101 protein-coding genes, 1 tRNA gene and 4 pseudogenes (1 of these 106 running past the window's edge) are annotated in these 115343 nt (G+C 55.2%); 54 read left to right on the top strand and 52 right to left on the bottom strand.

The features are described from left to right. Positions 1-194, bottom strand: partial view of a MurR/RpiR family transcriptional regulator HpxU gene (hpxU, locus tag CMQ96_RS10370; protein ID WP_004849708.1) — the 5' portion only. The gene continues 646 nt to the left of window position 1, outside the view; the window shows 194 of its 840 coding nt (coding positions 1-194); the start codon lies at positions 192-194; the stop codon falls past the left edge of the window. A gap of 168 nt (positions 195-362) precedes the next feature. Here hpxU and hpxW point away from each other — a divergent pair, with 168 nt between their 5' ends. The 4 genes from hpxW to hpxZ are packed head-to-tail and all read left to right on the top strand — an operon-like array spanning position 363 to position 3921. Further along, positions 363-1946, top strand: a complete 1584-nt coding sequence (gene hpxW / locus CMQ96_RS10365) for an oxamate amidohydrolase (protein ID WP_098066780.1) — start codon at positions 363-365, stop codon at positions 1944-1946. Between the two features lie 9 nt (positions 1947-1955). Further along, entirely contained in the window at positions 1956-2144 is a 189-nt protein-coding gene (hpxX, locus tag CMQ96_RS10360; protein ID WP_004871419.1) for an oxalurate catabolism protein HpxX, read from the top strand. Next, positions 2141-3538: an AtzE family amidohydrolase gene (locus tag CMQ96_RS10355; RefSeq protein WP_098066778.1), complete on the top strand. Its 1398-nt coding sequence runs from the start codon at positions 2141-2143 to the stop codon at positions 3536-3538. Before hpxX ends, CMQ96_RS10355 begins: the two co-directional genes overlap by 4 nt. Further along, on the top strand, positions 3535-3921 hold the full coding sequence (gene hpxZ / locus CMQ96_RS10350) for an oxalurate catabolism protein HpxZ (protein WP_098066776.1): 387 nt from the start codon (positions 3535-3537) through the stop codon (positions 3919-3921). The genes CMQ96_RS10355 and hpxZ overlap by 4 nt, the downstream gene beginning before the upstream one ends. A gap of 227 nt (positions 3922-4148) precedes the next feature. On the opposite strand, the gene puuE is transcribed toward hpxZ, so the two are convergent. From puuE to CMQ96_RS10335, 3 genes and pseudogenes are all read right to left on the bottom strand, one after another. Continuing rightward, positions 4149-5081, bottom strand: a complete 933-nt coding sequence (gene puuE / locus CMQ96_RS10345; protein ID WP_082237335.1) for an allantoinase PuuE — start codon at positions 5079-5081, stop codon at positions 4149-4151. Positions 5082-5115: 34 nt separating this feature from the next. Continuing rightward, positions 5116-5840 (bottom strand): annotated as a pseudogene (gene hpxA, locus CMQ96_RS10340) (allantoin racemase); the annotation flags it as partial. Continuing rightward, on the bottom strand, positions 5840-6556 hold the full coding sequence (locus CMQ96_RS10335) for a GntR family transcriptional regulator (protein ID WP_004871433.1): 717 nt from the start codon (positions 6554-6556) through the stop codon (positions 5840-5842). The gene CMQ96_RS10335 and the pseudogene hpxA, both read right to left, overlap by 1 nt. 143 nt (positions 6557-6699) lie before the next feature. Here CMQ96_RS10335 and CMQ96_RS10330 point away from each other — a divergent pair, with 143 nt between their 5' ends. Both CMQ96_RS10330 and guaD read left to right on the top strand, forming a co-directional pair. Next, positions 6700-8187 carry an NCS1 family nucleobase:cation symporter-1 gene (locus tag CMQ96_RS10330; RefSeq protein WP_004871435.1) on the top strand — a complete coding sequence of 496 codons (1488 nt, stop codon included), beginning with the start codon at positions 6700-6702 and terminating at the stop codon, positions 8185-8187. 109 nt (positions 8188-8296) lie between these two features. Next, positions 8297-9616, top strand: a complete 1320-nt coding sequence (gene guaD, locus CMQ96_RS10325) for a guanine deaminase (RefSeq protein ID WP_064342440.1) — start codon at positions 8297-8299, stop codon at positions 9614-9616. Positions 9617-9657: 41 nt separating this feature from the next. Here guaD and uraH read toward each other — a convergent pair whose 3' ends face one another. Genes uraH through CMQ96_RS10310 form a run of 3 tightly spaced genes read right to left on the bottom strand, consistent with a single transcriptional unit; the run spans position 9658 to position 11841 of the window. Next, a complete protein-coding gene (gene uraH / locus CMQ96_RS10320; RefSeq protein ID WP_004871437.1) occupies positions 9658-9984 on the bottom strand; it encodes a hydroxyisourate hydrolase in 327 nt (108 codons plus the stop codon). Then, a complete protein-coding gene (gene uraD, locus CMQ96_RS10315) occupies positions 9981-10481 on the bottom strand; it encodes a 2-oxo-4-hydroxy-4-carboxy-5-ureidoimidazoline decarboxylase (RefSeq protein ID WP_024359601.1) in 501 nt (166 codons plus the stop codon). Before uraD ends, uraH begins: the two co-directional genes overlap by 4 nt. Then, positions 10459-11841 carry a nucleobase:cation symporter-2 family protein gene (locus tag CMQ96_RS10310; RefSeq protein ID WP_098066772.1) on the bottom strand — a complete coding sequence of 461 codons (1383 nt, stop codon included), beginning with the start codon at positions 11839-11841 and terminating at the stop codon, positions 10459-10461. Before CMQ96_RS10310 ends, uraD begins: the two co-directional genes overlap by 23 nt. A gap of 346 nt (positions 11842-12187) precedes the next feature. Between CMQ96_RS10310 and hpxO the strand changes: the two genes are divergently transcribed. Beyond that, positions 12188-13342 (top strand): FAD-dependent urate hydroxylase HpxO, encoded by a 1155-nt coding sequence (gene hpxO / locus CMQ96_RS10305; protein ID WP_004871444.1) that lies wholly within the window; start codon positions 12188-12190, stop codon positions 13340-13342. A 174-nt stretch (positions 13343-13516) separates the two neighbouring features. On the opposite strand, the gene hpxR is transcribed toward hpxO, so the two are convergent. Continuing rightward, on the bottom strand, positions 13517-14455 hold the full coding sequence (hpxR, locus tag CMQ96_RS10300; RefSeq protein ID WP_024359603.1) for a LysR family hpxDE operon transcriptional regulator HpxR: 939 nt from the start codon (positions 14453-14455) through the stop codon (positions 13517-13519). Positions 14456-14580: 125 nt separating this feature from the next. On the opposite strand from hpxR, the gene hpxD reads away from it, so the two are divergent. After that, positions 14581-15618 (top strand): molybdenum cofactor-independent xanthine hydroxylase subunit HpxD, encoded by a 1038-nt coding sequence (gene hpxD / locus CMQ96_RS10295; RefSeq protein ID WP_024359604.1) that lies wholly within the window; start codon positions 14581-14583, stop codon positions 15616-15618. Positions 15619-15631: 13 nt separating this feature from the next. Then, the gene (locus CMQ96_RS10290; protein ID WP_064342437.1) at positions 15632-16600 is read left to right on the top strand and encodes a PDR/VanB family oxidoreductase; all 969 of its coding nucleotides are present in this window, start codon (positions 15632-15634) and stop codon (positions 16598-16600) included. 10 nt (positions 16601-16610) lie between these two features. Here the strand turns inward: CMQ96_RS10290 and CMQ96_RS10285 are convergent, their stop codons facing one another. The 5 genes from CMQ96_RS10285 to leuO all read right to left on the bottom strand — a co-directional run bounded on the left by CMQ96_RS10285 (position 16611) and on the right by leuO (position 22259). Then, positions 16611-17639: an ABC transporter ATP-binding protein gene (locus CMQ96_RS10285; protein WP_064411176.1), complete on the bottom strand. Its 1029-nt coding sequence runs from the start codon at positions 17637-17639 to the stop codon at positions 16611-16613. Further along, complete coding sequence (locus CMQ96_RS10280; RefSeq protein WP_064411177.1) at positions 17640-19214, bottom strand: iron ABC transporter permease; 1575 nt, start codon at positions 19212-19214, stop codon at positions 17640-17642. Positions 19215-19237: 23 nt separating this feature from the next. Continuing rightward, a complete protein-coding gene (locus CMQ96_RS10275; RefSeq protein ID WP_098066768.1) occupies positions 19238-20254 on the bottom strand; it encodes an iron ABC transporter substrate-binding protein in 1017 nt (338 codons plus the stop codon). Positions 20255-20515: 261 nt separating this feature from the next. Continuing rightward, positions 20516-20992: a hypothetical protein gene (locus CMQ96_RS10270; RefSeq protein ID WP_162685315.1), complete on the bottom strand. Its 477-nt coding sequence runs from the start codon at positions 20990-20992 to the stop codon at positions 20516-20518. Between the two features lie 319 nt (positions 20993-21311). Then, positions 21312-22259, bottom strand: coding sequence for a transcriptional regulator LeuO (gene leuO, locus CMQ96_RS10265; protein ID WP_024359609.1), 948 nt, complete (start codon positions 22257-22259; stop codon positions 21312-21314). A gap of 888 nt (positions 22260-23147) precedes the next feature. Here leuO and CMQ96_RS10250 point away from each other — a divergent pair. The 5 genes from CMQ96_RS10250 (at position 23148) to CMQ96_RS10230 (ending at position 27575) form a co-directional block, all read left to right on the top strand. Further along, positions 23148-23528, top strand: a complete 381-nt coding sequence (locus CMQ96_RS10250; RefSeq protein ID WP_004871458.1) for a hypothetical protein — start codon at positions 23148-23150, stop codon at positions 23526-23528. A gap of 46 nt (positions 23529-23574) precedes the next feature. Continuing rightward, on the top strand, positions 23575-25599 hold the full coding sequence (locus tag CMQ96_RS10245) for a protein-disulfide reductase DsbD (RefSeq protein WP_098066766.1): 2025 nt from the start codon (positions 23575-23577) through the stop codon (positions 25597-25599). Between the two features lie 7 nt (positions 25600-25606). After that, on the top strand, positions 25607-26329 hold the full coding sequence (locus CMQ96_RS10240) for a DsbA family protein (protein ID WP_049130234.1): 723 nt from the start codon (positions 25607-25609) through the stop codon (positions 26327-26329). 44 nt (positions 26330-26373) lie between these two features. Then, entirely contained in the window at positions 26374-27132 is a 759-nt protein-coding gene (gene dsbG, locus CMQ96_RS10235; protein ID WP_024359612.1) for a thiol:disulfide interchange protein DsbG, read from the top strand. Positions 27133-27239: 107 nt separating this feature from the next. Further along, entirely contained in the window at positions 27240-27575 is a 336-nt protein-coding gene (locus CMQ96_RS10230; protein WP_004871461.1) for a gamma-glutamylcyclotransferase family protein, read from the top strand. A gap of 43 nt (positions 27576-27618) precedes the next feature. On the opposite strand, the gene CMQ96_RS10225 is transcribed toward CMQ96_RS10230, so the two are convergent. Next, positions 27619-28647: an LLM class flavin-dependent oxidoreductase gene (locus CMQ96_RS10225; RefSeq protein WP_098066764.1), complete on the bottom strand. Its 1029-nt coding sequence runs from the start codon at positions 28645-28647 to the stop codon at positions 27619-27621. A gap of 190 nt (positions 28648-28837) precedes the next feature. Further along, positions 28838-29215: a RidA family protein gene (locus CMQ96_RS10220; protein ID WP_098066762.1), complete on the bottom strand. Its 378-nt coding sequence runs from the start codon at positions 29213-29215 to the stop codon at positions 28838-28840. A gap of 249 nt (positions 29216-29464) precedes the next feature. Here CMQ96_RS10220 and CMQ96_RS10215 point away from each other — a divergent pair, with 249 nt between their 5' ends. Then, positions 29465-30352 (top strand): ATP-grasp fold amidoligase family protein, encoded by an 888-nt coding sequence (locus CMQ96_RS10215; protein WP_098066760.1) that lies wholly within the window; start codon positions 29465-29467, stop codon positions 30350-30352. A gap of 35 nt (positions 30353-30387) precedes the next feature. Here CMQ96_RS10215 and CMQ96_RS10210 read toward each other — a convergent pair whose 3' ends face one another. Next, positions 30388-31458, bottom strand: a complete 1071-nt coding sequence (locus tag CMQ96_RS10210) for an ATP-binding protein (RefSeq protein WP_098066758.1) — start codon at positions 31456-31458, stop codon at positions 30388-30390. Beyond that, the gene (locus CMQ96_RS10205; protein WP_098066756.1) at positions 31455-32159 is read right to left on the bottom strand and encodes a response regulator; all 705 of its coding nucleotides are present in this window, start codon (positions 32157-32159) and stop codon (positions 31455-31457) included. The genes CMQ96_RS10210 and CMQ96_RS10205 overlap by 4 nt, the downstream gene beginning before the upstream one ends. Before the next feature lie 358 nt (positions 32160-32517). On the opposite strand from CMQ96_RS10205, the gene CMQ96_RS10200 reads away from it, so the two are divergent. Both CMQ96_RS10200 and CMQ96_RS10195 read left to right on the top strand, forming a co-directional pair. Further along, a complete protein-coding gene (locus CMQ96_RS10200) occupies positions 32518-32904 on the top strand; it encodes a transporter (protein WP_098066754.1) in 387 nt (128 codons plus the stop codon). A gap of 318 nt (positions 32905-33222) precedes the next feature. Continuing rightward, complete coding sequence (locus CMQ96_RS10195) at positions 33223-36342, top strand: multidrug efflux RND transporter permease subunit (protein WP_098066752.1); 3120 nt, start codon at positions 33223-33225, stop codon at positions 36340-36342. A gap of 636 nt (positions 36343-36978) precedes the next feature. Here CMQ96_RS10195 and CMQ96_RS10185 read toward each other — a convergent pair. Then, positions 36979-37200, bottom strand: a complete 222-nt coding sequence (locus CMQ96_RS10185; RefSeq protein ID WP_098066748.1) for a cold shock domain-containing protein — start codon at positions 37198-37200, stop codon at positions 36979-36981. A gap of 666 nt (positions 37201-37866) precedes the next feature. On the opposite strand from CMQ96_RS10185, the gene cspA reads away from it, so the two are divergent. Then, positions 37867-38079, top strand: coding sequence for an RNA chaperone/antiterminator CspA (cspA, locus tag CMQ96_RS10175; RefSeq protein ID WP_098066746.1), 213 nt, complete (start codon positions 37867-37869; stop codon positions 38077-38079). Between the two features lie 137 nt (positions 38080-38216). Here cspA and CMQ96_RS10170 read toward each other — a convergent pair whose 3' ends face one another. The 12 genes from CMQ96_RS10170 to CMQ96_RS10115 all read right to left on the bottom strand — a co-directional run bounded on the left by CMQ96_RS10170 (position 38217) and on the right by CMQ96_RS10115 (position 51664). Next, positions 38217-39650: an anion permease gene (locus tag CMQ96_RS10170; RefSeq protein ID WP_098066744.1), complete on the bottom strand. Its 1434-nt coding sequence runs from the start codon at positions 39648-39650 to the stop codon at positions 38217-38219. A 108-nt stretch (positions 39651-39758) separates the two neighbouring features. Beyond that, the gene (gene acnB / locus CMQ96_RS10165) at positions 39759-42359 is read right to left on the bottom strand and encodes a bifunctional aconitate hydratase 2/2-methylisocitrate dehydratase (RefSeq protein ID WP_098066742.1); all 2601 of its coding nucleotides are present in this window, start codon (positions 42357-42359) and stop codon (positions 39759-39761) included. A gap of 68 nt (positions 42360-42427) precedes the next feature. After that, positions 42428-42994, bottom strand: a complete 567-nt coding sequence (locus CMQ96_RS10160) for an alpha/beta hydrolase (protein WP_024359619.1) — start codon at positions 42992-42994, stop codon at positions 42428-42430. A gap of 32 nt (positions 42995-43026) precedes the next feature. After that, a complete protein-coding gene (citG, locus tag CMQ96_RS10155; protein ID WP_098066740.1) occupies positions 43027-43899 on the bottom strand; it encodes a triphosphoribosyl-dephospho-CoA synthase CitG in 873 nt (290 codons plus the stop codon). After that, positions 43874-44422, bottom strand: coding sequence for a citrate lyase holo-[acyl-carrier protein] synthase (citX, locus tag CMQ96_RS10150; RefSeq protein WP_098066738.1), 549 nt, complete (start codon positions 44420-44422; stop codon positions 43874-43876). Before citX ends, citG begins: the two co-directional genes overlap by 26 nt. Then, positions 44419-45939, bottom strand: coding sequence for a citrate lyase subunit alpha (gene citF / locus CMQ96_RS10145; protein ID WP_024359622.1), 1521 nt, complete (start codon positions 45937-45939; stop codon positions 44419-44421). The genes citX and citF overlap by 4 nt, the downstream gene beginning before the upstream one ends. A gap of 33 nt (positions 45940-45972) precedes the next feature. Beyond that, positions 45973-46848, bottom strand: a complete 876-nt coding sequence (citE, locus tag CMQ96_RS10140) for a citrate (pro-3S)-lyase subunit beta (protein ID WP_024359623.1) — start codon at positions 46846-46848, stop codon at positions 45973-45975. Then, complete coding sequence (gene citD, locus CMQ96_RS10135) at positions 46848-47138, bottom strand: citrate lyase acyl carrier protein (RefSeq protein WP_098066736.1); 291 nt, start codon at positions 47136-47138, stop codon at positions 46848-46850. Before citD ends, citE begins: the two co-directional genes overlap by 1 nt. A 24-nt stretch (positions 47139-47162) precedes the next feature. Beyond that, on the bottom strand, positions 47163-48236 hold the full coding sequence (gene citC / locus CMQ96_RS10130) for a [citrate (pro-3S)-lyase] ligase (protein ID WP_098066734.1): 1074 nt from the start codon (positions 48234-48236) through the stop codon (positions 47163-47165). 63 nt (positions 48237-48299) lie between these two features. Beyond that, positions 48300-49163, bottom strand: coding sequence for a fumarylacetoacetate hydrolase family protein (locus CMQ96_RS10125; RefSeq protein ID WP_098066732.1), 864 nt, complete (start codon positions 49161-49163; stop codon positions 48300-48302). 79 nt (positions 49164-49242) lie between these two features. Next, on the bottom strand, positions 49243-50481 hold the full coding sequence (locus tag CMQ96_RS10120; protein ID WP_024359626.1) for an MFS transporter: 1239 nt from the start codon (positions 50479-50481) through the stop codon (positions 49243-49245). Positions 50482-50575: 94 nt separating this feature from the next. Continuing rightward, a complete protein-coding gene (locus CMQ96_RS10115) occupies positions 50576-51664 on the bottom strand; it encodes a 4-oxalomesaconate tautomerase (protein WP_098066730.1) in 1089 nt (362 codons plus the stop codon). Between the two features lie 158 nt (positions 51665-51822). On the opposite strand from CMQ96_RS10115, the gene CMQ96_RS10110 reads away from it, so the two are divergent. Together CMQ96_RS10110 and CMQ96_RS10105 are read left to right on the top strand one after the other, a co-directional pair. After that, complete coding sequence (locus CMQ96_RS10110) at positions 51823-52749, top strand: LysR family transcriptional regulator (protein ID WP_004131117.1); 927 nt, start codon at positions 51823-51825, stop codon at positions 52747-52749. A 396-nt stretch (positions 52750-53145) separates the two neighbouring features. Beyond that, complete coding sequence (locus CMQ96_RS10105) at positions 53146-53970, top strand: transporter substrate-binding domain-containing protein (RefSeq protein ID WP_049090215.1); 825 nt, start codon at positions 53146-53148, stop codon at positions 53968-53970. A 4-nt stretch (positions 53971-53974) separates the two neighbouring features. Here the strand turns inward: CMQ96_RS10105 and CMQ96_RS10100 are convergent, their stop codons facing one another. Further along, a complete protein-coding gene (locus CMQ96_RS10100) occupies positions 53975-55384 on the bottom strand; it encodes an MmgE/PrpD family protein (protein WP_024359629.1) in 1410 nt (469 codons plus the stop codon). A gap of 142 nt (positions 55385-55526) precedes the next feature. Here CMQ96_RS10100 and CMQ96_RS10095 point away from each other — a divergent pair, with 142 nt between their 5' ends. The 5 genes from CMQ96_RS10095 (at position 55527) to CMQ96_RS10075 (ending at position 59667) form a co-directional block, all read left to right on the top strand. Next, positions 55527-56198, top strand: a complete 672-nt coding sequence (locus tag CMQ96_RS10095) for an amino acid ABC transporter permease (protein ID WP_004871474.1) — start codon at positions 55527-55529, stop codon at positions 56196-56198. Between the two features lie 13 nt (positions 56199-56211). Then, on the top strand, positions 56212-56877 hold the full coding sequence (locus tag CMQ96_RS10090; RefSeq protein WP_004871476.1) for an amino acid ABC transporter permease: 666 nt from the start codon (positions 56212-56214) through the stop codon (positions 56875-56877). 16 nt (positions 56878-56893) lie between these two features. Beyond that, positions 56894-57673, top strand: a complete 780-nt coding sequence (locus tag CMQ96_RS10085) for an amino acid ABC transporter ATP-binding protein (protein ID WP_098066728.1) — start codon at positions 56894-56896, stop codon at positions 57671-57673. A 15-nt stretch (positions 57674-57688) separates the two neighbouring features. Further along, positions 57689-58654: an aminotransferase class IV gene (locus CMQ96_RS10080; RefSeq protein ID WP_098066726.1), complete on the top strand. Its 966-nt coding sequence runs from the start codon at positions 57689-57691 to the stop codon at positions 58652-58654. Positions 58655-59088: 434 nt separating this feature from the next. Then, positions 59089-59667 carry a TetR/AcrR family transcriptional regulator gene (locus tag CMQ96_RS10075; protein ID WP_004871483.1) on the top strand — a complete coding sequence of 193 codons (579 nt, stop codon included), beginning with the start codon at positions 59089-59091 and terminating at the stop codon, positions 59665-59667. Here the strand turns inward: CMQ96_RS10075 and CMQ96_RS10070 are convergent. Then, positions 59643-60738 (bottom strand): annotated as a pseudogene (locus tag CMQ96_RS10070) (iron-containing redox enzyme family protein). The gene CMQ96_RS10075 and the pseudogene CMQ96_RS10070 overlap by 25 nt on opposite strands. A gap of 213 nt (positions 60739-60951) precedes the next feature. Between CMQ96_RS10070 and CMQ96_RS10065 the strand changes: the two are divergent. The 4 genes and pseudogenes from CMQ96_RS10065 (at position 60952) to CMQ96_RS10050 (ending at position 65495) form a co-directional block, all read left to right on the top strand. After that, a complete protein-coding gene (locus tag CMQ96_RS10065) occupies positions 60952-61875 on the top strand; it encodes a DMT family transporter (RefSeq protein WP_098066724.1) in 924 nt (307 codons plus the stop codon). A 24-nt stretch (positions 61876-61899) separates the two neighbouring features. After that, a complete protein-coding gene (locus CMQ96_RS10060; protein WP_049085432.1) occupies positions 61900-63039 on the top strand; it encodes an MFS transporter in 1140 nt (379 codons plus the stop codon). Further along, positions 63012-64242 (top strand): annotated as a pseudogene (locus CMQ96_RS10055) (aminotransferase class I/II-fold pyridoxal phosphate-dependent enzyme). Before CMQ96_RS10060 ends, CMQ96_RS10055 begins: the two are co-directional and overlap by 28 nt. Before the next feature lie 50 nt (positions 64243-64292). Then, positions 64293-65495 (top strand): aromatic amino acid transport family protein, encoded by a 1203-nt coding sequence (locus CMQ96_RS10050; protein ID WP_074168733.1) that lies wholly within the window; start codon positions 64293-64295, stop codon positions 65493-65495. 148 nt (positions 65496-65643) lie between these two features. Here the strand turns inward: CMQ96_RS10050 and CMQ96_RS10045 are convergent, their stop codons facing one another. Beyond that, on the bottom strand, positions 65644-66258 hold the full coding sequence (locus CMQ96_RS10045; RefSeq protein ID WP_004871494.1) for a TetR/AcrR family transcriptional regulator: 615 nt from the start codon (positions 66256-66258) through the stop codon (positions 65644-65646). Positions 66259-66444: 186 nt separating this feature from the next. Continuing rightward, on the bottom strand, positions 66445-67284 hold the full coding sequence (locus CMQ96_RS10040; RefSeq protein ID WP_049085439.1) for an AraC family transcriptional regulator: 840 nt from the start codon (positions 67282-67284) through the stop codon (positions 66445-66447). Positions 67285-67483: 199 nt separating this feature from the next. On the opposite strand from CMQ96_RS10040, the gene CMQ96_RS10035 reads away from it, so the two are divergent. Next, positions 67484-68791, top strand: coding sequence for an alpha-glucosidase/alpha-galactosidase (locus CMQ96_RS10035; protein ID WP_049085429.1), 1308 nt, complete (start codon positions 67484-67486; stop codon positions 68789-68791). 78 nt (positions 68792-68869) lie between these two features. Beyond that, positions 68870-70162 carry an MFS transporter gene (locus tag CMQ96_RS10030; protein WP_049085428.1) on the top strand — a complete coding sequence of 431 codons (1293 nt, stop codon included), beginning with the start codon at positions 68870-68872 and terminating at the stop codon, positions 70160-70162. 201 nt (positions 70163-70363) lie between these two features. Here the strand turns inward: CMQ96_RS10030 and CMQ96_RS10025 are convergent, their stop codons facing one another. Continuing rightward, a complete protein-coding gene (locus CMQ96_RS10025; RefSeq protein ID WP_049085427.1) occupies positions 70364-70708 on the bottom strand; it encodes a RamA family antibiotic efflux transcriptional regulator in 345 nt (114 codons plus the stop codon). A gap of 100 nt (positions 70709-70808) precedes the next feature. Continuing rightward, positions 70809-71405: a TetR/AcrR family transcriptional regulator C-terminal domain-containing protein gene (locus CMQ96_RS10020; RefSeq protein WP_049085426.1), complete on the bottom strand. Its 597-nt coding sequence runs from the start codon at positions 71403-71405 to the stop codon at positions 70809-70811. Positions 71406-71572: 167 nt separating this feature from the next. Here CMQ96_RS10020 and CMQ96_RS10015 point away from each other — a divergent pair, with 167 nt between their 5' ends. After that, positions 71573-73009, top strand: a complete 1437-nt coding sequence (locus tag CMQ96_RS10015; protein WP_098066852.1) for a DHA2 family efflux MFS transporter permease subunit — start codon at positions 71573-71575, stop codon at positions 73007-73009. Between the two features lie 164 nt (positions 73010-73173). On the opposite strand, the gene CMQ96_RS10010 is transcribed toward CMQ96_RS10015, so the two are convergent. Together CMQ96_RS10010 and CMQ96_RS10005 are read right to left on the bottom strand one after the other, a co-directional pair. Continuing rightward, a complete protein-coding gene (locus CMQ96_RS10010) occupies positions 73174-73959 on the bottom strand; it encodes an SDR family oxidoreductase (protein ID WP_004871510.1) in 786 nt (261 codons plus the stop codon). Between the two features lie 51 nt (positions 73960-74010). After that, on the bottom strand, positions 74011-74907 hold the full coding sequence (locus tag CMQ96_RS10005) for a GntR family transcriptional regulator (protein ID WP_049086026.1): 897 nt from the start codon (positions 74905-74907) through the stop codon (positions 74011-74013). 191 nt (positions 74908-75098) lie between these two features. Between CMQ96_RS10005 and CMQ96_RS10000 the strand changes: the two genes are divergently transcribed. The 7 genes from CMQ96_RS10000 to CMQ96_RS09970 are packed head-to-tail and all read left to right on the top strand — an operon-like array spanning position 75099 to position 81778. Further along, complete coding sequence (locus tag CMQ96_RS10000; protein ID WP_004871515.1) at positions 75099-75911, top strand: ABC transporter substrate-binding protein; 813 nt, start codon at positions 75099-75101, stop codon at positions 75909-75911. A gap of 28 nt (positions 75912-75939) precedes the next feature. Beyond that, entirely contained in the window at positions 75940-76665 is a 726-nt protein-coding gene (locus CMQ96_RS09995; protein WP_098066722.1) for an amino acid ABC transporter permease, read from the top strand. Beyond that, positions 76662-77402 (top strand): amino acid ABC transporter ATP-binding protein, encoded by a 741-nt coding sequence (locus tag CMQ96_RS09990; protein WP_098066720.1) that lies wholly within the window; start codon positions 76662-76664, stop codon positions 77400-77402. Before CMQ96_RS09995 ends, CMQ96_RS09990 begins: the two co-directional genes overlap by 4 nt. Before the next feature lie 13 nt (positions 77403-77415). Further along, the gene (locus CMQ96_RS09985; RefSeq protein WP_098066718.1) at positions 77416-78591 is read left to right on the top strand and encodes a M20 family metallopeptidase; all 1176 of its coding nucleotides are present in this window, start codon (positions 77416-77418) and stop codon (positions 78589-78591) included. Next, positions 78588-79688, top strand: a complete 1101-nt coding sequence (locus tag CMQ96_RS09980; protein ID WP_098066716.1) for a mandelate racemase/muconate lactonizing enzyme family protein — start codon at positions 78588-78590, stop codon at positions 79686-79688. The genes CMQ96_RS09985 and CMQ96_RS09980 overlap by 4 nt, the downstream gene beginning before the upstream one ends. Next, positions 79675-80844 (top strand): Xaa-Pro peptidase family protein, encoded by a 1170-nt coding sequence (locus CMQ96_RS09975; protein ID WP_098066714.1) that lies wholly within the window; start codon positions 79675-79677, stop codon positions 80842-80844. Before CMQ96_RS09980 ends, CMQ96_RS09975 begins: the two co-directional genes overlap by 14 nt. Before the next feature lie 10 nt (positions 80845-80854). Then, a complete protein-coding gene (locus tag CMQ96_RS09970) occupies positions 80855-81778 on the top strand; it encodes a dihydrodipicolinate synthase family protein (RefSeq protein ID WP_098066712.1) in 924 nt (307 codons plus the stop codon). Here the strand turns inward: CMQ96_RS09970 and CMQ96_RS09965 are convergent. Then, the gene (locus CMQ96_RS09965) at positions 81762-82859 is read right to left on the bottom strand and encodes a gamma-glutamyl-gamma-aminobutyrate hydrolase family protein (protein ID WP_049086023.1); all 1098 of its coding nucleotides are present in this window, start codon (positions 82857-82859) and stop codon (positions 81762-81764) included. The genes CMQ96_RS09970 and CMQ96_RS09965 overlap by 17 nt on opposite strands. A gap of 68 nt (positions 82860-82927) precedes the next feature. Between CMQ96_RS09965 and CMQ96_RS09960 the strand changes: the two genes are divergently transcribed. The 11 genes from CMQ96_RS09960 to CMQ96_RS09910 all read left to right on the top strand — a co-directional run bounded on the left by CMQ96_RS09960 (position 82928) and on the right by CMQ96_RS09910 (position 93540). After that, entirely contained in the window at positions 82928-84136 is a 1209-nt protein-coding gene (locus CMQ96_RS09960; protein ID WP_098066710.1) for a pyridoxal phosphate-dependent aminotransferase, read from the top strand. Between the two features lie 324 nt (positions 84137-84460). Next, positions 84461-85192 carry a GntR family transcriptional regulator gene (locus CMQ96_RS09955; RefSeq protein ID WP_024359659.1) on the top strand — a complete coding sequence of 244 codons (732 nt, stop codon included), beginning with the start codon at positions 84461-84463 and terminating at the stop codon, positions 85190-85192. Continuing rightward, on the top strand, positions 85189-85626 hold the full coding sequence (locus CMQ96_RS09950; protein ID WP_098066708.1) for a PTS sugar transporter subunit IIA: 438 nt from the start codon (positions 85189-85191) through the stop codon (positions 85624-85626). Before CMQ96_RS09955 ends, CMQ96_RS09950 begins: the two co-directional genes overlap by 4 nt. A 3-nt stretch (positions 85627-85629) precedes the next feature. Further along, a complete protein-coding gene (locus tag CMQ96_RS09945) occupies positions 85630-86412 on the top strand; it encodes a PTS sugar transporter subunit IIC (protein WP_014228687.1) in 783 nt (260 codons plus the stop codon). Then, positions 86405-87184, top strand: coding sequence for a PTS system mannose/fructose/sorbose family transporter subunit IID (locus CMQ96_RS09940; RefSeq protein WP_024359661.1), 780 nt, complete (start codon positions 86405-86407; stop codon positions 87182-87184). Before CMQ96_RS09945 ends, CMQ96_RS09940 begins: the two co-directional genes overlap by 8 nt. 27 nt (positions 87185-87211) lie before the next feature. Further along, positions 87212-87703: a PTS sugar transporter subunit IIB gene (locus tag CMQ96_RS09935; RefSeq protein ID WP_014837995.1), complete on the top strand. Its 492-nt coding sequence runs from the start codon at positions 87212-87214 to the stop codon at positions 87701-87703. A 3-nt stretch (positions 87704-87706) separates the two neighbouring features. Beyond that, entirely contained in the window at positions 87707-88411 is a 705-nt protein-coding gene (locus tag CMQ96_RS09930) for a sugar isomerase domain-containing protein (RefSeq protein ID WP_024359662.1), read from the top strand. A gap of 9 nt (positions 88412-88420) precedes the next feature. After that, positions 88421-89587, top strand: a complete 1167-nt coding sequence (locus tag CMQ96_RS09925; RefSeq protein ID WP_024359663.1) for a glycoside hydrolase family 88 protein — start codon at positions 88421-88423, stop codon at positions 89585-89587. Further along, positions 89566-90342, top strand: coding sequence for an SIS domain-containing protein (locus tag CMQ96_RS09920; protein ID WP_224233260.1), 777 nt, complete (start codon positions 89566-89568; stop codon positions 90340-90342). The genes CMQ96_RS09925 and CMQ96_RS09920 overlap by 22 nt, the downstream gene beginning before the upstream one ends. A gap of 49 nt (positions 90343-90391) precedes the next feature. After that, positions 90392-91804 (top strand): OprD family outer membrane porin, encoded by a 1413-nt coding sequence (locus CMQ96_RS09915; protein WP_024359665.1) that lies wholly within the window; start codon positions 90392-90394, stop codon positions 91802-91804. Between the two features lie 443 nt (positions 91805-92247). Further along, positions 92248-93540: a haloacid dehalogenase-like hydrolase gene (locus CMQ96_RS09910; RefSeq protein ID WP_098066706.1), complete on the top strand. Its 1293-nt coding sequence runs from the start codon at positions 92248-92250 to the stop codon at positions 93538-93540. Between the two features lie 245 nt (positions 93541-93785). On the opposite strand, the gene CMQ96_RS09905 is transcribed toward CMQ96_RS09910, so the two are convergent. The 4 genes from CMQ96_RS09905 to CMQ96_RS09890 all read right to left on the bottom strand — a co-directional run bounded on the left by CMQ96_RS09905 (position 93786) and on the right by CMQ96_RS09890 (position 97273). Further along, positions 93786-94244, bottom strand: coding sequence for a hypothetical protein (locus CMQ96_RS09905; protein ID WP_049086019.1), 459 nt, complete (start codon positions 94242-94244; stop codon positions 93786-93788). Between the two features lie 53 nt (positions 94245-94297). After that, positions 94298-95089, bottom strand: coding sequence for an ATP-grasp domain-containing protein (locus CMQ96_RS09900; RefSeq protein ID WP_024359668.1), 792 nt, complete (start codon positions 95087-95089; stop codon positions 94298-94300). Positions 95090-95415: 326 nt separating this feature from the next. Next, positions 95416-95503: transfer RNA gene (locus CMQ96_RS09895), tRNA-Ser, on the bottom strand. A gap of 141 nt (positions 95504-95644) precedes the next feature. Next, complete coding sequence (locus CMQ96_RS09890; protein WP_064342420.1) at positions 95645-97273, bottom strand: ABC transporter substrate-binding protein; 1629 nt, start codon at positions 97271-97273, stop codon at positions 95645-95647. 267 nt (positions 97274-97540) lie between these two features. On the opposite strand from CMQ96_RS09890, the gene yccA reads away from it, so the two are divergent. Both yccA and tusE read left to right on the top strand, forming a co-directional pair. Then, the gene (yccA, locus tag CMQ96_RS09885; protein WP_004100829.1) at positions 97541-98200 is read left to right on the top strand and encodes an FtsH protease modulator YccA; all 660 of its coding nucleotides are present in this window, start codon (positions 97541-97543) and stop codon (positions 98198-98200) included. 89 nt (positions 98201-98289) lie between these two features. Next, positions 98290-98619 carry a sulfurtransferase TusE gene (gene tusE / locus CMQ96_RS09880; RefSeq protein ID WP_049131195.1) on the top strand — a complete coding sequence of 110 codons (330 nt, stop codon included), beginning with the start codon at positions 98290-98292 and terminating at the stop codon, positions 98617-98619. Here tusE and yccX read toward each other — a convergent pair. The 3 genes from yccX to CMQ96_RS09865 are packed head-to-tail and all read right to left on the bottom strand — an operon-like array spanning position 98616 to position 100307. Beyond that, positions 98616-98897 (bottom strand): acylphosphatase, encoded by a 282-nt coding sequence (gene yccX / locus CMQ96_RS09875; RefSeq protein ID WP_004131057.1) that lies wholly within the window; start codon positions 98895-98897, stop codon positions 98616-98618. The genes tusE and yccX overlap by 4 nt on opposite strands. Before the next feature lie 51 nt (positions 98898-98948). After that, the gene (locus tag CMQ96_RS09870) at positions 98949-99737 is read right to left on the bottom strand and encodes an AraC family transcriptional regulator (protein ID WP_098066704.1); all 789 of its coding nucleotides are present in this window, start codon (positions 99735-99737) and stop codon (positions 98949-98951) included. 15 nt (positions 99738-99752) lie between these two features. Next, positions 99753-100307 carry a YbhB/YbcL family Raf kinase inhibitor-like protein gene (locus tag CMQ96_RS09865; RefSeq protein ID WP_004871536.1) on the bottom strand — a complete coding sequence of 185 codons (555 nt, stop codon included), beginning with the start codon at positions 100305-100307 and terminating at the stop codon, positions 99753-99755. A gap of 190 nt (positions 100308-100497) precedes the next feature. On the opposite strand from CMQ96_RS09865, the gene rlmI reads away from it, so the two are divergent. Further along, on the top strand, positions 100498-101700 hold the full coding sequence (rlmI, locus tag CMQ96_RS09860) for a 23S rRNA (cytosine(1962)-C(5))-methyltransferase RlmI (protein WP_004871539.1): 1203 nt from the start codon (positions 100498-100500) through the stop codon (positions 101698-101700). Positions 101701-101760: 60 nt separating this feature from the next. Further along, positions 101761-102078: a heat shock protein HspQ gene (hspQ, locus tag CMQ96_RS09855; protein ID WP_004871541.1), complete on the top strand. Its 318-nt coding sequence runs from the start codon at positions 101761-101763 to the stop codon at positions 102076-102078. Between the two features lie 36 nt (positions 102079-102114). Here hspQ and CMQ96_RS09850 read toward each other — a convergent pair whose 3' ends face one another. From CMQ96_RS09850 to CMQ96_RS09825, 6 genes and pseudogenes are all read right to left on the bottom strand, one after another. After that, on the bottom strand, positions 102115-103047 hold the full coding sequence (locus tag CMQ96_RS09850) for a hypothetical protein (RefSeq protein ID WP_064342419.1): 933 nt from the start codon (positions 103045-103047) through the stop codon (positions 102115-102117). A 42-nt stretch (positions 103048-103089) separates the two neighbouring features. Further along, positions 103090-106233: a glycosyltransferase gene (locus tag CMQ96_RS09845; RefSeq protein ID WP_024359671.1), complete on the bottom strand. Its 3144-nt coding sequence runs from the start codon at positions 106231-106233 to the stop codon at positions 103090-103092. A gap of 236 nt (positions 106234-106469) precedes the next feature. Further along, positions 106470-107675 carry an HlyD family efflux transporter periplasmic adaptor subunit gene (locus tag CMQ96_RS09840; RefSeq protein ID WP_004131043.1) on the bottom strand — a complete coding sequence of 402 codons (1206 nt, stop codon included), beginning with the start codon at positions 107673-107675 and terminating at the stop codon, positions 106470-106472. Next, on the bottom strand, positions 107672-109819 hold the full coding sequence (locus CMQ96_RS09835; RefSeq protein ID WP_004871548.1) for a type I secretion system permease/ATPase: 2148 nt from the start codon (positions 109817-109819) through the stop codon (positions 107672-107674). The genes CMQ96_RS09840 and CMQ96_RS09835 overlap by 4 nt, the downstream gene beginning before the upstream one ends. Beyond that, positions 109816-111252, bottom strand: a complete 1437-nt coding sequence (locus tag CMQ96_RS09830; protein ID WP_098066702.1) for a TolC family outer membrane protein — start codon at positions 111250-111252, stop codon at positions 109816-109818. Before CMQ96_RS09830 ends, CMQ96_RS09835 begins: the two co-directional genes overlap by 4 nt. A 170-nt stretch (positions 111253-111422) precedes the next feature. Continuing rightward, positions 111423-115268: pseudogene (locus tag CMQ96_RS09825) on the bottom strand (beta strand repeat-containing protein); the annotation flags it as partial. Between the last annotated feature and the right edge of the window lie 75 nt (positions 115269-115343).

Below are 115343 nucleotides of genomic sequence, written 5' to 3'. Positions count from 1 at the left end.
TTATATTTCTCATAGCCCAGGCGCTTGAACAGACGGCTGACCGTGGCTTTCGATACCCCGCTAAGCTGCGCCAGCTCTGCGCTGTTGTAGCTAATCAGGTCATCAAAATGATCGAAAATAAAATCCGCCACCCGCTGTTCCTGCGGCGATAAAGACGGGTACTGCTCTTTTAGTCGTTCATCAAGCTGTTGCATAAGACCTCTGTAACTTTCGTTTCACCGCACTATACCGCTAACGCCTTTCATAATGCATGCCAGTTCGGCAAAAAACGCCCATCGCCAGCAGCGATTGAAACTTTGCGTTCAGACATGGAACAGCTTTTGCAACCCTCTGGCGACGATTCGGTTAATTGAGGACACCCCATGCAAAGTCATGTTGCCGCCCACGGGATGGCGGTCGCGCCCCATCATCTGGCCAGCCAGAGCGCGCTGGCGGTTCTGCGCGAAGGCGGAAGCGCGATAGAAGCGATGGTCGCCGCCGCCGCCACCATCGCCGTGGTTTACCCGCATATGAACGGCCTCGGCGGCGATGGCTTCTGGCTTATCGTGCCGCCCGAAGGCGACCCCATCGCCATTGACGCCAGCGGCGCGGCGGGCTCGCTGGCGACGCCGCAGGCCTACGCCGGCCTGGCGCAGATCCCCCACCGGGGCCCGCAGGCGGCCCTCACCGTAGCGGGCACCGTCAGCGGCTGGGACGAAGCGCTGAAGGTTTCGCGCGAGTTAAGTGGAAGATCGCTGCCGCTGTCGCGGCTGCTGGAAGATGCCATCGGCTACGCCGCGAGCGGCATCCCGGTTACCGCCTCGCAGGCCAGCGCCACCGCCGGGAAATTCAGCGAACTGCGCGACCAGCCCGGCTTCGCCGAAACCTTTCTGGTGGACGGCCAGCCGCCGAAGGCCGGGAGCCGCTTTTTGCAGCCGGCGCTGGCGAACACTCTGCGCCGGTTAAGCGAGGAAGGATTGGACAGCTTCTATCGCGGGCCGCTGGCGGAGCATCTGGCCCGCGGTATGGGACAGTATGGACTGCCCGTGACCCTCAGCGATCTGCAGCAGCATCGCGCCCGCCGCCCGCTGCCGCTCAGGCTTGAGCATCAGCACGGGGAACTGTGGAACCTCGCGCCGCCGACCCAGGGGCTGGTTTCGCTGGCAATCCTCGGCATCACCGACCGGCTGGCGATGGCCGACGCCGACGATGCGATGACCGTCCACCGCATCGTTGAGGCGACCAAGCTGGCTTTCGGCCTGCGCGACGCGCATATCACCGATCCGCGCCACCTTGATGTCGATATCCAGAGCCTGCTGGCGGCGGCGGCGCTACAGCCGCTAGCGGATAACATCGACGACCAGCAGGCTGCCCCGTGGGGCGCGGGCAAAGGCCCTGGCGATACCGTATGGATGGGGGTTATCGATAAAAGCGGACTGGCGGTCTCCTTTATTCAAAGCCTTTATCACGAATTCGGCAGCGGCGTGGTGCTGCCGGAGAGCGGAATTGTCTGGCAGAACCGCGGGGCCTCTTTCAGCCTCGACCCGAGCCACCTGCTGGCGCTGGCGCCCGGCAAACAGCCGTTTCACACCCTCAACCCCGCCGCAGCAAGGCTGAACGATGGCCGGGTGATGGTGTACGGTTCGATGGGCGGCGACGGTCAGCCGCAAACCCAGGCCGCTATTTTCACCCGCTACGTGCTGCAAAACGCGCCGCTGCAGGAGAGCATCACCCGGCCGCGCTGGCTGCTGGGACGCACATGGGGGCAAACCTCCGACTCGCTCAAGCTCGAAGGCCGCTTCAGCGCCGAATGCGTTGCCCGCCTGCGTCAACTGGGGCATGACGTTGAAGTGCTAGCCGATTTCAGCGAAGCCATGGGCCACGCCGGGGCGATCGTTCGCCACCCCAACGGTCTGTTCGAGGGGGCCAGCGATCCGCGCAGCAACGGCTCCGCCGCCGGATATTAGGAGCTGATGATGAACACACCGCACAACGAATGGGACGCTTACCTCACGCAAATGGAACAGCTGTTGGCGCTGGAGCTGGACGATGCGCGGCGCGCAGAGCTCCGGGTGCAGTTTAGCCGCATTGCCGCCATGGCCGGGCCGCTGCTGGCCTTTCCCCTCGACGAGCGCGTCGAAATCGCCGGAGTTTATAAAGCATGAAGCTGCCTGAAATGACGATTCACGACATCCAGCGCGCGCTGGCCAGCGGCGAACTCAGCGCCAAAGAGATCGCCCGCCACACCCTGGAGAACATCGCGCGGGTTAACCCGCAGATCAACGCCTGGACCCACATCAGCGAAAAACGCATGCTCGCTGAGGCGGAAAATATCGATACCCTGCGGCGGGAAAAAAAGCCTCTGCCCGCGCTGGCAGGCGTTCCCTATGCGGTGAAAAATCTTTTCGATGTCGCCGGACACACGACCCTTGCCGGGGCGCAGCTGCTGGGCGATCGCCCCGCCGCCGTTGCCGATAGCTGGGCGGTGCGCCAGCTGCACAGCGCGGGCGCGCTGCTCTCCGGGATGCTGAATATGGATGCCTACGCCTACGGGTTTACCACCGAAAACAGCCATTACGGGGCGACGCGTAACCCGCACGATCTCTCGCGGATCGCCGGGGGTTCCTCGGGCGGGTCGGCGGCGGCGGTGGCCGCCGGGCTGGTGCATTTTTCGCTGGGGAGCGACACCAACGGCTCCATTCGCGTCCCGGCATCGCTGTGCGGGATCTTCGGCCTGAAGCCGACCTTTGGCCGCTTGTCGCGTTCCGGGAGCCATCCTTTCGTCGCCAGCCTCGACCATATCGGTCCGTTTGCCCGCTGCGTCAGCGACCTTTCCGCAGTTTACGATGCCCTGCAGGGCCGCGATCCGGGCGATGGTTTTCAGGCCGACAAGGCCAGCGAGCGCACGGCGAATCTGCTGTCGCGCGGTCTCGAAGGCCTGCGCTGCGCCACGCTCGGCGGTTATTTTACGACATGGTGCGATAACGACGCCCGCGCGGCCGTCGCTCGCGTCGCCGGGTCGCTGGCGGCGCATGAGGAGCTGATCTTCCCGGAGGCGGAGCTGGCCCGCTCGGCGGCGTTTATTATCAGCGCCGCCGAGGGCGGCAACCAGTACCTGCCCGCGCTGCGTAGCCAGGCCGAACGTTTTGAGCCGAACTCACGCGAGCGCCTGCTGGCGGGCGCGATGATCCCGTCGGCCTGGTATCTTCAGGCCCAGCGCTTCCGCCGCCACGCACAGCAGGCGTTTAAAGCCCTGTTCGCCCATGCGGATGTGCTTATCGCCCCGGCCACGCCGTGCAGCGCGACGCTCATCGGCGCGCAGAACATGGAGATCAACGGCCAGCCGCTGCCGATCCGCGCCAGTATGGGGATGCTGACTCAGCCCATCTCCTTCCTTGGCCTGCCGGTGGTCACCGTGCCGCTGCGCACGGCGAGCGGGCAGCCGATCGGCCTGCAGCTGATTGCCGCGCCTTTTAATGAACAAGCCTGTCTGCGGGTCGCGCGGGCGCTGGAAGAGACGGGCGTGACCGACGCCCGCCCGGTGGAGATAGCAGCATGATGACGCAAGAGCATATTAATCGCCCGCGGATCCTCGCCGAGGTGACGGCGGCGTTTTACCGCTATGAGGACGCGCTGGTGAGCAATAATATCGCGGTGCTGGATGAGCTGTTCTGGCACGATAAGCGCACGGTGCGGCTGGGGGCCGGGGAAAATCTCTACGGTATCGACGAAATCCGCGCCTTTCGCGCCGCCCGTCCCGCCGCCGGATTAGCGCGCGAGCTGCGGCACACCACCATCACCACCTTCGGCGAGGATTACGCGGTGTGCAGCACCGAATTCACCCGCGAAGGCAGCGAACGCATTGGCCGACAGCAGCAAACCTGGGTGCGCTTCCCCTTCGGCTGGCGCATCGTCGCCGCCCAGGTGAGTTTAATGAGTTAAGGGAATCCCCCGGGTTGCGCTGCGCTTACCCGGACTACGGGTCCATCGCCGTCTGCGGGCCGGTTGCCCGGACTGATGCGCAGCATCGCCTCCGGGAATATGTCAAATCTGAAATGCTCTGCGGTTTGCTTCCCCGGTGTCGCTTCCCTGCCCAGGCTACGGGTTAACTCGCGCCTGCAGGCCAGTAGCCCGGGTAAGCCGCTTGCGGCGCGACCCGGGGAACGACTTTACCCACCAAACGGATGAATCTCGCGCCAGTGGTCGGCGATCTGCTGACGGGTGCAGACCCAGACCCGGTCGTGCTGCTGCACATAATCGAGGAAACGCTGCAGCGCGCGAAAGCGGCCCGGACGCCCCAGCAGGCGGCAGTGCATACCGATGGACATCATCTTCGGCGCGGTGGCCCCCTCTTCATACAGCACATCAAAGCTGTCTTTCAGATAGGTGTAAAACTGCTCGGCGGTATTAAACCCCTGGGCGGTGGCGAAGCGCATATCGTTGGCATCGAGGGTATAAGGCACGATCAGGTGCGGCTTACGCGTCCCGTCGCCGCAGGTCACCTCGCTCCAGAACGGCAGGTCGTCGCCATAATAGTCGCTGTCGTAATCAAAACCGCCGTGCTCCACCACCAGCTGGCGAGTATTGGGGCTGTCGCGCCCGGTGTACCAGCCGGTGGGCGGCTTGCCAAACAGATCGGTTAACACCTGCACCGCTTTATGAAGATGCTCCCGCTCCTGCTCAATGGACATATTCTGGTAATGGATCCAGCGCCAGCCGTGGCTGACCACGTCATAGTTCGCCGACTTAATCGCCTCGACCACCTCGGGATGCCGCGCCAGCGCCATAGCAACGCCGAACACGGTCAGCGGCAGTCCCCGCTTGCTGAACTCATTATGGATGCGCCAGAAACCGGCCCGGCTGCCGTACTCATACAAGGAGTCCATCGACATATGCCGGTCAGGGTAGCTGGCGGCGCCGATAATATCGGACAGAAACTGTTCAGAACCGGCATCGCCGTGCAGCACGTGGTTTTCCGAGCCCTCTTCGTAGTTCAGCACAAACTGCACGGCGATGCGCGCGTTGTTCGGCCACCGCGCATGCGGCGGCTGTCCGCCGTAGCCGCGCAGGTCGCGCGGGTAATCGTCTGCCAAAAATGCCATCTGCCACCTCTTCATTTAAAACGGGGTTAATGCCTGAAATTTGCCGCTCAACGCCTTGTTTTCGGGAAGAGCTAAATCGCCGTGCTTGCTGGTCGACAGGCCTAACGCCACCAGCGACTCAACCATTTTGACCGCCGCGCTGACGCCGTCGATCACCGGCACGCGCAGCTCGCGGGTCAGCTCCTGGGCCAGCGTCGCCATCCCGCCGCAGCCCAGTACGATGGCCCCGCAGCCGTCCTCTTTTAGCGCCTGAATACAGCGCGCACGCACCTTCTCCTGCGCCACACCGCTGCCGTCCTCCAGCGCCAGCACCGGTAAATCAATGGCGTGCAGGGCTGCGCAGTGGTCATGAAAACCATACTGGTGCAGCAGATGACGGGCGATGATCAGGGTGCGCGGCAGCGTGGTCACGATGGAGAAACGGGTGGCCACCAGCGTCGCCATATGCATCGCCGCTTCGGCAATGCCCACCACCGGCCCCTGCGCCAGCTCGCGCGCCGCCAGCAGCCCGGGGTCGCCAAAACAGGCGATCACGTGCCCGTCTACCCCCTGTTGGCGACCGGCTTTGATCTGCTCCAGCACGCCCACGGCGGCGATGGCTTCATCAAAGTGGCCCTCTATCGATGGGACGCCTTCGCGGGGGCAGACCGCCAGAATCTCGGTTCCCGGCGCGGCGACCGCCCGCGCGGCGGCGCCGATGGTTTCCGTCATTGCCAGGCTGGTGTTGGGATTGATCACTTGTATACAAACAGCGGCCATTACGGCTCCTTATAACCGGCAAACAGCCGGGCAAAATCGGGCAGGGTCACGCCAGAACGCTCAAAGCAAAGGCTGGCGACAATATGTTCAAAATGGTGGCTTAACGCATCGCTCAGCGGCTGCAGCGCCTTGTCGCGCAGCAGCTGGACAAGCCGTTCGTGATCGTCGCAGCGGCAGCCCTGACGCCACGGCGATCCCCACGCCGCGATAACTAATGAAGAGCGCTGGCTCAGGCGGGTCACCATCTCGGTGAGCACCTGATTGCCGGAGATCGCCTGCAGCTGAATATGAAACTCGGCGGAGTAGCGGATCGCCGCCGGGCCGTCATAGCGTTCATGGGCCTGCTGCTCCTGACGGATAATGGCCTCCAGCGCCGCCAGATGCGGCGGCTGACAGCGGGCCAGCACATCCGGCAGGTTGGCGACCTCCAGCAGCGCGCGGGTGCGGAAGATCTCTTGCGCCTCTTCGACCGTCGGACTGGCGACCTGTGCACCACGTTTGGGCGTCAGGGCGACCATTTGCACAGTCGCGAGTCGTTGCAGCACCTTTCTGATCCCGGTGCGGCTTACGCCGAACACCTCCGCCAGCGCCTCCTCCGGCAGTTTGCTCCCCGGCGGCAGCTGATGCTCGACGATCGCGGTCATCAGCGCCTGATAGATGGATTCGTCTTTATCCTGCAGTTCTGGCGCGGCCTGCAGACGATGTTGGTTGCTCATTCACCACTCCGGTTTTACTTTTTGATATCGGATCGTATACATAAAATTTAATTATTGCATACAAAAATAACTACTTTGGCCTAAATCCTGCAACAGCCTCAGCAATCCATTTAAACGGGTGTTCATTTACAGGAGCAGGTTTCATGCCAAATCAACAAAATACACATCAGGTTAAGGCCGCTGATCCCCACGCTGGATACAGCCCACGGCTTTGCAATGAGGATCTGGCGCCGACGCGCGACCAGAACTGGAGCTGGTACAACATCTTTTCTTTCTGGATGTCGGACGTGCACAGCATGGGGGGCTACGTGGTGGCGGCGAGCTTCTTTACCCTTGGTCTGGCGAGCTGGCAGGTGCTGCTGTGCCTGCTGGTGGGGATTTGCATCGTTCAGCTGTGCGCCAACCTGGTGGCGAAGCCCAGCCAGATGGCGGGGGTGCCCTACGCGGTCATTTGTCGTCAGGCGTTTGGCGTCTTTGGGGCCAATATTCCGGCGGTGATCCGCGGGCTTATCGCCTTCGCATGGTACGGCATTCAGACCTATCTCGCCGCCAACGCGCTGATGCTGGTGCTGCTGAAGTTCTGGCCCTCGCTATCAACGCTCACCGCCTCCAGCTTCCTTGGCCTGTCGCATCTGGGCTGGCTCTGCTTCGCCACCATGTGGCTGCTGCAGGCGATGGTGTTCTGGCACGGAATGAACGCCATCAAGCGCTTTATTGATATCGCTGGCCCGGCGGTCTACGTGGTGATGCTGGCGCTGGCGGGCTGGATTGTATACAAGACCGGTTTTGACGGGATCTCCTTTACCCTCGCCAGTAAGTCTCTGAGCGCCGGGGAGCAGACATGGCAGATGATCACCGCCACCGCGCTGGTGGTCTCCTACTTCTCCGGCCCGCTGCTCAACTTTGGCGATTTCTCGCGCTACGGCAAAAGCATGGGCGAAATCCGCCGCGGCAACCGCTGGGGACTGCCGTTTAACTTCCTGCTGTTCTCCATCGTGACCGTGGTGATTGTCTCCGGAACGCAGTCGCTGTTTGGCCGCATGATCACCGACCCGATTGAGACCGTGAGCCGCGTGGGCAACGACCTGGCGGTCGCCATTGGCCTGTTGACCATGATCACCGCCACCATCGGGATTAATATCGTGGCCAACTTTGTCTCCCCGGCGTTCGATTTCTCTAACTGCTCGCCGCAGAAAATCAGCTTCCGCACCGGCGGGATGATTGCCGCCGTGGGGTCGATTCTGCTGACGCCGTGGAACCTGTTTAACTCGCCGGAGCTTATCCACTACACCCTTGATGTGCTGGGGGCGTTTATCGGCCCGCTGTTCGGCATCCTGATTGTGGATTTTTACATCATTAAGCGCGGTAAAGTTTCCGTCAACGACCTGTTTGACGACACGCCAAAAGGCCAGTACTGGTACCGCAACGGCTTTAACCCGAAAGCGATCGCCGCCCTGATACCCTCCGTCGCTATTGGCCTGGTCATCAGCTTTATTCCGGCCCTGCACGAAGTGGCCAACTTTAGCTGGTTTATTGGCGTCTTCCTGAGCGGCGCGGCCTACCGCTGGATTGCCCGCGACGAGCGCGTCGGCGCGACGGCCGGTTTCAGCGCCCTCGCCCAGAAAGAGTAACCCCGCATCCCCGCCGCGGCGTCACGTCGCGGCGGCTCTCCGCCTGCGCAAACTGGCATTAATCTTGCTCAATCAACCTATCCTTTCGCTAACCCACAGGGCAGCTATGATGTTTGACTACCATGCCGCAGTTCGCGGCGCATTTTTCGATATCGCCGCCGTTGCCGATAGCGCTGACGATATCGCCCGCCATGCGCGCTATCTGGAGGATGGCGTGCTGTTTCTTCGCGACGGACGCGTTCAGGCGCTGCTGCCATGGCAGGAGGGCGAACGGTACCTGCACCCGCAGAAGGGCTATCGCGACCTGCGCGGTAAGCTGCTGCTGCCGGGGTTTGTCGATGCCCACGTCCACTATCCGCAAACCGAGATGATTGGCGCATTTGGCGAGCAGCTGCTGGAGTGGCTCACCACCTATACCTTTCCGGTGGAGAGCCAGTTTGCCGATGCCGACTACGCCGCCGAGATCGCGCAATTTTTTGTCAACCAGCTGCTAAGCCACGGCACCACTACCGCGCTGGTTTTTTGTACGCTGCATCCGCAATCGGTCGATGCCCTGTTTAACGAAGCGCTGCGCCTGAATATGCGCCTGCTCGCCGGGAAAGTGATGATGGATCGCCACGCGCCGGACTACCTGAGCGAAAGCGCGGAGCAGAGCTACCGGCAAACCCGCGAGCTGATTGAACGCTGGCACCAGCGCGGCCGTCTCGGCTACGCCATTACGCCGCGCTTTGCGCCGACCTCGACGCCAGAGCTGCTGGCGGCGGTGCGGCAGCTGCGGGAAGAGTTTCCCGATACCTGGCTGCATACCCACCTGAGCGAAAACCTCAACGAAGTGGCGTGGGTAAAAAGCCTGTGGCCGGAGCATGAGCACTATCTCGACGTCTACCATCATTATCGGTTAACCGGCGAGCGCAGCGTGTTTGCCCACGGCATTCACCTGGCGGACGCCGAGTGGCAGTGCCTGCACGAGACCGGTTCAGCGCTGGCCTTTTGCCCGACGTCGAACCTGTTCCTCGGCAGCGGGCTGTTTCGTTTACCGGTCTGCTGGCAGAACAAGGTGCGGATGGGCATCGGTAGCGATGTTGGCGCGGGCACTACGTTCAGTATGCTGCGCACCCTCGGCGAGGCGTATAAGGTCAGCCAGCTGCAAAGCTATCGCCTGCGCGCCAGCGAAGCCTTCTACCATGCGACCCTCGGCGGCGCGCGCGCCCTGCGCCTTGATGAGAAGATTGGCAATTTCCAGCCCGGCAAAGAGGCCGATTTTGTGGTTATCGACCCGGCGGTCACGCCGCTGCAGCGCTTACGCAGCGGGCGCTGCAAAGATATCTATGAGCAGCTGTTCGTGCTGATGACCCTGGGCGATGAACGCAATATTAGCGAGACGTGGGTAAACGGCGAGCGCGTATGGGGAGATGCGGCTGCGCAGTAGTCCCTTTCCCGGAGGCGCGCAGCGCCGCCTCCGGGGGACATTTAGCTGCCGCGATAGGTGGACCAGCCGCCGGGGGCAATTAAAAACGGTAAATGATAGTGCCCGCCAGCCGCTTCGCGGATGGCGAAATCAATCTGCGCGCTCAGGTAGAGCGTCTCGCGCCCGCTGGCGGTAAACCACTCGCCGATTTCCGCGCTCAACCGGTAATGCCCCGGCGCCAGCGGCCCGGCGCCGAGTTCGCCAATACGGCCGTTCTCATCGGTGGCCCCGCGGGCAATCAGCGCGCCTTCGCGCTCCAGCACAACCTTCACGCCCTGCGCCGGTCGGCCGGTAGAGATATCCAGAATATGGGTGCTTAAGGTACTCATTCGCCAATTGCTCCTTCCAGTCTTAATAAGGTGATTTCGCGCAGCTGCGCCAACGCGTCCTGAACTTCTGCGCGCTCGCTGTTTTGCAGGCGACGCGACAGCGCCGCTAAGATTTCATCCCCGCTGCGCCCTTTCGCGCGAATCAAAAAAACCCGGCCAAATCGCGCTTCGTAGCGGGCGTTGCCCGCTTTCAGCGCCTGCGCCAGCGCAGCATCGCGCTCATCAACGCTTCCCTGCTCCTGACGCGAGAGCGCCGCGTGCGCCTGAGACCCGGCGGGCTTTTCGCCAATACGCGGATGGGCGCTTAGCGCCTCGGCCAGCTCCGCTTCGCCCCACGCCGCCATCAGCCGCTGCGCGGCGTTGAGCAAATCAGCGCGGCTGCGCCAGGGCCGGCCGGCGGCGAGCGCCGCTGCCCAACCAGGAACGGCAACGCAGGGCGCCAGCAGGGAAACGGCCTCTTCGCCGCTCAGCTGGTTAAAGTGATTCAGCGCGATCATCGGTGCTCCTTGTGGCCGCCGCCGCGGCCGGTTTCTCTTCCGGGATAATCAGATTCAGGACAATCGCCACCAGCCCGCCGCTGGTCGCCGCGGAGCCGAACAGGTTACCCACGATCGGCGGGAAGTGGGTCAGAAACGCCGGGACCGCCTCAATGCCGAGACCAAAACCAAAGGCCAGGCCAACGATCAGCATATCGCGGCGGGTCAGCGGTTTCTGGGTGATAATGCGGATCCCCGCCGCCACGACGCAGCCAAACATCACCATCGTCGCGCCGCCCAGCACCGGCGCCGGAATCTGGCGCAGTATCTCGCCGAACGGCGGAAACAGGCCCAGCAGAATCAAAATCACCCCAATGTAGCGGCCAACGTAGCGGCTGGCGACGCCGGTCATCTGAATCACGCCGTTGTTTTGCGCAAAGGTGGTATTGGGGAACGCGCACAGCATCGCCGCCGCCATGCAGCTTATGCCATCGGCAAGAATGCCGCCTTTCAGCCGCGAACGGAAGGCCTCGTCATCTATTGACTGCTGAGAGATCAGGCAGTTAGCCGTCAGATCGCCTACCGCCTCAAGAATGCAGACCAGCGACACCAGCGCAATCGGCAGAAAAATCGCGCTGTTAAACTGAAAACCAAACGGAAACAGCTGCGGCAAGCGGAACCAGACATCGCCGACGCCTTTAAGCTGGAACGATCCGCTCAGCGCCGCCGCCGCGCAGCCGACGGCAATCCCCACCACCACCGAAGAGAGGCGCAGCCAGCGGTTTTTCGCACAGCTCAGCAGGACGATGGTCCCCAGCGTACCCGCGCCGAGGGCGATATTGCTCATGCTGGCAAACGCTTTCGCCTGCTCGCCGCCGCACCAGTTAATGACGCTGACTTTAATCAGGCTAATGCCGATCAGCGCAATCACGCTGCCGGTAATCACCGGGGTAAAAATACGCTTCAGCGGTTCAATAAAGCGGCTGACGAGACAGGGCACCAGCGCGGCGACGAAGTTGACGCCAAACAGCATGGCCATAATATCCTGCGGCGTGCCGCCCTGCCCTTTTACCCACATACCGCCGGCAATGGCGACGCCGAGGAACGCAAAGCTGGTGCCCTGCATACAGATCATGCCCGCGCCGATTCCCCAAACGCGGTTGGATTGCAAAAAGGTACCGATGCCTGAGGCCAGCAGGGACATGCTGATTAAATAGGGCAGCCACTCTCCCAGCCCCAGCGCCGCGCCGATAATCAGCGGCGGCGTGATGATGCCCACCAGCCCGGCGAGTACGTGCTGTAAAGCGCTAAAAAATGCCGGGAGCGGCGGGATCCGCTGCTCGAGGCCGTACAGTAAGCCGCCGTTTTTTTCATCTGACATGGTCGTTTCATCCCGTTGCGAATAAGCGTGCGGGAACGGGTGCACAAAACAGGCCAAATTCGCTCACACTTGCGCAACATTTAATTTTTCCTCAATTTTACAAAGAGATAAATCATCTTCCTGGTTAACCCCTGTGCGCCTGCGCGGGCCGCCGCGGTGAAACTTTAGATTCTCGATTCCTAATATAGAAATTATTGATTCATAAAAAGGCAACAAAACCCCCATCACGCACCACGATTGTGCAACCGCACGATGGCGGGGAGGCCGAATCGGCGAAATCCGCGCCTGCGTCAAAGTGGTACGCAAATTGCTCAAGCCAATCACGACGTATGTAAAGGAGAAGCAAATGAAAGCATTAGTTATCGGCGGCGGCATCGGCGGCCTGAGCGCGGCGGTAGGGTTAAAAAATGCAGGTATCCATTGCGAAGTCTTTGAAGCGGTGAAAGAAATCAAACCGGTGGGCGCGGCCATCTCCATCTGGCCTAACGGCGTGAAGTGCATGAAGCATTTAGGTATGGGCGATATTATCGAGAGCTACGGCGGCCCGATGCATTTTCTCGCTTATAAGGATTATCTGCGCGGGGAGGACCTGACCCAGTTCAGCCTCGCTCCGCTGGTAGAGCGTACCGGCGGCCGCCCCTGTCCGGTTTCCCGCGCTGAACTGCAGCGCGAGATGCTCGACTTCTGGGGACGCGACGCCGTGCAGTTTGGTAAACGCGTCACCCGCTGCGAAGAACACGCCGACGGCGTTCGCGTCTGGTTTACCGACGGGTCGATGGCGGAGGGAGATTTTCTGATTGCCGCCGACGGTAGCCATTCCGCGCTGCGCCCGTACGTGCTCGGCTATACCCCTGAGCGCCGCTACGCGGGTTACGTTAACTGGAACGGTCTGGTGGAGATTGATGAGGCGATTGCGCCGGGCAACCAGTGGACCACTTTCGTCGGCGAGGGGAAACGGGTGTCGCTGATGCCGGTCTCCGATGGCCGGTTTTACTTTTTCTTTGATGTTCCGCTGCCGGCGGGGCTGGCCGAGGATCGCAGCACGCTACGGGCGGATCTCAGCCGCTACTTTAGCGGCTGGGCGCCGCAGGTGCAGAAGCTGATCGCCGCCCTCGATCCCCAGACCACCAACCGCATTGAAATCCATGATATTGAACCGTTTGAGCGGCTGGTTCGCGGCAAGGTGGCGCTGCTGGGCGATGCCGGGCACAGCACCACGCCGGATATCGGCCAGGGCGGCTGCGCGGCGCTGGAGGATGCGGTGGTGCTGGGGGATCTGTTCCGCGAGAGCCGCGATATCGCCGGGGTGTTGCGCCAGTACGAAGCGCAGCGCTGCGATCGGGTCCGCGACCTGGTGCTGAAGGCGCGAAAACGTTGCGACGTGACCCATGGTAAAGATATGGCGCTGACGCAAGCCTGGTATCAGGAGCTGGAAACCGAGACCGGAGAGCGGATTATCAACGGCCTGTGCGAAACCATTCAGGGCGGCCCGCTGGGGTAAAAATATTGGCATCAGCGCCCTTCCCGGCTCGCGGCGTAAACGCCTTAGCCGGGCTACCGACCCGCAGACGCGGGTGAACCCGTAGCCCGGTCAGCGCAGCGCCGCCGGGGAAGCAAACCGCAGAATATTTCAGGCCGGGGACATTCACGCAGGCGGCGAGATGCGCCTCTCCGGCTACCGGATCGCAGACGCGGGTGAACCCGCTGCCCCGGCCTGCATCTCCTCCATCACGGCGGTCAGCTTCTGGATCGCCATCTGCGCCGGGCGGGAGAGCTGGCGCGACGGCGCGGTGCACAGGGCCAGGGTGAGCGGACGCAGCAGCTTGTTGCGTAGCGGGACAAACGCCAGCTGCCCGAGCTTCACCTCTTCCAGCACGTCCAGACGGCTGAGAATCGTCACGCCGCCGCCTTTCAGCACCAGCGATTTGATCAGCCGGATATCGTTACAGCTAATACTGTTGGCCGGAGAAAAATCATAATGGCGATAAAGCATCGCGACCCGATCATGGACGATCAGCGGCGCGCCGGGAACAATATGCCGCTCCTCGCTGAGCTCGCCTGGCGACAGCATCACGGCCTGCGCCTGAGGATGATCCGGGCGCATTACCGCGCCCATCTCCAGCTCAGCAAAGGCCAGCACGCTCAGCCCCGCCTGGCCTTCAGGATCCAGAATCAGGCCGAAATCGAGATCCGCCTGCCGCACCTTCTGGCTGATGGTATGGCTATCCGCCACCTGCAGATTCAGCTCCAGCCACTGCCAGCTGGCGATAATGTCCGCCAGCGCGGCGGCAAAGCTCCCTTCCGCCAGCGCCTGCACCATGCCAAGGCTGACGCTGCCGCGCTTCAGCCCCTGCAGCTCATCAAACTTTTGCCGCGTCAGATGAAACTCCTTTTGCCAGCGCAGCAGATTGTCATACAGCAGCTCCCCGGCAGTAGTCATACGCAGCCCTTCCGGCAGGCGCTCAAACAGCGGCGTGCCGAAGGCCTCTTCCGCCTGCAAAATTTGCCGGTTGATGGCCGAAGCGGAAATATGCAGCTTTTCCGCCGCCCGCCGCAGGCTGCCGCTGCGGGCCACTTCGGCAAAATAGATAGCGAAACGTGAAAATGGGCTCATCGGCGACCTGTTCTCTTTTTTGCAACGGCTGGGTGAATTCTTGCTGATGGATGTCAACACCCTAATATGGCAACAATAAACTCACAACAATTAAACAAATGTTTTTGTGAGCAGGAAGAGAAGCCATGAACAAACCACAACCCACCCCGCCCGCCCATTGCACCTTTGAGCCCGAGGACTGGCTGCGCCTGGCGAAATGCTGGCATCCGGTCGCGCGCGCCTGCGATATCGGCCCCGCGCCGGTAAAAGCCACCCTGCTTGATGAACAGCTGGTTATCTATCGTATCAAGGGCCAGGTGGTGGTCGCTCGCGACGTCTGTCCCCACCGCGGCGTGCCGCTGACGCTCGGTTTTCACGACGAAGAAGGGATCGTCTGCCCGTACCACGGCCTGCGCTTCGGCGAAGATGGCCGCTGTAACCGTATCCCGTCCAGCCCCGACCAGCCGGTACCGGCGAAGCTCAACCTCACCAGCTTTGCGGTTGAAGAACGCTATGGTCTGATCTGGACCTGCCTGGCCTTCGACCCGGAGAACCCGATGCCGCTGCCGGTGATGCCGCACTGGCACGACGACGGCTTTCAGCAAATCAACTGCCCGGCCTTTGAGGTTAACGGCTTTGCGGGCCGCCAGGTCGAGGGCTTTCTGGACGTCGCCCATTTCGCCTGGATCCACACCGATACCTTCGCCGACCCGGATAACCAGGTGGTGCCGAACTACAATCCGCAGGAGACGGCGTTTGGTTTTATCGCCGATTACTGGAGTTCGGTCGGCAACTATCCCGCCAGCTCCGAGTTTCGCGCGCCGGAAGGCTTCCAGTGGCTGCGCCATTTCGAGATGCATCTGCCGTTTACCGCAACCCTGACGATTCATTTTCCCGGCGAGGCCCGGCTGGTGATTATGAACGCCGCCTCGCCGGTTTCCTCGCGGATCACCCGCATGTTCGCGCCCATCGCGCGTAATTTCGATCTGCACGTGCCGGTAGAGGATGTTCACGCCTTTAACCTGCGCGTCTTTGAGGAAGATCGCCTGATGGTGGAGACCCAGCGCCCGGAGAGACTGCCGCTGGATTTAACGCTCGAAGCGCATATCCCCGCCGATCGCAGCTCCATCGCCTATCGCCGCGGGCTGAAAAAAATGGGCTTCGGCGACTTTTTCCTCGTTTAAGCGGAGAGCCATTATGAGCGATGTAATAGAGGTTATCGTTGACGGTATCTGGCGCCAGGGCAGCCAGAGCCTCGCCGTCAGGCTGGTGGCGCAGAACGGCCAACCGCTCCCCGCCTGGCAGCCCGGCGCGCATATTGATGTGCATCTGCCGTGCGGCCTTATCCGCCAATATTCGCTGACCGGCCCGGACGGCCCTGACGACGGCTACCTGATCTGCGTGGCGCTGGAGAAAGCGTCACGCGGCGGCTCGCGCTATATCCATCAGCAGCTGCGCCCCGGCCAGACGCTGTTGATTTCTCCCCCGCGCAATCTGTTTCCTTTACGCACAGCGGAGCGGGTGACGCTGCTGGCGGCTGGGATCGGCATTACGCCGCTGTACGCGATGGCGCTCAGGCTTAAGGCGGAAGGCGTGCCGTTTACCCTGCACTATTACCTGAAAAACCGCGCGCAGGGGGCGTTTGTCCGCGAACTGCAGCGGCGGTTCAGCGCCGAAAGCGTGGTGATTCACTGCTCTTGCGAAGGAGACAGCGCCCGGCAACATTTAGCCGCCGCGCTGAACAATACGCATACCGGATATCCGATTTATCTCTGCGGGCCGGAGGGATTTATGACCGCCGCGCGTCGGGCCGCCATGGAACGGGGCTGGGCGGAAACGCTGATCCATAGCGAAGCCTTTCAGCCCATCGCTATACCCGCCGGCGCTGAGGAGGGAGAAACCTTTAGCGTGACGCTGGCGTCCTCGGGAGAGCGGTGGCCGGTGCCCCCGCATAAAACTATCGCCCAGGTGCTCCAGGAAAACGGCGTCGCCGTCCCGCTCTCCTGCGAGATGGGGATTTGCGGCGCCTGCCTGACGCCGGTTATCGAGGGGGTTGTCGACCATCGCGACACCGTACAGTCGGAGGCGGAGAAATCCGCCAGCGCGCAGCAGATCGCCCTGTGCTGCTCGCGCAGCCGGTCGGCGAATCTGTGCATTGATTTATAGACCGGCGCCGCTAGCGGGCGAAAACCCGCGCCTCGCCCACCACCTCAATGCGTACCGCCGCCCCCGGCCGCCATAACGGCTGGCTGACGGTTTTGACGATCAGGGGCTCTTTCTGGCCGGGCATCGCCAGAGTTAACGTCGAGAGATGGCCGCTAAAGTCCACATCGCGTACGGTAAGCGGTTGTCCATCCGCCGGACAGGGAGAGATAACCAGCTGCTCGGGGCGCAGCATCACCCTTCCCTGGCCGACGGCCTGCGGATTGTCGGTTAAGAGTTCGCCTATCGCGCAGCGCGCGCGGCCGCCGCGCAGCTCGGCGGGCAGCACCAGCGCATCGCCGAGAAAAAGCGCGGTCTCTTCATCAACCGGGTGACTGTAGACCTCATACGGCGTACCAACCTGGGCAAAACGCCCCTGACGCATCACCGCGACCTGGCTGGCAAAGGAGAGCGCTTCATTCTGATCGTGGGTGACCAGAATCGACGCGACGCCGGCCTGCGCCAGTAAATCGGCGGTGGCTTTACGCGTAGCCGCGCGCAGTCCGGTATCAAGGGCGGAAAAAGGTTCATCCAGCAGCATCAGCGCGGGCCGCTGTGCCAGCGCGCGCGCCAGGGCTACGCGCTGCTGCTGACCGCCGGAAATTTCGTGCGGCCAGTGGTTCGCCAGTTGGCTGTCCAGCGAGACCCTCTCCATCAGCGCCGCTACCTGCTGGGATTTCTCCTGGCGACTGCCATCGAGCCCCCAGGCGATATTGTCCGCGACGTTCAGATGGGGGAACAGCGCGCCCTCCTGCGGCACGTAGCCCACCCCGCGCAGGTGGGCGGGAATAAATGTCCCCTGCGCAAACAGCGTGCGCCCCTGCATGACAATCCGCCCGCTATCCGGCGTTTCGAAACCCGCGAGGATCCGCAGCAGCGTGGTTTTACCGGAGCCGGAGGGGCCAACGATCGCCGTACGGCTGCCTGCGGCCACCGTCAGATTGAGGTTTTCGAGCACCCGCGTACCGGCAAAAGATTTTGAGATTGAGGAGAGTTCGAGCATTTACAGGCCTGCGATTTTTTTCGACTGAATATAGAGAATGCCGGTCAGCGGCAGCGAAAGCAGAATCATCAGCATCGCGTAAGGGGCGGCGGCGACATAATCAATTTCGCTGGTCAGCGCCCAGAAGCCGGTCGACAGCGTGCGGGTGCCGAGTGGCGAGAGCAGCAGCGTGGCGGTCAATTCATTGGTGATGCCGAGAAACACCAGCGCCGCCCCCGCCGCCGCGCCCGGCGCCGCCAGCCGCATGGTGACGCTCCACAGCGCCCGGCCGGGGCTGCGGCCTAAACTGCGGGCGACGTTTTCCAGCTCGACGGGGGCCTGCGCGATCCCGGCCCGCAGGTTGACCAGCGCCCGGGGCATAAACATCAGCAGCCAGGCGAGCAGCAGCGTGACCTCGGTCTGATAGATGGGACGCGCATAGTGAATGGTGACCGTCACCAGCGCCAGCGCCGTTACGATGCCGGGCAGCGAGCTGGTCATGTAGTTACACCCCTCCAGCAGACGAAAAAAACGCTGCGGATAGCGAACGCCCAGCCAGGCGATGGGAATTGCGCAGGCGGTGGTGAGGAGCGCGCCCACCGCGCCGAGCAGCAGCGTTTGCCGCAGGGAGAGCCACAGGTCGGCGCTCATCCAGTTTTCCACGCCGCCCAGCCAGAGCCAACGGCAAAGCACCATCAGCGGAACGCCCAACGCCAGCATCACCAGCGTCAGCAGCGCGAGCTGAAGAGGGATCGCCGACAGCCGGCCCAGCGGCTGCCGCTGCTGTTCGCGCGCGGCGCCCGAACCGATGCGGGCATAGCGCGCCTTCCCCCTCGACGCCCCTTCCAGCAGCAAAATGGCCAGGCAGCAAAGCGCCAGCACCCCGCCCAGCATGTTCGCCGCCGGGCCGCTGAAGGTTGACTGGAACTGGTCATAGATGGCGGTGGTAAAGGTATCGAAACGGACCATCGCGAACAGGCCGAACTCCGCCAGCAGATGCAGCGCCACCAGCAGCGCGCCGCCGCATATCGCCAGCCTGAGCTGCGGCAAAACCACGCGGAAAAAGATCCGCCACGGCGGCGTACCCAATGAGGCGGCAACATCTTCCAGCGTCGGGTCCAGCCGCCGCAGAACGGCGGCAACCGGCATATAGATAAACGGGTAATAGGCCAGCAGCGAAAGAAACACCCCGGCAGACAGGCCGTGCATTGCCGGCACCGCGCTGACCCAGGCGTAGCTTTGCACAAAGGCCGGGATCGCCAGCGGCGCAACCGCCAGCACAGACCAGAGCCGCCGCCCCGCCAGCAGCGTGCGCTCCGTCAGCCAGGCCAGGCCAACGCCCAGCGCAATGCACAGCGGTACCGTCAGCGCGATAAGCCACAGGGTGTTGCTCAACAGCTCAGCGACGCGCGGACGAAAGACCAGCGCCCGGATTGTCTCCCAGCCGGTATCGACCCCCACGGCAATAACAAAACCCGGCGGCAAGAGCGCCAGCAGAGAAAACAGAACGGCTAACGCGATCATCGGAAAAGCAGGACGCCTGCGCTTGGGCAGGCGTTGGGCTTTTTTTCCGAGCGCGAAACTCAGAGAAGACATAGCGTATTCACTTTAACGGACGATTACAGCAGGCCAGCCTGGGTCATCAAATCGACCACTTTTTTGCTGTTCAGCGAAGACGGCTCAACCTTCGGCGCCTCTAACGCCTGCAGCGGCGTCAGCTTCGGGTTAGACGCGGCGTTGACGCCAACGGCGTATTCAAAGGCGTTATTGGTGCGCAGCTCATCCTGCCCCTGCTTGCCGGTGATCCACTTGATAAAGGCCTGAGCCTGTTCCTGATGTTTGCTGGAGGCCAGAACGCCGCCGCCGGAAATGCTGACAAAGGCGCCAGGATCCTGGTTTTTAAAGTAGTGGAGACGGGTATTATTGCTGTTCTCGCCGGTTTTCGCCTGATCGACAAAGCGGTAGTAATGATAGATAACGCCGCCATCAATCTGACCGGCATTCACCGCTTTCATCACCGTGCTGTTGCCCTTGTAGGCCACAAAATTGGTTTTCATCGCTTTAAGCCATGCCAGGGTGGCCTGCTCGCCTTTCAGCGCCAGCATCGCGCTGACGATGGCCTGGAAATCCGCGCCGGATGGCGAAGCGGCCCAGCGCCCTTTCCACTGCGGTTGCGCCAGATCCATCAGCGACTTCGGCAGCTGCGCTTCGCTGATTTTCGCCGGATTGTAGACGAATACGGTGCTGCGGGCGGCAATGCCTATCCAGCGGCCGTGCTCAGGGCGGTACTGCGGGGCGACCTGCTGAAGGGTCTCGGCCGCCAGAGGCGCAAACAGCTTCGCGTTATCCACCAGCACCATCGCCGGGGAGTTTTCCGTCAGAAAGACGTCCGCCGGGGACGCCGTCCCCTCCTGCACCAGCTGATTCCCCAGCTCGCTATCGCCGCCGTTACGCAGCGTCACTTTAATGCCGGTCTCTTTGGTAAAACCGTCAACCCATGACTTAACCAGGTTTTCATGCTGCGCGTTGTAGACCACAATCCCGTCGCTGCTGGCCGCCGCCAGCGCCTGCGGAGCAATAAACGCGGAAGAAGCCATCAATGCAGCGGAGCAATAAGACACCAGACGAAAACGCATACGCTAATCCTTAATAGAGGTGGGCAAAGGGTAACTGGCAGCCGGTCGGCAGGGATTAAATCACAGAGGAATGTGAATGATAATGCAAACAATTACCATCTAATGAAAAAAGAGAAATATACTGCGCGCGGGCGGCACCAGGCGGGGAAAATGCTATAAAAAAATAACCGCCGCGATGAACATTAAAATAACCTTAAGACAGCTTAATTTTATTTTACACTGCCTTCAAAATCCCACTGCGGGCGGGCTTTGGCCACTGCGTTAGCGAAAACTCCACTGCACGCTCACCACAAAGACGGCGGGAAGAATAATTCCGCTTTCCACGCCGAAATAATCGGTAAAGTTGTACTGAAATCCATGGTAAATATAGGGAGAAAAGCCTATACCGGTCGCATCTTTAAAATCCTTGTAAGAACCATGGTCGCCGCAGTGCTCAAAGGCCGAGAAGAAAAACTCGCCAACGTAGCCATAAATTCCCTTAAATACCCAGCCGTTGCCCAGCGAGGCCCAGTCGCGGCGTACCCCGAGCGCGATGCAGCGATCGTCAAAGCTGTTTTTCATCGTTCCGGCCAGCAGGCTGTACGGAGAATCTTCGGAGAACTTGCGTTCAACGGAGGCAAACTGGTTGTCAAAACCTTCGGTGTACTGCCCGTGGTTATTCGACAGGTGGTATATCCAGGAGCCGGTATTAACCGAATAAAGGTTGATTTCATCCGCCCGTAGGGCCGTCGACGACATCAACAGCGCGGCGGCAGCCACCGCAGGCTTGATCATTTTTCTGCGCATCAACATCATCCCCTGGTTCAGGCGTCGGCCCGGCTGGATAATAAGAGTATAGAAACCGCCGGTTGGCTCTGCCGGAGAAATGCGCGATTTTCTGCAAAGAGATATTTTAATGAAATTCTGGCGGGTTAATTTTAGTAATACAGCGTATTTATTCCGGTCGTCATTGTCTGATGAACAAGAATAAAATGGGGTATTTAATTAATTTTCAGGACAGGAGTTGATCGTTAATAATAAAATACCTGGCGTCTGACCAGGTATTTATGAGGTGGATTTAGCGCTGACAAATTTTTATCAACAGTTCCGCCATCCAGCGGTGGCTTCTCTCCTGGCCCGCCGTTTCATGCCACGAGAGATAGCAGGTGCGGCTGTCCATTTCTAAAGGCAGCGGCAGCAGCTGCAGCCCAAACTGCTCTTCAAACTCTTGCGCCAGCCACTCCGGCGCGATAGCCACCATATTGGTTTGCGACACAACGCTCAACACGCTGACCATCGCGTTACCATGAAAAGCGACGCACGCCTGCTGCTCTTCAGAACTGTACCAGGGGGAGCTGAAGGAGGCGTAGCGATCCAGCGCGACGGTAGCGTGCTGCTCGCGATAAATATCCTCCTCACTCAGCGGCGATGCGATACGCGGATGGTTGCGCCTGGCGACCAGTACCATTTTGTCGTTGAACAGCGGGATGCTGGTAAACTCCGGATGATTGAATTTGTTGTAGTCGAGAACAAATTCCACCTCCTGATAGCGCAGCTGATTTGTCACCTGCTGACTTAGCGAAGATTTAAAGGACAGACTGACCCTGGGAGCAATCTCGCTGATTTTGTTAAAAATAAGCGGCGTCAGGTAGTTATCCAGCGGGCTACAGACGCAAAGGGTGTAGAGACGTTCGCAGTCCAGCGGGTCGAAAAGCGTGTCCGGCAGCTCATTTTGCACCAGCGACAGCGCGCGTCGAACCGAGCTAAAGAGTTGAAAGGCGCGCTCTGTCGGTTTAATGCCGCGGCCGTTACGGACAAACAGTTCATCTTTAAACAGCACCTTCAGGCGAGAGACCGCGCTGCTGACCGCAGGCTGAGACATACCCAGCGTTTGCGCCGCTTTGGTTAGGCTTTGTTCCTGCATGACGGTATCAAAAATAGTCAGCAGGTTGAGGTCGACTTTGCGCAATACCGGCTGCAGGACTTTCGGTTCAGAGGTTGGTTTAGATGTTGTATTTTCACTCATGTAGGGAACTCCACCAGCACATTAATCAGCGATTCTGCTGCGTAACACTGAGACCTTTCGCCAAAGGAAAAAAATAGGCAGATAAATCACCATCGGCCCCAGCAGCCATGTGTTATCGGTTTCCAGCAGCACGCTCAAATGTATGAAACTTATTATCAAAATGGTAAACAGCAGAAGAATATGAAACGTATTATGTTTTCTGGAGAAAACGGCATAGCGGTAAAGCATTCATTTTTCCTTCGTTCACTCCTTGAACAGCGGAGAATACCATATAAAAAGTGATGAAATTTCTGAAAAATACGCGACTTAATCCTAATAAGTAAATTCTCATTAAAATTTTTCGCCTGGGCTTAGCTAAATCGCGAATCAGGCAGAACGCCGATATTCCTTTGCCGCTACAGGGAGTCTAAAACCGGGTAATAACTTTCCATGACTCATAGGGGCTAAAGAATAGAAATTATTTCACAGAAAATAGTCACGTATATGCAGCAATAGCCGGAAGGAGGCGAAGGCGGTGGGCGAAATAAAATTGTGCGGAAGCGGGAAGCGCTCTGTTAACGCGCTAAGTCGATATTGGGCCGCCATCGAGGCCTCGAACCCCGTTCCCTACAACGTATGTCGTTCGCTCTTCCAGATGAGCTAATGGCGGTCAGGCGCTAATCAGTAAAGTTCAGCAGTGGCGTGCCGATACCAATTAGCGACGCGAATACTAGCCAGTCGGTTGGACGGAGTAAATAATATAAATGTACGAAATATCTGAATCGTCCCTCTCAGCGCCGGCCGATACGGGGCAAGGTTGAGGATGCAGACAAAACCTTACACGCCAGACCCTTGTACATTGATAAGGATTGTTTATGATCCTCGGGTTCTGAAATGTCCTGGTACCCTATGCGCAACCGTCGGCTCCCTGGTAAATGGTTTTTGATACTGACCTGCTTCGTCATGGCATTCTGCCTTGTTCAGCGGGCGGCCTATCTGCACCATTTTTTGGCGGACGCCAGCGCCCAGGCGCAGGAGAGCGTTCTCAGCGCACAGGCCCAGCAGCCCTCTTCAGAGGAGGCTGAGCAAGGGCCTTCGCCCTGCCAGCTGAGCGCCAAATCCTTGCTCTGCACGCAGCCGCTTTTCTTTGATGGCGCATTACCGGCCGTTCTTTTATTCCTTACCCTGCTTCAGCTGCTCGCCGCGGGCCGTCCGGTGGTTTTGCGGGACGATCCCGTTCGTCCGCCCACGCTGCGAATACATCTCAAAAACTGCGTTTTCCGTGAGTGAAAAAATCGTTCTTAGACGATTAGTTTTTTAATTCACGGAGAAAAAAATGCTGAATATCTTCAGGGGCTTCGTCTTCCTGTTACTGACCTGCGCGGGCGTTGCCCACGGGGCGGACACAGGATGGCTGACATCCCCGCAACACGACCACGCCCGGATCCGCTTCCAGGCGGAAAAAGGCAAAGATCGCATCGACGGACTGCTCTCTATTGAGCTGGCTTCCGGCTGGAAAACCTACTGGCGCTCGCCGGGTGAAGGCGGCGTCGCCCCGCAAATAATCTGGAACAACGGCGAACGGGCGCGGTGGTACTGGCCTGCCCCGTCAAGATTCAAGATTTCCGGCCTGACGACCCAGGGCTACCACGACCGGGTGGCGATCCCGATGACGATCGCCGCCGTCCCCGGCGACGTGCTGGAAGGCACGCTTACGCTGTCGACCTGCAGCAACGTCTGTCTGCTGACCGACTACCGGCTGCATCTCGATTTCAATCAGCCCGCGGACGGCGAGTTCCGGAACGCCTTTGCCCGGGCCATGCGCGCTGTCCCGGCGGATAACGGGGTGACGAACGATCTCGCCGCGCATCTGGTCGGTAGCCAGCTGGTCATCACCGCGACCACGACCGGCGAATGGAAAAATCCCGGGGTCTATTTTGACCCTATGGACGGGGGGATTGTGGCCGGCGATCCGGAGATTCGCGCCGAGGGCGACCGCCTCAAGGTGACGGTGCCGGTCACCGATGAATGGGGAGAAATACCCGCCACGCTGGCGGGAAAAGCGCTGTCATTGGTGCTGACAAATGGCGAAAAAGCGCAGCAGATAAACCTTACGACCGGCGCGGATCTCGCGCCAACGGCGACGGTTAGTCTCGGGAAAATAGTGCTTTTCGCGCTGATCGGCGGCGTCATCCTCAACCTGATGCCCTGCGTGTTGCCGGTAATGGGCATGAAGCTCAGCGCAGTGCTGCAGGCCGGCGCCGATCGGGGCCCGGTCAGGCTGCGTTTTCTGGCCACCAGCGCGGGTATTCTGACCTCGTTTGCTCTGCTGGCGCTGATGGTGACGATACTGAAGCTCACCGGCGCATCGTTGGGCTGGGGGATCCAGTTTCAGAATCCCTGGTTTATCGGCGTAATGGTTGCCGTCACCTTTCTCTTCGCGCTGAACCTTTTCGGGGTAGTCGAGATGCTGCTTCCCTCGGCAGCCGTTAGCCGGATGGCGACCGCCGGCGGCGCCGGGATGGCGGGCAGCTTCTGCGAGGGCGTTTTTGCCACCCTGCTGGCAACGCCCTGCTCGGCCCCCTTCCTGGGCACGGCGGTCGCTTTCGCGCTTGCCGCTCCGTTTCATGAGCTGTGGCTGATTTTCATGGTGCTCGGACTGGGCATGGCTGCGCCGTGGCTGTTCGTCGCCCTGTTCCCGCAAACCGCCGCCCTGCTCCCCCGCCCTGGCCGCTGGATGAACAGCCTGAAAATGGCGCTTGGCGTCATGATGCTGGCTTCCAGCTTCTGGCTGACGACGCTGCTCGGCGTTCACCTCGGCGAGACCTCCAGCGTCGTGATGACGTTGACTCTCACCGTGGCGGCCCTGATCGCCTTGTTAGTCGCCCATCAGCGAACGGCTCCCGCCTTCTGGCTGGTGGTTATCGCCCTGGCGGCGTATGGCGGCTTTCAGGTTCGCGGTCTGCTGGCGCAGGGTTCCACCGTCTCGTCGCCGCAGGCTAACGCTCAGCAAATTCGCTGGCAGCCCCTTAGCGAGGAGGCCATCCGCAGCGCGCGGGCTGAAGGCAAACGGGTGTTTATCGATATCTCCGCCGACTGGTGCGTAACGTGCAAAGTGAATGAACTCCGGGTGTTAAATCAGCCCGCCATCATCCGCGCGCTGGCTCAGCCCGATGTCGTGGCGCTGCGCGGCGACTGGAGCAAGCCTTCTGAGCCGATCGCCCGTTTCCTGCAGAGCCGCAATCGCTACGCCATTCCCTTCAACCAGGTCTACGGTCCGGGCCAGCCGCAGGGAGAAATGCTGCCGCCGCTGCTCGATAAACAAACCGTCCTCAAGGCTCTCAATCGTGCCAAAGGTTAAATTAACGATGAAAAAAACGCTGCTCACCCTCGCTCTCCTCCCGGCATCTTTGACGGCTGCGGCGTCTTCGCCGCTTACGCCGGCGCAGGAGGCCCGCGTGCAGGAACTGGTTCAGGAGACGCTAATCGGCCATCCTGAAATTTTGATCGCCGCGGCCGAAAAACTCGATCGGCAGAATGCCCAGGCCGGACAGGAATCGCTAAAGCAGGTACTGTCGCAGGACGGCGAGTTTATCTTTCACGACCCCAACTCACCGCGAATCGGCGCGCAAAATCCGAAGCTGACGCTGGTCGTCTTTACCGATCATAACTGCCCGTATTGTAAAAAGTTTGACCCCTATCTGGAGAGAATTGTGGAAAAATACCCGGATGTTGCGGTGATCTTTAAGTTTCTGCCCTGGCGCTCCGAGAGCTCAATGACCGCGGCCAGGGATGCGCTCACCCTGTGGCGCACGCACCCTGAACAGTTTATTAAATTTAACCATATCCTGATGGCGAAAAAGGGGTATCACGACAGTGCCAGCATTGAGCAGGCGAAAAAGAAGGCGGGGGTCATTGTGGCTCAGCCGGATGCGCAAAGCCTGGAGACGATTAAGCGCAGCTTTGCTGTCGCCGAAAAGCTTGGCATTCAGGGAACGCCAGCCACGCTTATCGGCGATGAGATGCTCTCAGGCTGGATCCCCTGGGAGCAATTTGATGCCACAATCGGCGACGCGCTGAAAAAACAGTAACCCACGTCAGGGGGAGCGCTCCCCCTGCATTGCGAGGCGATATGATGAAATACTTTTTACTGCTGGCGGCCTGGATGATGCCGGGCCTGGCGCTTGCCGAGGGGGCTATCCCCCAGATAGTTAAAAATTTTGGTGAACAGCAAGGGATCAAAATTATTAAGGAGATAGATTCCCCCGGCGGCGTGAAAGGCTGGGTCGGTCAGTATCAGGATATGGGCGTTACCCTGTTTTTGACGCCGGACGGGAAGCACGTTATTTCCGGGTATCTTTACGATGATAAAGGGCAAAACCTCAGCGAGGGGTACTTCAAAGAAGCGATCTATACCCCGTTAGGCCGCGAAATGTGGAAGAAGCTGAACGATGCCCGGCCGCTCAAGGAAGGCGCTGATTCCGCTGCCAGAAAAGTGATTGTCTTCGCCGATCCGTTCTGCCCCTACTGCAAGTCGTTCTGGTCAGCGGCGCAGCCGTGGGTAAAAGCCGGTAAGGTCCAGCTGAATACCCTGCTGGTTGCCTTTCTCAACCCAAAAAGCGGCCAATACGCCACGGCAATCCTGAATGCCAAAGATCCGGTAGCCGCCTGGCAAGAGTATGAACTCTCCGGCGGCAAAAAACTCCCGCGCTTTGACGGCGTGACGCCGCGCGAAACCTTTAATCTTCTTCAGCATAACCAAAAGCTGATGGATGATTTGGGCGCCAGCGCGACGCCGGCTATCTATTACATGAATGAACAGAACGAGCTCCAGCAGGTGATCGGCATGCCCGATAAGAAGCAGCTGGTGGAGATGTTCGGGCCTGAGCCCTGATGCAGAGCGGGCGTCCCGCGGGGCGCCTTGCTAACCCAGGACTGACTGCGTATTTTTACTCTTACGCTGCCCGTCCGGGCATTCAACGCTTGAATGAATGAGGAATAATGGAACGCTTATTTGTCTACGGCACGCTGCGTCCGGGCCACTCGAATGCCCATATTATGGACAACATTGGCGGTGAGTGGCAGCCCGGCTATGTGAAGGGGCTGTTTTATGAACGCGGCTGGGGAGCGGCGGCGGATTTTCCGGGGATCGTGCTCGACAACAACGGGCCTCGGGTCGACGGCTATCTGTTCCTGTCCGCGAATCTTAGCGTCCACTGGCCGATGCTGGATGCGTTTGAAGAGGGCTACGATCGCGTTGCCGTGGACGTTACCACCGAAGACGGTCAGCGCGTGACCGCCTGGATCTATCAGCTACAGCCGAAGGTCGCAGCGTAAAACCCTTTCGCCCCGCGCGTGCGGGGCGTCGCTCAGCGCGGGTTTAAGCGTCGCACCAGCCCATTGCCGGCGCAACGTGCTTCAGTATGGACTCAATCACGTGGGCGTTATACTCCACGCCCAGCTGGTTCGGCACCGTCAGCAACAGCGTATCCGCTTCGGCAATCGCCTCGTCCTGCTTCAGCTGTTCGACCAGCTTGTCCGGCTCCGCGGCGTAGCTGCGGCCAAAAATGGCGCGAGTCTTCTCGTCGAGGAAACCTATCGAATCGCTCTCGTCACGGCCTGAACCGAAATACATCCGGTCACGATCGTTCATCAGCGCGAAAATGCTGCGGCTGACCGAAACCCGCGGCGTGCGCGTATGGCCCGCTTCTGCCCAGGCCTCGCGGTAGGCGCGGATCTGTTTCGCCTGCTGAATATGGAACGGTTCGCCGGTTTCATCGTCTTTCAGCGTCGAACTTTGCAGATTCATCCCCAGCTTTGCCGCCCACCTTGCCGTCGCATTCGAACCGGCGCCCCACCAGATTCGCTCGCGCAGCCCTGCAGAATAAGGCTCAAGCCGCAGCAGGCCCGGCGGATTGGGGAACATGGGCTGCGGGTTAGGTTTCGCAAACCCCTCTCCGCGCAGCGCGTCCAGCAACACTTCGGTATGGCGGCGCGCCATGTCGGACTCGTTTTCGCCTTCTCCGGGAACATAGCCAAAATAGCGCCAGCCGTCGATCACCTGCTCCGGCGAGCCGCGGCTGATACCCAGCTGTAAACGGCCGCCGGAAATTAAATCCGCCGCGCCCGCATCCTCGGCCATATACAGCGGGTTTTCGTAGCGCATATCGATAACGCCGGTGCCGATTTCAATACGTTTGGTTTTCGCCCCGACCGCAGCCAGCAGGGGAAACGGCGAACTGAGCTGGCGGGCGAAATGGTGCACCCTGAAATAGGCGCCATCCGCGCCCAGCTCTTCGGCGGCAACGGCCAGATCGATGGATTGCAGCAGCGCGTCAGCGGCCGAGCGCGTCCCGGACTGCGGCGACGGCGTCCAGTGACCAAATGACAAAAAGCCAATCTTTTTCATGACGTGGGTATCCTGGTTGGCGGGGAGGTCGTCGGCAGGTGGCGCATAATGAAACGTGTCTGCCGCGTTATGCCTCTACTCTACGCATAACCAGGTGAGAATAAATATCGTTTGTTTAACCGAATGCTTCAAATAAATTGATTGAGTCTGCGCGGCGGCGCAGAGCACGGCCCGGGCAATAAACACGGGCTCACAGGCCGAATATTGCCTCAATTTCAATTTTGAGATCCGCTGAAAACAGGCGGCTGACTTCTACGAGCGAGCTGGCGGGTAGATGATCGCCGTAGTTCCGATAAAGCACTTTGCGCAACTCGTCGATCTCATCAAAAGAAGTGATAAAGATCGTGACTTTGATAAGAGACGAAAAATCGATGCCTTCGGCGCGGGCAACGGTTCGTATCTGGGTAAAAATCTCCTCCGCCTGGGCGGCAATACCGTCGTGCTGCGCTCTGGTGCCGAACGCGGTGAACCCTGAAATGTAGAGCGTGTTTCCGTGCTTAACCGAATGAACGTAGGGCGCCTTGACCTCGCCCAGTTCAGGGTAATTTTTTCGTACTATCTGACTCATGCCGATATCCTTATTTAAGTCAATAACTGACAACCCTTCTGACATGCTGTTGTGGCTGGCGGGCGTTGCCGTATCAAGGGTAGTTTTACCGATTCGCTAACAAGCCGTTCTTACTGGCGCCAGACCCGGACGCGTTGTGATTTCACGTCAGAGATCGTCACAGCCAGCCTGCTCCATCTTCACTCCATATTATGAACAATATCACTCAATCCTCCTTCGTCAGAATGTTCATTACGCTCAGGAGGAACCATGAACAAGCTGAACTACTCTCTTAAATACGTCGAATACTTATTCAGAAAATGCCGGGGAATGATGACTTCGGATCTCTATTTTCATACCACCGAACTCAACAAAACGTCGCAAACCTTTGCCAATCTCAAAAAACCGATCACGCTGAGTGAGAAGATATGCCACCGCCTCGTCTTCGATCATAACGCCTTTTATACTCTGCTGGCCGATAAACTGGCGGTCAGAGAATATGTCCGCACGCGAACGCAGCTTGTGCAGGTGATACCGTTAATTGGCGTTTACCACCGTGCAGAAGATATTGATTTTAGCAGACTCCCGGCAAAATTCGTGTTGAAGTGCAATCATGACTGCGGCAGCACCGTTATATGCACCGACAGAGAAAATTTTAATCCGGCCAATACCTTAAACCGACTCAGGCTGGCGCTCAAAAAGAATATGTATTACACAACCCGGGAGTGGCAATATAAGCATATTGCCCCGGTTATTCTCTGTGAGATGTTTATCGACTTATTTACTGACCGTGATAAAAGCGTTACGCCTGAAATGTTAAGAGTACACTGTTTTCATGGGGTGGCCTGCTTTGTGGAGGCTGATTTCACCGATAAACAGGGTCGCGATTATATTAATGTCTATGACAGATCGTGGCGGCTGCAGCCTTTTCAGATGGAATATCCAAACACGCCGGGACCGGTATCTGAACCCGAATCCTTTCATCGCGCCGTCACTGCCGCGCAGGAATTGGCAAAAGAGATAGACTACTGTCGTGTCGACCTGATGTTAAAAGAAAATGAAATCTATTTCAGTGAGATAACATTAAGTCCGAAGCGAGGTAAACTTAATATCACACCGGCGATATGGGATGCTAAGCTCGGAGAGATGTGGCACTGATGTCTTCGCAAACAGGCTCAATTGAGCCTGTTTTCTCAGGGCCGGTTGACGGGCCATGATAATTTAAAAATCGAGTGATTTTCTCGTGACAACCGATAGCTCACGCTGCCGCCGTGAGCGAGCATAATCGCTTTGACGACCGATAATCCCAATCCGCAGCCTTGAGGATTAATCTGTCTGGCATATTCTCCGCGCTGAAAAGGTTCAAATAACAGCCGCTGGAGTTCTTCAGGAATACCGGGGCCGCGATCCTGAACCAAAATATAATTCTCTTTGCCAGAGGTTCCATTCTTTACCAGCAAAGTTCGGGAGGTGGAATATTTTAACGCATTATCGAACAGCACCGTCAGGCACTGCGTCATCCGCAAAGGATCGCAGACGCACATCTGCTGCTTGAGTTCAGTGATAAGGGTGAACTGCTTGCTGCGAAACTCCGGTAAAAAAGTGTCAAGCGCGCTGGTAATCGTCGCGTCGAGATCGACCTCACTGAGCGTCAGCGTATAGCCGGCGCCGCCGGAGGAACTCACAACCCGCAGGTCCTCAATTAAATTAGTCAGGCCTTCCGTTTGTCTCAGGAGGTTTCTGAATAGCGCGGGCTCTGGCTCAAATACCCCTTCTACCAACCCCTGAAGCCTTCCGCGCAGAATAGTGATGGGGGTTCTGAGTTCGTGAGCGATAGCCGCGTTCCACAGATTTCGCTGAACGTCGAGGGTCTGCAGCTTTTCCGCCATTTCATTGAAATCATTGACTAGATTATTAATCTCGCCCAGCTGAGAGCTGGTACCGAACGCTCTTGCACTAAGATTACCCTGTGAAATTTGTTTCAGACTCTGGGCTACGGCATTTAGCGGCGTCAATATTCTGGCAGAGAGTTTAACGGTAAAAAATAGTGATACCACCAGACTAGTGACTGAAGCTATCATGATCCACAGCCAGTCCAGCAAGGTCATATCATCTTCGCTCCCGGAGACGGCGCCTCCCGGCAGGTAGTCAATCAAGAAGCTATAAAATAGATAAGAGCCCACCACGGCGATAGCGATAATAATGAAGGTTAACGACAGCATATAGGTCAATATCTGACGGCTCAGAATCGTTTCTTTATTCATTTTTTCTCACCTAACCGATAGCCCACTCCTCTGATGCTCTCAGGGATGCCTTTGAGCCCCGCGTGTTCAAGCTTTTTTCGCAGCTTACTCATATGGCTATCAACGGTGCGATCGAGTGAATCCCCCTCGGGCAGGCAGGCATCAAGTAACTCTTCGCGTGAGCACACCTTTCGCGGACTGCGCGCCAGGTAGGTCAAAAGCTTAAACTCGGTGGTGGTCAACACCGGGGTGACAATCTTATTCTCGACGGTAATTTCCACATAAAATTCATCGGGATAAATTGTCAGAAACGGCAATCTTAATGGCCTTGAATTGGCGACTTCGGCATTCGGCCGGGTTCTGCGGAGTACCGCTTCCACCCTGGCGATCACCTCGGAGGGATTAAACGGTTTTATTACGTAGTCATCTGCGCCGAGCCTCAGCCCCATCAGCTTATCAACGTCCTGGTCAAGCGCGGTCACCATGATAACCGGCACGTTAGTCTCTTTGCGTAAGGTCGTCAGCACGTTCCAGCCATCATAAACGGGTAGATGGATATCCAGTAACACGAGGTCCGGTTTATACAGACGGGTAAGATTTATCGCCTGCTCGCCGTCCTCCGCCCGACGGGTTTTCATTCCTGCCCGATGTAAATAACCTGTCAGAATAGCGGCAATTTCATCGTCATCCTCGGCGATAATTATCAGATTGCTTTTGTTCATTTTAGTTTCCACATTACCGATAATAGAATTTATTTTATCTTAAAAAGGTTTTATGCCGTACTTGTTTAAACGTTATACAACCTAATCTCAGGCACCTGCCGCGAGCGGATATTTTTCCTGTTAAAAGCAATGTGACAAGCCCGGAGTTAAAAAGTTGCACACGCCGCACTTTTTTCCTGCTGATTTAAAAAACGCGAAAGGCGCCTCCATACTGGCTACACAATCACGAAATAAACAATCAACATACTGCTGCGATAATCCTTAATCGAGGAAGAAAAGTGAAAACGTGAGTGTGACACGCACGCCAGAGAATTCAGCTCGCAGACAACTGATGCGGGCCCCTGTCAGAGAAAACATTATGGAAAGCTTAAGCAATATCCGTCGTGAAAAAGTTCTCGCTGCCTTTATATTTTCCCTGACAGCATGGGCGTTACTCTATTTATGGTTATATCTGGTGCATACCATTGATGAAAAGGTAGCGTCCACGACGCTGTCATCGCCATTGGTCCATGCCAGTATCACCTCCGCAGTCCTGGCGTTTATATTCCAAAAGAAACCGGGCGCGTTAAGAGAGTTAGCGATTATCGTCTTCTGGCTGGTGTTAATATTTATCTATAGCATAGTTGTATTTAATATACTTTTGAATATCGTACCCGGCATATATGATATTGTTTTTTATTATGAATGCTTTTTGCTGATCGTTTTCTGCGGTTCTCCGGTGTATTTATTGATGCGGATGATTTGATTTTACGCCATGAGAAAGACAGCCTTCTTTAGCCGAGCGCGGCAGCCACGTTCATAAGATTAGCCGGGAGTATGCATACACACTCCCTCCATAAATCGGCCATTGGCGGTCAACATCGCGCATTTAGACTTAGCCTTTTCCTCCTCGACCTCGTTCTGGCCGGATCGCGATAGATGCCATTCGCGCAGGAGACAATCGCTCGAACGTTGCCACCCGGATGACGCTATCGCGCGTGTTTGCCGAAGGATAGGCCCCGGGAAACCGAGCGGTCATTCTGAATTTACTGACCTTTTTGTTTGTTGACTGGATGTCTATCTGATGCCGCACTTTTTTATTGAACGTCCTATTTTCGCCTGGGTGGTCGCGCTGTTTATCGTGCTGACGGGAATATTGTCCATTCCGCGCCTGCCGGTTGCGCAATATCCTGCCGTCGCACCGCCGGGCATTATTATTTCGCTCAGCTATCCGGGGGCCAGCCCGGATGTGATGAATACGTCTGTTGTTTCACTTATCGAGCGCGAGATTTCTGGCGTGGATAATTTGCTTTATTTTGAATCCACCAGCGATACCACCGGAATGGCTTCCATTACGGTAACCTTCAGGCCGGGAACGGACGTTAAGCTCGCGCAGATGGATCTGCAAAACCAGATTAAAATCGTCGAGCCGCGTTTACCGCAGGCGGTAAGACAAAATGGCATAACGGTTGAGGCGGCAAATTCCGGCTTTCTAATGATGGTGGGGTTAAAATCCCCGACGGGAGAGTATCAGGAGGCTGATTTAAGCGACTATTTTGCCCGCAACGTGATCGATGAGCTGCGCCGCGTCCCTGGCGTTGGCAAAGTCCAGCTCTTCGGCGGGGAAAAAGCGCTGCGTATCTGGCTGGATCCTATAAAGCTCCACGGTTATGGGCTTTCCGTCACGGACGTCGTGACCGCTGTCGGCCAACAAAACGTGATTGTTTCTCCCGGCAGAACGGGAGATGAACCAACGACGCAGCAGCAGGCCGTCACTTATCCAATAACCGTTAAAGGTCAGCTCTCATCCGTTGAGGCGTTTCGCAACATCACCTTAAAATCGGAGGTGACTGGCGCGCGGCTAAAGTTAGTTGATATTGCGCGCGTGGAGTCCGGGTTACAAAGCTATGCGTTTGGCATACGAGAAAACGGCGTTCCCGCCACGGCTGCCGCTATTCAGCTCTCTCCCGGCGCAAATGCGATCGGCACGGCATCGGGGGTCCGCGCGCGGCTCGCGGAGCTTTCAGGCGTGCTTCCTGAAGCAATGGCGTTCACGGTTCCGTTTGATACCGCCCCTTTTGTGAAGCTTTCTATTTTGAAGGTGGTGGAAACCTTTGCCGAAGCAATGGTGCTGGTGTTTCTCGTTATGCTGCTGTTTCTGCACAAAATCCGCTGCACGTTTATCCCCGCTATCGTAGCCCCGGTGGCGCTGCTGGGCACCTTAACGGTGATGCTGATTAGCGGCTATTCCATCAATATCCTGACCATGTTCGGCATGGTGCTGGCAATCGGCATCATTGTTGATGACGCTATTGTTGTTGTGGAGAACGTTGAGCGCCTCATGGAAGAAAAGGGGCTCTCCCCGAAGCAGGCTACGCGGGAGGCGATGAGTGAAATCACTCCGGCCATTATGGGTATTACGCTGGTGCTGACCGCGGTATTTATTCCTATGGGGTTTGCCGGCGGGTCGGTAGGGATTATTTACCGGCAATTCTGCATTTCTATGGCGGTGTCCATTTTATTATCGGCATTCCTGGCGCTGACGCTCACCCCCGCCCTTTGCGCTACGTTACTTCGGCCGCATCAGCCTGACCGGAGTATAGGCGGCAGGTTTTCCGCATGGTTTAACGCCCGTTTTCACCGCCTCGCCTCATTTTACGCCTCCGGGCTCGGGTTTGTTCTGAAACGGACCGGACGCATGATGTTGCTGTATACCGCGCTCTGTCTCGCGCTGTATGCCGGTCTATCCTCATTACCTTCGTCATTTTTACCGGATGAAGACCAGGGTTACTTTATGTCGTCAATCCAGCTCCCTTCCGACGCCACGATGCAGCGTACGCTTAAGGTGGTACAACGATTTGAAGATGAAATTGCCGCGCGGCAGGCCGTTGAAAGCAACATCATGATCCTGGGATTTGGGTTTTCAGGCTCAGGGCAGAACTCGGCCATGGCTTTCACCACGTTGAAGGACTGGAAAAATCGCGAGGGCGCGACCGCCCAGGGAGAAGCAGAGTATATTCAAAGCAGTATGGAAAGCGTTCCCGATGCCGTAACGATGAGCCTGCTCCCTCCGGCTATCTCCGACATGGGGACCTCATCCGGGTTTACCTGGTATTTGCAGGACCGTGGCGGCAAGGGCTATCCGGCCCTGAAAAAGGCAGCGGATGAGCTGGTAAAGCGTGCGAACCAGAGTCACCTGTTGAACGATGTCTATATCGATGGGCTCCCTGAAGGGAGTAGCCTGATGCTTAACGTCGACAGGGAAAAAGCGGAAGCGATGGGCGTATCGTTTGATGAGATTAACCAAACGATTTCCGTCGCAACGGGCTCCATTTACGTCAATGACTATACCAATAATGGCCGGGTTCAACAGGTGATCGTTCAGGCGGATGCGCCCTACCGTATGCAACCGGAGCAGTTATTGACGCTGTCGGTGAAGAACCGCTCGGGGCGGATGCTTCCTTTGGCGGCGTTTGTGACGCTCTCCTGGAACGTTGCCCCGCAGCAGCTCAATCGCTATCAGGGATATCCGGCCATCCGCATTAGCGGAAGCGCCGCCGCGGGCGAGTCCACGGGTAGCGCAATAATGGCGATGGAGAAGCTGGCGGACCAGTTGCCGGCGGGTTTCGCCGCAGAATGGGCGGGGAGTTCGTTACAGGAAAAGCAGTCCGCGTCACAGCTGCCGGGGCTGATAATACTCTCGGTGCTGGTCGTATTCATGGTGCTGGCCGCACTCTATGAAAGCTGGTCGATTCCCTTCGCGGTAATGCTTGTGGTTCCTCTCGGCCTGCTCGGCGCGGTTGTGGCCGTGACGGTGGCGAATATGACCAACGATGCCTTTTTTAAAGTGGGCCTGATAACCCTGATTGGCCTTTCCGCTAAAAATGCGATTCTGATTGTGGAATTTGCCAGACAACTGATGAGCCAGGGAATGAACGTGGTGGATGCAACATTACTCGCCTCAACGCAGCGCTTACGCCCAATACTCATGACCTCGCTGGCATTTACATTAGGCGTCGTACCGCTGATGCTGGCCAGCGGGGCGAGCGACACGACCCAGCATGCCCTGGGAACGGGCGTCTTCGGGGGTATGATAAGCGCAACGGTGCTGGCTATCTTCTTTGTCCCCGTCTTTTTCGTCATGATTACGCGGTGCATTAAACAACGTCGGAAAGGGGAAAACACCCCGCGCCATATTAAATAGCACGAGGTTGGTACGAGCGCAGCTGGAACGACAAGACGAGTTTTACGCTGCGTTAAGGGAAAGGATGTCGCCGCGCTTTAGACTCGCTTGCCTCACTCGTTCGGCGGTCTTGTCGTCAGCCGCTAAACAGCGGCTGTTAAGGCTAATGGCCCGCGCTTTTCATGGCATCCTGCCTGCCCGGATTGCACGGCTCTTTTGTGCCCGGAAGATAAAATTTTCCGGACGAGTCAGGCTGCGTTCCGCCGGGGCAACCATCGCGCCCAGAAGCGGTCGCGCAGCCATCAGAGCCATTGCCCCCATCCGAGTTATTCCCATTCCCACCGTCGCCGCCATTACCGCCGTTAGCGGCATAGGCTGAGCATGCGCACAGCATGAAGAAACACACCACAAAGCGCCTGACCATCACCATCCCCTGTCATCGGATTTAAATACTGACTAAAAACAGGTGAATTGTACTCGCTTCCAGAATCCGTTGAACGCATTTCTGCCGCATCGCCGGTTAAGAAAAACCGTACGCGACGCGACGATCGTTGTGCTCAGGGACAGGGCATGGAATAAGGGAGGAATAATCCAGGACAGGCCGTCGCGATATCGCCAGCACGGCTTTCGCTATCGCGGCCGTAACGCTATAAATCGTTATTTATCGCACAGGGTGACATGGGTGGCAGCAGGGCTCTTGTCATCTCTATGGAGTATGGCATATTCAACTTTCTGGCCTTCAAACAGGGTATTAAAATTATCACCACGAAGCGCCGAGCAATGGACCGAGATATCTTTACTGCCATCGAGAGGTGAAATGAAACCAAATCCTTTCGACTCATTATACCACTTGACCAGACCTTTAATTCTTGAGGACATACTGACTCCAGTTGCACATCAGGTAATTGACAGAAAACGTGTCGGATTAAACGTATGGACTCAAAAGAAAGGGGGTATCAGCGATAGCGCCTGGTAATGAGAACGGGCCGGTAAAATTTTTAAGCTCATGCGTTTTTTCGGATTAATAATTTCATTAATGCATAAATACCATTAATAAGCAAATGAAATTTTAGCCGTCCAGATGCCCCGCTGGGGATAAAATAATGAGAAATGGCCTTAAATTTATTGCGCTGCGACTCATGATATAGCTTCACCGCCGCGTGAGCCTGTTCGGAAAAATAAAAGAACATCCCTCCAGATTTATCCACGTCACCATAGCCAAAACCTTGGCTAACCCAATGAAATAATGGATTTTATTATCATTAAACCATCAACAAGGCGCTGGCGAATCACTCCCCCCTCTTTCCGTATTACTCTCCGTCCCGGCAATATCAATTGAAATAAGTCTTGCTATCCGCGGTGAAGTATGTGACTAATGATTGGTCGGTTAAGTACACAGACATAATAAAGCGGTTTAGTAAAGCAGTCCTCATCTCAAGTGTTATCCGTTGATAATTCTTCCTTTTGAGTCTCCTTATCGTTATTAATTAGATTCTGTGCGAAACCTTTTTCGCCGTAAGGCTCAGATATGTTGAGGTATTATCAATGTTTAATAAAATGACTGGTTTAGTAAAATGGTTTAATGAGTCGAAAGGCTTTGGTTTCATCACCCCGGACAACGGTAGCAAAGATGTGTTTGTACATTTTTCTGCTATCCAGAGCGGCGGTTTTAAGACCCTGAACGAAGGCCAGAAAGTCGAATTCACCATTGAAGATGGCCAGAAAGGCCCTTCAGCGGGTAACGTCTACGCCATCTAAGCTGCGCTTTATTCACTGGCGGTAGATTTCAGCTTCGCTGCTGATGATGGACTCACGCCAGTTCAAAAACCCTGACATCATGTCGGGTTTTTTTCGTTATATCACGAGCCGCCAGGTAATAAAAAACAAGGCTGGCCTCAGAGTATTCCGTGCTGAATCAAAAAGCCCCACCACGGAATGCCGACAACCATATGCAGCAGAAACGTTAATAAAGCGATTATGGTCCCGGTTAACCACCAGGATTTAATATCGTTATAACCGGCGGCAAAGATAATCGGCCCGGCGGCACCGCCATAGTGCGTGATACAGCCCCCGTAAGAGTTAGAAAACAGGATCGCAAGCGCCAGCAGCGCAGGCGCCGTACCGGTAACCAGTCCGACGGTAGCGAAGACGGGAACCATAGCCGCGACGTATGCACCGCCGGAGGCGAATAAATAGCGCACGATGATGCTTAAAAAAACAATAATCACAATGGTCGTGTTACCGGCGCCGAGGAAATCCAGATGCGCGGACATAAAGGCGGCAAGCCATTTAAAAAATCCCTCTTTGCTTAAGGTCGCACTCAGTCCAATAATGCCGCCGTACCAGATTAACGTATTCCAGCCGCCCTTATTTTGCAGCACATCATTCCAGCAAATAACATTCGCGAGCAAAGCGCCAGCCATGGCAATCACCGCAACGGAGGATTCATTCAGCCCCAGATAATGAGAAAATATCCAGCCTGAGAGCGCGGAGATAAAGACCACGATCAGCCCTTTCTCTTTCGAACTGATGGGTCCCAGGTCATTCAGGCCCGCAGTGGCTATTTTTACATTGTCTATTTTTTTTAATTGCGGGCGCACTATTTTGTAGGTGATATAAGGAATGACGGCTAACATCAATAGCCCAAGCGGTACCCCCGCCAGAGCCCATCCTACCCAGCTTATGCGGATATGAAAAATATCGGAAATTAACTGTAACGCTAAAGCATTTCCGGCAAACGCGGTCAAAAACATATAGCTGGTGGTTTTAGTCACCATATAGATATTCACCATCAGATAACGTCCGGCCTGACGCGGACTCTCTTTTGGCGTTGAACCTAACACCAGGGCAATGCTATTGATAATCGGGAATACGACGCCGCCGGCGCGTGCGGTGTTAGAAGGCGTCGCCGGTGACAGCATTAAATCCAACAGCGCCGTGACGTACCCTAGCCGTAGAGTTGTCCCACCAAATTTTAAAATAAACCAGTACGCCAGACGTTTCCCCAACCCGGTAGTGACAAAAGCGGCGCTCAAAGTAAACGCGCTAAATACCAACCATGTCGTTCCCGAGGAAAAACCGCTCAGTACATCCATTGACTTGACGGGGGAGTCATCAAATCTTACCACCGTTAAGCATGACAAGCCTACCGCCGACATCATAATCACGGGCTCAGGATAAGGCTTACTCACCAGCCCTATAATGGACGCCAGGTAGATGCCGGCCAGTATCCAGGCTTCTTTCGTTAATCCCTCGGGGGGTGGAATGATGATTGCTAATATAATAATAAAAATAAGCACCGCTATTTTTATTAGCTTTGACTTCAACATGCTGCACCTCGGCTACAATCCGTGTCGTTAAAAGCAGAAGCCTCTTTCTTCTGAAGCTTCTGCTGAATAAGTGAGCTATTCACCGTTATTGCTTAATGCAGTAAAGAATTAGCCAGCGAATGTTTTAATAATATTTTTTTCATCATTCGTTGACTGATACTCTGGCAACCGATCGAAGTTCAGGTAACGATAAATATCGTCCCTTGTTGCTTTGATTTTATCCATGTGCCAGAAATATTGTTCAACGGTCGGCATTTTCCCTATCATCGCCGTCACGGCGCTCAGCTCTGCCGACGCTAAAAAAACGTTCGCATCGGTGCCCAGACGATTCGGAAAGTTACGAGTCGATGTCGAAATAACGGAACTGCCCTGACGTACCCGCGCCTGATTCCCCATACACAGCGAACAGCCGGCGGGTTCGATTCTGGCACCCGTTTTTATAAACTGATTAAAGTAGCCTTCACTGGCAAGCTGACGCGCATCCATTTTCGTCGGCGGAGCCAGCCACAGCCGTACGGGTATCTCGCGGGCATCGGCAATAATTTTACCGGCGGCGCGGAAATGGCCAATATTCGTCATGCAGGAGCCAATAAAGACTTCATCTATCGGCGTACGCGCGACTTCCGACAGCAGCCGGGCGTCATCCGGATCGTTAGGCGCGCAGACGATAGGTTCGGTAATTTCCGTGAGATCGATCTCAATCACCGCGGCATATTCGGCGTTCTCATCGGCCACTAGCAGCGACGGATTCGCCAGCCACGCCTCAATTTCCGCAATTCGCCGCGCCAGCGTGTCGGCATTTTCATAGCCCTGATTAATCATCCAGCGTAGCAATGTGGCATTGGAGCGCAGGTATTCCGCCACGTTATCTTCTTCCAGACGCAGCACGCACGCCGCTGCGGAGCGTTCGGCCGAGGCGTCGGCCAGTTCAAAGGCCTGCTCCGCTTTCAGCATCCCGAGCCCTTCGATTTCCAGGATACGACCGGAGAAGATATTGATCTTATTTTTTTTCTCCACCGTCAGTAATCCCTGCTTACGGGCATAGAGCGGAATGGCGTGAACCAGATCGCGCAGGGTTATCCCCGGCTGCATCTCTCCCGTAAAACGGACCAGTACGGACTCCGGCATATCCAGCGGCATAATACCCGTTGCCGCAGCAAAGGCCACCAGCCCGGAGCCCCCGGGGAAAGAGATGCCAAGCGGGAAACGGGTGTGCGAATCCGCCCCGGTCCCTACAGTATCAGGAATTAGCATACGGTTAAGCCAGGAGTGGATAATGCCATCACCCGGCTTCAGCGCCACGCCGTTCCGGCGGCTGATAAATTCAGGCAGCGTTTCATGCAGCTTCACATCAACCGGCTTGGGATAGGCCGAGGTATGGCAGAAAGACTGCATAACCAAATCAGCGGAAAAACTCAGGCAGGCCAGATCGGTAAGCTCATCGCGCGTCATTCCTCCGGTGGTATCCTGCGAACCGACGGTGGTGACTCGCGGCTCGCAGTACTGTCCTGGTCGGATCCCGGCAACGCCGCAGGCTCTCCCCACTATTTTCTGCGCCAGCGTAAAGCCGGCGGCGGAGGGTGCCGGCGCTTTCGGCCGGCGGAAAACGTCGGAGGGCGCAAGGTTCAGTGATTGCCGCGCTCTGGCCGTCAGGCTGCGGCCAATAATCAGCGGAATGCGCCCTCCGGCGCGCACTTCATCCAGCAGAACGTCCGTTTTCAGGGAAAATGAGGTAACAGGACGCTGGCTGTTGGTTTCGCAAATCTCCCCGCGATACGGATAGAGATCAATCAGCATTCCCGTGGATAGCGCGGAAACATCCATTTCAAGGGGCAGCGCGCCGGAATCTTCCAGGGTATTAAAAAAGATGGGCGCAATATTGCCGCCAAAAACAAAGCCGCCGCTTCGTTTATTCGGCACCCATGGAATATCGTTGCCAAGGTGCCATAAAATAGAGTTAGTAGCCGATTTTCGCGAAGAGCCGGTGCCGACGACATCGCCGACGTAGACCAGCGGATAGCCCTCTTTCTTTAACTGCTCTAGCTGTCGTATCGGCCCGCGGCTTCCCGGTTCATCCGGGCTGACGCCGTCGCGCGGATGACACAACATGGACAAGGCATGCAGAGGAATATCCGGACGTGACCATGCCTCGGGCGCAGGGGACAAATCATCAGTATTGGTTTCCCCCGTCACTTTAAATACTTTCAGCGTGATCTTCTCCGGCAGCGCCGGGCGACGTAAAAACCATTCGGCGTCGGCCCATGACTGAATCACTTTTTGCGCCCAGGCATTTCCTTGTTTCGCCTTTTCTTCCACATCCTTAAATTTTTCAAAAATAAGCAGCGTGGCGCTTAATTGTTCCGCTGCGCTGCTGGCCCAGCGGGGATCGTCCAGTAAGTGAATGAGCGGTTGAACATTATAACCGCCCTGCATGGTGCCCAGCAGTTCAATAGCCTGCTGAGGCGCAATAATACTCGCCGGGTTTTCTTCTTTGATCTGCTGATAAAGAAAATCGGCTTTAATCTTCGCCGCCGGATCGACGCCCGGCGGCACGCGATGCGCTAACAGTTGTACAAGGGCATGTTTATCATCGCAGGTCTTGCTGGTCAGTAATGTAATTAATTCTTGCGTTTGCTCAGCGGTTAACGGCTTCGGTGGAATATTTTTTTCAGCACGTTCGTCCACATGCTTATTATAAGCTTCTAACATATGCTCTCCGTTTCAGATGTTATTTATCTGAAGGTTGTTTATGTAATAGCGATATTCGGTTGGTAAAATTAAGTTTTAATAAATTGCGGTAAGCCTTCACAAAATTCTGCTAACTGCTCCAGACCATAATTCCACTCCCCGAATCCGGACTCAGCATTAATATGCCCGGCGTCACCCAGATCGATTAACCGCCCTCCCCAGCATTGCGCCCAGTACTGCGCTCGCTTAAAGGTCATTAACGGATCGTTTCGGCTGGCAAACAGGAGGCTGGGCACCCGCAGCATCTCGGGAATTACCGCCTCGTCCAGTTCGAAGAGCGATGGCTCCGCAGGCGCAACCATGACGATACCCGCGATGTTCACCTTTTGCGTCTGAATGAGGCGACATGCGGCGAGCGCCCCAAAGCTGTGGCCGACCAGCACGGCCGGCCGCTGACAGATAGCCAGCTCCCGACGGATAGCGGATACCCAGGCATCGATATCCGGCTCCAGCCAGTTCCGCTGGCTTATCCGCTTCCAAAAAGGAAAACGACGACTCCAACAGCTTTGCCAGTGATGCTCATCGCTGTCTCGCAGGCCCGGTACCAGAATAATCGTCAACTTCTCGCTGAGCTGTTCCAGACGTTGGGTAGTCATAAAGCCTTCCTCTCCACGTTCAGTACCGCCCGTCAGGCCGGGTAATGGGAAAGTACCCAGCCAACGGCAAGGAGATCCGCGCTGCCGCCAGGGCTAATATTTCTGTCAATCAACGCCTTATCCATGTGTCTCAGCGCTTTTCTGAGCTTTTCACCCGCCAGGTGTTCTATCTTCAGAACGCGTTGCGCATAGCGCTGCACATACTGCAGGCCACTCAGCCCGCCCCGGGACACCACATTGGTATCGGGGTTGAAGGCCATCAGGGCCAGCAGCATCCTGAGCAGCGCATCCTGCTCAGATAACCCCTCCCGCCGCGCTTTCTGCCACTGCGGCAGCCCGAACTGCCTGACGGTATAAAAGCCGTTCTCAGCCTCACCCCGCGCGCCGCTAAGCCCAAAGCGCTGAAAAATATGCTCGCCTTTGGTTTTGGCGAGGCCCTTTCTTTTCAGTTCCTGGCTAACCAGGCCCGCGCACATCGCGCGGGTTTCCTCGCACAGATTGCGCTGGCTAAGCATCTGGTTGCGCTTAACAAGGCGCCCAGCGGCGGCGCACAGCAGGCCGAGGGAAAAAATGCCGCCTTTGTGGGTGTTGACTCCCCCCGTGGCGTTAAACATCGCCTGTTCGCAGGCCAGTCCTGTGGGCCTTATCGCCAATAGCGTCTGCGGGGCAGGCAAATCCGCCGTCGCCTTTCCCTGCGCAAAAAAGCGCGGAAACCAGGGCGAGACGGCGCGAATACTGGACATAAACAGCGCAATGTTCATATCACGATGCGCACCATTGTTCTCGCCATCAACCAGCCCGGGCTTTGGCGTTAATCTCACTTCCCGATACATCGCCTCGGCAGCCAGCCAGGCGATGCTTTCCCGTTGCTCAGCCCGTTCAACGTTCACCGCGAAAGTAGTCATAGGCTAAATCCTCAATCACTTGCGCAAGTTCATTCTGAGAATGGCGGCGCATACGGGAACAGACGTGGGCAGCCTCATTGCAAATGAAGCATTTGCGCATCGGCTGTCGGATCGCGCTGCGCTTAATTAATCCGGATGTGGGACAAAAAACATCGATATCCCACAGACGCCCGAGAGGATGATGATCTTCAAGATGCGCCGTCACGTGCTTGATCATCCAGGCTGGCGCCGCTACGGACCAGAACGCTTCGGGCCCGGTAGGCTGAAAACGAACGTCGTGTCTGGAAACGCCCCAGCGATGTTTCAGCAACAGCTGGCTCAACGCGTCCGTCGCCTCCGCCATAACCTGCCGGGCAAGCGGCGTATCTTTTACCTCTCCGGGCCAGACAAGCGTGGTGGATACCATCGGTTGTTCGAAGCGGCGCAGCCACGCCTGTTGTACACTCGCGCGCGCTTCTCTGGCTCTGAGGACCTCCTCAAGGGTGAGAGTGGCGCAGGAAGCGTTTGTCGTTTCGTCGATCATTCTTTCACCTGCCTTACAACGTCAATGACGCTGCCATCGCGATAACGCACGACGCCGACAATGCGCGAGGTAAACTCAATAGGTTTCGGTTCGCCAGAAATCACCAGCGATGTCTGATAAAGCGCCTCGATATCAACAACCGGCAAACCGGCCGCCGTCAGCCTCTCTTTGACTTCCGGGCGGGCAGGATTCACGGCAATGCCGTGGTCGGTGACGAGCACGTCAATGCTCTCTCCCGGCGTTACGCGGGTCGTGACGCGCCTGACGACGGTGGGAATGCGGCTGCGGATCAGGGGCGCGACCACGATAGTTAAATTTGCCGCCGCAGCGACATCGCAATGTCCGCCCGATGCGCCGCGCATCACACCGTCGGAGCCGGTCAGAACGTTGACGTTAAAATCCGTATCAATTTCCAGCGCGCTTAAGATGACGATATCCACGCGGTCGCAGCAGGCGGCTTTCGCCGCCGGGTTGGCGTAAACGCTGGTCGAAATTTCAACGTGGTGCGGATTTTTCGCCAGCGACTCTCCCGCCGCGCCATCAAAACTTTGTGTATCCAGCAGCTTAGTAATCAGCCCCTTTTCATGCAGATCGACAATGCTGCCGGTAATGCCGCCTAAGGCAAAGCTGGCGACGATATTGTGTTTCCTCATGCGGGATTCCAGGAATCGCGTACAGGCGGTGGACGCCGCGCCCGATCCCGTTTGCAGGGAAAAGCCATCGCGAAAATAACCGGAATGCTCAATGACGTCCGCAGCAGACCGCGCGATCATCAGCTCTCGCGGATTGCTGGTCACGCGCGCGGCGCCAACGCTGATTTTCGCCGGGTCGCCTACGCTGTCGATTTTGACAATATAATCAACCTGATCCTGAATAATGCTGGCCGGCATGTACGGAAACGGTTCAATGCTTTCCGTCAGCAAAACCACCTTTCGGGCATATTTTGCATCGACCATCGCGTAGCCAAGTGAGCCGCACCGGGATTTACCGCCGCTGCCGCTGGCATTGCCATATTCGTCGCAGCAGGAGACCGCCAGGAACGCGACATCAATATTAATTTCACCCTTTTCAATCAGATTGACCCTGCCGCCGTGCGAGTGGATCTGTACCGGCTCCTCCATCAGGCCGTGTGAAATCGCATCCGCTAATTCACCGCGCATCCCGGAGGTATAGATTTTGCTAATAACGCCTTGTTTAATATGCTCGATCAGCGGCGTGTTGCAGGTCATCAGGGAACTTGACGCCAGCGTCAACCCTCGCAGGCCTTTTTCCGCCAGCCTGGCCATAACGTAGTTAATTACTTTATCACCCTCGCGGAAGGCGTGATGAAATGAAACGGTCATCCCATCGCGTAAATCGCAGCGCGATAAAACTTCATCCAGCGTGTCGAAAAGTTTGCGCTGATATTTTTGCCGGGTATCCGCAAGATAGGGCGTATGGGTATTTGCGCCGGAAAATACCTCATACTGATGCTGGGCGCCGGATATATTATGAAGGGCTTCGGTTAATTGATTCATAGTTAAATCCTGTTGCTGGTGACTGAATGGAGATTATTGACGGATGCCGGAGGCATTTTTACGTTCAATAACCACCCGGGCATGGTTGATGATCGGCGCGTCAATCATTTTGCCGTTCAGTGAAATCACCCCAAGTCCGCTACGCTCCCCTTCTTCGGCCGCGGCAATTACACGCTCGGCGTAATCAACCTCTTCCTGAGTGGGGGCATAGGCATTATGTAAGATCTCAATCTGCCGTGGATTAATAAGCGACTTACCGTTAAAGCCCATACGCTTAATCAAATCCACTTCTTTCAAAAAGCCGGCTTCGTCATTAATATCGGCATAGACCACGTCAAACGCATCAATGCCTGCCCCACGGGCCGCATGTAATACCGCGCAGCGCGCGTAAAACAACTCCGTACCGTCGCCGCGTTCCGTTTGCATATCCATGACGTAATCAAACGCCGCCAGCGCAATCCCCATCAGACGTTGAGATGCCCTGGCGATAGCGACGGCATTAATGACGCCCACCGCCGATTCAATCGCCGCCATGAGCTGCGTAGAGCCCACCGGACGGCCGCAGCTCTCTTCAATACGCACAATTTCACGCTCAAGCTGATAAATATCTTCCGGCGTATCGGTTTTGGGTAAACGGATAACATCGACGCCGGCGCGCACCGCCGCTTCGAGGTCTTTTAAGCCAAACGGCGTATTCAGCGGGTTAATCCTGACAACGGTTTCAATATCTTTATACATAGGATGCTGTAACGCATGGAACACCAGCAGCCGCGCGCTGTCTTTCTCTTTCAACGAGACCGCATCTTCCAGGTCAAACATGATTGAATCGGGTTTATAAATAAAGGCGGTTGAAAGCATAGCGGCGCTTGAACCCGGTAAAAAAAGCATGCTGCGACGTAATTTTTTCATCATAATTTTTCCCACGCAATTTCGTTGCTGGCCGTTCCCCGTAAAATCGCCGCCTGCATTCTGGCGCGGATAACACAGTCCAGCGCACCCTTATCCTCCACAATAATCTGGCCCTGCGTAACGTTTAATATGGAAAGTGTTTCATTGACCACTGCCGTAATCTGTTCACCAAATTGTTTGTGCACTTCACTGTTGATAGTTATATCGAGCCCATCATCGTAGGGGCTGACTTTGACAACCAGGTCGCTGGATTCGAGCGTCCCGGCGATTGCCGCATGTAATATTTTCATATAAATATCCTGAACAATTATTTATTAAGCATCGACCATATCCAAATCGGGCTGCTTTGATTGATTCGTTGATAACCATTTATATAAATAAGGCATCGTAGTTGCAGGCACCATACATTTAACGGTGTGCATATCTTCGTGATTTAACAATTTCCTGACCGCAGAGGCGGAGATGGGAAGATTATTCATATCGGTCATCCGCTGAATCTCATTCACCTTGATACTGGCGGCAGGTATTGTCATCTCATCCTCCAGCCAGTGATGCATTGCGTCATTATATTGCGCGGTCACCTTACAGAAGGGTTCAGTACCAACAAAGCGCTGATTAATATTTAAAGCCGGTGCAATGTAACGGCGGAACATAAGCAAATCTATTGCGGCATACACCTCGTTAATAATTTGTTTTTCTTTGAGAAAGTAACCGGGGAATGTTCCTCGAGAAATAATATATTTTGAGCCAGGATGGACCGTAATATTAGGCAAATGCCGTGACCCCTCCTGAACCATGGCAAACCGTTGCCGAAAGGAAAACGTGGACAGATCTTCCTCAACGACAAAGACATGCAGCCAGTCGCAAGCTTTTGCAGCCTGCTCAATCAGATACTGGTGCCCTAACGTAAAGGGATTTGCATTCATCACAATCCCGCCGATATTTCCGGCCGTCACCAAATGCTGGCCCCGCAGTTGGCGGCAGTAGCGATGGATGCCAACCGGCGAATTCTCCATCAGCGTCGCCCTGTTATCAAGGGTGACCAAAGGATAAAATCCGCATCCCTGGAACGACCGAACATTATCCGGACACGTCAGGAGAAAAAGCTGATGTTCGCCGTTCTGAACAGCCAGCAGCTCCGCTTCATGAATGATTTTCAGGCCTAACGCCGTCCCGCGCCACTCTCTGGCAACCGCAATGCATTTTAACGTATTCCCCGCAAGCCCGGCGCAGGCAACCAGCTGCCGCTGGCAGCGCGCGACAACAAATTGCTCAATGTCGCCGTCGATACCTAATCCATTGTTCTTCAGAAAGAGAATAATTTCTTCTCTGAAGGTACCGTTGCTAGTTTCCACTCTCTCGAATTCTAGCGTTTGGTCGGTGTACATCTTGTTTCTCCTGCCCATACCTTAATGGGCGTCAAAAAATAATCTTGCCCGAGCCCGCGGAGACTACGACATCTGCATTTCGTGCTGCGGTTTTGATTCGACAATCGTATTCATGAGATGGCCAATATTTTCAATAACCACCTCGACCCGATCGCCTTGATGCATAAAGAGAGGGGGGGTTCTTTTTTTACCGACGCCGCCTGGGGAGCCGGTAATAATGACATCGCCGGCGCTGAGCGCAGTAAAAGTACTGATATAGCTAATCAGATCGGCGACTTTATGGATCATATTGCTCGTCGAATCATTCTGAACCATGATGCCGTTCAAATAGGTTTGAATAGACAAGCGGTGGGGGTCAGGTATTTCATCAACGGTTGTCAGGCAGGGACCAAATGCGCCGGTCTGCCGCCAGTTTTTCCCGGCGGTAAACCAGGCATGCTGCCAGTCGCGCACCGAACCATCCATATAGCAGCTATAGCCGGCAACATGGCTCAGGGCAGCGTCGATATCGATATTCATACCCGGTTTGCCTATAATAACGGCTAGCTCGCCTTCATAATCAAATTCATTAGATAGCGCGGGTTTTAATATCGGCGTTGCATGACCGGTTTGCGAGTCAGGGAAACGAACGAAAAGGGTCGGCGCATCGTTCGTTTCAGAAAACTCTTTTCTTTTTTCCGCATAGTTCATACCGACGCAGAAAATTTTCCCAGGGCTTTCAATAACTGGTAAAAAAGTAATATCAGCCATCATAATATCGACCGGATAATTAACATATTGCCCGGCTATCTCAATGGCGCCCCACTGCAGTAAGTCCTTCAGCGTACGATATTGATGACCAATTTTGCTACCCAGGTCAATAATGCCTGTATCCGTCAAAATTCCATAACTCTTACGACCATGATGAACATAGCTTGCTAATTTCATGATGACACCTTACTAACATTGAATTTCTTTCCTCACGCCATTAGACATGACGTGAGTAATTTACTTCGCTACGAAGGATTTAAGACTCAACCGGAACCATGGCTTTTGTTTCGCTGGAAGACAAATACGTTGCGACCACCGCGCCAACGGCCAGTAGCGCAATAATGAATCCCGTCATCCCCTGCCAGCCCATAGAGTGGAAAACAAAACCGTTCACGAAACCAATCACTGAGCCGCCCATGTAGTAGAAGAACAGATACAGCGCGACGGCCTGGCCACGTGCATGCGTTGCATTTTTGCTTACCCAACTTAAACCAATGGAGTGACAACCAAAGAAACAGCCGGTAAAAATAACCGCGCCAATAATAAAGGTGACGACGTTAGAGGTTAAAGTCAGCAACATTCCTAGCGCCATCATCACAAACAGCGCACGCAGGACTCTCATACTGCCGTATTTTGCGGAAAGTCGTCCCGCCTGAGGGGCGGTGAAAAAGCTTAAGGCAAAGCTAAAGGAGAGCAGGCCCGCATTCGCCGGAGAAATATGAAACGGTTCGCCTTTCAGGAAGAAAGCCAGGTAGTTATAGAGAGAGGTAAATACCCCAAAAATGATAAAGCTAATCACAAAAGCTAACGCCAGTTTTTTATTTTTAAAGTGAGATGCTGCGCCTTTCACTACGCGAAGAACATTAAGGTTTTGCGTTGGCTTAAAGTTCTGAGACGACGGGAGTAAAAAGTTAACCAGCAAAGCAACCAAAATCAGGCTGATCGCAAAACCATAGAAAATGGTGTTTATTGAGATATGGTCGATCAGTTGGCTCGCCACAATACGCCCGGACATCCCTCCCATCGAGTTACCAAAGACGAAGTATCCAGTGACCACCCCAGCCACCACGGGCGCGACCTCCTCGCTGATATAGGCAGTTGCGGCAGCAGCGATACCGCTGAGCGCCAGACCAATAACCGCACGCAGAGCCACCAGCATCGCCCATGATTCGACCAGAGGACAGAGCATCGTCAGCAGTCCGCCAAGTAGTAGCGAAACGATAATTAATTTTTTTCTGCCGTAATGATCGGACAGCGTCCCGGTGAATAATAATCCTATAGCCAGAAGCGCCGTTTCTGCAGAGAGAATGATACTCACCTGACTAACCGGCACATCATATTCGACAGCCAGAACCGGTAACAAAGGTTGAATAAAAAACAGGGAGGCTAATTCTGCAAGGCCGGATAGCGCCAGGGCCAGGATGATCCGAATATAATTACTGACCTTGACGGGAGCAGAATTAAGCTGATTATCTTTCGTATGGGTTATAGCCATAAAATCCTCGACATTATTTTTTTAGGTACAGAGTTATGTAGCAACTACACGCTAGAGGACATCAGTATTTCACCGCATTAATGATATAAAATATTTATAATTCCTCCACTAAAACATATTCCGGGACGCAAACCGTACCTTCAAATAATTTACGGGAAGTTCTAATCACTGCGGCACGCGTTTTTTCAATATCATTTCCCTCTTTGAGTAAAGATACCGAAATTTTCCCGCTTGGATGTTCAATATTAATTATATTGGTATACGGCGTCCTGGGCTGAACGGCTACAATGTGATGGGCCACCGACCCTTCAATTATCGTGGCCGTTGCTATGCCGATAGACCCCGTAATAGCCAGAGATTTATGGCAGGTATGAGGCATAAAATAACGAACTCTGATGGTCCCGCCTGCGCCGGGTTCACTCAGCAGAACCGGTTTAGGGATCACTTTATCGGCAACATCGCCCAGCCCCATTTTCGCTCCCGCCTTACGCCGGATCGTTTCCAGCCTATTCATAAACGCGCGATCGGCATCGAGTTCGGCCGGTGATTCGTCCCCTCTTTTTCCCATCTGCTCAGCCCTAATCAGCACCATCGGCATCGCCATATCGATGCAGGTGACTTCCACATCATCAATCACATCGACGACGTTACCGGTTGGCAGCAGCTTTCCCGTCTTGCATCCGGCGGAGTTAAGGAAAGTCAGGCCAATCGGCGCGGCGCAGCCGGGAACGCCATCAATGTGCGTATCGCCTTCATAGTTGACATAAAAATTCGGCGTTTGTACTTCCGCATCAACCAGCGTACCGGTATTCAGGTTGCGAATACGCACTGTCGTCACCGGACTTTGCGCCTTAACAAGGCCTTTTTCAATCGCAAAGGGCCCTACGGCACAGAGCATGTTTCCGCAGTTGGGCGTGGTATCGACGCGACGCTCGTTGACCATCACCTGAACAAATAAATAGTCGACATCAGCATCCGGACTGTCCGAGGGGCTAACAATAGCGACTTTACTAGTTTGGGGGCTGCCGCCGCCAATACCATCAATTTCAAGTTCGTGACCCGCGCCCATTAAGCCCAGCAGCACAGCATCGCGTTCTTCAATTTTTGTCGGCAAATCACTGGCCAGAAGCACCGGGCCTTTCGAAGTACCGCCACGCATCAGTACACAAGGAATCTTTAACATTATGTTTCTCGTTTCACGCATTAATAAGAGCAATGTCAGGATTCCACAGACGAATACATAATGCTAATGCCAATAAAACCAACCATTAATACGTTTTGCGTATAAATAGCGGTTAGGGTAGTGTGTTTGCATCGCGACAAAGTCTGGAGTGAAATCTCATGCTGCACGATCTTCAAGGTATACAAGCGTTTGTTAAAATTGCAGAAATTGGATGTTTCACAAGAGCATCACATTTTCTTCACACATCCCAACCGGCATTAACGCGGCGGATTAAAAAACTTGAAGAGCAGCTGGGAGCTACGCTATTTGAACGGACAACCAGAAACATTAAACTCACGGCTGTAGGCAGAGAGTTTTTACCTAAGGCAAAGAATTTAATAGATTTTTATGAGAGCTCGATCCTGAGTATTAAAGAAATGGCCACCCATCAAAGCGGTGTCGTCACCCTGTCCTGTCTCCCCACCGCAGCGTTCTATTTCCTCCCCTCCGTCATCAGGGACTATAACAACCACTATCCCAATATCCGTATCCGAATCCTCGAGCACAGCGCCAGCGATTGCCTTGAAGCCGTCTTAAACGGTGACGCAGATTTCGGCATAAACATGATAAACATCACACATCCCAATATCGATTTCTCGCCGCTGGTCAATGAGCCTTTCGTATTAGCCTGCCGACGGGATCACGAACTGGCGCAGAAATCACTGATCTTGTGGGAAGACCTGGCCAACTTCAGGCTTATTGGCGTAAGACGTTCAAGCGGTAACCGCTCGCTGATCGATCAAGCGCTGGAGAATATGGACTGGAAGCCCAACTGGTTCTATGAAGTCAGGCATCTGTCGACGTCGCTGGGTATGGTAGAGGCAGGGCTTGGCGTGGCAGTGGTTCCCAGTCTGGCCATGCCGACCGATGAGCATCATATTCTTGTCAGCCGTCCACTCGTTGAGCCGGTTATTCGCCGCACGCTCGGTCTCGTGCTGCGCAGAGAAACGGCGCTTAGCCCTGCAGCGGAAAAGTTCAGGGAGATGCTATTACAACTCTGGTCACAGGATACAAGCAGCCCGTGGATAGGGAAATTTACCCGGTAAAGGCGTTTTTATCTTCCGCACTCTATCGCCAGACGCTGCGCAAGGGACACGGCGATATCATTTCAGGCCGGGACGCTGGTCGGGCTAATATTGCCGCGCTTTTATGAGCCTGCCAGTCAGAAGTGATATTTTTTAACGACCCCGCAAACTATGACTCCCACCAGGTCGAAATTTTTAAATTCGGCGACGGAAATAAAACACCTTAGAACAATAGCGCATTAAGTTATGAATAATATGTGCAACACGCCATGATTTAAGTAAACAGCTTAGGTATCAGTAAATAACATTCGGGCATGAGTTAAACCAAAAAATAATAATGCACTGATAACAAACTCCGTTATCGTGTTCGCGTAATACGTTATTTTTCAGAAATGACTTTCTCATCAGGGTAAAAATATGCCAAGAAAAATTCATAGATTGCTATTGTCGCTGGCGATCGCCGCCGCGCCTTTTTTCAGCCATGCCGAAGAGTCCACGTGGGATCATATTAAGCAATCGGGCGAATTGCGCATCGGAGTCGCGCAGGGGGAACCGTGGTATTTTAAAGATCCAGCCACCGGTCAGTGGAACGGCATTGGCTATAACGTAGGTAAAGTACTGGCAAAAGATTTAGGCGTAAAACTGGTGCCGGTGGAAACCACCTGGGGGAATGCGGTCGCCGCGCTGCAGGCCGGACAGATTGATACCATGCTGGTGCTGGACCCCACCGATGAACGCCGCAAAGCCGCCGACTTTTCCGACCAGCCCTTCCTCTGGTATGCGCAGGGGGTCCTGATCCGCGACGGCGTGAAGGCCGAGAGCTGGGAAGATCTTAATCGCCCGGATATTAAGATTGGCGTCACACTCGGCAGCAGCCCGGACCTGATACTGACCAAAAAATTACCCAAAGTGCAGCTGGTGCGCTTTACCAATATGGATGAAGGCGTCGCAGCCTTCTACGCCGGACGCGTCGACGCCCTCTCGTACGTTCACCCGGCGCTAGCGCTGCAGCAGGCAAAAGTGCACAAAGGCAACCTGATTCTGCCAAAACCGATTATTGCCATCAGCACCGGCGGCGCGCTGCGCAAAGAGAGCGATCCCCGCTTCCGCAACTTCCTGAATGAAGAGTTTGCCAAAATTTACCAGTCGGGACAGAGCAAACAGTTTTATGAAGACGCCCTTAAGCTACGCGGTGTGGATATCAGCAAAGTGCCCTCGGTGATTAAAGAAGAGTGGAAATGAGCGATTAATCTCCTGGCGCGGGCAGAAGCGGCGCGATTGCCGCGCCAATGTCCGCGCAGCGTTCCATATCCAGCAGAGCGTCAATCAGCCGCGCTGCCCGCGGAGCGCTGAGGCGTGATGACAGGTTGGCCACGCATTTATCAACGATCCGCTGTTCCGGCAGCGGATTTTCTGCGCACCCCGGCGGGAAGTCGATACGCTCTCCGGCGATCGTCCTTCCCTTTAGCACAATTTCCACGCGCGCGGCGGGACGGCGATGCTGCAGCATCAGCTGTTCAAAGGTCTCATCGGCGATAATTTCAACCCGGTCAGCAAAGGCAAGGAGTGGCGCCGCGCCGCGCGTCCGATCGCTGCTCCACTGATGACGCGCGATTTTAAAAGCCAGGCAGGCTATCGCCAGCGGCAGACTGAACTGCGCATCGGTATTGCTGACGGGACGCGCGTCGGCGAAAAAACGCGCCAGGGTGAAACTCCCATAGACGCGTATCCGCTCAATCGACTCTGCCGACGGAATACGCTCCAGCAGATGCTCAAACGACGCCAGCGCCGTATGCATCCAACGGCATACCGGATAGTCTTTGAAACTGGCGTGCCTGAGCTGCCAGTGCGTCGCCAGATTCTCTGTCAGCCGTTCTGGCTGAAAGCGGTCGGAGCCTGACATCCGCCAGAACCCCTGTTCGCCATCGAGTATCGCGCGCGGCCCCACTATTCCCGCGAGGTGTAGCTCCACCGCGCGTACGCCGGCCTCTGCCGCCGGCGCATTGTAATCCTTAAACGAAACCAGTGGACGCGCCTGCCAGTTGTACTTATGCAACGTGGGCAAAGGGGTTAACGAGGCGGCCAGTCCCAGGCTATTTTCCAGCCCCGCGGCATCGCAGCCGCGCAGTAAACCATACGCCACCGCCGCCCCCAGCGATTCGTGCTGGCACACGCCATACACTTGTTGAAACCTTTCAGGACTCGGCTGCTGAGAGATAATCACGCGGCTGTTGATTTCCCAGGCCGCCACCAGAGAGGTCAGCAACGCCCCGCCGCTGACCGGCCCACCCTGGCCCACCGCGGCCAGCGCCCCGGCCACCAGCGTGGCGCCGGGATGCCCCATCCCCCGCCCGGCGACTTCAAAACCATCGTCATAATCCAGCGCGTTTATCGCAGCGGCGTTAAGGAACGCGGCGCCGCTGGCGGAGAGCGGAGTTCCACCGTCAAGCGCCACGCTTCTGCCCGTCGCGTACTGGCTCCGAATAACCCGCGCGCTTTTACGCAGCACGCTGTCTTCGCCGCCGGCAATGCCGCAGCCCAGGCTATCGATAAAATGCAGAGCGATCCTGGCTTTCACCGACGCCGGTATCGCAGCCGGAGTGAGTTCGCCGGCAAAACGCGCCAGCGTAGCGGTTAAAGAATCAAAGTTTGGCATTGCTTTCTCGCGTAAATATTTATAACCAAAAGAGATAATAGCAATGGTTTTTATTATTTAATTATCACATTTCGCTACTGCTAAGATGATGTCGTTCTAAAACCATCACCATCGTTTTGCGTTTTTCAGGGGTGCCAGAACTATGTCGTATCAATGGGATTTTGCCGCCATCTGGCCATATCGCATGCTGTTGCTGGAGGGGCTGTGGGGTACCATTCAGATCGGCGTCACCAGTATTTTATTCGGCATGCTGGCCGGCATTGCGCTGGCGTTGATGAAGGCCTCGCCGCTAACGCTCTTCCGTATGCCGGCGCTGATACTGATCGGCTTTTATCGTAATACTCCCGCGATTGTCCACTTCTTCTGGATCTACTACGCTCTGCCAATCGTCAGCCCGCTGACGCTCTCGCCGTTCGCTGCCGCTGTACTGGCGCTCTCCGCCCAGTCGGCCGCGTTTTATGCCGAAGTTTACCGCGGCGGCATCCAGTCGATCGGCGCCGGACAATGGGAAGGGGCGAAGGCGTTGGGCATGTCGCGCGCCACCGCGCTCCGACGGGTTATTTTCCCTCAGGCGCTGCGCAGAATGATTCCTCCTTTCCTTGAGCGTTCTTTCGAACTGCTCAAATCCACCGCCCTTGCTTCGTCTCTGGCGTACAGCGAGCTGCTGTATCAGGCGATGCAAATCAACAGTCAGACTTACCGGCCCCTGGAAGTGTATTCGCTCATCGCGGTGATGTACTTCACCCTGCTGCTGATTATCAGCCAGGGCAGCCAGCTGCTTGAACGACGCCTTGCCGTCTCCGACACACGTTAACGAGAGAACAACCATGCATTATCAGTGGGACTTTTCCCTTGTCTGGCAAAACTTGCCGGTACTGCTGAAGGGACTGGGCGTTACGCTGGAGCTATGGCTGCTGGCGGGAATTGTCGGCACGCTGCTCGGACTTGCCGTTGGCGTCGTCCGTGCCCGCGGGCCGCGCTTTTTTTATCCCCTTACCAGCGCCTTTGTCGAGGTGTTCCGCAATACGCCGGTGCTTATCCAGCTCATCTGGTTCTACTATGCCTTTCCGGTGCTGGTGGGCATTCAGTTTTCCACTTTTGGCGCCGCCGCGCTGGCGTTAACCCTGTACACCGCCGCCTACAGCACCGAAATTTTCCGCGCCGGGCTACAGTCCATCGAACGCGGACAGTGGGAAGGGGCAAAAGCCTTAGGCATGCCGCCGGGCGTGATGCTACGGCGCATCATCCTGCCGCAGGTATTTCGCCGTATGCTGCCAGCCCTGACAAACCGCATGATTGAACTGGCGAAGGTGACCTCCCTGGCCTCGATTCTCACGGTTAATGAACTGATGTATCAGGGCAGGCTGCTAAGCAGTACCTGGTATCGCCCGGTGGAGATTTTCACCGTCGTCGCCCTGCTCTATTTTGTGCTGATCTGGCCCGGAAGTTACCTGGCGGCACGACTGGAGCGCCGCTACCGTCCACATCCTTAATTTGATGAGAAAGGCCATGTCAGAGAAAAAAGTCGTCATGCGGATACGCGCCCTGCACAAACGCTTTGGTGCGCAAAGCGTGTTACAGGGCATCGATTTAGATATCTATGCCGGTGAGAAAATCGCCATCATTGGCGGCAGCGGCTCGGGTAAGAGCACCCTGCTGCGCTGTCTGAACTTTATGGAAATACCCAGCGCTGGCACCGTAGAACTGGACGGCGTTACCCTCGGTAAAATCGACAGCCGCGGTCAGCGGCGCTATAGCGAAAAACAGCTGAGCGATGTTCGCCAGCGCGTGGGGATGGTGTTTCAGCAATTTAATCTCTTCCCGCATCTGACGGTACTGCAAAATGTCAGCGAAGCCCTGATATCGGTGAAAAAGATGCGTCGCGAAGAGGCGATGCGCATTGCCCGCGCGCAGCTGGAAAAAGTGGGGCTCGGCCATAAGCATCAGGCCTGGCCCGGCAGCCTGTCCGGCGGTCAACAGCAGCGCGTCGCGATTGCTCGCGCCCTGGCAATGACGCCAGAGATAATATTGTTCGATGAGCCCACCTCGTCCCTCGACCCTGAACTCGTGGGGGAAGTCCTGCATACCATCCGTGAACTGGCAGATGAGGGACGGACGCTGCTGCTGATCACTCATGAGCTGGGCTTTGCCTGGCATTTCGCCGATCGGGTGATTTTTATCGAAAACGGCGTGATTCATGAAATGGGCACCGCGGAAGAGGTGCTGCGCCATCCGCGCCAACCGCGCACCCAGGCCTTCCTTTCCCGTTTCGCTGAACGGGCATTTTAACCGCAAGGAAACATGATGAGTTTAGCTCTCTCCGGTCAAAGCAGTCAGGCGTACCTGCAGGATACGCGCAACGACAATGTGCAAGTGTACGTCAACGGCGAATTCGTTCATCGCGATCGCGCCACGGTTTCCGTTTTCGATTCCGGCTACGTCTGCGGCGACGGGGTCTGGGAGGGGCTGCGGCTGGTAAACGGCAAGCTGATCGCCCTTCAGGCGCATCTCGATCGCCTGTTTGCCGGGGCAGCCGCTATCCAGCTCAATATCGGCCATAGTCCTGAGGAGCTAACCGATATTATGTACAACACGCTGAAGATCAACGGTATGACGGACGGCGCCCATCTGCGGCTCATGATCACCCGCGGCAAAAAGCGCACGCCAAATCAGGACCCGCGCTTTATCCTCGGCGGCGCCACTATCGTCTGCGTGGCGGAATATAAGGTTGTTGATGAACAAGCCAAACGGCGCGGCCTTGCCCTGTTCACCTCGACCTATCGTACCAGCGCGCCGGATGTTTTCGATTTGCGTCTTAATTCCCACAGCCGCCTGAATTTGATTCAGGCGCTATTGCAGGCGCTGGATGCCGGCGCAGATGAAGCGCTGATGCTGGACCCTCATGGTTTTGTCGCCAGCTGCAATTCCACCAACTTTTTTATCATACGCCAGGGCGAGCTGTGGACCTCAAACGGCCTGTACTGCTTTAACGGTATTACCCGCCGCACGATCTTGTCACTGGCGCGCCAGCAGGGCCTCGGCGTACAGGAAAGATCCTTTACCCTTGCCGAAGCATTCACTGCGGACGAAGCTTTTGTCACCGGAACGCTGGCAGGTATTACCCCGGTAAGCAGGCTCGACGGCAGGCGCTTCGACCTCAACGAAAATCCCGTGACCCAACGCATCAGCGGCTGGTATCAGGACTATTTACAGCAGGAGGAGTCGCCGCCCGCCGACAATCGCTGGACGAAAAAAAAACCGCAGAGATAGCGCGGGTCGATTCAAGTGCAAATCCATTGACTGCAAATAACATCACAATAACCGAGCGTTATTTTATGACTTGCATCACAAAAACATCACCCCCTGTTCGGGGGGGATGCTAGCTTCTCCCCGGTATCTCTTTATCCGTCCCGAGCGCAACGTGAAGGGCATAAGGGACATGAAATAGCGACGCCTGCGCATTTCTGCTTCATGCTCAACTGAGATGGTCTGAGGATTTTTGCTTTTTTCGAGGCCGGATGTAAGAATCGACGAACGTTTTTGATGGGTCAACGCGTTCACTCATGCCGCCCACCGCAGGGGCATGGATATTGGCTATCGGGATAACATTGCGCCTGCATCGTTGCGATGCCCGCCCGCCATATCAAATGATGACTGCTATCTACCAGAGCCCCCCTGTATTACTGCATTCAACGGGAAACAGTATGAAGCCAAAACAAGCGGAAATTATCCGCCATTCTATGTCCCTGTTTAACAAAGAGGGGTATCAGTCGCCGAGTATTGACCGGATTTCGGAGAATGCGGGCATCTCCAAAATGACGTTCTACCGCTACTATCCGGATAAAGAGGCGCTCATTCTTGATATTTTACAGCAGAAAGAGTGTGATTTTATGCAGGCGCTGCAGGACATTACCGCGGATAAACCCACGGGGCGTGAAAAGCTGTTTGCCGTCTTTGAATACTACAATAACTGGTTCACCTGTGCGGATTTTCACGGCTGCATGTTCACCCGCGCCCTGTTTGAATACGGGACCTCGTCTCCCGCTATCCGGACGATATGTTCACAGTTTAAATCGCGCCTCTACCAGTTTTTCCGCGACATCCTCATCGGACTATTAAAACCAGAGCCTGCGGAACGGGTGGCGATGATGATGCTTATGCTGATTGATGGCGCGATTGCCGCCCAACAGGCCGAGTCATCGGAATGCCGGGAGATCCCTCCCGGTATAACGGCCTGGAGCGCGGCAAAAGCGCTTATTTATTCAGAGGGCGGTACTCTCTGATTCGCGGCCCGCGAGCGTGCGTAACGCCTCCAGCAGACAATCGTAATAATCGCAGCAAGTCTGAAGACGCAGCGCTGCGCCAGAGTAGACCTCTTCCAGCGCAGCCGGATTTTTATTGCCGATCGGCACGATAACGTTATTCAGCCATCCATCCGCGTGGCCGATATCAACCTCGATATGCTCTGAGTAATAATGGACGTCGCGATCCGATAGCCCAATACGGCGGCAACCTGTCACCAGCTTCTGGTACTGCGGCGGATCCAACAGTTCCGTCATCGCCATGACGCCAAGCGATTTGTAGTAATGCTGACGGTTAACGCCGCCCAACATAAACGCATTGTAGCCAGCGAGTCCCTGCCAGTCGTACAGATGGGCGAAATGATTTTCAGGCAACGCAATATCCCTTCGCTTCAGTAAATCCTTATACAGATTAACGTGCGTGATCTCCTGGCTGCCCTGGCCTATTTCATCCCAGAGATTCTGGGCAATCTCTGCGCGCGTTTCCGGCAGAGAACCGACCAGCCCCATTGCCACCAGATCGAAAAACAGCAGATTCAGCGCGCTATCGCTTTTGAAGAAATAGTCGATTTGCGTAGCGGAAGCGGAAGAAGCGAGAAAATCAAACAGAGGATGGTGCGAGGCCGGGTGTTTCTGACAGAGGTCACGAAGTTCCTCAACGATATTGCCGGCGTTAAGCGCAGGTGCCGGGAAAGCGAACCGTTTTTTTTCCACCCGAAGCCATTCTGTCTCGATGTAGCTTCTGATCCCGCAGAGCAAGGGATGGAACTGGTTTTTTGCCGCCGCCGATAGCGGCTCCGCCAGCCAAGCCTGGTACAGTTTAAACAGCGCGCCGTGGGCACGCTTTTTAGCCTGCGGGTCGTTGGCGGTAAAAGCCTTGATGCAGGTGTTTTCAGTCAGGTACCAGACTCTGTCGGCCAGTAGCGGATTAGCCGTAAGTTTTAGTGAAAGCGCGTTGCTGTGGAGAAGCTGATCAATCATGTCATCCAGAGAGAGCCTGGCCATTGCGGAATGCGGTTCGTTCCCGGTGAAACCATTTTCTGTCTTACGCATCGATTTATCCCTGTATAAAGCATGGTATAGATACGTTATCGTACAGATATATATGCTGCAATCAGATTTTTTGCACATGCGTAACAAAGTTTTAATTATTTGTTTTTTAAATAAAAAATAGCAAAAACCCAAAATAACAATAAAATTTAATTGATATATTAAAAAAAATAAAGTTACCATTTAGTACAGTTCGAAGCGATGCAAGGAATCAGCATGCCTTACCTGTTACTCACGCTGGCGGCCCTGTTTTGGGGAGGGAATTATGTCGTAGGGCATATTCTCGTTCAGGGCGCGGACCCGATCCTGATGACCGAAGCGAGATGGGCGTTGACCGCGATACTGTTGGTATTGCTCTATCAGCGGCAAATCCGCGACAGTCGGCTGCTGTTTCGCCAAAATGCGCCAACGCTGCTGATCTTAACGCTGTGCGGGCAGGTAAGTTTTCCCTTAACTCTCTATATTGGCCTGCAGTCGACTTCGGCGCTGAACGCAGCGATTTACATGTCTGCGACCCCCTGCATGGTGCTTATTATTAATCGGCTGATTTTCCGTGACCGGGTGTCGGCGCGTAACTGGTGGGGAGTGCTCTTTAGCACCGCAGGCGTCCTGCTGCTGCTTCTGCACGGCAACCTGACCAGCGCAGAGGGGCTAAAAGGCTTCAGCCAGGGAGATCTGTGGGCAATGGGGTCCGCACTAAGCTGGGCGGTATATTGCTCTCTGTTACGTAACAAAGATCGTCGTATCCCCGCCAACGCTTTCGTCGCCGTCAGTTCGCTTCTCGGCGCCCTTATTCTGCTTCCGGTGGTGATTTTCTGGCTGTGGCGGCACCCCGCTACCTCATTCGCTTCGTACCACGATATCTCTTTCCTGACCGGACTGGCGTACCTGGTTATTTTCCCCTCGTGGCTGGCCTACTTATTCTGGAATAAAGGCATCGCGGCCATTGGCGCCACTCGCGGGGAAATTTATACCCATATTATTCCGCTGTCTGGCGGCATATTAAGCATTCTGTTTTTACACACCCAGCCGCACCTCTATCACTTACTGAGCACGCTGCTAATTTTGACCGGGATCGCGATTTGTTCACTCGCTAAAAAAAACAGCGGCGCATTAATTAATAATAACGCCACATTGTAATCCATATTAACCGAAGAGTTTAACATGCTCAGGATATACTTATACCTTATTCTCGCCGCATCGGTTTCCGCGCTGGCAACAGATATGATCGTGCCGGCGCTGCCCCTGTTACAAAAAGCGTTCCACAGCGATTATTCATCTATTCAGTTAACCATTAGCGGTTTTCTGGTGATCTACGCCTGTAGCCAATTATTATCAGGGTTTATCGGCGAAAAACTGGGTAAATTACGCGTGCTGACGGCCAGCTTTTTGCTTTTCCTGGCAGGGAGCCTCCTCTGTTTTATTTCCGATAGTTTATCAATGCTGTTGGCCGGTAGGGCATTACAGGCCGTGGGCGCCGGGGCAGGACCGGTTCTGTCTAAAGCCATCGCCAAAGAGACTTTTTCTCCTCTGACGCTCAAGCGCGCCCTTTCCGATATTTCTTCCGCCAGCGCGGTGGTTCCGCTTATTGCACCGCTGGCCGGCGCCGCGATCCTCGGCCATTTGAGCTGGAACCATATCTTCCTCGTTATGGCCCTGTTTAGCGTCGTTACCCTCCTGCTGTCTCCGCGCCGCCTTGGGCATCGCGATAGCGCTGCGGCGCCCTCTTCTTCCGGGTTTATCACGCCGGCATTTATCCAGGGAACACTTCTGGTTTCACTGATCCTGAGTTCGCTGTTTTGCTATATCTCGCTGTCGCCAGCCATTTTTATGCAGCAGCTTGGGCTGAGCACAATGCACTACTCACTGCTGTTTTCCGCTTCCGTTTTATTTTTTATTATTGGCAATCAGTTCTCAAAATTTGAGCGCATAAATAATCCCTGGATTTTGTTTATCATGAATGCGCTGGCGGTCTCTCCATTTATTATCGGTTGCCACTCACTCATATTATGCATCGCTGGATCGATGATTTTTAATTTCAGCCTTGGCGCCTATTACCCGACCGCCAACTTTATCGCACTGCAAATCAAAGGTACTAAAACCGGTATTGCGGCATCAGTCACCGGTTTTATTCAAACAGTCTGCGCCGGCGCCATCAGCTATTTCGCTGTAAAACTCACGGATACCGGCCTGGGGTTTGACAGAACCCTCGGCACGAGCACGTTAACGCTGGCAATTTTATCTCTTCTGGTAGTCACGACAATGAAGGTAACGCAATGGAAAACTGGCAAAAAAGGAAAATAGATAGATCGCTAAAATATCAAACCAGGGTGTTCTCTGAACATATTAATGAACTGGTGGTAGCCAAAAGGGATGGCAAGGTCATTACCCTCGACGATGGCAGAAAAATGGTGGAATTTGTCTCATGTTCCTATCTTGGGCTGGAGACTCATCCGACGCTGAAAAAAGCGGTTATCGACGCGATTGAGCGTTTTGGCGTGCAGGTTTCCGTCGCCAGAACGCGGGTAAAAGTCGATCTGTTCCCGCAGCTGGAAGCGCGACTGAACCAAATCATGCATGGAGCTCATACCCTGACGTTTAACGCGGTGACGCCCTGCCATATCGCGGTATTACCGCTGCTGGCGTCCGGAACGCTGCCGCATTTTACGTTCAGTAAAAAACCCCTATTTTATTATGGAGAAGACCGCCCACGCGACGCTGCAAATCAACCGTGGTCTTTTACAGCAGTTCGGGGACGTCGTCAGAATTGATTTCCAGGATACGGCGCGGATCGAAGAGGCCTTTCGCTATGCCGCCAGCCAGGGACTGACGCCGATCTCGGTATCAGACAGCGTAGGCTCCATGGGCGGAGTCGCCCCGGTCGCGCAGATTGTCCGCCTGGCGCATCAGTATGACGGCTACGCATATATAGACGATGCGCATGGCACCTCTATCTACGGCGACTACGGTTCGGGATATGTGATGGCATGCCTCGGCCATCGGCTTGACGAGCGTATTATTATCGCCGGATCGCTGTCTAAAGCATTTGGCTCGCACGGCGGATTTATCGCCTGTCACGCCGCAGAGACCATCAATTTTATTAAGACCTACGGCACAACCTACGCCTTTGGCGGACCGCCGTCATTACCAGGGATTGCCGCCTGCGTAGCCGCCGCCGACCTCCACCTGGACGGCACCGTCGCCGCCCGCCAGGAGAAGCTACAGAATGTTATTCGCTATTTTGACGAAGTTTTCGGCAAGACCGAAATCGTTAACCGGGGCACCACGATGCCGATTCGGGGGATCCTGATTGGTAACGAAGATCTCGCCATCACGATGTGCAAAAAGCTGCACGATCGCGGCTTCGCGACGACCGTGGCGATGTATCCGACCGTTGAAGAAGGGCACGCCATTTTGCGCTGCGCGTTGTCTGCTCTCCACGAGAGCGGGCAAATCGACGACTTCTATCGAAACTTCAGAGAGTCACTGGCTGAAGCCACGAGATAAATAGCTGCTGCCGGCCTGCTTCGTCAGGCCGCTTACGGACACTCATTCATATGAAAGGAACAGGGTTCCCTCTGCGCGGAACGTCTCTCATGGTGGCGACCATTATCGGCGGCGGCATGTTCGCGTTGCCGATCGCGTTCGTCCACGTATGGTTTTTAAAAGGCCTGCTGATCCTGTCGGCGACGGGCATATTGATGCTGATGACGGGGCTAATCCTCGTTGACATCACGATGCGATTTCCTCCCGGCGCCAGCTTTCATACTTTCACCAACGCGCTGCTCGGCCCCGCCGCTAGCGTTATCATCGGGATAGCCTTCTGCTTTGTGCTCTACCTACTGACCTACGCGTACATCTCAGGCGCCGCGTCAATATTACGCGATCTCTTACCGCCCGCTGCCAGGGACCGCAGCTGGCTGCCGATAATTCTGCTGTCGCTGACGACCTCGGCGATCCTGTGGGCAGGCGGCAGATTACCCGGCTATATCCTTTCAGGCCTTATCGCCGCCAAGTTCACCCTGTTTTTTCTGCTGTTCGCCGGTGCCGCGGGTGGCGTAAAGCCGCTCAGATTGTTCGACATCTCCGCCAGCACGCCGCTCGGGTATTACCTGCCGATCGTGCCGGTCTGTATTATCGCTTTTGGCTTTCATGGCAGCGTGCCCTCCCTGAGCAGAATGTACAGACGGGATAATCATCGCGCGGTTACCCGCTCTCTCTATTACGGCTTTGCGGTTTCGCTGATCGTCTACGCCTTCTGGCTGACGCTGACCATGGGCGCACTCACGCCTCAGGCGATCCAGCATGTCAGCGACCAGGGCGGGAACATCGGGGCCTTTATTACCGCCCTTAATATCCACCAGACCACCTCGGCGACCCGTATGACGCTGGTCTCCTTTGGGTGTATTGCCGTTTTAGCCTCACTGATGTCGGCCTCAATCGGCTTGAGTGATTATCTTGAGGATATACTGAATAAAATCAGCCGCCGGGGATCGCGTCCGCTGGCAATATTTCTGACCTATTTCCCTCCCGCCCTGGCCTGTATTTTCGCCCCGCAAGGATTTTTATCTGCTCTGGCCTTTGCCGGCATTTCACTGGTGCTATGGAGTATATTATTGCCGCCTTATTTACTCATTAATGCCAGGCGTTCCGCCCTACCGCCGGTATATATTTTCCCGGCCAGCAATGTCCTTCTGAAAATGATAATTATCGTCGGCGCCCTACTCTGGTTACTGATGATTTACGCTTTTCTTGAGTAGATATGCATCGCCATGACTGTAAAAAATGCTTCAGCTGGGCCATCAAATCCCGGTACGGAAGACAAGCGGCAAAAAGCCTGAGCATGGGAAACCCTTAATCAGCTCCCGAATACTCAGACCCGTGACCAAAAAAAGGAGCGGTCATCATTCAGGGGGCCAGGCTTCTGAGAATCAACGAGGAGAGAATGACCGCCGCCGTCGGCGCCGTTTCGAGGTTAAACTGCAGCTGAACAGGGTTAATGAAGGGGCACATCACCATATATATCGCATAGGTTGCCTCGTCAAGAGGGGTTTTCCTCTCAAACTCGCCGGCCTGCCTGCCTTCGACAACGATGCTTTCAATCAGCTTTAACAGGCGTTCCGCATACCTTTCCGTTGAAGGCCACTTATCCCGCGAGGCGACGGCGGCAATGTCGTAGAGCTTACGATCGTGGAAAAACAGTTCGCTTCCCGCTTCGGTGAGCGCGCGAAAGAGGCGGCGTAATTTTTCGCTGGCTGATGGCGCATCCGCCACCGCTGCAAGTACCGCCGTCATGATCGTCTCCAGGCGGTTAGCGCAAATAACTTCGCCGATAGCCTGTTTGGAATCGAAAAACTTATAGATGTAGGCCTTTGAAAAACCGATAGATTTAGCTAATTCCGCTACGGTGGTTTTTTCGTAGCCGTAATGCCCGAAATGCTCAAATGCGGCGTTGACGATTTGCTCCCGGACGCTGTGATCGAGTGGGCCACGTGCTGATGGTACGTTCATATTCTTAGTCATTCTGTTAGCTTAACGTGATGGTCTTTGATTGACAAATAGTGACCATTTTATCATTCAGCCACAATTTCGCTTGATGCAAGGTCGTGCAAAATTGTATCAGACAAAATCCTCTGCCAACAAAAGCATCGGCTCCCCCCGATACAACTTTATTTCAACCACACCACAGATTTGAATAAGCGGTAAACATCACCTCGCCGCCTGCTGTTCAGAAAGGTATTTTTGCCGCCATTTAGCCGGAGATACGCCGTGCATTTTCTTAAAAGCCTTAGAAAAATGCAGCTGATTTTCATAGCCTACGGAAATGCCCACCACTTTAATCGCCGTATTGCTGTTTTTGAGAAGGCTGACGGCGATGCTCATCCGAAAATTGAGCAAATACGCCTTGGGACCTATACCGTAGGCGCTTTTAAACAATCGGCAAAGGTAGCTGCGGTTGATATTACAGTATGCGGCCAGGCTCTCAACGCTCAGAGGTTCGTGGTAGCGATTTTCAATTTTTTTGATCGCCTTTTGCAGGTGCCTGGTCTTGTCATCCCGGAGAGGAGCCCTTTGATCATGCGTATTGCTGATTAAGGTCGAAAAGAAGAGATAGCACAGCCCCTGCACCTTCAGCCGGTGTTCATCGCCATGTTCGACAATTTGCCGCAGGTAGCCGAGGGCGCTGACGTTGTCTTTATTCAGGTTGGGCCGGTAAATCGGTGATTGCCGGCTCAGATGGCACTCCGCGAAAATTCTGGCGGCGATCAGCCCATCGACCTCAAGCCACATATAATGCCACGGATCTTTTTTATCCGCGCAGTAGGTGGTCACATCATGGGGGTGGATCAAAAACCCCTCCCCCGCGACGACAGGAAAAGCGCCGGATTCACTGTAAAAGGTGCCGGTTCCACTTATCACATAATGAAATAGGTAATGCTGGCGAACAGCGGGGCCATAACGGTGCCCCTTATGACAACTCTCCTCGCCGTACTGGTACAAGTTCAATTCGATATTGTCGGTATGATTGAGGGTAAAAGTCTTGTGCATCAGTAACTCGCGCTTTTTTCCCATCACATTATCAGAGATACCGCCAGTAAAGTCCCCCGGTTCAGTCAGATTCAGAGCTGGCTCACACTTTCTTTGCGACATCATTTTTCGCCATAGCAATATCACATTTAGCCATATTTCCGGGTCACGCCGCAGCGTACATTCTGCCTGACCAAAACAGCAGGAACGGAGAAATACCATGATTAAAGTGACATTTATGGGCGCGGGCAGCACCATTTTCGCCAGAAACGTACTCGGGGACATTATGGCGACCCCGACGCTGAAAGAGGTGGAGATTGCGCTGTACGACATCGACGGCGCGCGTCTCAATGAATCTCTCGCCATGTTGAACAATATCAACAGCAATACCAATGCGGGCAGAGCGAAGATCGCCGCTTACCTTGGCGTTGAGAACCGCCGTGCGGCATTGAAAAACGCCCATTACGTGGTGAACGCCATCCAGGTCGGCGGCTACGACCCTTGCACCATTACCGACTTCACTATCGCGAGAAAATATGGTCTCCGGCAGACGATTGCCGATACCCTGGGGATTGGCGGTATCTTCCGCGCGCTGCGCACCATACCCGTAATGTTTGATTTCGCACGGGATATCGAAGCCGTCTGCCCGAATGCCTGGTTACTCAACTACACCAATCCTATGGCCACGATAACCGGCGCTATGCTGCGTCATACGGAGGTGAAAACGGTGGGACTTTGCCACAGCGTTCAGGTCTGCGCTGAAACGCTGTTGAAAAGCGTGGATATGCCAACCGACGACGTGCAATTTCATATCGCGGGTATTAATCACATGGCCTGGCTGCTGGACATTCGCCGCCACGGCGAGGATCTGTACCCGGAAATTAAGCGCCGGGCCAGCGCCCTGCAGGGCAAGCATGATGATATGGTGCGCCATGAAATCATGAAAATTTTCGGCTATTACGTTACCGAATCGTCAGAGCACAACGCCGAATACATGCCTTACTGGATCAAACGCAACTACCCGGCACTGATCGAGCGATTCAATATTCCGCTGGATGAATATCCGCGCCGGTGTATTGAGCAGATTGAACAATGGCAGCAGCAGAAAGTGGCGCTGACCCATGACACCAGCCTGACCCACAGCCGTACCCATGAATACGCGTCTTATATCATCGAAGCGATGGAAACCGATCGGCCCTATAAAATTGGCGGTAATGTGCTCAACACCGGTTTGATCGCCAACTTACCTTCCGAGGCCTGCGTCGAAGTACCTTGTCTGGTGGATGGACAGGGCGTCACGCCATGCTACGTCGGCAACTTGCCTGAGCAGCTGGCGGCGCTGAACCGTACCAACATCAATACCCAGCTGTTGACCGTCGAGGCGGCGGTTACGCGCAAGCGCGAAGCTATCTACCATGCTGCGCTGCTCGACCCGCACACTTCCGCCGAACTGTCGATCGATGACATCCGCAAGCTGTGCGATGAACTGATTGAAGCGCATGGCAACTGGCTTCCAGCCTACCATTAATCGCCTACTGACCTGATACCTCCTTATAACTCACAAGGCGCGGAGCTCTCCGCGCCGTTACCAACAGGAAGGTGAGCAATGTTTTACTTAAAAAACAGGAATTTTTGGATTTTCGGTGCCTTTTGCTTTTTCTATTTCTTTATCATGGGCGCGGTACTGCCGTTTTTTCCGATATGGTTGCATGATGTCAACCAGCTCGATCAGCGACAAACCGGACTGGTGTTTGCCAGCATGGCGCTGTTTGCCCTGGTATTCCAGCCAGTTTTTGGCTTTGTTACAGACAAGTTTGGTCTGAAGAAACACCTGCTGTGGATGATTATCTTCCTGCTGCTGTTTCTGGCTCCTCTGTTTATCTACGTGTTCTCACCGCTGCTGCAAAGCCACTTTTTTCTGGGGGCTCTGTTGTGCGGTATTTATCTTGGACTGGTCTGCAGCGGCGGCTCGCCAGCCATTGAGGCCTATATTGAGAAAGTCAGCCGCCGCAGCCAGTTTGAGTATGGCCGCGCCCGCCTGTTTGGCTGTATCGGCTGGGCAATTTGCGCCTCCATTGTCGGCTATATGTTTACTATTAATAACCAGTTCGCGTTCTGGCTGGCGTCGAGTTTCTCGCTGGTATTGGCCGGTTTGCTGTATCTGTTTAAACCGGAAGAAAACGCGACTCTGGCGGTAGCGGATGGCCTGGCGCTGAATCAAAAACCCATCAAGCTTAAAGCGGCATTGGGATTGTTAAAAATGCGCAAATTCTGGTGTCTGGTGATGTATATCGTCGGGGTGGCGTGCGTGTATGACGTCTTCGATCAGCAATTCGCTAACTTCTTTACCTCCTTTTTCCGCGACCGACACACCGGTACCCAGGCGTTTGGCTATGTCACCACGCTAGGTGAATTTCTTAACGCTTTTATTATGTTTTTTGCCCCACCGATCATTAACCGCATTGGCGGCAAAAATGCGCTACTGATTGCCGGTATGATCATGTCGGCGCGGATCATCGGTTCTTCCCTTGCCGACTCTGTGACGGAGGTGATTATCCTGAAGACCCTGCATATGTTTGAAGTTCCGTTTCTGCTGGTAGGCATTTTCAAATACATCACCACCCAGTTTAACGTTAATCTCTCCGCATCGATTTATCTGTGGGGGTTTTGCTTCTTTAAGCAGCTGTCAGCCATCGGCATGTCCTACGCGGCAGGGATGATGTACGTCACTTACGGTTTCAAAACCTCTTATCTGATCCTTGGCTGCACCGCGTTGCTGTTTACCATTATTTCAGCCTTCGCGCTGAGCGGTAAGGTACGGCGAGCTACCGGGCAACCCGCGCAGGACGTATCGTTATCGAATATAAAAGGCGAATTCGGATCGGAAGCGCAACGTTAACGGTCTACGTTGGCAGCAATATATCTTGATAGTGTTAACGGAAAGAAGAAGTCGATTCAGCCTTATCCGGATAGGTGAAAGACGTTTCCGCTATAGGGCTGCTTTTGCCTGCGTCATCTCGGCTCGACTCTCATCAATCAACTACGGCGCTTTTGAAGACCACAAGCGCCCCGGAGGCATACGCTCATTGATGAGACGCGTTCAGGACAAATACGCTGTTTTGTTTTTCTTGCGATATTCACCGGGGGGTAAATGGAAATGCCGGGTAAATAATCGAGTGAAGGTTTGCTGCGAGTCATAGCCGTAGCGCAAGCCAATACTGTAAATATTCTCATCGGTTTCGCGTAAATCGCGGGCAGCTGAATCCATTTTTTTATTACGAATGTAGCGCCCCAGACTCTCTCCTTTATATTGCAGGAACAAACGCTGCAGATACCATTTTGAATAACCTGAATAATGAGCTATCTGTTCTATACGCAGTGGTTTATGTAAGTTATCGTCGATCCAATCAATGATAACGGCGATCACGGATTCAGAAATAAACATGGGGTCTCCTCCTTATGCATTCTCCCGGTATTATCAAGGTGGTTCTGTGGTAATTTTTGCTAAAGCCTCTGATGCTACTCGTGTTGTAATAAGCACAATATTAAGCTGATGGCATTGATAATCCTTTAATTATCAAAGACAGACCATACTCAAAAGCGGTATCCGGATGTGGATTGACCAACGATTCGATATGGGCAATTTCTGCCGGTATTTTTGATAAAATTTTATTATCATTACCGTACGTTCGCGACTGTTCCTCTAATACGCACCCCAAAGTGTATTCGCTAATCGCGAGTAATATCATTGCGGCTTCTGCCTCAGTGAAACCGGCTCGAACAAGATAAACCAGTTTTGGATAAAAGGTTTCTCCTCCCACCCGGGTCGGCGATGTCCCTGCATGTAACAGAGCGCCGTCCCGATGGGCGAGCAGAGCGCGGCGGAAACTACGTGCGTTATCCGCCAGCCAGCTTGTCCATTCCGAAGTTTCTTCGGGCACAGCTAGCGCATGGTGTTTGGCTAAAACAGCTGAAGCCATTTCTTCCAGCAAATTGGCTTTGTTTTTGAAATGCCAGTACAACGTCGCGGATTCCACGCCCAGTTTTTGTGCCAGCTTGCGGGTCGTCAACGCTTCCAGACCGACTTCATCTAAGAGAGCTAATGCTGCCTCAATCACCTGATCTCGTTGAATTTTCGCCATGATATTGATCCTGTTGTTAATCCATTTACCCGGGCCAGCGGCCTGTGAAGAGACATTTTGTCTGACCCCGGCGCCTGACGGAAACTTTAATGCAAATTACTCTATCAATGATAGATAAATTGATCAATGATAGATTTCTTCACTTATCGTCTGTTAGGGGGCTTTTTATGAATATCCATCAAGGCAAGCTGGTCAAGGAAACAACCCATCCGCGACCGACAAATGCCATACCGCCAGTGTTGTGGATGCAGGCAGCCATTATCACGCTGGGAGCTTTTTCCACCATGCTTTCATCAACGATGCTCAGCGCTGCGCTGCCCGCCATGGCCATCGGCCTGGGGGTACCGGACTCGGCAATACAATGGATAGCAACAGCGTATCTTATGGCCCTTGCAGCAGGCGTTCCGCTGAGCGCCTGGGCCGTCAGACGCTTTGGCGCTACGCAGCTTTGGCTCTATGGGCTGATTTTATTTGCGATCTTCTCGGCAGTTTGCGCCCTTTCCCCACGTTTCGAGGTGCTGCTTGCCGCAAGAATGTTGCAAGGTCTGGCAGGGGGATTACTCGTACCGGCGGGGCAAACTATTCTTGGCCTGGTCGTCGGACGCGAACGCCTGGGGCGGGTCATTGGCACGATTGGCGTCGCCATCGTCATTGCCCCCTTATTGGGGACATCGCTTGGCGCACTCCTGGTTGAAAGCTGCGGATGGCGAGGGTTATTTTGGATCACCGTGCCCTTCTGCCTGTGTGCATATCTTGCCGGGTGGAAGTTGCTTCCCCGTCCGGCAATAAAAAATGACAGGCCCCTCTCGCTGGACTGGCTGGGACTGGCGCTGGTCTTTTGCAGCCTGCCGATGCTGATGGAAGGCATGAAAGCGCTCAGCCTGAATAACGGCAAATATGGCTGGAACGTCATCATGCTGAGCGTGGGCGCCCTGTTCACCTGCTTGTTTATTTATCGCTCTTTGCGCATCGAATCCCCCTTACTTCATCTCGGACTTTTCAAACATCGGGGCTTCACTTTATCTGCCGTATTGATGACTATCGGCGGCGCGGTGAATTTTGGCGGGCAGTTCCTGCTTCCTTTATATTTTCGCGACGTTTGCCATAAAACGCTGGCTGAAGTGGGCTTGCTGCTTACGCCTCAGTTAATCGGTTCGGCGATAGGATTTCCGGTGGCAGGCTACTTTTCTGATAAGCTGGGGCCACGCGCGGTGCTGATCGTTGGCGGCTTACTCGCGGCATTTGCCACCCTGCCGCTGGGGATGATTGATGCGCAAAGTCGCTATTCGCTTGTGGGTGGAGCAATCGCCGTCAGAGGGTTCGGTTTAGCCCTGGCGACGGTACCCGCTATGGCAGCGGGCATGGCGATGGCTGGCAGCCGTCATGTCGCTGATGCCGCGCCTATTCTTAACATCCTCCAGCGTATTGGCGCGATGGCGGGAACGGCATTGATTACCGCGAGCTACATTAGATTCGCTCCGACTAATAGGAGCTTAACCGCCTTTCACCACGCCGGATGGATACTTACCGCTGGGGCCGTACTGCTCGCGCTTTGCGCATTTTTTATGGTAAATCATTCCGTTTTAACAACGCAGGAAGAATAAAAGTTTAATCAGAAAATTTATCGCTTTCAGACCCGATCCCAAAGCCTGCTGATTAAATTTGCAGAAATGGACTTCGTTGCCTGCAAAATAAACCATTCGGAGCAGCTGTTAGGCAGTCATGCCGGTCCGCTGCGAAGCCGACCGACATGACGCATTCTCACTGACTAAATCGCGCCGATCAATCCGCCATCAACCCGAATCACCGCCCCGGTAATGTAGCTGGCAAGCTGGCTTGCCAGAAACGCCGCGGCGGCGCCGTACTCCTGCGGTTCACCGTAGCGCCCGGCCGGAATGCTCAGACGACTCTTTTCGGCGACCGCTTCCGCACTGCTGTTTTCCCGTTGCGCCCTGAGTGCGTCCAGCTGCCCCACGCGGTCGGTGGCGATGCGCCCTGGCACCATCACGTTCACCGTCACGCCGTCGCCGGCCACTTCACTGGCGAGGGTTTTCGACCAGCCGAGCAGGCTCATGCGCAGCGCATTCGAGAGGGCGAGGCCAGGAATGGGGGTAATTACGCCGGATGACGTGGTGGTAATAATACGTCCCCAGCCGCGGCTGCGCATGGCGGGCAGGAGTTTATCGGTGAGCTGAATCAACGAGGCGACCATCACTGAAAACTGCTGTTGCCAGACTGCGCCATCTGTCCCCTGCGCCGATGCGGGCCGCGGGCCACCGGAGTTGTTGACCAGAATATCGATATCGCCCCACTGCTGGCGAATATCGGCAATCACCGAATCAAACCGTTCCGGGGCGGCCAGATCCAACGGCCAGGCGCGGGCAGTACCGCCCGTCCGGGTGATACGCTCCACCGTTTGCGCCAGTTTATCAGCATTGCGGCCGGTGACCGCCACCCTCACGCCCTCCTGCGCCAGCGAAAGGGCAATAGCCTGCCCAAGGCCGCTTCCGGCACCGCACACCAGCGCCACTCGTTGTTGTATCTGCAAATCCATAAATGCTCCTGATTGTATTTTCAGAAGCAATATGTGCAAGAGCGATGCCAGCTATGCGCGACCGTTTTTAACATTGACCTGGTCAAACGCGTATTGCAGGTGTTTTCTCATCAATTCCGCCGCCTGTTCCTGCTTGTTCTCTCGCAGGGCATCGATGATAGCAACGTGCTCTTCGCACCACTCTTTTACGCGGCGCTTATTGTGATAGCTGCCAAATTCCAGCAGACGGCGCAGCCGGTTTTGTTGCTGGATAGCCTGTACCACAAACAGATTGCCGCTGGCTTCCGCCAGCAACTCATGAAATAAAGCGTCGGTTTCGAAAATCTCTTTTGCCGGAACCTGCGTAATGTCCGGGTGGGTGATGAGGCGCAGATGCTGGGCGCGCAGGCGTTTAAGCATCTGCCTGTCCACATGCAGGTTGGGTGTCAGCAGCGCCGTCGGTTCAATCATCAGGCGAAAACCGTAGCTGTTGCGCAGGGCGACATCGGAGTTGAGGGTTTGCAGAAAGCGCCAGCCGTGCCCCGCATTGCGCGCAATCAGGCCGTCCTCCGATAGCTTCACCAGCGTACGGGTCAGCACCCCGCGATCGACCTCATAGCGCTGACTGATTTCAGTCTGGGTAAACGATTCCGGCAGCACGCCCGCAATACGGTCATGGACCAGCTGTTCGTAAAGCTTCTGGTCATTGCTCTTGGACTGCTCAATCTCCAGCAGCTCCAGCTCATTGCTGCGTTTAAGCAGGAAAAAACCCTGATTTGGACGCGCTTCAACCGCCCCCATTCGGGTCAACTCTTTTAACCCGGCGCGCACCGGCGTACGCGAAACCCCCAGCGCATCGGCAAGATGTTGCTCGCGTAAATGATGACCTGGATCGAATTTTGCTTCAGATATCAGGTCGAGTATTTGCCGGGCTATCCGGCGACTGCTCGCAGTGGAGTCAGGCTGCATGGAGAACGCTTCCCTGGAATGCATTGTTGTGGTCGATATATACAATATCACGCACAACAAAACGCAGCAAAACAAAGCAAGGACTGCACGATTAACGTGCAATACGCACCAGAATGAGACGTTTTTTTCACACGTATAATTGTATTTATTGACACATTAAATTCAATTTAGACCTTAACCAGGAGACGACTATGTCCAGCAATTCTTTATTGTTTCGCCACGTGCGTACCTTGATGTTCGCGCTGACCGCACTCCCGCTGGTGGGCCATGCTGCGGTGGAAACCATCGCCCCGGGCAAGCTGACCTACGGCACGGCGGCGACGTTTATGCCTTTTGAGTTCGTGAAAGAGGGCAAGCTCACCGGCTTCGATATCGACCTGATTAACGCGCTAAGCAAAGAGATCCGGCTGACGCCTGCGCCGATGCCGATGGAGTTCAAAGGGCTTATCCCAGCGCTGCAGGGGAAACGTCTCGATATCATCAACTCCGCCATGTACGTCAACCCGACCCGTGCCGCGCAGGTCGACTTCGTGCCTTACCTGAAGATCGGCAGCCGCGTGGTGGTGAGCAAAGGTAATCCGGCAAAAATCACCGGACGCGACCTGAGCCTCTGCGGCAAAAATATCGCCGTGACGCTCGGCGGGATCGAAGAGAGCCAGGCCCGGGCAGACAACCAGCGCTGCCTGGAGGCCAAAAAACCGGCCATTAACGTCATGACCTTCCCCGCCGCTACCGACTCCGCCGTTGCCGTCTCCCAGGGTCGCGCCGATGCCGAATTCCTCTCCACGCCGGGAACCGTCGCCCTGCTAACCGAAAAAGCGGGCATGTTCGAAGCGGTTGGCGATGAGTTCGAAGCAGATACTCACATCGCGTTTGCCGTGCGTAAAGGCGATAGCGAAACCCAGGCTCTGCTGGAAAAAGGTCTCCAGGGCCTCGTCAAAAATGGCACCTACAAGCAACTGATAAAGAAATGGAACTTCCCTGACTCCGTTGCCCTTTTCTAACCCGTCTCGCCATTAACCGGAGAACGCTATGTCGATCGAACTTATGTGGCAGTACTTCCTCTCACCCGAGTTTGTTCAGGGTGCCTGGATGACGCTACTGATTACCCTCTGCTCACTGTTGTGTGGCGTAGTGCTGGGCCTGGTGTTGGCGCTGTTGCAGGAAGCGCCGTTTCGCGCCGGGAAAGGGCTGGCCTTTTTCTACCTGTGGCTGTTTCGCGGGACGCCGGTGCTGTTCCAGATAATCTTTGTCTACAACGTGCTGCCAGGCTTCGGCTTACGCTTCTCCGCATTTACCTGCGCAGTGCTGGCGCTTTCGCTTAATGAAGGCGCCTACATGGCGGAAATTCTGCGCTCTGGCCTGCAGGCCGTAAAAAGCGGCCAGCGCACCGCCGGCATGGCGCTCGGTATGACCAATGGGCAGATCATGCGAAAAATCGTGCTGCCTCAGGCCGCACGCATCGTTCTGCCGCCGATGGGTAACCAGATGATCAGCATGCTGAAATCGAGCGCGCTGGTCTCGGTTATCGCCGTTCAGGAACTGCTGCTGGTCGCCAACCAGACCGCCAGCGCCAGCTTCCGCTACTTCGAAGCGCTATGCGCCGCAGGCATCTATTACCTGCTGCTCACCAGCCTGTTTATGGTCTTCCAGTCGTGGCTGGAAAGCGTGCTGGATCCCAAACAGCGCCGCAGCAAAAGCCAGAAGCGGCTGAACCGCCTGTTTAAATTACCAAAACCAGCCCGGGAGGAACCATGAGCGAGAAACCGCTGCTGGAGATGATCGGTATTGATAAGACTTTTGGCCGCCAGACCGTGCTCAAGAACTGCTCTCTTGAGGTGCAGCGCGGGGAAACCGTGGTGCTGATTGGGCCATCGGGCTCGGGGAAATCCACCCTGCTGCGCTGCGTCAACATGCTCTCCCCTGCCGACAGCGGCGACGTGTTCTTCGCCAGCCAGCACATCAGCCGGGGCGAAGTGCCGGTGCACAAACTGCGGCAGCGTATTGGCATGGTGTTCCAGAACTACGAGCTGTTCTCGCACCTGACGGCGGCGGAAAACATCATGCTGGCCCCGATGACGGTGCTGGGGATGAACCGCATTGATGCCCGTACGCTGGCGGACAACCTGTTGGCGAAGGTGCGCATCAACGAACGCGCGGACCACTTTCCGGACGAGCTCTCCGGCGGCCAGCAGCAGCGCGTGGCGATTGCCCGAGCCCTGGCGATGAAGCCCGAGCTGATGCTCTACGACGAACCCACGTCAGCCCTCGACCCGGAGATGATCCGCGAGGTGCTGGAAGTGATGGCGGAGCTCAGCGCAGAAGGCATGACCAGCATGGTGGTGACCCACGAAATGGGCTTCGCCCGCCGGGCCGCTAACAACATTCTTTTTATGGAAGACGGCGAAATTATCGATCGCGCCAGCACCAGCGATTTCTTCGCCGGCAACGTCAGCGAGCGCGCGCAGCGCTTCCTGACGCAAATATTACATTAATCACGGAGTTCCTATGTTCAGTTATCAGGTTGACAGCGCGCGTATGAAAAAGGACTTAGCGACGCTGGTTGCCATCAATACGGAGAATCCGCCGGGCCATGAGCGTGAAGCCGCCGAATGTCTGGAAGGCTGGCTGCTGACCGCCGGATTCGATCTCTCCTTTAGCGAATACGCGCCGGGGCGGACCAACGTTATCGCCGTCCTGCACAATGGACCGGGGCCGTGCTTCGCCTTTAACACCCATATCGACACTGTTCCGGCGGGCAGCGGCTGGACCAGCGATCCCTTCGCGCTCGCCGAGCGCGGCGGGCGCCTGTACGGGCGCGGCGCCTGCGATGCCAAAGGCCCACTGGTGGCGATGGTTGAAGCCCTGCGTTTGCTGGCCGCCAATCGTCAGCGCTGGTCCGGCACGCTGATGGGCGTGTTCACCGCCGATGAAGAGGTCGCCAGCGAAGGGGCGAAATTCTACGTACGTGATAACCCACCGGCGATTGATTTCGCGGTGATTGGCGAGCCGACATCGAATGCGACCTTCTCCGCTCACAAAGGCAGCTTGCGTCCTCGCGTGCGGGTAAAAGGCGTCACCGCGCACTCCGGCACGCCGGAGCTGGGGGTTAACGCGATTTACCAGTCCGCGCGCCTTTTAGGGCTGATTGAAGAGGCCCACCACCAGCAGGTGCGTTGCCGCTGCCACGATCTGGTCGGTAACGCCAGCCTGACGGTGACCCGCATCCACGGCGGCCATGCGGACAACGTGGTGCCCGACAGCTGTGAGCTGCTGCTTGACCGCCGCATGGTCCCGGGTGAAGACGAAGCGGTCGTCAAGGCCGAACTGCAACAGCTGCTCGACCACGCGCACGCTCATGCGGGCGTGGAAGCCGAAATTATCGCCTGGCAGCCCACCACCGGTGGCGCGACGCAAACCGACAGCAGCGAAGCCATTGTCGAGCAAAGCCTTGCCGCCTGCCGCCGTCACGGACAGAGCGAGCCCGGCCCGTTTGGTTTTCAGGGCGGCTGCGACCTGGTGCATTTCCGTTCGCTGGGCGCAAAGGGCGTGGTCATTGGCCCCGGCTCGCTGGCCGTGGCGCACAAGCCCGATGAATTCGTCCCCGTCGATGAATTTATCGCCGCGGCATATATCTATCTCGATATTGCGCTCGCCATGCTGCCGCCGGAGCCCGGTTTATGAAGGCGCAGCTCTTTCGCGGAGAACTGCATTATGCCGGTGTGATGCTGCATACCGCCGCCTCCGGCCCGGTGACGGCGCTCGACACCCTCTGGCTGCGTCTGGAAGACCAGGGCGTGACGGGGATTGGCGAAGTGCGGCTCAATATTCGCTACCTGCATGGCTATAGCGAAGAGCAGGTGCTGAACAACCTGCTTCAAATCCTCAGCCGTTGGGACTGGCGCCGGCAGCCCGCGGCGCTACTTACCGCGCTGCATGATGAGGACCCCACGCTGCTGCCGCCGTCACGCATGGTGCTGGATATGGCATTGCACGATCTGCTGGCGCGTCAGGAGGGGGTAAGCGTTGCCGCCTGGCTGGGGGCGCAAGCTGGCCTGCCCGCCTGGCGCACCAATCAAACCCTGTTCTGGAGCAGCGAGTCGCGGATGCTGGAGCAGGCGCAACGCTATGTCGATCGCGGTTTCACCGAGCTGAAGTTACGCACGGGCGTAGCGGATTTCGCCACCGACCTGGCCCGCCTGCAAAGGCTGCGTCAGCGGTTTGGCCAGCAGATTTCGCTGGCGATTGACGTGAACGGCCAGTGGTCGCTGGCACAGGCTCACGCAGCGTTCCCCTCTCTGCGAGCGCTGAATCTCAGCTATATCGAACAGCCGTTAAGCCCGGTATACGACAGCCAGCTTGCCGAACTGTACGGCTACGGCATCCCGATCATGCTCGATGAAAGTCTCAATAGCGACGCAGCCATCACCCGGCTGATCGCCGCCAAAGGCGCGCTGTGGGGGCATCTCAAGCTGGTGAAATTGGGCGGCCTCGCTCCGACGCTTGCCGCCGCCCGCCGTCTGCGGCGCGCCGACGTGCCGTTCATGATTGGTCAGATGAATGAAGGCCATGCTGCCACCGCCGCCGCGCTCCAGCTTTGCCGGGTGGTGCAACCGGCATTTGCCGAACTGTATGGTGCCGATGGCTTAACGGATGATCCCGTCAGCGGGCTGGAATACCGCAATGGACGGGTCACCGTCAACGACTCTCCCGGTCTGGGCGTGCAGTTCAATGCCGCGCAGGCCAACTTACTCCAGGAGTTTAACGATGCAAGATGTTAACAATGTGATTCAGGGCAGTGAGTCCGCCTTTAGCGCTGACGAATATGCGCAACGCATTCGACGTACCCGCGAACGCTTAAGCAGCGCGGGCGTGGACGTCATGATTGTTACCGGACCAGAAAACATTTTCTGGCTTACCGGTCAGCAAACGCCGGGATATTACACCTTTCAGGCGCTGCTGCTGCCGGTAGAAGGGGATCCGGTCTTTGTGATTCGTCAGCTCGAATACTTTAACTTTATCGCCAACACCTTTATTTCAGATGCCGCTATTTACCAGGATGGCGATAACCCGGTGGATTTTCTGGTGGCTATGCTGCAACAGCGCGGCTGGCTCAATAAGCGCATAGGACTGGATAAACGCGGCTGGTTCCTGCCGATTGCCGTGTATGAAGCCCTGCAGTCTAAGCTCGGCGCGATTGCCGATACGGCTGGCGTCATCGAACCGCTGCGCGCGGTGAAGTCGGCCGCGGAGGTGGAAAAAATCGCCGCCGCGGCCCGCTATGTCGATGCGGGTATGCGCGCCGGGATGGCGGCGATTCGCAGCGGCGCAGACGAAAACGCGCTGGTCTCGGCGATGATGGGGGCCGCCATTGCCGCCGGTTCCGAGTATGTCGGTATGGAACCGCTGGTCTCAACCGGCCCGCGAAGCGGCGTGCCGCACGGCACATGGCGACGTCGGGTGATGCAGGATAACGACCCGGTTTTTCTGGAGATGTCTGCCGCCCACGATCGCTACCACGCCGCGATGATGCGCTCCGCCTGGCTGGGCCGCCCGCCCGCTATCGCCATCGAAATGGAAAAAGTTTGTCAGGAAGCCCTGCAGGCCTCCCTCGACGCCATTCGTCCGGGCGCTACCTGCGAAGCGCCGCACCTGGCCTGCCAGAAGGTGATCGACCGCGCCGGTTTCACTGGAAATTTCAAAAAACGCACCGGTTACTCCATCGGCATCGCCTTTGCGCCGGACTGGGGCGAAGGCGGCATCCTTAGCCTTTACAGCGGCGTCACCACCGAGCTGCAGCCAGGAATGACTTTCCACATCCCACCGGCCCTGCGTATCTACGGTCAATTCACCGTCGGCGTCAGCGAAACCGTGGTGGTGACTGAAACCGGATATCGCCAGCTGGGTTCCCTGGCTCGCCCATTAACACTGCTGTAAGGAAAGAAAGATGAAAGATATCAATGAGTGTCGTGAACGCCTGCGCGGTATTTTCAACATCACCGTCACCCCGTTCGACGCCAGCGGCGCGATCGACTACCCGGCGTTGCGTGAAAACATCGAACGCGTGATTGGTCTGGGCTATGACGGCCTGCTGATTGGCGGCACCTACGGCGAGTTCCCGGTAATGACCGTCGAAGAGCGCCGCGAATTGTTTCATGAAGTGATGGCCTGCGTGGATGACCGCGTGGCGGTAATGCTGTGCAGCGCCAGTTCCGATCCGCGCGACGCCCGCGAGCTGACCGTTCTGGCAAGCGAGTTGGGCGGCCTGCCGATGGTCACCGCGCCCTTTGTTAGCGAAATCACTGACGAACAGATCGTCAGCTACTTCAATGAGATGGCACCGTTATCCAAAACCGGCATTCTGGTGTACAACGCGCCGGGCATCGGCATTACCCTCTCCCCGACGCTGCTGGAACGGCTGGCAGAGATCCCGAATGTGGTCGGCATCAAACAGGGCGATCTCAACCCCACCGCCATCGACCAGATTGCCAACCGCCTGCGCGGGCGTCTGCGCCTGTTCTGCGCCTCCGATCTGGCTTTCCTCGGACCGATGATGGCCGGGTTTGACGGCATCAGCACGACCAACAGCGGCGCGCTGCCGGAGCTGATCGTCAATACCTTCCGCGCCGTGGAACGGGGCGATGCCGCCACTGCCCGCGATTTGCATCAGCTGTGGTACGCGTATCGAGCGCTGGCGCGCAAATACGGGCAGCCGCAGCTGGTGAAAGCGGCGATGGCGCTGCGCGGCTTTAACGGCGGCACCGTACGCGCACCGTTAAAGCCGATCGGCGACGCGGCGCTGGCAGAGCTGACCCGCGTCATGCAGGCGCTTGCCAGCGACCATCGCAGCGGGGTTACGCTGGCGCGTTAAGCGCCACCTTTAGAAACGCGACGAACAGCGGATGGGGCGCATCCGGGCGGGACATCAGTTCCGGATGCCCCTGAACCCCGTGCCAGAACGGCAGCTCAGGCTGGGAAACGGCCTCCACGATACCGTCGCGTTGCGCGCTCACGCTGACCCCGCCGGGGGACAGCGCCGGCAATAAGTCGGTGTTGAAGCAGTAGCGATGGTTGTAGTGCATTTCGTGGACATCGCCGGGGATAAGCCCCGAGGAAAAAGGGAATACACCGCAGCGATGACGACCATCGGCAAAGGGAACAAAGCTGTGCAGAGCCTCATGCGGAGCGACTTCCGCGGGAATGGCCGATTCGAAACCCGGACTCCGGCGCACGGCAGCAGTCATCATGCTCTGCATTCCCAGGCACAACCCCAGCGTTGGCTGCCCGCGGTTAAGCGTATCTTCCGCCACGCGGATTTGTCCGTTGACCGCCGCCATTGAGGAACCGCCTGGCAGCACCACGCCCTGGAAGAGGTGAAGTTCGTGTAACTCGGCGGACAGACTGACCGGCGCGAAGAAATGGACATCCAGGTTCAGCCCCAGCGACGCCGCGGCATCGCCCAGTGAGCCGAGCGTGGCGGGATAGACCAGACGGTGGTCCGCCTCGCGGCCAATAAGCGCGATGCGCAAGGACGCCCTGGCGGACGACGGTCTCCCGGCATCCCAGCGGCCATAGCGGTCGGGGGTGAGCGCTAACAGCGTGTGTTGCCCGTCGCTGAGCGTCAGGCGGTGGTTGCTGTCATCGCTGTAAAGCCGCTGGCCCGGCAGGTCGGCAATAAGCGGCGCCTGCGAGGACGACAGCACAATAACGGCGTCTGATGGCGGCAGGCTGGCGATATCGCGCACCTCTTCACGCAGCGTATCGCTGCGCCAGAGACCGCTGGTCACGCAGTACCCTGCGCGAATGACGTGCTGATGACTATCGGGAACGTCCCCGGCGAAGTCGGGGCGAAGGCTCCAGAGGGGCAACCCAAGACGATTAGCCCACAGGCTGGCGGTGATACCGTAGCGGGCGGGGACGGAGCTGTTATCGAGAATAAAGATCGGTGACACGGCGAGTTTCCTGCTGATGTTGGGTACCCAATTGTATTAATTGATTCATTAGATACAAAAGAGGATTTATGAATAACAGTCAAATCGCCCGTCGTATGCTTTCCGTACGCCCTTCACCGACGGCGGCCATTTCTGACCGGGTACGGGCGCTGGAAGCCGCAGGCAAGCAGGTTATCAACCTGGGCGAAGGGGAACTGGATTTTGCTACCCCGGCCCATATTAGCTATGCGGGCATTGAAGCTATCGTGCATCACCAGACTAAGTATACCGCCGTTTCCGGCACCGCAGCGTTGAAGTCGGCGATTGCCGCCAAGTTCGCGCGCGACAACCAGCTGCACTACCGCGCGGAGGAGATCATCGCCGGGAGCGGCGCCAAGCAGCTCATTTTCAATGCCTTTCTGGCAACCCTGGACGCCGGGCAGCAGGTGATTATTCCCGCCCCCTACTGGGTCTCCTACCCGGATATGGTCTCTCTGGCCGACGGTGAACCGGTGATTGTGCCCTGTGATGAACAACACGGCTGGAAGCTGACGCCGGAACAACTGGCCGCCGCCCTCACCTCGTCAACGCGCTGGTTGGTTCTCAACTCGCCGGGTAACCCGACCGGGGCGATATACAGCGAACGGGAACTGCGCGCGCTGGCAGAGGTCCTGGCGGATTACCCGCAGGTGCTGGTGATGGCCGACGACATTTACGAGCCGCTGCGTTACGACAATGTCCCGTTTATCACTTTTGCTCAGGCCGCGCCGCAGCTGGTTTCGCGCACCCTGACGGTGAACGGGGTCTCCAAAAGCCACGCCATGACCGGCTGGCGTCTGGGCTATGCGGGTGGGCCGCAGTGGCTGATTGCCGCCATGCAGATCCTGCAATCACAAAGCACCTCCAATCCCAGCAGCATTTCGCAGGCGGCGGCGGTCGCGGCCCTTAACCATTCGGCGGATTTCTTCGACGGCTGGCTGCAGACGCTGGATAAACGTCGCCAGCAGGTGCTGGGGATGATTGCCGCCACCGAGGGCCTGAGCGCGGGCATCCCCCAGGGCGCATTCTATGTCTTTGCCAACTGCCAGCAGCTCATTGGGCGGGTGACCCCTGGCGGCGAAACCCTCCGCGACGACAGCGGGCTGGCGAACTGGCTGCTAGAACACACTCAGGTGGCCGTGTTACACGGTTCCGCGTTCGGAATGCCGGGATATTTACGTATTGCCTACGCGGTAGAAGATGGGCTGCTGGCGCAGGCCTGCCAGCGGATTGCCGGGGCCTGCGCGCAGCTGCGTTAGGGCACGCAAGCACCACGATGGCGCCCTATAAAAAGAAAACCCCGTGCGATGTACTGGCCGGGGTTGTTGAATGCGGGCGCTCCGTTTTCTCAGCTCGCCAGCGCAATAGCGCGGCAATCAGTTTGCGTTCACGCCCGGCCGGTGCGGCAAAAATTCCTCGCCCCTGCCCCCTCCGTCGGGGCGAAATTGCGAAATGCATCACAGTCCAGGAAATAACTTAACAGGTTAACCGGTTAAGTTGAGTTGAGAGGTTGATCGGACAATCAGGTACGGGTATCGTAAGCCTACGAAATAAAATAAATGTAAACAGAAACTGGCGAAACAATGAAAGCAACGGCACAGTCAACGAAATACCAGGTGATAAAGGCAGCACTGTTAGATGAAATAAGAAACGGTACTTTTAAACCCGGGGAAAAATTCTACAGTGAGTCGGAATTAAAAGAGCGTTACTCCGTCAGTTCCGCCACGGTTATTCGCGCTATTCACGAAATGGTGAATGAAGGCTACCTGATTCGTTATCAGGGTAAAGGCACTTTTGTTTCGAAAGCCAAACGAAATGAGAACATTGTTTTCTCAGAATCAGATAACGATTTAAAAGGCATGCAGTCGGTTAAAGTTATCGCCTGTGAACTGGAAAACGATCCGTGTATTAAAGAAAAACTCGGGTTAAATGATGATGAAAAATATTATCATATTGCGCGCTTAAAGTTTGATAATAACAAACCTTATGCATTACAGATTTCGCATATTCCGGCCCGCTACTTCGCCAGTCAATTGACGATTAAGAATTCGGCACTCAGCTCTATTTATGAGGCTTTTAAGGTTAACAATGGTCTTGATATGTACACCATGCCCTATCGGCAGACCATCTGTGCCCTGACCGATGCTGCGCCAGAAGTCCTGCAGCACCTTGAGCTCACGGCTCACCAGCCCGTTATCATGATGAAACGCTACACCCACGACGAGCAAGGTCAGGTGATTGAATATATTGAGACCTGGAAACGGTTAGAATCATTTTATATTGAAATAAGAACGCCAGATAAGGGGGCAGGATGAACCAATTATTATTAATCTCTCATGGGGGTTTCGCCAGCGGTGCCAGACAGGCCACAGAATTAATACTCGGAGCGCAGCCAAACCTTCATGTAGTTGAACTGGATGGTGAGAAAGGGATAGCAGTATTTAAACAGGAACTTCTCGATAAAATCACCATCCTTAGCACAGCAGAATCCAAAATTATTATCCTCTCTGATTTAAAAAGTGGTTCGCCATATAACTCCGCAATGGAGATTATTGTCACTAACAACCTATGGAATAATATCACCCTGCTCTCTGGGATGAATTTAAACTTAATTCTGGAAATGGCGATGGCAATTGATGAAAGTCACTCGCCAGCCTCGCTGAATGAAATAATAACTACGGCGCGTGATGGTATTTACCATTTACAGCAGGCAGCGCTTGCCGCCCACACAGATGACGGAGACGAGTAAAAAATGGAGCACATTGCGGTCTGGCAGATAGCGTTACTGACGCTTTATTCAGGGCTGGCGATATACGACGGCAACAACACGACGCTTGGGTTAGTGAAACCGAGCATGGCGGGCTTCTTTGCCGGTCTCATTATGGGCGATATGACCACCGGGCTTATCGTCGGCGGCACCCTGAACCTGCTGGTACTGGGCGTGGGCAACTTCGGCGGCGCGTCGATCCCGGATTACATGACCGGTGCGGTGCTGGGTACCACTTTCGCGATTATCAGCGGCCAGGGCGCGGCGTTTGGCGCAACCATTGCGGTGCCGATTGGTCTCTTAATGGTACAGCTGGATATCCTCGCCCGCTTCAGCAACACCTTTATCCATCATAAGGCCGACAGGCTGATTGAAGAGGGTCAGGTGAAGGCGGCGGCCAGGATGAACCTGCTGGGCCAGGTGCCTATTTCGCTCTCGCGTATGCTGCCGGTGCTGTTGGCGCTGATCCTCGGGGCAACCTTCGTTAATGACGTCGTGACCTGGATCCCCGCGTCCATCATGAACGGTCTTAAAGTCGCCGGTGGCCTACTGCCTGCGCTGGGTATCTCCATCCTGCTGCGCTATTTACCGATTAAGAAGAACATCTCGTTTCTTATTCTGGGCTTTTTCCTGGCGGCCTATCTGAAAGTGCCGGTGCTGGGCGCCGCGCTGCTGGGCCTGGCAATTGCGCTTTACGTCTTCAACTCAGAAAAACAGGTAACGCAAACTACCGAATCCCCGGCAAATGGAGCAATGGGCGATGAATAAAGTACTAAAACGCGTGTTCTGGCGCTGGTTCCTGTTCGGTCAGTCTGGCTGGAACTACGAAAAAATGCAGGGTCTGGGCTATCTGTACAGCATCTATCCGTTCCTTGAGAAAAAGTACGCAAAACCCGAAGAGCTGAAGGATGCGGCGAAGGTACACAGCCAGTTCTTTAACACCAACAACACCATGGCGCCGGGGATCCTCGGGGTGAACATCGCCCTGGAAGAGCAGACCGGGCTTGCGGGCAAAGATGCGGTTGCCGGAATCAAAACCGGTCTGATGGGACCGCTGGCGGGCATCGGAGATACGCTGTTCTTTGTTATTCCGACCACCATTATCGGTTCTGTCGCTTCGTACCTCGCGCTGCAGGGCAACCCGGTGGGGCTTGTCCTCTGGCTACTGTTCGCCCTGGTTCGCATGCTGTTTATGCGCTTTAGCATCAGCACGGGGTATCAGGAAGGGGTCAACCTGCTGGGGTCTTTGACCAATAGCCTCAACAAAATTACCCGCGCAGCCAATATTCTCGGGCTGACGGTTATCGGGGCGCTTATCCCCTCGGTGGTGAAGGCGAATCTTAATTTCGAATTCAGCTACGGCGAAGTATCGCTCAAGCTGCAGAGCATTGCCGACCAGATTATGCCCGGGCTTATTCCGCTGCTGGTTGTGGGGTTCACCTACTGGCTGCTGGGGCTCAAAAAGATGAACTCGACTCGCGTCATTTTTGTCCTGATTGCTTTAGGTATTATCGGCTACAACCTGAATATTCTCGGTTAAGTAACACATTGATTTAAGGAATTTATCATGAAAGGTATTGTGCATATTCGTGTCGATGACCGGCTGATCCACGGCCAGGTGGCCACCCGCTGGGTAAGCCACTTCAACGCCAACCGTATTATGGTGATTGACGACGCCGTAGCTGCAAACGATGTAGAGAAAATGCTGCTGCGCAGTGCAGCCCCGGAAGGCTGCAACACCTCTATTCTCTCTTTTGAGAAAGCCAGCGCCAATATCCTCGCCGGCAACTACGACGGTCAGCGCGTACTGATCCTGCTGAAGACCCCGGAGCTGGCGCTGAAGCTGATGAACGCCGGGATTGCCCTCCCCCAGCTCAATATCGGCAATATGTCCAACAAAGACGATCGCCGCCAGATCAAACGCTCGGTCAGCGTCAACGATGCTGAGATCGCGGCCATCAACGCGCTGCTGGAAAAAGGCGTGGCGGTGACGGCGCAGATGACGCCGGAAGAGCCGAACGCCTGTATCACCACGTTTTTAAAAGCCGATAAGGGATAAGGGATGTCACCACATCAGCAGCAGTATTATCAGCATGTTTTAGCAACGCTGAATCAGGTGTTTCTTACTCAGAGCGCTGAAGTTGAGCAGGCGGCGGCGCTGTTTGCCGAGTGCGTCAAAGCCAACGGCATTATTCACGGCTTTGGCTCCGGCCACTCGTTTGCCGCGGCGGTTGAGCTGGCCGGTCGTGCAGGCGGCCTGGTCAATACCAAAGCCATTGACCAGTTCTATGGACCAACCGGCTGGTTTGATTCGCTGAAAGGGATTGGCGACATCTTCTCCGGGCTGCTCGATCTGCGCGAGTCAGACTGCTTTGTGATTATCTCCAACTCCGGCACTAAACCGCTGCACGTTGAGCTGGCACGCAAGGTCAAAGAGAGGGGGCTGAAGCTGGTGGTTATCACCCGCTACGCCGGTGAGTCGACGCCAACGAGCGAGAGCATCCGCGACTATGCCGATGTCATTCTCGATAACGGCTGCCCGTCCGGTGACTGCACGCTAAGTATGGATAACGGCAACATCATGACCGGTCCAGTGTCCTCGCTGTCTGCGGCCTTCATCATCAATAACGTGGTGATCCGCTGCATCGAGATGCTGCTGGAACAAGGTATCGCGCCGCCGGTGATGCGCAGCATCAATCTGCCCGGCGGTAAAGAATACAACGACATGCTGATGAGTCAGTACAAAGAGCGCGTATTCACGCTGTAGGGAAAAATCATGAAAGAGAGTCTGTCGAATCGCCTCACACCGCTGCCCTTTCCTGCCCTCACGCCCGACGCCTGTCGGGATGAGCTGACGGCGTGCGCGCGGCGGATCGCACGTAACATGGGTCTGTACGGCGAGAAATTCCCCTCAGCCTGCACGCTCAATAATCGCTACGTTCTGAAAGAGAATAACGACTGGACCAACGGATTCTGGACCGGGATGCAGGCAATGGCCTGGGAGTTCAGCGGCGATCGCGCATACCTGGACGGCGTTGAACGCAACGTGGCGAGTTTTAAAGCCCGCCTGGCGGCGCACTACGTCCTCGATCACCACGATATCGGCTTCCTTTATAGCCTGTCGGCAGTCGCGTACTGGAAACTGACGGAGCGCGAAGCGCTAACCCCGCTTATTCTGGCGGCGGCCGATCTGCTGGTAAACCGTTTTCACCACAGCGCCGGTTTTATCCAGGCCTGGGGTATGCTTAACGACCCGCAGGAGTACCGGCTTATTATCGATTCATTGATTAACCTTCCCCTGCTCCACGTGGCAGCAAAGATCAGCGGTGAATCACGTTATCGGGAAGTGGCTGAACGCCACTATGCGGCGGTCATCAACAACATTTTTCGCGAAGACGGCTCCACTTTCCATACCTTCTATTTTGACCAGACAAGCGGTGCGCCTTCGCACGGGAAAACCTTTCAGGGCTACAGCGATAACTCCTGCTGGGCCCGCGGCCAGGCGTGGGCCATTCTCGGCATCCCGCTTCACTGGTCGGCCACCGGCGAAACCGACCACTACGAACGGTGGCAGCAGGCCTGCGAGTATTTCTTCCGCTACCTGCCGGAGGACGGCGTTCCCGCCTGGGATCTGCTGCTGGCTGCAGATCCCGACGCCCCGAAAGACAGCTCCGCGCTGGCGATTGCGGTCTGCGGCCTGCTGGAAGCGCATAAGCACTTTCCGGATGCCGGTTACCAGACACTGGCGCGTCAATGTCTGCTGGCATTAATGCGCGGCGCGTCTGCCCGCGAGGATGATGTCTGCGAAGGCTTACTTAAACACGGTGTTTACGCCTATGCCCTCGGTAAAGGCATCGATGAATGTAATCTCTGGGGAGATTACTTCTATATGGAAGCGTTATACCGAGTCTACCAACCACAATGGTCAGGATACTGGTTATGACAATGATTCAGAGCTATTTAGATATCGTCCAGAAAAAACTTAACGACATTACTCAACAGCAAAGCCATAAAATCACTTCCACCGCCGTGGAACTGGCAAAAATCATTAACCAGGGAGGTGTAATTTATATTTTCGGCTGCGGCCACTCACATATTTTCGCTGAAGATGTATTTTATCGTGCCGGAGGTATCGCCCCGGTTCGGCCAATATTTATCGAACCTTTAATGTTACATCAGGGGGCGGCGGCTTCATCATATTATGAAAAACAGAATGACTATATTGCTGAGCATCTGGAGAGATTCTCGATCACCAGTAAAGATGCGCTGATTGTTATCTCAACTTCCGGGATTAACCCCGCTCCGGTCGATGCAGCACTCTGGGCAAAACAGCACGGGGCATTTACCCTGGCGCTGACCAGCTTTCTGTATGCCGAGACCCAGCCGTCGAAGCACAAGGCTGGCCTTAAGCTGCGGGACTGCGTGGATGTCGCCATTGATAACCAGGTGCCAATCGGTGATGCGGTGCTTTCCCTTACAGAGCATGCAACGCCGTTCGCGCCGGTTTCCTCAATGACCGGACTGTTTATTATGCATACCCTGTTCGCGGAAATCATAGCGAACCTGGGGAGTGAAAATAAATCTCTGCCGGTATTTTTGAGCGGTAACATTGCGAATTCCGCAAAACATAATGAATATCTTCTCGAAAAATACGGTGCGCAAATCCCGGAGCTCATAAATAACACGAGTTTTAAATAAACAGTACATCCCTCGCCCTATAATACATGGTTTTATAAGGTATATAATAATGACAACTCATAGACTCAGAGTTTCTCTGTGTACACCGCTGTTTCTTTTTATTGCCGCAGATGCCTTTGCGGAAGAAGAAACGGATTATGAAGCGCCTTCTCAGTTTGAGAAAGCGTTTTATGATGAAGGCAAATTAAATCTCAATACCTCACTATATATTCGTCATCGTGCTGTAAAAGACTCCACGACCGGTAAATACGGACTGGGTCCAGCCGGGATCCAGAACCAGACCGGTAACGTGGCGATTAGCTATATTTCAGGCTATTACCAGGACGTTATTGGCTTTGATTTCTGGGGCAACGCCAACATTAAACTCGGGCATACCGTCGGTCAGTCGGAGATCCTTTACTACGACTACGATTGCGGCGAGCCGGGCAAGTTCAGCCCGTGCGAGAGGTCCTACATGAGCGTGTCGGTTGCCGCACTCAAGCTCAACCTTGGCGATGCAGGCACCAATTTCAAGCTGGCCGCGGGCTATACCCCCATTAACTCCGGTACCGTAAAAAGCAGTTGGGGCCTCAACCCTCACGCTTTTCGCGGGTTTGACAGTGCCCTGACCCTCGACAAACTGAGGCTGACCTACGCCTGGGCCGACCGCTTCAAGAACGACTGGAGCCGTGATTTTAAACCGATGACCACGGCCTGGCACCAGAACAACGCCGCCGGACTCGATGACAACGGCAAAACCATTAAAGCCGGTGCAATCATCGATTACATTCACACGGTGGGCGCAGTCTATAACTTTGGCAGTACCGTGCTTGACGTGGGCTATGGCGAAGGTAAAGGCTACCGTCGCAACTGGCAGGCACAGGTAGAGCGTCACGATACGTTGACAAAGGATGTCTCCCTGCAGAGTAAGCTCTTCTACCAGGGCGCGCGCTACATTGAAGATCTGTCGAAAATAAAAGATCCTGCAACGGAATATTATGTGGGGGTTGGTTTTAACCTGAGCCACGACAACACCGTGTGGTCCCTTGGTTATAGCCAGAACTACGCCCCGAACACCGGAGATTACAACTTCCGCTTAACCCCGTGGGCGAACTCCGATAAGCGTGATTATCAGCCGACGCTGTCGCAGCTGGAAGACTTTAACGTTTCCGGCGCCCGCGCGGTTCGTTTTGGCGTGAGTTATAACTTTGCCGATCTGAATCTACCGGAGTTAACCCTGGGCGGTGCCGGAACCTACGGCTGGCACGTGGTTAGCGATGTCAGTAAAACCGGTTCGGCGAGAAAGTACGACGGGAGCATGGTGTCGTTCGATCTTTCCGCTCGCTATCTGGTGGCGGACGGCATGGCGAAAGGCCTCTCCTTTACCCTGCTCCCGGCGCTCTTCCGGGCGACAGACAGCAACTATAAAACCGATCGTAACGACGTGAAGTTTATCGTCGGCTACAGCATCAATATCTTCTGAGTCCGCGCCCCCTCAACAGCGCATGAGGGGGGACTTTGCGAAGGGAACCGCACCTGTCAGCTTCAAACGGCCAGAGCGGGTTACTCAACCGAATGGCATACTGAATAGCGGCACATAAGAAAAAACCCCGAGCGATTAAATAGCTCGGGGTTTGTATGACAGGATTGCACGATGCCGAAGAAAGCAAAAGAACCATCAGGACTAGCCGTAGATAGATAAGTGACATTAAAATAACATTCGGAGATAGTTCGAACTGTTTTTGACCTGCTACCTTGTCATACTAAACATTTCTCTGTAGATAATTCTGGCTTACTCCCTCACCATTTTCATATATTCATAAAATATGATAACCATCACATTCATGATCAGGGTGCCAATTTTTGATATAGCTGGCTTTTACTTTTTGCTACAGATGGTAATGCACCCTAAAAAAGGAATTAATCATGAAAATGACAATAATATATGCACTACTATCCGTATTTTTTGGAGTATATGGAACAACGGCCAGTGCCAGTAACACAAATCAAGTGTCACAAAATTTAGAAACTGCAATTCCCCAACAAAAGCAAATAGTTATCGGCAATTGGGACGAGTTCAACTCAAGAAAAATTGACAGACTCATTCAAGAAGCAAAGCAGAAGCCAGCGCATTCTTTATATGCTGTTTTTGATTTTGACAACACAACAGCTTTTCTGGATATCGAAGAGGCAACTCTTATATATCAACTAGAAAACCTTAAATTTTCGATGAAACCTGAGACATTGAAAGAGATAATTTATAAAGATATACCGCCTTCAGACTTTAACTCGGATTATAATAATAAAAAACATCAACCGGTTAATATAAACCTCATTGGTCAAGACATTATTGATAGCTACACATGGCTATACAATAATTACAGCGGATTTGCGGGTAATAAAACGCTTGATGAAATTAAGAAAGATTCTAATTATATGAATTTTATAGTGAAAATGAGATATTTATATGATGCAATAGGTGGGTCATTCGACCATGAGGTATCTTATCCATGGGTGACGTATCTTTTTTCTGGCATGTCCAAAAAAGAAGTAGCTGATTTAGTGCACGATACTATTGAGTGGCAAAATAACCAGCCTATCGAAAAGGTGACATGGGTAAGCCCAGCAGATATGGCTGGCCGAGCTGGTATCGTATCAGTAACATGGAAAAATGGATTTAGGCTGGTCCCAGAAATGCAGACATTATATAAAAACCTACAGCAGGCAGGAGTTGATGTTTATGTCATTTCCGCTTCTGCTTTAGATGTGATAAAAAGCATCGTTACTACAGAAAAATATGGTTTTTCTGTTCCTGAGTCTCATGTCTATGCAATGCATCCCTTATATGATAAAGAAGGTAGATTGACTCACAGCCTCGATCCATACTATCCCCAGACGCAAGGTAAAGGTAAAACCGAAACCATAAAAAAATTTATACAACAACATTACAAAAATACCGGGCCAATATTAGTTGCTGGCGATAGCGAAGGAGATCAAAACATGATGTCCGACTTTAATGACACAAAGTGTGTTCTTATTATTAATCGGCTACGCGCATCTGACACTATTATCGGTGAGTTATCAGCTAAAGCCGTTCGTGACTATAATAAAGATGATGCAAAAATATTATTACAAGGAAGAGATGAAAATAAAGGGGAATTTTTATCATCACAAAGTAGCATACTGATGGGCACTAATAACGAAGTATCTTTACCATAGGTATCGACTTACAGCAATGCCTCTTACTTGAAACTGGGGCATTGCTAGTGAAATGATATTAATTACTTTAAATATAAGATCATGACCTTGTCATAGTACATTATTTATAATAACGCCTTACATTGATACTTTTAAAGGATTAAAAACCATAATACTGCGCAGTATAATCAAACATTCCTTTTTAAGCATGAACATATTAAATCCAGCAACTTTAATAACAACATTCAAGTTATGACATAAGCACTCTATACAATATCCATTGTTTTGTCATCAAAACCTGAGGTCAAAGAATAACCATTTTCATCCAGATTATTAAACACATCCAAAATTCCGTTAGTTGTATAAACCAACAAATGTGTAAATACTTCTATTTTATTATTTTCAATAACCAAATAATCCACACCAAGTTTTACCGATGATATCCTATTATTTAGACATCCACTGATTTCTTTTGGACTATTTGTCACCCAGCGAACTTGATTATACTCAATCGAAAACGGAAGTGTTAGATCATTACTTAACCATAGTTCATCAAATTTAGACCAGGCAATAGAGATTACCTCACCACCATCAAAGTAGATTCTTATGGGTAAATCATTCCAGGGTTCCCAGTCATCAAAATAAATCTCGGCCGTTTCATACTTGATAATTTTTTTACCAAGCAATTTAAAAAAACAAGTATATATATTGTTAACTTTATTCATACCTTGAGCCTCATATCCTGAAGACTTAAAACCAGGCTGATATTAAAACATACTCATCCAGACACGCTGGCCTTTACAATCATCTTAACGAATTTTTGGACGTCCCATTCTTTAATATCTGAAACTTGCCCATCGCCGATTTCGATCAAACGAAGATTGGATGAAGCTGTCTCAACCATATCTATTGAGAAAAAAGGGGAGCTTATATGCTTCGCTATTTCATGAACAATAGCAGGGATAACATCATCAGCAGAGTAGACATTTCCATAGAATGAAAAATATCTACGTTCTGTTTCGGGTTTTAGGTCCTCAACCTTTCTAAGCACGACACCACCCTCTATTTCTCCGCGATATTGTTTAATATGGGCTAAAATCCCCTGTATTTCCTCGGCATTTTTCGCTATCGAACCACGCGATGTCGTAAGTGATTTAACATAGTCTTTAACAAAATATGAAGGCCATTTTAATCGGGATGTAATTTTTTCGAAATCATCATTCTCAGTAAGTAAAATAGTTTCAGGTGTATAATCACTACATGTTCCGTACCAGCCCGTAATATAGTGGCAAGAAGCGTAATCATCAGGAGAAACTAACATTTCCGCACTATGGCTTTTAACAGTATTGTATAATGTTTTATATTCTTTCTGTTTAAGCATCCAGCCTCGCCAAATAACTGGCGCATGCGCCTCAAGGTTTCCTGAAAGTTTAATTTTGCTATCTAATAAATGCTGTGATGATAGCAAAACACATTTTACTCCGTTATCACTTGCACAGTTGAATTCATCCTCATAATTTTCATCAACTCTATTCAGATTAAAGTAATCACTTGGGTAAATTATTTGCATGGAACCTATCCTTTTCTCAATATTTGTCTATATTATGGGTAACGTAACACTCTATTGGCAGTGATGTATATTTATATACTCCCCTGTTTATCTGCTCGGAGCGTGTTAAATGACTCAACGCCGGGAGGATTATTCACTGACGTCTTTACAGAGCCCACTTCGAAATGCATTAGCCCTCACCTGAACGATGAGTATTTGAAAGGATATTTATTGAGCAAAGGACGGACTTTAGATGTAAAAAAAGCCCGTATAAACGGGCTTTTTGTACTACTTTATGCACTATAAAATCAAAACCATTCTTCAAGCTATTGATTTTATTTAGAATTTGGCGGAAGCGTAGAGATTCGAACTCTAGAACCCTTTCGGGTCGCCGGTTTTCAAGACCGGTGCCTTCAACCGCTCGGCCACGCTTCCAATGAGGCGCACTATAAACACCTCTGTTCTGGCTGTAAAGCACCAATTTATTCAACTGCCTTAAAATTAAACAAAAACGCATTATTCGTCTGAAATTCAGGCAGTTTGCGCAGATTTTCAGCGCAAAATGCCCTCTGCAGGTTAATGTTTTTTGATGTACATATCTTTGCTGTAGTAATACCCCAGCTTATCCGGCGTAAATCCGCCTACCCATGGCTTGACCAGATGGGTGCGCACATAGTGATAGACCGGAATGGCCGGGACATCCTGCCCTAACAGATCTTCCGCCTGCTGGTAGAACTTGCCCCGCGCCGTCGTATCAGCGGCTTTTGCCGCATTGTGCAGCGCCTCATCATAGGCCGGGTTGCTGTACTGGCTGGTATTTTCACTGTCGCCGGTGCGGAAGTTGTTGAGAAACGTCGCCGCATCGTCATAGTCAGCGATCCACGCGTAGCGCACGGCGTCAAAATTATGCGTATGCATGGCGTCGAGCATCGTTTTCCACTCCTGGTTTTGCAGCTTCGCCTCCACGCCAAGATTCTTTTTCCACATTGAGCTGGCGGCGATGGCAATTCGCTGGTGCGATTCCGACGTGTTATAGAGCAAATTAAAGACCAGCGGGTGGGACTCGTTATACCCAGCCTCGCTCAGCAGCTTTTTCGCCTCGGCGATACGCTTATCGCGCGGCCAGCTGGCGTACTCGGGATTGTGCAGCTTCACCCCGCCGATGTCAGGCTGGCTGATAAGCCAGGCCGGACGCTGCCCCTGCCCCATCACCTTCTCCGCGATAATGTCTTTATCGAGGGCCATATTGAGCGCCCGTCGCACGCGGGGGTCGTTAAACGGCGGCCGGGTGGTGTTGAATTCGTAATAGTAGGTGGCCAGCTGCGGCGAAACATCCAGCTGATCGCCCATGGTTTTTTTGAGCTGGGCAAACTGATTAATCGGCACCGTATAGACGATGTCGATCTCCCCCGCCTTATAGCGGTTGACGTCGGCGGTTTCAGAACTTATCGGCAGGTAGGTCACCTTATTGATGACCGTATGCGCGTTATCCCAGTAGCGCGGATTGCGCTCGGCCACAATGCGCTCATTCACCACCCACTGCGACAGCTTATAGGGCCCGCTGGTCACCATATGCTCCGGTTTGGTCCACTTGTCGCCGTAGCGCGATATCAGCACTTTATCGAGCGGAACCAGAGACGGGTGCGCCAGCATCGCCAAAAACGCCGCATTCGGCTGAGTTAAGGTCACCTCAAGGGTGGTATCATCCAGCGCCTTGACGCCCAGCGTCTCTGGCGCTTTTTGACCCTGCGCTATCTCCGCGCCGTTGACGATATGCATATTGCCGGGATAGCTCGCGTAAGGGGACGCCGTAAGCGGCGACACCAGACGCTGCCAGCTCCAGACGATATCCTGCGCCGTAATCGCCGTACCGTCGGACCAGGTCACTCCGGGGCGCAGATGGAACGTCCAGACGGTGTTGTCTTTATTCTCCCACTTCTCCGCCAGCCTGGGCTGAATTTCTCCTGCTGGCGAAACGCTGACCAGCCCTTCGAAAAGATCGCTGATAATGTTGTTTTCAACGTCGCTTTCCACTTTATGCGGATCCAACGACGACGGCTCGCTGCCGTTATTTCTGACCAGCTCCTGCTTCTCCGCCAGCACCGTTCCCGGCGGCACCTGAGCGGCCAGCGCCGGAATAGCCATGGAGAAAAGGCCGACGGCCAGTAGTACGCGTGTGATGTGATTATATTTTTGTGATTTCATATCCCTTGCCTTTGTTACGCTTCGTTTGTACCCTCTCCAGAGTTAGTCGCAGAATGGCATTAACGCAATATTTTTCAGTGAGTTATCAGATTTCGATCTGGCTTCAGAAGGCGAACAAATAAACATACCGCGCATTTTCATTTTTCTGGAATAAAATGCTGCATTCAGCCCGCATGCCTTGAGTAAAGATGGGTAAAAGCACTATGGCTTCGGCCTTGATTTTTTTATGCTTCGTTATTAATTACATCTGTCATAAGAGAGTGACTCATGGATCGTATCATTACATCGTCGCGTGATCGTTCATCGCTGCTTAGCACGCACAAAGTTCTGCGGAACACCTATTTCCTGCTTAGCCTGACGCTGGCATTTTCGGCCATTACGGCGACGGCCAGCACCGTGTTGATGCTGCCTTCTCCGGGTCTGATTCTGACGCTGGTCGGTATGTACGGCCTGATGTTCCTGACCTATAAAACGGCGAATAAGCCAACGGGTATCATTTCCGCGTTCGCCTTTACCGGTTTTCTGGGCTACATCCTGGGGCCAATGCTTAACGCCTACCTGTCTGCGGGCATGGGAGACTTAATCGGCCTGGCGCTGGGCGGTACCGCGCTGGTGTTCTTCTGCTGCTCGGCCTACGTGCTGACCACCCGTAAAGATATGTCCTTCCTCGGCGGCATGCTGATGGCGGGCGTGGTGGTCGTGCTAATCGGTATGGTCGCCAACATTTTCCTGCAGCTGCCGGCCCTGCATCTGGCTATCAGCGCGGTGTTTATCCTGATCTCTTCAGGCGCGATTCTGTTTGAGACCAGCAATATCATCCGCGGCGGTGAAACCAACTACATCCGCGCGACCGTTAGCCTGTACGTCTCGCTGTACAACATCTTCGTCAGCCTGCTGAGCATCCTTGGGTTCGCCAGCAGAGACTAATTCTCTCCCCCGGTCGTTCTGAGGCCCCGCTTATGCGGGGCCTTATTTTTTGCTACACTGCCGCCATTTTCAGCGGTATGTGAAGAATCATGTTTATCTTTAACGGTAATGAAATAGAAACCGATAGCGAAGGCTATCTGAAGGACACAACCCAGTGGAACGAAGCGATGGCGGCCGTTATCGCCGAGCAGGAGGGCATCAGCCTTTCCGTTGAGCACTGGGAAGTGGTGCGCTTTGTGCGCGACTTTTATCTGGAATTCAACACCTCACCGGCGATTCGTATGCTGGTAAAGGCGATGGCGAACAAGTTCGGCGAAGAGAAAGGCAACAGCCGCTATCTCTACCGCCTGTTTCCGAAAGGCCCGGCTAAGCAGGCGACGAAAATCGCCGGTCTGCCCAAGCCGGTAAAGTGCATCTAATACAAAATGGCGAATTTCTGCCACTCTCTGGTGGGCTGATGGGGCTCGGTCAGAACCCTGTCAACTCGCGCGCTGCGCGGCCCGCCGGCTTTCAGCCAGGCGATGAGCTTCTCCACCTGTTCAGCCTCTCCACAGGCCAGCACTTCCACGCCGCCGTCGTCGAGGTTGCGCGCGTATCCGGTTAATCCAAGCTGCAGCGCCTCGCGCTGGGTCGAATAGCGAAACCCGACGCCCTGAACGGAACCGTAGACCCACGCCATCGTGCAAACCGTTGCCATATTCTCTCTCCTTTCCGGACAATGACTCACTACAGAGGATAGCAAATTCTTTCAGCGTACATGCTTTGGCAGTACGCCGTAGTGCTGGCGAAAACGGGCGGTAAAGCGCGATCCGCACTGGTAGCCGCTGTTTTGCGCAATTTCGCCAATGGGCCGCGACGTCGACTGTAATTGTCCCAGCGCGTAGGCCATACGGACCTCTTCCACGATCTGGCGGAAACTGCGGGACTCCTGCTGCAAACGGCGGCGCAGCGTCGACTCTCCCAGAAACAGCATTTTAGCCACTTTCGCTACGCTCCACGCATCGCCAGGCGACAGCATAATAATTTGCCTGACCTGGCCGGTTAGCTCCTCGCGCCGTTCGTTGAGCAGCGGCCCGGCGTATCCGGCCTGATACAGCGCCAGCAGCAGCCCCATCGCCTGATGATGCTGCAGTTCGCCGCTGAGCCCCTCCCGTACCGCCTGCAGGACGCTTTGCCACATAAACGACAGTTCCGCCCCCAGCGGCGCGCAAAGCGACGTCAGACGGCCAGCCTGTGGTTCGCTCATATAGCGATTCTTAAAATCCGCCAGCAGCTCCGGGGTTAATGAGAGCAGATCGGAGCAAAACAGCCCGTTTTCCGGCTGATTAATCACCTCGAGCTCAACCTCGGCGGGCAAAATGATCAGCTGCTGCGGCGTTGCCAGCATCTCGCTGGCGCCCTGCACAATCACTTTGCTGCCGCGGTTTACCCGGCAGATCGCAGGCGCGAACAGCGTGACGCGGTGCAGTTTGCATAATCGTCGGGTGGTAATTTCCGCCGCCGTTAACGCGTTATGGTGAAAATTAATGTTCCGCATCAGGCTGCCCTTATTTTATCTTCCGGCCATCGCCGTTATCTGCGCGCTGGCGATGGCGTGGCTATGTAACATAAATCCGACTAACGCCCCGCTGGACTCGCCGTCAATGGGCAGCGTCGGGATATCCAGCGCCCATACCGTAAAGCGGTAGCGATGCGGTTTATCGCCGGCGGGCGGACACGCGCCGCCAAAGCCGGCATAGCCAAAGTCATTGCGCCCCTGTACCGCCCCGGCGGGCAGTTTAGCGTTATTTTTGTCTCCGGCGCCAGCGGCTAAGCTTGTCGCCTGTTGGGCAATATTCACCACCGTCCAGTGCCACCAGCCGCTCCCGGTTGGCGCATCAGGATCGTAAGCGGTCACCGCGAAACTGCGGGTACCCGCCGGGGCATTTTGCCAGGCGATCTGCGGTGAGATATTGCCGCCGGTGCAGCCAAAGCCGCCAAACCAATGCCTCTGCGCCAGAGCGTCTCCTTCGCGCATATCCGCGCTGCTGACGCTAAACGGCGCGGCAATCGCCGTTCCACTTATCATGACCATTATCGCGGCAGCGACTTTCAATCCTGTTTTCATCGTATTTTCCTCCGTCAGGTGAGGAAATACTGTAAGATCGCGGCGTGATTTTTATTGTGCCAAAGCGCCTGCGTTTTGTGCCGAAACGCTCACCTGTCGATACCGGTGGAATGGTGCTTGCCGCAGCCACTTGTGCTAACCTACGCGCCATTTTTTCGGTGCCGACATTCCCGTTGCTTAAAGGTAGCCCATGACAGACTCCATTTTCCCCCGCTTAGTGTTAACCAAAGGACGCGAGAAATCCCTGCTGCGTCGCCATCCGTGGATTTTCTCCGGCGCCGTCGCCCGAATGGAAGGTAAAGCCCGTTCAGGTGAGACCATCGATATCGTTGATTCGCAGGGAAAATGGCTGGCCCGCGGCGCCTATTCACCGTCTTCGCAGATCCGCGCCCGCGTCTGGAGCTTCGATCGCGATGAAGCCATTGATAACGCCTTTTTCGAGCGTCGTCTTCAGCAGGCGCAAACCTGGCGCGAGTGGCTGGCAGCCCGCGACGGGCTTGATAGCTATCGCCTGATAGCCGGTGAATCCGACGGCCTGCCGGGCGTGACCATCGACCGTTTTGGCGACTTTTTTGTTCTGCAGTTGCTGAGCGCCGGTGCCGAATACCAGCGCGCGGCGATTGTCAGCGCGCTGCAAACGCTGTTCCCGAACTGCGCTATCTACGATCGTAGCGACGTCGCGGTACGTAAAAAAGAGGGGCTGGAGCTGGCGCAGGGTCCGGTTGTCGGCGAGCTGCCGCCTGCCCTGCTGCCGATTACCGAGCACGGTATGCAGCTGCTGGTAGACATTCAGGGCGGCCATAAAACCGGCTATTACCTTGACCAGCGCGACAGCCGTCTGGCGACGCGTCGCTACGTCGCCGATAAGCGCGTGCTGAACTGCTTCTCCTATACCGGCGGTTTTGCCATCTCCGCGCTGATGGGCGGCTGCCGCCAGGTTGTCAGCGTTGATACCTCCCAGGAGGCGCTGGACGTCGCCAGACAGAACGTTGAGCTGAACAAGCTGGACCTGTCAAAAGCGGAGTTCATCCGCGACGACGTCTTCAAGCTGCTGCGTAAATATCGTGACGCCGGGGAAAAGTTCGATGTTATCGTGATGGATCCGCCGAAGTTTGTGGAAAATAAAAGCCAGCTGATGGGCGCCTGCCGCGGCTATAAGGACATCAACATGCTGGCGATTCAGCTATTGAATCCCGGCGGTATCCTGCTGACCTTCTCCTGTTCCGGCCTGATGACCACCGATTTATTTCAGAAAATCGTTGCCGATGCCGCCCTGGATGCCGGACGTGATGTACAATTTATAGAACAGTTCCGCCAGGCTGCCGATCATCCGGTGATAGCAACCTACCCGGAGGGGCTGTATCTGAAAGGGTTTGCTTGCCGCATCATGTAACTTGAAAAATGGAGAATCGGCCCGCATATAGCAGGTAATCATGTCTCCCGGGAGGTGCTTATGATAGCCAGCAAATTCGGTATCGGCCAACAAGTTCGCCACACGCTTCTGGGCTACCTGGGCGTGATCGTCGATGTCGATCCAGAGTACTCGCTCACGGAGCCGGAGGAGGACGAAATCGCCGCTAACGACGAACTGCGTCTTGCGCCCTGGTACCACGTGGTGATGGAGGACGATGATGGTCAGCCGATTCACACTTATCTTGCAGAAGCGCAGCTGAGCAGCGAAGCCAGCGATGAGCATCCGGAGCAACCGTCGCTGGACGAACTGGCGCGAACCATTCGCCAGCAGCTGCAGGCACCCAGATTGCGTAACTGATCTCAAAAACCCGCGTTGCGGGTTTTTTATTGCCCTTTATCTCTGCGCGGCATTTGCCAGCGCCTGGCAAATCAGACTATTGAATTGTCCGTCACGCTGCTGTTGTTCACTCCAGCGGTCGTTTGCCCGCTTCATTGCGCGGGAAATCCCCTCGCTGGTAAGCGCAAGCTGCTGAAAAAAAGGCGCCAGCATCGTACCGCCGGGCAAAACCAGAGTTTTAAACACCGGACTCCCGTCAGCGTAACGGTACGTTAGCGCTTTTTCAGGCAGTATTGTTGGCGCAAAATACTGCTGCGCATAGCTGGCCCAGAAGTTCGCCGCCCCATAGCCGCGCGAGAAATTACTTTCACACCCGGAAGGCTCAGCCAGCGGCGAAACTCTTTTCTCCGGGGCTCTGAAGGCATTTTCCATCCAACGCGCCATTCCCTCCAGGTACCATCTCTGTTTAAAAACCGCGTAACCGTACTGGTATAAATGGAACAATTCATGGGCTGGCGTAACGTTGCGCGCGGGCTGCAGCCCGGCGTTAAGCACGATTTTTAAGCCGCAGGGCAGCGCCGTTCCGTCGCTCATCGTTTCCGCCGCCACGCGATCGAAGGCAAGGCCATGACCTTTAGGAAGCGCCAGCAGATAGAGGTTAATCTGTCGGGCCTGGGCATAAATCTTCTGCCGCAGAGGCGAGCGCAGGCCCAGCCGCGACGTGTAGAGATATTGCGCCGCCTGTAGCTGACGACCAATATCTTTTATAACGTCCGGCACGCCATCGCCGGTACTGTCCTGCGGATATCGCAGGGCATCTTTGCCCTGCAGGCTGTAGTAAATATGAAAGTCATCGACCACGTGCGTTTTTTCCAGACGATGCTCATGAAGCAGGGAGCCGGGAACGCAGCGCGAAACCTGCACGACATCGCGCGCCAGCAGCGGCGAACTGCAGCAGGACGCCAGCAGTAGCGCGATGACTCCCCTCATCGCCGCGCCAGGGGGCCAGGCAAAGGGAAAAGGCGCTGACGGTTATCCAACGTTAGCCGCCTGATGACGCTTTTTTTCCGGCCCGCTCTCCAGCTCCGTCCCGGTATCCAGCTGACGTTCGCTTGCCTGCCGCCATGCCGCCCATCGTCCGGCGATCGCGCTGGCGTAGTAGCGTTGCGCGTTGCGCAGCGCGGCCTGCTGCATACTTTGCTGTAGCGTCTTGTCGGAGATGACCTTGATCATCGCCGCCGCCAGCGCGCCCTCATCGCCGCAGGGCACCAGAATCCCCGCCTGCCGGTCCTGCAGGATGTCGCGCGGGCCATATTTAATGGCAAAGCTAATCAGCGGCGTACCGTATGCCATCGCCTCGACGGCGGAAATGGACTGCCCCTCCTGAGTCGAACAAAGCACCGTGCAGCAGGCCGTTTTATGCGCCTGCGCGATGTCGGAGGTGAAGCCGTTGATATGGATAGCCTGCTCCAGCCCCCACTCCGCCACCTGCGCGCTTAAGCTGCGCCGCAGCGGCCCTACCCCGTAAGTGTGCAGCTGCGCGTCGGGGATCGCCTTCACCACCTGACGAAACGCGCTCAGCAGTAAAGCGTGCTGCTTCTCTTCCGAGTAGCGCGCCAGGTAAATGACCGTTTGCGAAGGCGTCTTCTGCGGGTTCGCCGGTATAGCGCCGTTATCGAGATGGTTGGGGATCACCGCCATCCGGGCGGCCGGAAATCCCTCCTGCTGCAGGTCCTGCCACTGTTCATCGGTCAGGACAATCAGCTGGTCTACGAGTTCCGGCTGTTCCAGGATATGCCGATATGAGCTTTTCAGCGCCCCGTTAGACAACTGATGATGGGAGTGGATAATCGCGCTCAGCGTGCAGGCCATACGCTGGGCGGGCCGTGAGCAAACGAAGCTTTTCCACGTTTTATTTTTATCGACGATAAAGTGCCAGCGCCCTTTTTCCGCCAACCGGGTTTCCAGCATCCACGCATAAAACGCCTCTTCCTGAGCAAAGCGTTTAACGTCCCCTCCCGGCAGAGCGATTTCAAGATGGCTTAGCTGCACGTTGCCCTTTTTTTCGTCAAAGCTTTTGCGCAGCAGAATATTGCCGGCGCGATCAATATAGTCTTCGATGATTCTCCCCTGCGGACGCAGCAGTAAGTTGTGTTTACCCACCGGTAGATCCGCAGTGGGATTCACGGCATGTCTGAGCTCAATATTGCCCACCAGCGGCGCCAGCGCTGAGATCGCATTCAGCTCAAGACAATCGCTTAGCCAGGCATAAAGGTTATAAACCGGCACCTCTTCGGGCAACGCGCCGCGAGCTTTCAGCGCCTTAACCGCCGTGGAGAGTTCGGGATTCCACGTCGCGGTAATCAGCCAGGGTACGGTGCGCAGATGTTCGGTGAACAGTTTCGCCCGGCGCATGGCCGCCACCTCAATACCGTTGCCGACGTCACGCAGCGTCTCCAGCAAAAACACGGGGGTCGCGCTATTCGCCGGCTGCGCGTCGTCCTGTTGGAGCGGCGGCTTTTTTGCCGCTAAATGGTATTTCTGGTAGGCGATAAAGCCGGAAAGATAGTGCTCAACATCATCGATACGCACGCGGTAGCTGTGGTGGCGGATAAAGAAGCTGTTAACGATCCGCGCGGGATTTTTAAAGAACATCGCCAGCTCGGGCCAGAAAAAGCCGTTCAGCAGATAGCGGGCGCGGGCCTCCAGCGCCTGCCAGAACTTCTGCTGGTCAAAATCCGCCAGCAGATGACGATGCTCGGGCGAGGCGTCCAGCCGGGTCACCATTTCAGACGCCGCCATCATTAATTCCAGCAGCGTGGGATAGGTGGTGACGCGATGCAGCACGAAATCAAGATGATCGCGCACGTTATTCAGGCCAAAGCGAAAGTACTTCTCTTGCGGACGGAAGCGGGTCAATTCATTCACGCAGTAGCTCAACCAGTGGTCATGATGCTGCCAGTGTTTATTTTTAATGAAATAGGCGAAGGCTTTCTCCACCATCTCCAGCCACTGCGGCGCGTTGGTCAGGCCGTACAGGCGCATCAGGGCAAAAGCCGCTTCGCCATCGTAATAAATGATGCGGAATTTGGCTTTCAGCGACAGATCGCGGCTATTTAATACATGAACAAACTGGCCGCTGAGCGGATCCTGCATAAAAGCAATGCCGGTCGCCAGCTGCGCCATCAGCGGTAGATATTGCCGGTCTCCGGTCGTTTCGGTGTATTTCACCAGCGCCAGGATGCTGACGGCGTTGCCGCCGAGCTTGATCTCATCGCCCACATCGCAGAGAAACGCCGCCTCGCGGCCATCGTCCAGCGTCCGCACTTCAATCAGCGTGTTAACCAGGTACGCAATCGCCCGGTCTATCGCCTGACGAACCGACGGCTGACGCGTCGCCTCCCAGCCCTCGATCAGCGAATAGGTCGAGCTGGCATGGCGCAGCGCGTTATAGGAGCGGACCGGGCGATCGAAACAGGGAAACCAGCCGTAATGGTAGAGGCCGTCTTGTTTTACCTGGCGGGCCAGATAATCGGTGCCTTTTTTAATCACCTCGGCCAGGCACTCGTCCTGCCACTCTTCCCCGATGACGCGATAGCCGGAACCCCGTCCGGTGTGTTCAATCACTTTTGCCCCAAAACGATCGCAGAAGACGCCCTGAGTTTTAAAGCGCCAGAGCGGCTGCTGCGGATCTTGCGGCCAGCTCAGCGTCTGCTTAAACCGCCGCTGGGCGTAGTTTTCCAGATTGACGCTATTCGGCGCCACGACGCCGTTATCCCCGTCATAGAGCAGCGCGTTACCGGTAATTTCTTGCTCAAGCATCGCGCAGCTAAACTGCGGATCAAACGCGAGGCCAAAGCGAAAATAGTTACGCTTGGTGACCATGAATTTTTCGTTGAGGGATTGCCAGCTGAGCTTTTCCACGCTGTCCACGATGTCAATCCGCAGCCACTGCGGTTCGCTGTCCTGTTTTTTACGCCACTCCTGCAGCGCTCTGGCCCCCGCCAGCCACGCGAGGTCAAAGCTGGTTCCGCTGGAGATATGAGTATGCGCGCGTGACTTACCATCGCTGACGCTGAAGAAGATGACCCATGCCGGATAGTCAGAGGGCAATTCGGTGGATTTTAATTTTTTCGCCTGAAAGCAGGCTTGTTGCAGTAAGTCACTTAGCGCCATCTTTCCCTCTCCGTATATTCAAGAATGCGTTGCATGTTTAAAAATTATTATTTCAACCCGTTTTGGAAATTGCGCTTATGTCTTTGCCCGGCACACTCCCCGGAGGCGGCGCTTAACGCGCCTTGTCCGGGCTACCGGCTCGCAGACGGCTGTGAATCCGTAGCCCGGCTAAGCGTAGCGCAAGCCGGGGAAGACGCTGCGCCGATATATCAGCCCGGCACAGGTCAGCCATCGAATTAACGTTCTCTTAATGCTTCTTTTGCCCGATTAAACGGTTTGACCAGATAATCCATGACCGTTTTTTCCCCGGTCTTAATATCAACGGTGGCAATCATTCCCGGGCCGATTAAAAAGCGCTTGCCGCTTTTATTTTCCAGGTAATCGTAGTCAGTTCGAATAAACACCCGGTAGTAGTAAATATCGGGTTTAGCTTCGTCCTGGGTTGTATCCGGCGATATGGTTTCCACCACGCCGTTAAGCGCGCCATAGATGGCATAATCATAGGCGGTAATTTTCACCAGCGCCTGCTGGTCAGGATGAATAAAAGCGATATCGCGCGGTGAAATCCGCGCTTCGATTAATAACCGGCCATCTACCGGAACAATTTCCATCAGCTCACCGTTGGGCGCAATAACCCCACCAATGGTGTTGACCTTGATATTTTTTACGATCCCCTGCACCGGCGAGCGAACGGTTAAGCGCGTGACCGAATCGGCGCGGCCTTTAATCACTTCCGCCAGGCTGGCCACGTCGGCATTGGCTTTTGACAGCTGTTCACGCGCGTCAACAAAATAGCGGGTATTAAGATCGATCTTTTTAAAACTGATATCCGCGACCTGCTGGCGAAGACGCAGCACTTCAACGTTGCTCGCCGCCCCGGTTTTCGCCAGCCTTTCGGTGATGGCCAGTTCGCTATTGACCAGTTTTAGCGACTCGTCCAGCTGGCGCGTCGATTTGCTCAACTGCTCCTTGCGGCTATGGTAGAGGCGAGTCTCTTCCGCCAGCAGCGCGGGCCAGGCTTTCAGGGAGTCGGGAAACGCCAGCGGCTGATTGTTGACCTCGGCAGTTAAACGAATGCTCGCCGCCAGCGAGGCGCGATATTTCGCCTGGCTTTCGCCGACGTTAGATTCGCTGCGGGTGGGGTCGAGGCGGGCCACGACCTGTCCGGCTTGTACCTTGCTACCTTCCCGCACGTTCAGCTCGGTTAAAATACCGCCGTCGAGGGTTTGTATTACCTGCTCCCGGGAGCTGGGGATCACTTTCCCGGTGCCCGTTGAGACTTCGTCCAGCACCGCGAACCATGCCCAGACGCCGCCCACCAGCAGCATCACGGCCAGCAGGAGAATCAGCCGCCGCGATTTTACGATCTGCGCTTCGTCTTGTTCGCTCTCCGGAAGCAGCGCCACCGGGTCGTTGTCGGCCAGTAAGGGAAATTTACTCATATATTCACCACCTGACCGCGGGCTTTCTCTTGTTCAAAGACCGTCGCTTTGGGTTTATCCAGCGCCAGCTGCCCGTCCTGGATAACCAGGATCCGGTCAACGATATTGAGCACCGCCGCTTTGTGCGTGGCGATAATCATCGTTCTTTCACCGGCCCACTGCGCCAGCTGTTCCACAAAAGCTTTTTCCGTTCGCTCGTCGAAAAACGAGGTCGGCTCATCGAGCAGGATAATGTTCGGATCGCGCAGCAGCGTTCTGGCCAGCAGCAGCGACTGCCGCTGGCCGCCTGACAGCCCCAACCCGCCTTCCATAACGACGTGTTCAAGACCAAGAGGCAGTTTGCGCACGAACTCCAGCGCGCCGCACAGGGTAAGCACCGAGAAGATTTCATCATCCGTCGCCGCCGGACGCCCGAGGATCAGGTTCTCGCGCAGGGTGCCGTGGAACAGCCGCGCCTCCTGGGTCAGCAAGGTGGCGTTGCGGCGAATATCGGCGAGGTCGATCTGCGGCAGGCTTAAATCATCCAGCCGCAGCTCGCCGGAGACCAGCTCGATGTTGCCCATCATCGCCTGCAGCAAGGTCGATTTACCGGCGCCGATTCGTCCAAGAACAGCGATTCTCTCCCCGGCTTTTATCGACAGTTGATTAATCCGCAGCGGGATGGCGGCGTCGTTAAGGCCGTAGCGGAATTCCGCCTGGCGGAACTCGTAGTTGCCGTGCAGCACGGCGCGGTGAACCCGGGGTTCGTCCTGCCCCCCTTCGACCGGAAGCGCCATCAGCGTATCGAGGCTGGCCTTCGCCGTTTTCACCTGCTGCCAGCGGGCAAGTACCCCGCACAGCGCGGTCATCGGCGCCACCATGCGGGTCGATAGCATCGATGCCGCCACCATCGCCCCGGTGGTGATGTCGCCATTAATCACCAGCGGCGCGCCGACCACTACCACCGTGGCGTACAGCAGGTTTTGCACCGACATTCCCCAGCTGACCAGGCCGTGGGTGAGCCTGCGCGTTTTGACCCCCGACTCGGCGGTAATCGCGATATAGCTATTCCACTGATGCAAGAAACGGCTTTCCGCCTGCATCATTTTGATGTCCTGCAATCCCTGGATGCTTTCCACCAGGATGGCGTTACGTAAGGTATTTTCGTGCTGGTTTTTATTGGCCAGCGCCGCCAGCTTGCGCTGCAATAGCAGGCCGGGGAGGATCATCAGGACCGTCGCCACCGGCGCAATCCAGCTTAGCCACGGCGAGACAATAAACAGCACCACCTGAAACAGGAGAAAGAACGGTAAATCCGCCACGATGGTCATCATCGTCGAGGTCATCATTTCTCGCACCTGCTCCAGCTCGCGGATTTGCGAAATAAAGCTCCCCGTCGAGCGCGGCACCGCGCTGTTTTTCAGGCGCAGCGCGTGGCCGAAGACCCGGTCAGAAACGCGAATATCCCCGCGTTTGCCGAGCAGATCCGTGACGTGCCCGCGCATAATTTTCAGCACAAAAGCAAAGACCGCCGCCAGCAATACGCCGCTGAACAGAACATAAAGCGTGGGATAAGACTGCGCCGGGATCACCCGATCGTAAACCTGCATCGAAAACAGAATTCCGCTCAGCGCGAGAACGTTGATGGCGAAAGACGCCAGCATCACGTGCATATAGGGGCGAATATCTTTCAGTACAATTTTGCGTAGCCAGTCCGGCTGAAAGCGGGCCAGATAGCTCTCGGTGCGAATATCCCTTTCCGGCGCCGCCGGGCGAAAAGCAATGGTCTTTTCAATTTCCGGCAGCAGGGTTTCCAGCGGGCAGTAGCTGAGCAGCGCGAGCTCCTTCACAAACCGCACCCCAACGGCGTTATTGACGTCAACGCTTTCAACCACGGCGATTTGGCCGTCGCGCAGCTGGATGACCAGCGGTAGCCGCCAGGCCGACATTTTCTGATCGGCGGCGGATAAAATCTGGCAGTTTAGCCCGGCGTGGCGCGCCAGGTGCCGAAGCGCCTCCGGCAGGGTTTTCTGCGTCGCCCACTCGGCGGCGGCATGCAGCGTTCCGGGCGAAAAGCTTTGTCGATAGTGGTTGGCAATAAAGGCTATCGCATTGGACCAGTCGATCAGATGCGGTATCCCGGCGCGTTCATCTTGTGGGGTCATGGGCGGATCTCCACGCCCTGGATATTTTGTTTTTCCAGCGCGAACACCGTGCGCATCTTGCCGGTGCTGAACAGGCAGTCCAGCTCCAGAGAGCGCAGTTGCGATTCCGTCAGGACCTGGCTAAATCTGGCCTGGTAAATTTCCTGATCGACGTTGAGCAGATCCAGCAGCGGGCGCGAACCGAGCTGAAGGTACTGATCCTGATACAGCGCCCGGGTTTGTTCGCCCAACTCCTGCTGGCGCTTCTGAATACCCAGCGACTGAGTCAGATTAACCGCTTCATCGCGCGAGGCGTTGAGCTTCTGGCTGGCGTCCAGTTGCGCGGTTTTGATCGCCGCATTCGCCGCCGCCAGGCTTTGCTGGGCGGCGTCGCGGGAGGCGGTCATCGCCCCGCCCTGATAGATAGGCATCTGCACTTTCACCCAAGCGGAATATTGCGTTTTATTGAGCACCGCGCTGTTGGCGTAGTTATCGTTGAGGTAGTGGGTAACTTCCGGCTCAAGGGAAATCGTCGGCAGCATTTGCGCGTTGGCGTTATCCAGCTGCGCCTGCGCCTGGCCGGCCTGGGCCAGCGCCGCTAATACCGCAGGCACTGAGCGGTAATCGATTTTGGCTACCGCGCAGGCGGCATCCATCCCCTGCGGGACGTCATCCGTTACCGTGGCGATTCCGCCGATGCCAATGTAGGTCGCGAGCGTGGCTTTCCAGCGCTCAAGGGCCGCCTGATATTGCAGGAGCGTGGATTGCGCGCCTTCCACGCGGGTGTCGGTCTGCACGACGTCCGATAAAGACGACGCCCCCGCATCGTTGCGCTGGCGAATAAGATCGCCAATCTGTTTGAGCGACTCGACCTGCGCTTTGGCGATGTCCACCAGCTTTTGATAGCCCTGAACCTGGACTACCGCCGCCGCGGTGTCATGAGCGACCTGATCGATGCTCAGCATGACGGTGGCCTGCTGCTGGGCAACGCCGGAGTCGGCGGCTCTGACCGAGCTGGACACTTTGCCGAAGTCGTAAAGCATTTGCGATACCGAGACGACCAACGATGGCGTATATCCGGCATCAGAATAGGTATTACTATAACCATTATTCATACCCGCATTAACTTGCGGGTAATATTTGGCTTTCGCCACGTCGACTTTCTGCGCCATCTCCTGGAGTTTACTCACCTCCTGGGTTATAGATGGATGCCAGTTCACCGCATTTTTTACCGCTTTTTTAATATCCAGCGGGCCGGATATTCGGCTTTGGCTATTAATAATCTCTTCGTTATACCCCGCCACCTGTTGGCTATCGGTTAAGCGCTGGCTGCTAATATCATTCGGCATCAAATATGAATTTTCCGCATGAGCAAAAAACGCCGGATTCAAAGAAATAAAGAGGGCTGTATAGCCGCAGGTTATGACATTCCTTTTTTGTTTAAATAGACGCATCAAATTTACCCTTCAGAAAACACGCACTGAAAAAACGGATATAATCATTTCCGCATCATTATTTTTATTAAATGATAGTCGGCTATCTCCCGGTTCACTGACCGATTCATTCCTCCCCTATTAAATAACCTCGACGGCGCGTCCCTGCGCCGTCAGCGTTATAATGCCTGTTAGTTGGAGTTATTCGTATCAATCAGCTCGTTGAGCGAATTGATATGCACCCCTTCCAGCGTAATTAAGGTTGTTGATTGATGGCCTCCGGCCCCGCCGTCGCGGTCGATGGATACCACCGTGTTATTGCCAACGTAGCTCAGGGTCACATAGTTGCCCAGGCTGCTGCTGTTACCATCCCAGTCAACCAGCAGCGCCGATACATCGATATGATCCCCTTGCGCAACCGAGAAATCCTTCCAGGTATCGCCGCCATTGCCGCCGCTATTGTCATCAGCCAGCAGGTTGTAAACCACCGTGTCGGCCCCGATACCCAGGGTGAAGGTATCGTCATAAGCGGTGCTGTGAATATCGTCGCCGTTCACGCTGCCGGTAATCTGCGGATGCAGATCGATGGTCAGCGTCGCCGCGGAAGAGCCGCCATTGCTGTCGTTCACCGTGTAGGCAAAGACCTCCTTGTGGGTGATTGTCGACACATCCAGACCTGCATTCAGACTGTAGGTATAAGAACCATTATTCGCCATCGTCAGGTTGCCATAGTCACCGTAAATTGTGACGCTGGTTGCGCTTACGCTACTACCATCGCTGGTGGTGATACTGCCGTTGCTGTGGAAGGTCCAGGATTCGGCACTGCCAGAGGAAGTATGTCCGGCGACGGTGTATGAGGCATACAGCACGCCATGGAAATCTTCCGTACCGCCCGAGTTGTTTCCGTTCTGGATATTCCCGCTGACGTTGGTTCCTGCCACCGTATAATGCGTTGCGGTATCGATCGTCGTACCGGCGATCGTTGCGCCTACCGTATAGTTCGGTGGTGTGGTGACGAAATTATCCAGAGTGGCAGTAGCTTTAGAAGCCAGGACCATCTCGTAATTTCCTTCGCTCAATGCCACACCCGTTAGCGTTAGCGTATCCGTAGCGCTAGCTGTGGCGCCGATAATCGTGGTCAAGCTTTCTGTCGGCGTCCCTTGCCATACCAGGACCTTACTGCCATCGCTGAGTACGTGATAAATGCTGACCGTGCTGTCAATCCTGACGGTATTGACCACTGAGCCACTCGCGGTGTAGTTCACATTCACCGAGAGGGTATCCATTTCGCGATCGGCCCCCACGCTAAAGTTAATCAACTTACTCGCTGATACTCCGCTCCCGCTCGACTTACCGCTTGTGTTCAGCCCCGTGGTGTCAATCGCCGGAACATTCACCGTTGCCAGCGCCGTTGCCACGTTCAGCGCAACCACGTCATTCACCGCCAGCGAAGCCGGGCTGTCGATATCGAACGTCAGCGTCGTGCTCGCCGTGTGGCCCAGACTGTCGGTTATGGTGTAGGTAAAGACCTCCGATTGGCCGACGCTATTCACTCCGCCATAAGGCTGATAGGTATAGCTACCGTCGCTGTGAATGGTCAGCGATCCCCAGGCACCGGCTATCGTCGTTCCGCTGCTGGTGACCGCCACCGGATCGGCGTCGGTAACCGAGGTGGCGGTGACGCTGGTCACCTTAATATTTACCCCGGAGTCCGCCACGTCGCCGTCGCCATCGCTTTGCAGGACGTTCCCCGTCAGGCTGTCGGTGTGATAGCCCTCAGAGTCGGTGACCGACACGTTGATAAAGGTGCCCAGGTTCAGGTCCAGCAACGCGCCCAACAGGCCGCCGGTATTCGGTGAAGAGACCACCGCCGTGTACGATCCTGAAGGTAACATTGAGGACCAGCCGCCGCCGCTGTAGCCCAGGCTGAGACCCAGTCCGTCAACATTAATATTGACGGCGTTGGTCAGAACCTGCACCACTTCGCCGGTCGCCTTATCGACGATTGAGAGATCCGCCGTAAAGGACGATGCCCCGCCCAGCAGGCTCAGCAACGTGCTCAAGGCCGCGCCCAGGCTCAGGCCAGTGCTCCCCGAGACAGTGAGCAGCACTTTTTCGTTCGCGCCGGCGGCGACGTCAAAGTCAAAACTATTGCCGTTAAGCAAACCTACATTGACGTTACCGAGTAACGAGACGCCGACCAGTTGTCCGACGGTACCGCTTTCGCCATTAAGATTATCGAACGTCGCGGTCAGGTCCGTCTCCTGCGCATCCGGATTGGCCTGCGCCGGTTCGATATTTCCTCCAATATTGATCGTCAGAGAAGTGGTCGATGTATTCCCCGCTGCATCGGTAATGGTGTAGCTAAAGACATCCGATTGACCGACAGCGGCTCCGCCTTTGGTCAACTGGTAGCTATAGCTGCCGTCAGAGTGAATGGTCAGTACGCCATAGGCCCCCGTGACGTTGACGCCAGCGCTGGTCACGGTCACTGCGGTCGATCCGTCAACGGAGTCCGATACCGCGCTGGTGACCGTGATGCCCTGGCCGCTGTCCTGCATATCGCCGCTGGCGGTGTTGTCCAGCACGTTTCCTTCAATGGCGCCGACGCTATACCCAACGGAGTCCGTCACGTCCACGTTGACGAAGCTTGCTACCTGAGCCTCCGCCAGCGCGTTGATCAGCGATACCAGGGCGCCGTTACTTTCCGGCGCGGAGATAATCATGGTGTAGTCGCCCGCCGGCAGATTGGCAAAGGACGCCGTGCCGCTATAGGTGAGCCCGCCAAGCAGGCTCGCCGAGATAGAGACGCTGTTTTCCGCAATCGCCACGACTTCGCCGGTGACCGTATTCACCACCGACAGATCGGCGCTCAGGGTGTTGCCAGCCCCCAGCAGGTTGACGATGGTGGTCAGCAATCCGCTCGCCGTGAGCAGCGAGTTGCCGTTCACCGACACCGTCATATCCTCAACGGTTCCGGAACCCACGCTAAAGCGCAGATTATTGCCCGACAGCAGCGAGACATCGACGGTGCTGAGTAGCGTCAGGCCAACCAGTTGACCGCTGGTGCCGCTGACGTTATTCAGGTTTCCGTCCTGAGTCACCACATCCGGGCTGTTGCTATCCGGTACAGCCTCGATATCGCTATCGGAGTCGGAGTCGCTGTCTGAATCCGAATCGCTGTCTGAATCCGAATCGCTGTCGGAGTCCGAGTCACTATCCGAATCGGAATCGCTGTCGGAATCGGAGTCACTGTCGGAATCCGAGTCACTATCCGAATCAGAATCGCTGTCGCTATCCGAGTCGCTGTCGGAGTCAGAGTCGCTGTCAGAATCGGAGTCACTGTCGGAATCCGAGTCACTGTCAGAATCGGAGTCGCTGTCAGAGTCAGAATCGCTGTCCGAATCCGCATCGCTGTCGGAGTCCGAGTCACTATCCGAATCAGAATCGCTGTCGGAATCCGAATCGCTGTCGGAGTCCGAGTCACTATCAGAATCCGAGTCGCTGTCCGAATCGGAATCGCTGTCAGAATCCGAGTCGCTGTCCGAGTCCGAATCGCTGTCGCTATCCGAGTCGCTGTCCGAGTCCGAATCGCTGTCGCTATCCGAGTCGCTGTCCGAATCCGAATCGCTGTCAGAGTCGGAATCACTGTCAGAATCCGAGTCGCTGTCGGAGTCAGAGTCGCTGTCGGAATCCGAATCGCTGTCGGAATCGGAGTCGCTGTCAGAGTCCGAATCGCTGTCGGAATCCGAGTCACTGTCCGAATCCGAGTCGCTGTCCGAATCCGCATCGCTATCCGTATCATCAGCCAGACCAATATTGATAGTCAGCGTCGTGGTAGCCGTATCACCATCCGCATCCGTAATGGTGTAGGTAAAGACCTCCGTTTGGCCGACAGAATCAGCGTCCCCGGTCGCGTGATAGGTGTAAGAACCATCGGCATAGATCACCAGCGTACCGTAGGCGCCCTCGACAATCGTTCCACCTGAACTAACCGTTTCCGCCGTTGCCCCCGGCACCGAAGTCGCAATGATGCTAAATAGCTGCGCCTAATACCGCTACACTTTTGCCTGACCATGTTTTCCTCCGGGGAATGGGCTGGCGGTTTCCAT

The organism is Klebsiella sp. MBT K-1 (genome assembly GCF_002556465.1).
Taxonomy (GTDB): Bacteria; Pseudomonadota; Gammaproteobacteria; order Enterobacterales; family Enterobacteriaceae; genus Klebsiella; species Klebsiella grimontii.
The sequence above is the reverse complement of the archived record's forward strand: the minus strand, read 5'-3'. Positions and strand labels throughout refer to the sequence as shown.

What these genes read in the sequence shown, in the direction of transcription:
- citD (WP_098066736.1), bottom strand. Translation starts at nt 47,138, where the DNA reads ATGAAAATATTACATGCGGCAATCGCCGGGACGCTCGAATCCAGCGAC.
- hpxO (WP_004871444.1), top strand. Translation starts at nt 12,188, where the DNA reads ATGAAAGCATTAGTTATCGGCGGCGGCATCGGCGGCCTGAGCGCGGCG.
- CMQ96_RS09940 (WP_024359661.1), top strand. Translation starts at nt 86,405, where the DNA reads ATGAATAAAGTACTAAAACGCGTGTTCTGGCGCTGGTTCCTGTTCGGT.
- CMQ96_RS10270 (WP_162685315.1), bottom strand. Translation starts at nt 20,992, where the DNA reads ATGTCGTCGACGGCCCTACGGGCGGATGAAATCAACCTTTATTCGGTT.
- hpxW (WP_098066780.1), top strand. Translation starts at nt 363, where the DNA reads ATGCAAAGTCATGTTGCCGCCCACGGGATGGCGGTCGCGCCCCATCAT.
- CMQ96_RS10210 (WP_098066758.1), bottom strand. Translation starts at nt 31,458, where the DNA reads ATGAATAAAGAAACGATTCTGAGCCGTCAGATATTGACCTATATGCTG.
- citX (WP_098066738.1), bottom strand. Translation starts at nt 44,422, where the DNA reads ATGATCGACGAAACGACAAACGCTTCCTGCGCCACTCTCACCCTTGAG.
- CMQ96_RS10245 (WP_098066766.1), top strand. Translation starts at nt 23,575, where the DNA reads ATGCTGAATATCTTCAGGGGCTTCGTCTTCCTGTTACTGACCTGCGCG.
- CMQ96_RS10085 (WP_098066728.1), top strand. Translation starts at nt 56,894, where the DNA reads ATGTCAGAGAAAAAAGTCGTCATGCGGATACGCGCCCTGCACAAACGC.
- CMQ96_RS09970 (WP_098066712.1), top strand. Translation starts at nt 80,855, where the DNA reads ATGAAAGATATCAATGAGTGTCGTGAACGCCTGCGCGGTATTTTCAAC.
- CMQ96_RS09950 (WP_098066708.1), top strand. Translation starts at nt 85,189, where the DNA reads ATGAACCAATTATTATTAATCTCTCATGGGGGTTTCGCCAGCGGTGCC.
- CMQ96_RS09910 (WP_098066706.1), top strand. Translation starts at nt 92,248, where the DNA reads ATGAAAATGACAATAATATATGCACTACTATCCGTATTTTTTGGAGTA.
- CMQ96_RS09990 (WP_098066720.1), top strand. Translation starts at nt 76,662, where the DNA reads ATGAGCGAGAAACCGCTGCTGGAGATGATCGGTATTGATAAGACTTTT.
- cspA (WP_098066746.1), top strand. Translation starts at nt 37,867, where the DNA reads ATGTTTAATAAAATGACTGGTTTAGTAAAATGGTTTAATGAGTCGAAA.
- CMQ96_RS10040 (WP_049085439.1), bottom strand. Translation starts at nt 67,284, where the DNA reads ATGCACAAGACTTTTACCCTCAATCATACCGACAATATCGAATTGAAC.
- hspQ (WP_004871541.1), top strand. Translation starts at nt 101,761, where the DNA reads ATGATAGCCAGCAAATTCGGTATCGGCCAACAAGTTCGCCACACGCTT.
- CMQ96_RS10335 (WP_004871433.1), bottom strand. Translation starts at nt 6,556, where the DNA reads ATGAGCAACCAACATCGTCTGCAGGCCGCGCCAGAACTGCAGGATAAA.
- citF (WP_024359622.1), bottom strand. Translation starts at nt 45,939, where the DNA reads ATGAATCAATTAACCGAAGCCCTTCATAATATATCCGGCGCCCAGCAT.
- CMQ96_RS10060 (WP_049085432.1), top strand. Translation starts at nt 61,900, where the DNA reads ATGCTCAGGATATACTTATACCTTATTCTCGCCGCATCGGTTTCCGCG.
- CMQ96_RS09915 (WP_024359665.1), top strand. Translation starts at nt 90,392, where the DNA reads ATGACAACTCATAGACTCAGAGTTTCTCTGTGTACACCGCTGTTTCTT.
- leuO (WP_024359609.1), bottom strand. Translation starts at nt 22,259, where the DNA reads ATGAGTGAAAATACAACATCTAAACCAACCTCTGAACCGAAAGTCCTG.
- CMQ96_RS10330 (WP_004871435.1), top strand. Translation starts at nt 6,700, where the DNA reads ATGCCAAATCAACAAAATACACATCAGGTTAAGGCCGCTGATCCCCAC.
- CMQ96_RS10125 (WP_098066732.1), bottom strand. Translation starts at nt 49,163, where the DNA reads ATGAAATTAGCAAGCTATGTTCATCATGGTCGTAAGAGTTATGGAATT.
- CMQ96_RS09865 (WP_004871536.1), bottom strand. Translation starts at nt 100,307, where the DNA reads ATGAAAACAGGATTGAAAGTCGCTGCCGCGATAATGGTCATGATAAGT.
- rlmI (WP_004871539.1), top strand. Translation starts at nt 100,498, where the DNA reads ATGACAGACTCCATTTTCCCCCGCTTAGTGTTAACCAAAGGACGCGAG.
- dsbG (WP_024359612.1), top strand. Translation starts at nt 26,374, where the DNA reads ATGAAATACTTTTTACTGCTGGCGGCCTGGATGATGCCGGGCCTGGCG.
- CMQ96_RS09900 (WP_024359668.1), bottom strand. Translation starts at nt 95,089, where the DNA reads ATGCAAATAATTTACCCAAGTGATTACTTTAATCTGAATAGAGTTGAT.
- CMQ96_RS10000 (WP_004871515.1), top strand. Translation starts at nt 75,099, where the DNA reads ATGTCCAGCAATTCTTTATTGTTTCGCCACGTGCGTACCTTGATGTTC.
- puuE (WP_082237335.1), bottom strand. Translation starts at nt 5,081, where the DNA reads ATGGCATTTTTGGCAGACGATTACCCGCGCGACCTGCGCGGCTACGGC.
- CMQ96_RS10020 (WP_049085426.1), bottom strand. Translation starts at nt 71,405, where the DNA reads ATGGCGAAAATTCAACGAGATCAGGTGATTGAGGCAGCATTAGCTCTC.
- citG (WP_098066740.1), bottom strand. Translation starts at nt 43,899, where the DNA reads ATGACTACTTTCGCGGTGAACGTTGAACGGGCTGAGCAACGGGAAAGC.
- CMQ96_RS10105 (WP_049090215.1), top strand. Translation starts at nt 53,146, where the DNA reads ATGCCAAGAAAAATTCATAGATTGCTATTGTCGCTGGCGATCGCCGCC.
- CMQ96_RS09960 (WP_098066710.1), top strand. Translation starts at nt 82,928, where the DNA reads ATGAATAACAGTCAAATCGCCCGTCGTATGCTTTCCGTACGCCCTTCA.
- CMQ96_RS10050 (WP_074168733.1), top strand. Translation starts at nt 64,293, where the DNA reads ATGAAAGGAACAGGGTTCCCTCTGCGCGGAACGTCTCTCATGGTGGCG.
- CMQ96_RS10030 (WP_049085428.1), top strand. Translation starts at nt 68,870, where the DNA reads ATGTTTTACTTAAAAAACAGGAATTTTTGGATTTTCGGTGCCTTTTGC.
- CMQ96_RS09930 (WP_024359662.1), top strand. Translation starts at nt 87,707, where the DNA reads ATGTCACCACATCAGCAGCAGTATTATCAGCATGTTTTAGCAACGCTG.
- CMQ96_RS10160 (WP_024359619.1), bottom strand. Translation starts at nt 42,994, where the DNA reads ATGACTACCCAACGTCTGGAACAGCTCAGCGAGAAGTTGACGATTATT.
- tusE (WP_049131195.1), top strand. Translation starts at nt 98,290, where the DNA reads ATGTTTATCTTTAACGGTAATGAAATAGAAACCGATAGCGAAGGCTAT.
- CMQ96_RS10025 (WP_049085427.1), bottom strand. Translation starts at nt 70,708, where the DNA reads ATGTTTATTTCTGAATCCGTGATCGCCGTTATCATTGATTGGATCGAC.
- CMQ96_RS09995 (WP_098066722.1), top strand. Translation starts at nt 75,940, where the DNA reads ATGTCGATCGAACTTATGTGGCAGTACTTCCTCTCACCCGAGTTTGTT.
- yccA (WP_004100829.1), top strand. Translation starts at nt 97,541, where the DNA reads ATGGATCGTATCATTACATCGTCGCGTGATCGTTCATCGCTGCTTAGC.
- citE (WP_024359623.1), bottom strand. Translation starts at nt 46,848, where the DNA reads ATGAAAAAATTACGTCGCAGCATGCTTTTTTTACCGGGTTCAAGCGCC.
- CMQ96_RS10290 (WP_064342437.1), top strand. Translation starts at nt 15,632, where the DNA reads ATGAGCGATGTAATAGAGGTTATCGTTGACGGTATCTGGCGCCAGGGC.
- CMQ96_RS09985 (WP_098066718.1), top strand. Translation starts at nt 77,416, where the DNA reads ATGTTCAGTTATCAGGTTGACAGCGCGCGTATGAAAAAGGACTTAGCG.
- uraD (WP_024359601.1), bottom strand. Translation starts at nt 10,481, where the DNA reads ATGATCGCGCTGAATCACTTTAACCAGCTGAGCGGCGAAGAGGCCGTT.
- CMQ96_RS10120 (WP_024359626.1), bottom strand. Translation starts at nt 50,481, where the DNA reads ATGGCTATAACCCATACGAAAGATAATCAGCTTAATTCTGCTCCCGTC.
- CMQ96_RS09955 (WP_024359659.1), top strand. Translation starts at nt 84,461, where the DNA reads ATGAAAGCAACGGCACAGTCAACGAAATACCAGGTGATAAAGGCAGCA.
- CMQ96_RS10035 (WP_049085429.1), top strand. Translation starts at nt 67,484, where the DNA reads ATGATTAAAGTGACATTTATGGGCGCGGGCAGCACCATTTTCGCCAGA.
- CMQ96_RS10250 (WP_004871458.1), top strand. Translation starts at nt 23,148, where the DNA reads ATGCGCAACCGTCGGCTCCCTGGTAAATGGTTTTTGATACTGACCTGC.
- guaD (WP_064342440.1), top strand. Translation starts at nt 8,297, where the DNA reads ATGTTTGACTACCATGCCGCAGTTCGCGGCGCATTTTTCGATATCGCC.
- CMQ96_RS09975 (WP_098066714.1), top strand. Translation starts at nt 79,675, where the DNA reads ATGCAAGATGTTAACAATGTGATTCAGGGCAGTGAGTCCGCCTTTAGC.
- CMQ96_RS10110 (WP_004131117.1), top strand. Translation starts at nt 51,823, where the DNA reads ATGCTGCACGATCTTCAAGGTATACAAGCGTTTGTTAAAATTGCAGAA.
- CMQ96_RS10080 (WP_098066726.1), top strand. Translation starts at nt 57,689, where the DNA reads ATGAGTTTAGCTCTCTCCGGTCAAAGCAGTCAGGCGTACCTGCAGGAT.
- CMQ96_RS10095 (WP_004871474.1), top strand. Translation starts at nt 55,527, where the DNA reads ATGTCGTATCAATGGGATTTTGCCGCCATCTGGCCATATCGCATGCTG.
- CMQ96_RS10195 (WP_098066752.1), top strand. Translation starts at nt 33,223, where the DNA reads ATGCCGCACTTTTTTATTGAACGTCCTATTTTCGCCTGGGTGGTCGCG.
- hpxD (WP_024359604.1), top strand. Translation starts at nt 14,581, where the DNA reads ATGAACAAACCACAACCCACCCCGCCCGCCCATTGCACCTTTGAGCCC.
- CMQ96_RS10205 (WP_098066756.1), bottom strand. Translation starts at nt 32,159, where the DNA reads ATGAACAAAAGCAATCTGATAATTATCGCCGAGGATGACGATGAAATT.
- CMQ96_RS10240 (WP_049130234.1), top strand. Translation starts at nt 25,607, where the DNA reads ATGAAAAAAACGCTGCTCACCCTCGCTCTCCTCCCGGCATCTTTGACG.
- yccX (WP_004131057.1), bottom strand. Translation starts at nt 98,897, where the DNA reads ATGGCAACGGTTTGCACGATGGCGTGGGTCTACGGTTCCGTTCAGGGC.
- CMQ96_RS10200 (WP_098066754.1), top strand. Translation starts at nt 32,518, where the DNA reads ATGGAAAGCTTAAGCAATATCCGTCGTGAAAAAGTTCTCGCTGCCTTT.
- CMQ96_RS10285 (WP_064411176.1), bottom strand. Translation starts at nt 17,639, where the DNA reads ATGCTCGAACTCTCCTCAATCTCAAAATCTTTTGCCGGTACGCGGGTG.
- CMQ96_RS10215 (WP_098066760.1), top strand. Translation starts at nt 29,465, where the DNA reads ATGAACAAGCTGAACTACTCTCTTAAATACGTCGAATACTTATTCAGA.
- CMQ96_RS10065 (WP_098066724.1), top strand. Translation starts at nt 60,952, where the DNA reads ATGCCTTACCTGTTACTCACGCTGGCGGCCCTGTTTTGGGGAGGGAAT.
- CMQ96_RS10010 (WP_004871510.1), bottom strand. Translation starts at nt 73,959, where the DNA reads ATGGATTTGCAGATACAACAACGAGTGGCGCTGGTGTGCGGTGCCGGA.
- CMQ96_RS09905 (WP_049086019.1), bottom strand. Translation starts at nt 94,244, where the DNA reads ATGAATAAAGTTAACAATATATATACTTGTTTTTTTAAATTGCTTGGT.
- CMQ96_RS10220 (WP_098066762.1), bottom strand. Translation starts at nt 29,215, where the DNA reads ATGAGTCAGATAGTACGAAAAAATTACCCTGAACTGGGCGAGGTCAAG.
- CMQ96_RS09850 (WP_064342419.1), bottom strand. Translation starts at nt 103,047, where the DNA reads ATGAGGGGAGTCATCGCGCTACTGCTGGCGTCCTGCTGCAGTTCGCCG.
- CMQ96_RS09840 (WP_004131043.1), bottom strand. Translation starts at nt 107,675, where the DNA reads ATGAGTAAATTTCCCTTACTGGCCGACAACGACCCGGTGGCGCTGCTT.
- CMQ96_RS10090 (WP_004871476.1), top strand. Translation starts at nt 56,212, where the DNA reads ATGCATTATCAGTGGGACTTTTCCCTTGTCTGGCAAAACTTGCCGGTA.
- CMQ96_RS10015 (WP_098066852.1), top strand. Translation starts at nt 71,573, where the DNA reads ATGAATATCCATCAAGGCAAGCTGGTCAAGGAAACAACCCATCCGCGA.
- acnB (WP_098066742.1), bottom strand. Translation starts at nt 42,359, where the DNA reads ATGTTAGAAGCTTATAATAAGCATGTGGACGAACGTGCTGAAAAAAAT.
- hpxX (WP_004871419.1), top strand. Translation starts at nt 1,956, where the DNA reads ATGAACACACCGCACAACGAATGGGACGCTTACCTCACGCAAATGGAA.
- citC (WP_098066734.1), bottom strand. Translation starts at nt 48,236, where the DNA reads ATGTACACCGACCAAACGCTAGAATTCGAGAGAGTGGAAACTAGCAAC.
- CMQ96_RS10310 (WP_098066772.1), bottom strand. Translation starts at nt 11,841, where the DNA reads ATGTCAGATGAAAAAAACGGCGGCTTACTGTACGGCCTCGAGCAGCGG.
- CMQ96_RS10275 (WP_098066768.1), bottom strand. Translation starts at nt 20,254, where the DNA reads ATGCGTTTTCGTCTGGTGTCTTATTGCTCCGCTGCATTGATGGCTTCT.
- uraH (WP_004871437.1), bottom strand. Translation starts at nt 9,984, where the DNA reads ATGAGTACCTTAAGCACCCATATTCTGGATATCTCTACCGGCCGACCG.
- CMQ96_RS10230 (WP_004871461.1), top strand. Translation starts at nt 27,240, where the DNA reads ATGGAACGCTTATTTGTCTACGGCACGCTGCGTCCGGGCCACTCGAAT.
- CMQ96_RS09830 (WP_098066702.1), bottom strand. Translation starts at nt 111,252, where the DNA reads ATGCGTCTATTTAAACAAAAAAGGAATGTCATAACCTGCGGCTATACA.
- CMQ96_RS10045 (WP_004871494.1), bottom strand. Translation starts at nt 66,258, where the DNA reads ATGACTAAGAATATGAACGTACCATCAGCACGTGGCCCACTCGATCAC.
- CMQ96_RS10225 (WP_098066764.1), bottom strand. Translation starts at nt 28,647, where the DNA reads ATGAAAAAGATTGGCTTTTTGTCATTTGGTCACTGGACGCCGTCGCCG.
- CMQ96_RS10170 (WP_098066744.1), bottom strand. Translation starts at nt 39,650, where the DNA reads ATGTTGAAGTCAAAGCTAATAAAAATAGCGGTGCTTATTTTTATTATT.
- CMQ96_RS09890 (WP_064342420.1), bottom strand. Translation starts at nt 97,273, where the DNA reads ATGAAATCACAAAAATATAATCACATCACACGCGTACTACTGGCCGTC.
- CMQ96_RS10185 (WP_098066748.1), bottom strand. Translation starts at nt 37,200, where the DNA reads ATGTCCTCAAGAATTAAAGGTCTGGTCAAGTGGTATAATGAGTCGAAA.
- CMQ96_RS09870 (WP_098066704.1), bottom strand. Translation starts at nt 99,737, where the DNA reads ATGCGGAACATTAATTTTCACCATAACGCGTTAACGGCGGCGGAAATT.
- CMQ96_RS10100 (WP_024359629.1), bottom strand. Translation starts at nt 55,384, where the DNA reads ATGCCAAACTTTGATTCTTTAACCGCTACGCTGGCGCGTTTTGCCGGC.
- CMQ96_RS10280 (WP_064411177.1), bottom strand. Translation starts at nt 19,214, where the DNA reads ATGTCTTCTCTGAGTTTCGCGCTCGGAAAAAAAGCCCAACGCCTGCCC.
- CMQ96_RS09925 (WP_024359663.1), top strand. Translation starts at nt 88,421, where the DNA reads ATGAAAGAGAGTCTGTCGAATCGCCTCACACCGCTGCCCTTTCCTGCC.
- CMQ96_RS09935 (WP_014837995.1), top strand. Translation starts at nt 87,212, where the DNA reads ATGAAAGGTATTGTGCATATTCGTGTCGATGACCGGCTGATCCACGGC.
- hpxZ (WP_098066776.1), top strand. Translation starts at nt 3,535, where the DNA reads ATGATGACGCAAGAGCATATTAATCGCCCGCGGATCCTCGCCGAGGTG.
- hpxR (WP_024359603.1), bottom strand. Translation starts at nt 14,455, where the DNA reads ATGAGCCCATTTTCACGTTTCGCTATCTATTTTGCCGAAGTGGCCCGC.
- CMQ96_RS10075 (WP_004871483.1), top strand. Translation starts at nt 59,089, where the DNA reads ATGAAGCCAAAACAAGCGGAAATTATCCGCCATTCTATGTCCCTGTTT.
- CMQ96_RS09845 (WP_024359671.1), bottom strand. Translation starts at nt 106,233, where the DNA reads ATGGCGCTAAGTGACTTACTGCAACAAGCCTGCTTTCAGGCGAAAAAA.
- CMQ96_RS09835 (WP_004871548.1), bottom strand. Translation starts at nt 109,819, where the DNA reads ATGACCCCACAAGATGAACGCGCCGGGATACCGCATCTGATCGACTGG.
- CMQ96_RS10355 (WP_098066778.1), top strand. Translation starts at nt 2,141, where the DNA reads ATGAAGCTGCCTGAAATGACGATTCACGACATCCAGCGCGCGCTGGCC.
- CMQ96_RS09980 (WP_098066716.1), top strand. Translation starts at nt 78,588, where the DNA reads ATGAAGGCGCAGCTCTTTCGCGGAGAACTGCATTATGCCGGTGTGATG.
- CMQ96_RS09945 (WP_014228687.1), top strand. Translation starts at nt 85,630, where the DNA reads ATGGAGCACATTGCGGTCTGGCAGATAGCGTTACTGACGCTTTATTCA.
- CMQ96_RS10005 (WP_049086026.1), bottom strand. Translation starts at nt 74,907, where the DNA reads ATGCAGCCTGACTCCACTGCGAGCAGTCGCCGGATAGCCCGGCAAATA.
- CMQ96_RS09920 (WP_224233260.1), top strand. Translation starts at nt 89,566, where the DNA reads ATGGTCAGGATACTGGTTATGACAATGATTCAGAGCTATTTAGATATC.
- CMQ96_RS10115 (WP_098066730.1), bottom strand. Translation starts at nt 51,664, where the DNA reads ATGTTAAAGATTCCTTGTGTACTGATGCGTGGCGGTACTTCGAAAGGC.